Source organism: Devosia sp. T2-14 (genome assembly GCF_055397495.1).
Genome location: NZ_AP027921.1, coordinates 1,658,210 through 1,770,114, shown reverse-complemented (window position 1 = coordinate 1,770,114; position 111,905 = coordinate 1,658,210). Strand labels below are relative to the sequence as shown.

107 protein-coding genes, 1 tRNA gene and 1 riboswitch (2 of these 109 running past the window's edge) are annotated in these 111,905 nt (G+C 64.1%); of the genes, 50 read left to right on the top strand and 58 right to left on the bottom strand.

The window, feature by feature from the left end:
- The 8 genes from ACZ5WT_RS08725 to ACZ5WT_RS08690 form a co-directional block, all read right to left on the bottom strand.
- Positions 1-56: the 5' end (the start) of an ABC transporter ATP-binding protein gene (locus ACZ5WT_RS08725; RefSeq protein WP_464286976.1), read on the bottom strand. Its footprint begins 916 nt before the window's first position; the window shows 56 of its 972 coding nt (coding positions 1-56); it begins with the start codon at positions 54-56; its stop codon lies beyond the left edge, outside the window.
- Complete coding sequence (locus tag ACZ5WT_RS08720; RefSeq protein ID WP_464287177.1) at positions 46-990, bottom strand: ABC transporter permease; 945 nt, start codon at positions 988-990, stop codon at positions 46-48. The genes ACZ5WT_RS08725 and ACZ5WT_RS08720 overlap by 11 nt, the downstream gene beginning before the upstream one ends.
- Positions 991-1,099: 109 nt before the next feature.
- Positions 1,100-2,071 (bottom strand): ABC transporter permease, encoded by a 972-nt coding sequence (locus ACZ5WT_RS08715; RefSeq protein ID WP_464286975.1) that lies wholly within the window; start codon positions 2,069-2,071, stop codon positions 1,100-1,102.
- A 99-nt stretch (positions 2,072-2,170) separates the two neighbouring features.
- Positions 2,171-3,835, bottom strand: a complete 1,665-nt coding sequence (locus ACZ5WT_RS08710) for an ABC transporter substrate-binding protein (protein WP_464286974.1) — start codon at positions 3,833-3,835, stop codon at positions 2,171-2,173.
- Between the two features lie 172 nt (positions 3,836-4,007).
- Positions 4,008-5,012: a LacI family DNA-binding transcriptional regulator gene (locus ACZ5WT_RS08705; protein ID WP_464286973.1), complete on the bottom strand. Its 1,005-nt coding sequence runs from the start codon at positions 5,010-5,012 to the stop codon at positions 4,008-4,010.
- Positions 5,013-5,253: 241 nt separating this feature from the next.
- Positions 5,254-6,315, bottom strand: a complete 1,062-nt coding sequence (locus ACZ5WT_RS08700) for a D-TA family PLP-dependent enzyme (RefSeq protein ID WP_464286972.1) — start codon at positions 6,313-6,315, stop codon at positions 5,254-5,256.
- The gene (locus ACZ5WT_RS08695) at positions 6,312-7,088 is read right to left on the bottom strand and encodes an SDR family oxidoreductase (RefSeq protein ID WP_464286971.1); all 777 of its coding nucleotides are present in this window, start codon (positions 7,086-7,088) and stop codon (positions 6,312-6,314) included. The genes ACZ5WT_RS08700 and ACZ5WT_RS08695 overlap by 4 nt, the downstream gene beginning before the upstream one ends.
- A 25-nt stretch (positions 7,089-7,113) precedes the next feature.
- On the bottom strand, positions 7,114-7,497 hold the full coding sequence (locus ACZ5WT_RS08690) for a RidA family protein (RefSeq protein ID WP_464286970.1): 384 nt from the start codon (positions 7,495-7,497) through the stop codon (positions 7,114-7,116).
- A 197-nt stretch (positions 7,498-7,694) separates the two neighbouring features.
- On the opposite strand from ACZ5WT_RS08690, the gene ACZ5WT_RS08685 reads away from it, so the two are divergent.
- Complete coding sequence (locus ACZ5WT_RS08685) at positions 7,695-9,152, top strand: M81 family metallopeptidase (protein ID WP_464286969.1); 1,458 nt, start codon at positions 7,695-7,697, stop codon at positions 9,150-9,152.
- 65 nt (positions 9,153-9,217) lie between these two features.
- Here ACZ5WT_RS08685 and ACZ5WT_RS08680 read toward each other — a convergent pair whose 3' ends face one another.
- From ACZ5WT_RS08680 to ACZ5WT_RS08650, 7 genes are all read right to left on the bottom strand, one after another.
- Positions 9,218-11,233, bottom strand: coding sequence for a beta-N-acetylhexosaminidase (locus ACZ5WT_RS08680; RefSeq protein WP_464286968.1), 2,016 nt, complete (start codon positions 11,231-11,233; stop codon positions 9,218-9,220).
- A gap of 45 nt (positions 11,234-11,278) precedes the next feature.
- Positions 11,279-12,145 carry a MurR/RpiR family transcriptional regulator gene (locus ACZ5WT_RS08675; RefSeq protein ID WP_464286967.1) on the bottom strand — a complete coding sequence of 289 codons (867 nt, stop codon included), beginning with the start codon at positions 12,143-12,145 and terminating at the stop codon, positions 11,279-11,281.
- Positions 12,146-12,178: 33 nt separating this feature from the next.
- Positions 12,179-13,255, bottom strand: a complete 1,077-nt coding sequence (locus ACZ5WT_RS08670; RefSeq protein ID WP_464286966.1) for an ABC transporter ATP-binding protein — start codon at positions 13,253-13,255, stop codon at positions 12,179-12,181.
- Positions 13,256-13,328: 73 nt separating this feature from the next.
- Positions 13,329-14,510, bottom strand: a complete 1,182-nt coding sequence (locus tag ACZ5WT_RS08665) for an ABC transporter substrate-binding protein (protein WP_464287176.1) — start codon at positions 14,508-14,510, stop codon at positions 13,329-13,331.
- A 121-nt stretch (positions 14,511-14,631) separates the two neighbouring features.
- Positions 14,632-15,474 carry a carbohydrate ABC transporter permease gene (locus ACZ5WT_RS08660; RefSeq protein WP_464287175.1) on the bottom strand — a complete coding sequence of 281 codons (843 nt, stop codon included), beginning with the start codon at positions 15,472-15,474 and terminating at the stop codon, positions 14,632-14,634.
- A 95-nt stretch (positions 15,475-15,569) separates the two neighbouring features.
- Complete coding sequence (locus ACZ5WT_RS08655) at positions 15,570-16,457, bottom strand: carbohydrate ABC transporter permease (protein WP_464286965.1); 888 nt, start codon at positions 16,455-16,457, stop codon at positions 15,570-15,572.
- 12 nt (positions 16,458-16,469) lie between these two features.
- Positions 16,470-17,624, bottom strand: a complete 1,155-nt coding sequence (locus ACZ5WT_RS08650) for a Gfo/Idh/MocA family protein (protein ID WP_464286964.1) — start codon at positions 17,622-17,624, stop codon at positions 16,470-16,472.
- 386 nt (positions 17,625-18,010) lie between these two features.
- Between ACZ5WT_RS08650 and ACZ5WT_RS08645 the strand changes: the two genes are divergently transcribed.
- The 3 genes from ACZ5WT_RS08645 to ACZ5WT_RS08635 all read left to right on the top strand — a co-directional run bounded on the left by ACZ5WT_RS08645 (position 18,011) and on the right by ACZ5WT_RS08635 (position 21,191).
- Complete coding sequence (locus tag ACZ5WT_RS08645; RefSeq protein ID WP_464286963.1) at positions 18,011-18,496, top strand: hypothetical protein; 486 nt, start codon at positions 18,011-18,013, stop codon at positions 18,494-18,496.
- Between the two features lie 71 nt (positions 18,497-18,567).
- Complete coding sequence (locus ACZ5WT_RS08640; protein WP_464286962.1) at positions 18,568-19,758, top strand: MFS transporter; 1,191 nt, start codon at positions 18,568-18,570, stop codon at positions 19,756-19,758.
- The gene (locus ACZ5WT_RS08635; protein ID WP_464286961.1) at positions 19,758-21,191 is read left to right on the top strand and encodes a M81 family metallopeptidase; all 1,434 of its coding nucleotides are present in this window, start codon (positions 19,758-19,760) and stop codon (positions 21,189-21,191) included. Before ACZ5WT_RS08640 ends, ACZ5WT_RS08635 begins: the two co-directional genes overlap by 1 nt.
- Before the next feature lie 37 nt (positions 21,192-21,228).
- Here the strand turns inward: ACZ5WT_RS08635 and yihA are convergent, their stop codons facing one another.
- The 4 genes from yihA to rpmH form a co-directional block, all read right to left on the bottom strand.
- A complete protein-coding gene (yihA, locus tag ACZ5WT_RS08630; RefSeq protein ID WP_464286960.1) occupies positions 21,229-21,873 on the bottom strand; it encodes a ribosome biogenesis GTP-binding protein YihA/YsxC in 645 nt (214 codons plus the stop codon).
- Between the two features lie 75 nt (positions 21,874-21,948).
- Positions 21,949-23,793, bottom strand: coding sequence for a membrane protein insertase YidC (gene yidC, locus ACZ5WT_RS08625; protein WP_464286959.1), 1,845 nt, complete (start codon positions 23,791-23,793; stop codon positions 21,949-21,951).
- A complete protein-coding gene (gene rnpA, locus ACZ5WT_RS08620; RefSeq protein WP_464286958.1) occupies positions 23,790-24,185 on the bottom strand; it encodes a ribonuclease P protein component in 396 nt (131 codons plus the stop codon). Before rnpA ends, yidC begins: the two co-directional genes overlap by 4 nt.
- A 23-nt stretch (positions 24,186-24,208) precedes the next feature.
- On the bottom strand, positions 24,209-24,343 hold the full coding sequence (gene rpmH / locus ACZ5WT_RS08615) for a 50S ribosomal protein L34 (RefSeq protein ID WP_046136922.1): 135 nt from the start codon (positions 24,341-24,343) through the stop codon (positions 24,209-24,211).
- A gap of 233 nt (positions 24,344-24,576) precedes the next feature.
- Here rpmH and ACZ5WT_RS08610 point away from each other — a divergent pair, with 233 nt between their 5' ends.
- The 3 genes from ACZ5WT_RS08610 (at position 24,577) to ACZ5WT_RS08600 (ending at position 27,691) form a co-directional block, all read left to right on the top strand.
- The gene (locus ACZ5WT_RS08610) at positions 24,577-25,992 is read left to right on the top strand and encodes an FAD-dependent oxidoreductase (RefSeq protein ID WP_464286957.1); all 1,416 of its coding nucleotides are present in this window, start codon (positions 24,577-24,579) and stop codon (positions 25,990-25,992) included.
- Between the two features lie 63 nt (positions 25,993-26,055).
- On the top strand, positions 26,056-27,483 hold the full coding sequence (locus ACZ5WT_RS08605; RefSeq protein WP_464286956.1) for an ATP-binding protein: 1,428 nt from the start codon (positions 26,056-26,058) through the stop codon (positions 27,481-27,483).
- Positions 27,484-27,614: 131 nt separating this feature from the next.
- Positions 27,615-27,691 (top strand) — tRNA-Arg (locus ACZ5WT_RS08600).
- Between the two features lie 124 nt (positions 27,692-27,815).
- On the opposite strand, the gene ACZ5WT_RS08595 is transcribed toward ACZ5WT_RS08600, so the two are convergent.
- Positions 27,816-28,604, bottom strand: coding sequence for a YggS family pyridoxal phosphate-dependent enzyme (locus ACZ5WT_RS08595; RefSeq protein WP_464286955.1), 789 nt, complete (start codon positions 28,602-28,604; stop codon positions 27,816-27,818).
- 103 nt (positions 28,605-28,707) lie between these two features.
- Entirely contained in the window at positions 28,708-30,204 is a 1,497-nt protein-coding gene (gene pdxR, locus ACZ5WT_RS08590; RefSeq protein ID WP_464286954.1) for a MocR-like pyridoxine biosynthesis transcription factor PdxR, read from the bottom strand.
- Between the two features lie 93 nt (positions 30,205-30,297).
- Between pdxR and ACZ5WT_RS08585 the strand changes: the two genes are divergently transcribed.
- The 4 genes from ACZ5WT_RS08585 to ACZ5WT_RS08570 all read left to right on the top strand — a co-directional run bounded on the left by ACZ5WT_RS08585 (position 30,298) and on the right by ACZ5WT_RS08570 (position 33,398).
- Complete coding sequence (locus ACZ5WT_RS08585) at positions 30,298-31,527, top strand: benzoate/H(+) symporter BenE family transporter (protein ID WP_464286953.1); 1,230 nt, start codon at positions 30,298-30,300, stop codon at positions 31,525-31,527.
- The gene (gene pdxY / locus ACZ5WT_RS08580; protein WP_464286952.1) at positions 31,524-32,354 is read left to right on the top strand and encodes a pyridoxal kinase; all 831 of its coding nucleotides are present in this window, start codon (positions 31,524-31,526) and stop codon (positions 32,352-32,354) included. Before ACZ5WT_RS08585 ends, pdxY begins: the two co-directional genes overlap by 4 nt.
- 156 nt (positions 32,355-32,510) lie before the next feature.
- Positions 32,511-32,738 (top strand): hypothetical protein, encoded by a 228-nt coding sequence (locus tag ACZ5WT_RS08575; protein ID WP_464286951.1) that lies wholly within the window; start codon positions 32,511-32,513, stop codon positions 32,736-32,738.
- Between the two features lie 123 nt (positions 32,739-32,861).
- Positions 32,862-33,398, top strand: a complete 537-nt coding sequence (locus tag ACZ5WT_RS08570; RefSeq protein ID WP_464286950.1) for a DUF488 domain-containing protein — start codon at positions 32,862-32,864, stop codon at positions 33,396-33,398.
- A gap of 15 nt (positions 33,399-33,413) precedes the next feature.
- Here ACZ5WT_RS08570 and ACZ5WT_RS08565 read toward each other — a convergent pair whose 3' ends face one another.
- Positions 33,414-34,115, bottom strand: a complete 702-nt coding sequence (locus tag ACZ5WT_RS08565; RefSeq protein ID WP_464286949.1) for a GntR family transcriptional regulator — start codon at positions 34,113-34,115, stop codon at positions 33,414-33,416.
- A 445-nt stretch (positions 34,116-34,560) separates the two neighbouring features.
- On the opposite strand from ACZ5WT_RS08565, the gene ACZ5WT_RS08560 reads away from it, so the two are divergent.
- The 8 genes from ACZ5WT_RS08560 to ACZ5WT_RS08525 all read left to right on the top strand — a co-directional run bounded on the left by ACZ5WT_RS08560 (position 34,561) and on the right by ACZ5WT_RS08525 (position 44,542).
- Entirely contained in the window at positions 34,561-36,417 is a 1,857-nt protein-coding gene (locus tag ACZ5WT_RS08560) for a S41 family peptidase (RefSeq protein ID WP_464286948.1), read from the top strand.
- Positions 36,418-36,435: 18 nt separating this feature from the next.
- Positions 36,436-38,052, top strand: a complete 1,617-nt coding sequence (locus tag ACZ5WT_RS08555; protein ID WP_464286947.1) for a peptide ABC transporter substrate-binding protein — start codon at positions 36,436-36,438, stop codon at positions 38,050-38,052.
- Between the two features lie 127 nt (positions 38,053-38,179).
- Complete coding sequence (locus ACZ5WT_RS08550; RefSeq protein ID WP_464286946.1) at positions 38,180-39,106, top strand: ABC transporter permease; 927 nt, start codon at positions 38,180-38,182, stop codon at positions 39,104-39,106.
- Positions 39,099-40,007: an ABC transporter permease gene (locus ACZ5WT_RS08545; RefSeq protein WP_464286945.1), complete on the top strand. Its 909-nt coding sequence runs from the start codon at positions 39,099-39,101 to the stop codon at positions 40,005-40,007. The genes ACZ5WT_RS08550 and ACZ5WT_RS08545 overlap by 8 nt, the downstream gene beginning before the upstream one ends.
- Positions 40,008-40,013: 6 nt before the next feature.
- The gene (locus ACZ5WT_RS08540; protein WP_464286944.1) at positions 40,014-41,021 is read left to right on the top strand and encodes an ABC transporter ATP-binding protein; all 1,008 of its coding nucleotides are present in this window, start codon (positions 40,014-40,016) and stop codon (positions 41,019-41,021) included.
- Complete coding sequence (locus ACZ5WT_RS08535; protein WP_464286943.1) at positions 41,014-42,036, top strand: ABC transporter ATP-binding protein; 1,023 nt, start codon at positions 41,014-41,016, stop codon at positions 42,034-42,036. The genes ACZ5WT_RS08540 and ACZ5WT_RS08535 overlap by 8 nt, the downstream gene beginning before the upstream one ends.
- Positions 42,037-42,114: 78 nt before the next feature.
- A complete protein-coding gene (locus tag ACZ5WT_RS08530) occupies positions 42,115-43,410 on the top strand; it encodes a hypothetical protein (protein ID WP_464286942.1) in 1,296 nt (431 codons plus the stop codon).
- Positions 43,411-43,420: 10 nt separating this feature from the next.
- The gene (locus ACZ5WT_RS08525; RefSeq protein ID WP_464286941.1) at positions 43,421-44,542 is read left to right on the top strand and encodes a M20 family metallopeptidase; all 1,122 of its coding nucleotides are present in this window, start codon (positions 43,421-43,423) and stop codon (positions 44,540-44,542) included.
- A 9-nt stretch (positions 44,543-44,551) separates the two neighbouring features.
- On the opposite strand, the gene ACZ5WT_RS08520 is transcribed toward ACZ5WT_RS08525, so the two are convergent.
- The 11 genes from ACZ5WT_RS08520 to ACZ5WT_RS08470 all read right to left on the bottom strand — a co-directional run bounded on the left by ACZ5WT_RS08520 (position 44,552) and on the right by ACZ5WT_RS08470 (position 56,877).
- Entirely contained in the window at positions 44,552-45,460 is a 909-nt protein-coding gene (locus ACZ5WT_RS08520; RefSeq protein WP_464286940.1) for a LysR family transcriptional regulator, read from the bottom strand.
- 21 nt (positions 45,461-45,481) lie between these two features.
- Positions 45,482-46,489: an ABC transporter ATP-binding protein gene (locus ACZ5WT_RS08515; protein ID WP_464286939.1), complete on the bottom strand. Its 1,008-nt coding sequence runs from the start codon at positions 46,487-46,489 to the stop codon at positions 45,482-45,484.
- A complete protein-coding gene (locus ACZ5WT_RS08510) occupies positions 46,486-47,478 on the bottom strand; it encodes an ABC transporter ATP-binding protein (RefSeq protein ID WP_464286938.1) in 993 nt (330 codons plus the stop codon). The genes ACZ5WT_RS08515 and ACZ5WT_RS08510 overlap by 4 nt, the downstream gene beginning before the upstream one ends.
- A gap of 18 nt (positions 47,479-47,496) precedes the next feature.
- Positions 47,497-48,702 carry an ABC transporter permease gene (locus tag ACZ5WT_RS08505; protein WP_464286937.1) on the bottom strand — a complete coding sequence of 402 codons (1,206 nt, stop codon included), beginning with the start codon at positions 48,700-48,702 and terminating at the stop codon, positions 47,497-47,499.
- Positions 48,699-49,685 (bottom strand): ABC transporter permease, encoded by a 987-nt coding sequence (locus ACZ5WT_RS08500; protein WP_464286936.1) that lies wholly within the window; start codon positions 49,683-49,685, stop codon positions 48,699-48,701. The genes ACZ5WT_RS08505 and ACZ5WT_RS08500 overlap by 4 nt, the downstream gene beginning before the upstream one ends.
- Before the next feature lie 65 nt (positions 49,686-49,750).
- Positions 49,751-51,151, bottom strand: a complete 1,401-nt coding sequence (locus ACZ5WT_RS08495) for a class-II fumarase/aspartase family protein (RefSeq protein ID WP_464286935.1) — start codon at positions 51,149-51,151, stop codon at positions 49,751-49,753.
- Between the two features lie 102 nt (positions 51,152-51,253).
- Positions 51,254-52,867 carry an ABC transporter substrate-binding protein gene (locus ACZ5WT_RS08490; protein WP_464286934.1) on the bottom strand — a complete coding sequence of 538 codons (1,614 nt, stop codon included), beginning with the start codon at positions 52,865-52,867 and terminating at the stop codon, positions 51,254-51,256.
- Positions 52,868-53,314: 447 nt separating this feature from the next.
- The gene (locus ACZ5WT_RS08485) at positions 53,315-53,797 is read right to left on the bottom strand and encodes a RidA family protein (protein ID WP_464286933.1); all 483 of its coding nucleotides are present in this window, start codon (positions 53,795-53,797) and stop codon (positions 53,315-53,317) included.
- A gap of 62 nt (positions 53,798-53,859) precedes the next feature.
- A complete protein-coding gene (locus tag ACZ5WT_RS08480) occupies positions 53,860-54,276 on the bottom strand; it encodes a c-type cytochrome (RefSeq protein WP_464286932.1) in 417 nt (138 codons plus the stop codon).
- Positions 54,277-54,280: 4 nt separating this feature from the next.
- Positions 54,281-55,879, bottom strand: coding sequence for a flavin monoamine oxidase family protein (locus ACZ5WT_RS08475; RefSeq protein ID WP_464286931.1), 1,599 nt, complete (start codon positions 55,877-55,879; stop codon positions 54,281-54,283).
- A 326-nt stretch (positions 55,880-56,205) separates the two neighbouring features.
- Positions 56,206-56,877: a permease gene (locus ACZ5WT_RS08470; RefSeq protein WP_464286930.1), complete on the bottom strand. Its 672-nt coding sequence runs from the start codon at positions 56,875-56,877 to the stop codon at positions 56,206-56,208.
- Between the two features lie 161 nt (positions 56,878-57,038).
- Here ACZ5WT_RS08470 and ACZ5WT_RS08465 point away from each other — a divergent pair, with 161 nt between their 5' ends.
- The 7 genes from ACZ5WT_RS08465 (at position 57,039) to ACZ5WT_RS08435 (ending at position 64,018) form a co-directional block, all read left to right on the top strand.
- Complete coding sequence (locus ACZ5WT_RS08465) at positions 57,039-57,758, top strand: spermidine synthase (protein WP_464286929.1); 720 nt, start codon at positions 57,039-57,041, stop codon at positions 57,756-57,758.
- A 145-nt stretch (positions 57,759-57,903) separates the two neighbouring features.
- Positions 57,904-58,869, top strand: a complete 966-nt coding sequence (locus ACZ5WT_RS08460; protein ID WP_464286928.1) for an ABC transporter ATP-binding protein — start codon at positions 57,904-57,906, stop codon at positions 58,867-58,869.
- A gap of 28 nt (positions 58,870-58,897) precedes the next feature.
- Entirely contained in the window at positions 58,898-59,710 is an 813-nt protein-coding gene (locus ACZ5WT_RS08455; protein WP_464286927.1) for an ABC transporter permease, read from the top strand.
- Positions 59,707-60,528 carry a substrate-binding periplasmic protein gene (locus ACZ5WT_RS08450; RefSeq protein ID WP_464286926.1) on the top strand — a complete coding sequence of 274 codons (822 nt, stop codon included), beginning with the start codon at positions 59,707-59,709 and terminating at the stop codon, positions 60,526-60,528. The genes ACZ5WT_RS08455 and ACZ5WT_RS08450 overlap by 4 nt, the downstream gene beginning before the upstream one ends.
- 180 nt (positions 60,529-60,708) lie before the next feature.
- Positions 60,709-61,302 (top strand): c-type cytochrome, encoded by a 594-nt coding sequence (locus ACZ5WT_RS08445; protein WP_464286925.1) that lies wholly within the window; start codon positions 60,709-60,711, stop codon positions 61,300-61,302.
- An 81-nt stretch (positions 61,303-61,383) separates the two neighbouring features.
- Positions 61,384-63,144: an outer membrane protein assembly factor BamB family protein gene (locus ACZ5WT_RS08440; protein ID WP_464286924.1), complete on the top strand. Its 1,761-nt coding sequence runs from the start codon at positions 61,384-61,386 to the stop codon at positions 63,142-63,144.
- Between the two features lie 61 nt (positions 63,145-63,205).
- Complete coding sequence (locus tag ACZ5WT_RS08435; RefSeq protein ID WP_464286923.1) at positions 63,206-64,018, top strand: substrate-binding periplasmic protein; 813 nt, start codon at positions 63,206-63,208, stop codon at positions 64,016-64,018.
- Positions 64,019-64,021: 3 nt separating this feature from the next.
- Here ACZ5WT_RS08435 and ACZ5WT_RS08430 read toward each other — a convergent pair whose 3' ends face one another.
- Positions 64,022-64,630 carry a hypothetical protein gene (locus ACZ5WT_RS08430; RefSeq protein ID WP_464286922.1) on the bottom strand — a complete coding sequence of 203 codons (609 nt, stop codon included), beginning with the start codon at positions 64,628-64,630 and terminating at the stop codon, positions 64,022-64,024.
- A 109-nt stretch (positions 64,631-64,739) separates the two neighbouring features.
- Positions 64,740-64,893: riboswitch (cobalamin riboswitch) on the top strand.
- Between the two features lie 98 nt (positions 64,894-64,991).
- Between ACZ5WT_RS08430 and ACZ5WT_RS08425 the strand changes: the two genes are divergently transcribed.
- A complete protein-coding gene (locus tag ACZ5WT_RS08425) occupies positions 64,992-67,853 on the top strand; it encodes a ribonucleoside-diphosphate reductase subunit alpha (RefSeq protein ID WP_464286921.1) in 2,862 nt (953 codons plus the stop codon).
- A gap of 92 nt (positions 67,854-67,945) precedes the next feature.
- On the top strand, positions 67,946-69,019 hold the full coding sequence (locus tag ACZ5WT_RS08420) for a ribonucleotide-diphosphate reductase subunit beta (protein ID WP_464286920.1): 1,074 nt from the start codon (positions 67,946-67,948) through the stop codon (positions 69,017-69,019).
- Positions 69,020-69,094: 75 nt separating this feature from the next.
- Here ACZ5WT_RS08420 and ACZ5WT_RS08415 read toward each other — a convergent pair whose 3' ends face one another.
- The 5 genes from ACZ5WT_RS08415 to ACZ5WT_RS08395 all read right to left on the bottom strand — a co-directional run bounded on the left by ACZ5WT_RS08415 (position 69,095) and on the right by ACZ5WT_RS08395 (position 72,715).
- A complete protein-coding gene (locus ACZ5WT_RS08415; protein WP_464286919.1) occupies positions 69,095-69,802 on the bottom strand; it encodes a type 1 glutamine amidotransferase in 708 nt (235 codons plus the stop codon).
- A gap of 79 nt (positions 69,803-69,881) precedes the next feature.
- Entirely contained in the window at positions 69,882-70,370 is a 489-nt protein-coding gene (msrB, locus tag ACZ5WT_RS08410) for a peptide-methionine (R)-S-oxide reductase MsrB (protein ID WP_464287174.1), read from the bottom strand.
- Positions 70,371-70,563: 193 nt separating this feature from the next.
- Positions 70,564-71,094 carry a fasciclin domain-containing protein gene (locus ACZ5WT_RS08405; RefSeq protein WP_464287173.1) on the bottom strand — a complete coding sequence of 177 codons (531 nt, stop codon included), beginning with the start codon at positions 71,092-71,094 and terminating at the stop codon, positions 70,564-70,566.
- Positions 71,095-71,444: 350 nt separating this feature from the next.
- The gene (locus ACZ5WT_RS08400; RefSeq protein ID WP_464286918.1) at positions 71,445-72,167 is read right to left on the bottom strand and encodes an anti-sigma factor; all 723 of its coding nucleotides are present in this window, start codon (positions 72,165-72,167) and stop codon (positions 71,445-71,447) included.
- Positions 72,164-72,715 (bottom strand): sigma-70 family RNA polymerase sigma factor, encoded by a 552-nt coding sequence (locus ACZ5WT_RS08395; protein WP_464286917.1) that lies wholly within the window; start codon positions 72,713-72,715, stop codon positions 72,164-72,166. The genes ACZ5WT_RS08400 and ACZ5WT_RS08395 overlap by 4 nt, the downstream gene beginning before the upstream one ends.
- Before the next feature lie 178 nt (positions 72,716-72,893).
- Between ACZ5WT_RS08395 and argB the strand changes: the two genes are divergently transcribed.
- Together argB and ACZ5WT_RS08385 are read left to right on the top strand one after the other, a co-directional pair.
- Positions 72,894-73,796, top strand: a complete 903-nt coding sequence (gene argB, locus ACZ5WT_RS08390) for an acetylglutamate kinase (protein WP_464286916.1) — start codon at positions 72,894-72,896, stop codon at positions 73,794-73,796.
- A 126-nt stretch (positions 73,797-73,922) separates the two neighbouring features.
- Positions 73,923-74,600 (top strand): outer membrane protein, encoded by a 678-nt coding sequence (locus ACZ5WT_RS08385; RefSeq protein WP_464286915.1) that lies wholly within the window; start codon positions 73,923-73,925, stop codon positions 74,598-74,600.
- A 187-nt stretch (positions 74,601-74,787) separates the two neighbouring features.
- On the opposite strand, the gene ACZ5WT_RS08380 is transcribed toward ACZ5WT_RS08385, so the two are convergent.
- Positions 74,788-76,275, bottom strand: a complete 1,488-nt coding sequence (locus ACZ5WT_RS08380; protein ID WP_464286914.1) for a DHA2 family efflux MFS transporter permease subunit — start codon at positions 76,273-76,275, stop codon at positions 74,788-74,790.
- 270 nt (positions 76,276-76,545) lie between these two features.
- On the opposite strand from ACZ5WT_RS08380, the gene ilvA reads away from it, so the two are divergent.
- From ilvA to ACZ5WT_RS08365, 3 genes are all read left to right on the top strand, one after another.
- On the top strand, positions 76,546-78,069 hold the full coding sequence (gene ilvA, locus ACZ5WT_RS08375) for a threonine ammonia-lyase, biosynthetic (RefSeq protein WP_464286913.1): 1,524 nt from the start codon (positions 76,546-76,548) through the stop codon (positions 78,067-78,069).
- 188 nt (positions 78,070-78,257) lie between these two features.
- Entirely contained in the window at positions 78,258-79,487 is a 1,230-nt protein-coding gene (locus tag ACZ5WT_RS08370; protein WP_464286912.1) for a hypothetical protein, read from the top strand.
- Positions 79,488-79,612: 125 nt separating this feature from the next.
- Positions 79,613-80,311, top strand: a complete 699-nt coding sequence (locus tag ACZ5WT_RS08365; protein ID WP_464287172.1) for a pyrimidine 5'-nucleotidase — start codon at positions 79,613-79,615, stop codon at positions 80,309-80,311.
- On the opposite strand, the gene ACZ5WT_RS08360 is transcribed toward ACZ5WT_RS08365, so the two are convergent.
- The gene (locus ACZ5WT_RS08360) at positions 80,312-80,680 is read right to left on the bottom strand and encodes a VOC family protein (RefSeq protein WP_464286911.1); all 369 of its coding nucleotides are present in this window, start codon (positions 80,678-80,680) and stop codon (positions 80,312-80,314) included.
- A 127-nt stretch (positions 80,681-80,807) separates the two neighbouring features.
- Here ACZ5WT_RS08360 and ACZ5WT_RS08355 point away from each other — a divergent pair, with 127 nt between their 5' ends.
- Positions 80,808-82,685 carry an ABC transporter ATP-binding protein gene (locus ACZ5WT_RS08355; RefSeq protein ID WP_464286910.1) on the top strand — a complete coding sequence of 626 codons (1,878 nt, stop codon included), beginning with the start codon at positions 80,808-80,810 and terminating at the stop codon, positions 82,683-82,685.
- A gap of 132 nt (positions 82,686-82,817) precedes the next feature.
- Here ACZ5WT_RS08355 and ACZ5WT_RS08350 read toward each other — a convergent pair whose 3' ends face one another.
- Positions 82,818-83,807, bottom strand: coding sequence for an acrylyl-CoA reductase family protein (locus ACZ5WT_RS08350; RefSeq protein WP_464286909.1), 990 nt, complete (start codon positions 83,805-83,807; stop codon positions 82,818-82,820).
- Positions 83,808-83,820: 13 nt separating this feature from the next.
- On the opposite strand from ACZ5WT_RS08350, the gene arsC reads away from it, so the two are divergent.
- From arsC to ACZ5WT_RS08335, 3 genes are all read left to right on the top strand, one after another.
- Positions 83,821-84,243 carry an arsenate reductase (glutaredoxin) gene (arsC, locus tag ACZ5WT_RS08345; RefSeq protein ID WP_464286908.1) on the top strand — a complete coding sequence of 141 codons (423 nt, stop codon included), beginning with the start codon at positions 83,821-83,823 and terminating at the stop codon, positions 84,241-84,243.
- Between the two features lie 65 nt (positions 84,244-84,308).
- Positions 84,309-84,620: an ArsR/SmtB family transcription factor gene (locus tag ACZ5WT_RS08340; RefSeq protein ID WP_464286907.1), complete on the top strand. Its 312-nt coding sequence runs from the start codon at positions 84,309-84,311 to the stop codon at positions 84,618-84,620.
- 77 nt (positions 84,621-84,697) lie between these two features.
- The gene (locus tag ACZ5WT_RS08335; protein ID WP_464286906.1) at positions 84,698-85,723 is read left to right on the top strand and encodes a cation diffusion facilitator family transporter; all 1,026 of its coding nucleotides are present in this window, start codon (positions 84,698-84,700) and stop codon (positions 85,721-85,723) included.
- Between the two features lie 4 nt (positions 85,724-85,727).
- Here ACZ5WT_RS08335 and ACZ5WT_RS08330 read toward each other — a convergent pair whose 3' ends face one another.
- The 8 genes from ACZ5WT_RS08330 to pcaD all read right to left on the bottom strand — a co-directional run bounded on the left by ACZ5WT_RS08330 (position 85,728) and on the right by pcaD (position 92,317).
- Positions 85,728-86,774 (bottom strand): 3-carboxy-cis,cis-muconate cycloisomerase, encoded by a 1,047-nt coding sequence (locus tag ACZ5WT_RS08330; RefSeq protein WP_464286905.1) that lies wholly within the window; start codon positions 86,772-86,774, stop codon positions 85,728-85,730.
- A 9-nt stretch (positions 86,775-86,783) separates the two neighbouring features.
- Positions 86,784-87,986, bottom strand: a complete 1,203-nt coding sequence (gene pcaF / locus ACZ5WT_RS08325; RefSeq protein ID WP_464286904.1) for a 3-oxoadipyl-CoA thiolase — start codon at positions 87,984-87,986, stop codon at positions 86,784-86,786.
- 1 nt (position 87,987) lies between these two features.
- Entirely contained in the window at positions 87,988-88,659 is a 672-nt protein-coding gene (locus ACZ5WT_RS08320; RefSeq protein ID WP_464286903.1) for a 3-oxoacid CoA-transferase subunit B, read from the bottom strand.
- On the bottom strand, positions 88,656-89,378 hold the full coding sequence (locus tag ACZ5WT_RS08315; protein WP_464286902.1) for a 3-oxoacid CoA-transferase subunit A: 723 nt from the start codon (positions 89,376-89,378) through the stop codon (positions 88,656-88,658). The genes ACZ5WT_RS08320 and ACZ5WT_RS08315 overlap by 4 nt, the downstream gene beginning before the upstream one ends.
- Before the next feature lie 408 nt (positions 89,379-89,786).
- Positions 89,787-90,401, bottom strand: a complete 615-nt coding sequence (gene pcaG / locus ACZ5WT_RS08310) for a protocatechuate 3,4-dioxygenase subunit alpha (protein ID WP_464286901.1) — start codon at positions 90,399-90,401, stop codon at positions 89,787-89,789.
- On the bottom strand, positions 90,401-91,147 hold the full coding sequence (gene pcaH, locus ACZ5WT_RS08305; RefSeq protein ID WP_464286900.1) for a protocatechuate 3,4-dioxygenase subunit beta: 747 nt from the start codon (positions 91,145-91,147) through the stop codon (positions 90,401-90,403). The genes pcaG and pcaH overlap by 1 nt, the downstream gene beginning before the upstream one ends.
- Complete coding sequence (gene pcaC, locus ACZ5WT_RS08300; protein ID WP_464286899.1) at positions 91,144-91,530, bottom strand: 4-carboxymuconolactone decarboxylase; 387 nt, start codon at positions 91,528-91,530, stop codon at positions 91,144-91,146. Before pcaC ends, pcaH begins: the two co-directional genes overlap by 4 nt.
- Positions 91,523-92,317: a 3-oxoadipate enol-lactonase gene (gene pcaD / locus ACZ5WT_RS08295; RefSeq protein WP_464286898.1), complete on the bottom strand. Its 795-nt coding sequence runs from the start codon at positions 92,315-92,317 to the stop codon at positions 91,523-91,525. The genes pcaC and pcaD overlap by 8 nt, the downstream gene beginning before the upstream one ends.
- A 155-nt stretch (positions 92,318-92,472) precedes the next feature.
- Between pcaD and pcaQ the strand changes: the two genes are divergently transcribed.
- A complete protein-coding gene (pcaQ, locus tag ACZ5WT_RS08290; protein ID WP_464286897.1) occupies positions 92,473-93,396 on the top strand; it encodes a pca operon transcription factor PcaQ in 924 nt (307 codons plus the stop codon).
- Here the strand turns inward: pcaQ and ACZ5WT_RS08285 are convergent, their stop codons facing one another.
- Positions 93,397-94,284: a helix-turn-helix domain-containing protein gene (locus ACZ5WT_RS08285; RefSeq protein ID WP_464286896.1), complete on the bottom strand. Its 888-nt coding sequence runs from the start codon at positions 94,282-94,284 to the stop codon at positions 93,397-93,399. It lies immediately after the preceding gene.
- A gap of 170 nt (positions 94,285-94,454) precedes the next feature.
- Between ACZ5WT_RS08285 and ACZ5WT_RS08280 the strand changes: the two genes are divergently transcribed.
- From ACZ5WT_RS08280 to ACZ5WT_RS08255, 6 genes are all read left to right on the top strand, one after another.
- On the top strand, positions 94,455-95,690 hold the full coding sequence (locus ACZ5WT_RS08280) for an amino acid ABC transporter substrate-binding protein (RefSeq protein WP_464286895.1): 1,236 nt from the start codon (positions 94,455-94,457) through the stop codon (positions 95,688-95,690).
- A 240-nt stretch (positions 95,691-95,930) separates the two neighbouring features.
- Entirely contained in the window at positions 95,931-96,803 is an 873-nt protein-coding gene (locus ACZ5WT_RS08275; RefSeq protein WP_464286894.1) for a branched-chain amino acid ABC transporter permease, read from the top strand.
- Positions 96,800-97,717 (top strand): branched-chain amino acid ABC transporter permease, encoded by a 918-nt coding sequence (locus ACZ5WT_RS08270; RefSeq protein ID WP_464286893.1) that lies wholly within the window; start codon positions 96,800-96,802, stop codon positions 97,715-97,717. The genes ACZ5WT_RS08275 and ACZ5WT_RS08270 overlap by 4 nt, the downstream gene beginning before the upstream one ends.
- Positions 97,714-98,439: an ABC transporter ATP-binding protein gene (locus tag ACZ5WT_RS08265; protein ID WP_464286892.1), complete on the top strand. Its 726-nt coding sequence runs from the start codon at positions 97,714-97,716 to the stop codon at positions 98,437-98,439. Before ACZ5WT_RS08270 ends, ACZ5WT_RS08265 begins: the two co-directional genes overlap by 4 nt.
- A complete protein-coding gene (locus tag ACZ5WT_RS08260; protein WP_464286891.1) occupies positions 98,432-99,145 on the top strand; it encodes an ABC transporter ATP-binding protein in 714 nt (237 codons plus the stop codon). The genes ACZ5WT_RS08265 and ACZ5WT_RS08260 overlap by 8 nt, the downstream gene beginning before the upstream one ends.
- A 58-nt stretch (positions 99,146-99,203) precedes the next feature.
- The gene (locus tag ACZ5WT_RS08255) at positions 99,204-100,655 is read left to right on the top strand and encodes an aldehyde dehydrogenase (RefSeq protein WP_464286890.1); all 1,452 of its coding nucleotides are present in this window, start codon (positions 99,204-99,206) and stop codon (positions 100,653-100,655) included.
- A gap of 108 nt (positions 100,656-100,763) precedes the next feature.
- Here ACZ5WT_RS08255 and ACZ5WT_RS08250 read toward each other — a convergent pair whose 3' ends face one another.
- From ACZ5WT_RS08250 to dctP, 4 genes are all read right to left on the bottom strand, one after another.
- Positions 100,764-101,201: a type II 3-dehydroquinate dehydratase gene (locus ACZ5WT_RS08250; protein ID WP_464286889.1), complete on the bottom strand. Its 438-nt coding sequence runs from the start codon at positions 101,199-101,201 to the stop codon at positions 100,764-100,766.
- A gap of 4 nt (positions 101,202-101,205) precedes the next feature.
- Entirely contained in the window at positions 101,206-102,507 is a 1,302-nt protein-coding gene (locus tag ACZ5WT_RS08245) for a TRAP transporter large permease (protein ID WP_464286888.1), read from the bottom strand.
- Positions 102,504-103,022: a TRAP transporter small permease gene (locus ACZ5WT_RS08240; protein WP_464286887.1), complete on the bottom strand. Its 519-nt coding sequence runs from the start codon at positions 103,020-103,022 to the stop codon at positions 102,504-102,506. The genes ACZ5WT_RS08245 and ACZ5WT_RS08240 overlap by 4 nt, the downstream gene beginning before the upstream one ends.
- A 154-nt stretch (positions 103,023-103,176) precedes the next feature.
- The gene (gene dctP, locus ACZ5WT_RS08235; RefSeq protein WP_464286886.1) at positions 103,177-104,157 is read right to left on the bottom strand and encodes a TRAP transporter substrate-binding protein DctP; all 981 of its coding nucleotides are present in this window, start codon (positions 104,155-104,157) and stop codon (positions 103,177-103,179) included.
- A gap of 250 nt (positions 104,158-104,407) precedes the next feature.
- On the opposite strand from dctP, the gene ACZ5WT_RS08230 reads away from it, so the two are divergent.
- A complete protein-coding gene (locus tag ACZ5WT_RS08230) occupies positions 104,408-105,079 on the top strand; it encodes a GntR family transcriptional regulator (protein WP_464286885.1) in 672 nt (223 codons plus the stop codon).
- A 3-nt stretch (positions 105,080-105,082) separates the two neighbouring features.
- Here ACZ5WT_RS08230 and ACZ5WT_RS08225 read toward each other — a convergent pair whose 3' ends face one another.
- Positions 105,083-105,994, bottom strand: coding sequence for a shikimate dehydrogenase (locus ACZ5WT_RS08225; protein ID WP_464286884.1), 912 nt, complete (start codon positions 105,992-105,994; stop codon positions 105,083-105,085).
- Between the two features lie 148 nt (positions 105,995-106,142).
- Here ACZ5WT_RS08225 and ACZ5WT_RS08220 point away from each other — a divergent pair, with 148 nt between their 5' ends.
- Positions 106,143-106,829, top strand: coding sequence for a TetR/AcrR family transcriptional regulator (locus tag ACZ5WT_RS08220; RefSeq protein WP_464286883.1), 687 nt, complete (start codon positions 106,143-106,145; stop codon positions 106,827-106,829).
- On the opposite strand, the gene ACZ5WT_RS08215 is transcribed toward ACZ5WT_RS08220, so the two are convergent.
- Positions 106,826-107,815, bottom strand: a complete 990-nt coding sequence (locus tag ACZ5WT_RS08215) for a glycosyltransferase family 2 protein (protein WP_464286882.1) — start codon at positions 107,813-107,815, stop codon at positions 106,826-106,828. The two genes, ACZ5WT_RS08220 and ACZ5WT_RS08215, sit on opposite strands and share 4 nt — an antisense overlap.
- A gap of 177 nt (positions 107,816-107,992) precedes the next feature.
- Between ACZ5WT_RS08215 and ACZ5WT_RS08210 the strand changes: the two genes are divergently transcribed.
- Positions 107,993-108,778 (top strand): glycosyltransferase family A protein, encoded by a 786-nt coding sequence (locus ACZ5WT_RS08210; RefSeq protein ID WP_464286881.1) that lies wholly within the window; start codon positions 107,993-107,995, stop codon positions 108,776-108,778.
- 3 nt (positions 108,779-108,781) lie between these two features.
- On the opposite strand, the gene ACZ5WT_RS08205 is transcribed toward ACZ5WT_RS08210, so the two are convergent.
- Positions 108,782-109,456 carry an ArsR/SmtB family transcription factor gene (locus ACZ5WT_RS08205; RefSeq protein ID WP_464286880.1) on the bottom strand — a complete coding sequence of 225 codons (675 nt, stop codon included), beginning with the start codon at positions 109,454-109,456 and terminating at the stop codon, positions 108,782-108,784.
- A gap of 70 nt (positions 109,457-109,526) precedes the next feature.
- Here ACZ5WT_RS08205 and ACZ5WT_RS08200 point away from each other — a divergent pair, with 70 nt between their 5' ends.
- The 3 genes from ACZ5WT_RS08200 to ACZ5WT_RS08190 form a co-directional block, all read left to right on the top strand.
- Complete coding sequence (locus ACZ5WT_RS08200; protein WP_464286879.1) at positions 109,527-109,886, top strand: antibiotic biosynthesis monooxygenase family protein; 360 nt, start codon at positions 109,527-109,529, stop codon at positions 109,884-109,886.
- Positions 109,879-110,265, top strand: a complete 387-nt coding sequence (locus ACZ5WT_RS08195) for an amino acid-binding ACT domain-containing protein (RefSeq protein ID WP_464286878.1) — start codon at positions 109,879-109,881, stop codon at positions 110,263-110,265. The genes ACZ5WT_RS08200 and ACZ5WT_RS08195 overlap by 8 nt, the downstream gene beginning before the upstream one ends.
- A 747-nt stretch (positions 110,266-111,012) precedes the next feature.
- Positions 111,013-111,905, top strand: the 5' portion of a protein-coding gene (locus ACZ5WT_RS08190; protein WP_464286877.1) for a bifunctional sugar phosphate isomerase/epimerase/4-hydroxyphenylpyruvate dioxygenase family protein. The gene runs 1,003 nt beyond the window's last position; only the first 893 of its 1,896 coding nucleotides appear in the window; it begins with the start codon at positions 111,013-111,015; its stop codon lies beyond the right edge, outside the window.

Genomic DNA, 111,905 nt, shown 5'->3' with positions numbered 1-111,905 from the left:
CCGACATAGTCGACGGTGAGGTTGCGCACCTCGAGCAGAACGCGCTCAGAAGACATCGGCGCTTCTCCCTCGGCGGCCGAGGAAGCGCCTGATCTTGCCGATCCTGCGGCTCGCCTTGAGTTGGGGATTGGTGATTTCGTCGACGGCGAAATTGACCAGCACCAGCGCCGCGCCGGTGGCCATGATGGCCACGCAGGGCGGCCAGACTTCCCACCAGGCACCGCTCTGCAGCGCCAGATTGCGCTGCGCCCAGAACAGCATGGTGCCCCAGGTGACCGCATTGGGGTCACCCAGCCCGATGAATTCGAGCGCCGCTTCCGCCAGGATCGCAGCGATGGTGCCGAGCACCAGACCGCCCATGACGAAACTGAGCATGTTGGGGAAGATCTCGATCAGGATGATCCGCCACTTCTTCTCGTTCATCAGCTCGGCGGCGAGCACGAATTCGCGGGTGCGCAGGGCCAGGGTCTGGGTTCGGATGGTGCGGGCGGCCCAGCCCCAGCCGGTCAGGGCCAGCACCAGCCCGATAACCATGGGGCTGGCCTGTTCCACCATGGTCGCGATGACGATGATCAGCGGCAGTCCCGGCAGCACCAGCACCACATTTACGAAGAAGGTGAGGATGTCGTCGACTCTGCCACCGAAATAGCCGGCCGAGATGCCGATGGAGAGGCCGATCAGGGCCGCGAAAATCCCGGCGCCGAAGCCCACCGCAAGGCTGACGCGGCCGCCATAGACGAGCTGAGTGAAGACGTCCTTGCCCATGCGGGTGGTGCCCAGCACATGCTCGTAGCCGGGCTGCACATGCGGTTTACCGGCGCGCCGGTTGGGATCGTATTGCGTGAGCAGCGGCGCGAAGGTGGCTGTCAGTATCAGCGCCAGCAGGATGAGCACGCCCGCCATGCCCTTGCCATTGGTGACGAAGGCGGCGAGGCCCTTGGGCAGGCGGCTGGTCCAGCCGGGGCGGGCGCGGATGCCCAGTTCGGCCATCAACTCGTCCTGGCTGGGGGCCAGCAGCGTGTCGGGATCGGTGGGGACATGCCCGCTTAGCGGCAGGGATGGCGTCTTGGTTATTTCGCTCATCGTTCCGGGCCTCTCCTCAGGTTCGCAGGCGGGGGTCGAGAATGACATTGGCGATGTCGGACAGCAGGTTGGCGACCAGAACCGAGACCGTGAGGAGCAGCAACTGCCCCTGGATGAAGGAATAGTCGCGCGCGCCGATGGCGGTGAAGGTGAACTTGCCAAGGCCGGGATAGTTGAACACCTGCTCGGTCACCAGCGCGCCGCCCAGCAGGAAGCCGATGGACAGCGCCAGCGCAGTGATCTGCGGCAGGATGGCGTTGCGGGCGACGTAGCGGTAGCGCACCCGGCGGTCGGACAGGCCTTTGGCCCGAGCAAGGATGACGAAATCCTCGTTGAGCAGGTTGATCATCACGTTGCGCATGCCAAGGTGCCAGCCGCCGAAACTGACGAGGAAGATCGACAGGACGGGGAGCGTCGCGTGGTAGAGCACGTTGGTGATGAATTCGAAGGTGAAGCCGGGCTGAAGGCTGGTGCTGTGCGCGCGCCCCAGCGGAAACCACTGCAATTGCAGCGAAAAGGCATAGAAGAGCAGCAGCGCCACGATGGCGGGTGTGAAGGCATTGAGCATCACGTTGATCGGCGTGAAGAAACTGTCGAAGAACCCGCCACGATGCCAGGCGGCATGAATGCCCATCATCGAACCGATGATGAAGGCAAAGAAGATTGCCAGCCCCACCAGCACCAGCGTCCAGGTCGCGCCGTAGAAAAGCAGCGATGCGGTGGGTTCGGGGAACTGCACCGTGGAGATGCCAAAGTCGAGCCGCAGGACGCTGCCGACATAGGTCAGGTACTGCTCCCAGAGCGAGCCGGTCAGGCCATAGGATTGGCGGATGGCATCGATCTGGGACTCGTTGAGCCGCCCCTGGAACGACGCAATGATGCGCGCGGACGGATCGCCCGGCATCAGCCGCGGAATGAAGAAATTCAATGTCACCGCCAGCATGAAGGCGGCGATGTAGAAGGCCAAGCGTCTGAACAGGAAGATCATCCAAGCTCCCCACGAACTCGATCTTCCCTCCCTTGAAGGGGAGGAAGTGGATGGAAGTCGCCGACGGGCCCTGATGGGTCCGCCGGCTGCCGCGGGAGCTTACTCGATCGGCTGGAGAGACACGGCGTGCAGCACGCGCTCGCGGGTGCCGTCATGCACCTGCGGGCGATAGCGCTGGTCGTCCTTGGTGACCCAGCCGGTAAAGCGGCGGGTGGAGTATTCGTACCAGGTCGGGTTGGCGAAGAGCGACACGACCGGAACGTTCTCGGCGACAAGCTTGTGCACGTCGGTCAGCGCCGCCTTCTGCGCTGCGAGATCCGAGGTGGCACGGAAGCGGCTGAGCGCCTCTTCGATGCCCGGAATCTGCATCTGGTGCATGGCCTGGAAGTCAATGCGGCCGGGCACCATCTGGCGCGCGTTGAACATGGGCTGGTACTGCTGGAACGGCGTTGGGCCGCCATTCGTCCACATCACGTAGACGTCGAAATTGCCCTGCGGAACCGCGTCAAACCAGGCACCCTCATCCATGGTCTTGAGGCTGGCATTGATGCCGACGTCCTGCAGGTTTTCCGCGACGGTTTGGCCGGAATTGACCCAGTCGGTCCAGCCAGAGGGCATGGAAATGCCGAAGGCGATCGGCGTGCCATCGGGATTGTCGCGCCAGCCGTCGCCGTCCTTGTCCACGAACCCGGCCGCATCGAGCAGTTCCTCGGCCTTTTCCGGGCTGTACTGCATCAGCCAGGTATAGGGCTCGAGCGCGGCCGCATCGTACCAGGTGTTGTACATTTCACCGGTGCCGATGGGGAACTTGGTGTGGGTGGTCAGCCCGAAGGTCGAGATATCGACCAGCGTATCGCGATCCACGGCGACCGAGATGGCCTTGCGGAATTCGAGATTGTTGAACGGGGCCTTGGTGGTGTTGAGCTGCAGGTTGACGTCCGAACCGGCGGGCAGCCAGTAATTGTTGAATTCGGACTGCGGCAGGAAGGTCACATCCGGATCCGTGAGGCCATCGCCCAGCCAATCGAGTTCACCGGCGGACAGCGCCGCCACGGTCTGCTCATTGCCGTTCATCTGCGGGAAGCTCAGGCAATCGACCTTGTTGTCGGCATTGTAATGGCTGAGCTCGTTGCGGCAGATTTCGTAGCCGCTGCGCGAGAAGTTGCGCACCTCGGTCCACGGCCCGGTGGCGACCGGCTTGGTATTGGCGAAATTCTTGGGGTCGTCGACGCTGCTCCAGATATGCTCGGGCAGCGGATAGACCCCGGCCAGGCCGTAGCGGGCGAGCGCATCAGGCTCGTGCAGGGTGAACTTGACCGTGTGGTCGTCGATCTTCTCGGCGCTGACGACGTTGCCGGTGCCGGCCTCGGCGCTATAGACGTCGATGCCCATCGGATAGTCGGGGTGCTTCTTGGCGTATTCGAAGGTGAACACCACGTCGTCGGCGGTGAAATCCTCGCCGTCGCTCCACTTGGTTTCGCGCAGCTTGTAGGTCACGCTCTTGAGGTCGTCAGCAATCTCGAACGAGGTGGCCAGGCCCGGGGCGTCCTGATCGGGGTGCCAGATATTGTCGATCCACAGCGGCTCGTAGGTGAAGTCGCGCGTGCGCTGCTGTGGTCCGGTCGGGTTATTGGGATTGTAATTCTCGACCATTGCGTCGGTGTGATAAGGCAGCAGCCGCAGCACCACTTCGGCCTGCGCAGTGGCAGCCGTGGTGACCAGCAGCGCGCTGGACAGAATAGTCAATGACTTGAACTTATTCATCTTTCCTCCTTTGCGGAATCGCCCACACCCTCATGTGACGCCGATCCCCTGATCCCTATGACGGCAGCGGCCCGGGCCGGTACCGAACTCTGCTTCTCCCCGCGCCGGGTCAGCTGCGATCTGTGCCGCTTGTGCCGATGCGCGCGCTTGATACCGGGTCCTCTCCTTCTCGCTATGGCCGCGCCGGGCCCACGCTGTCGCGCAGGACGAGGCTGGTGCCGATGGTGGTCTGCAGCGGCCCCGCCATGGGGTTGCCGAGCAATTCGAGCAGCAGTTCGGCCGCTGCGCTGCCCAGCGCATCAACCGACTGCTTGATGGTGGTGAGGGGCGGCGCCAGGTGCCGCGCGTGAAAGGTGTCGTCGAAACCCACGACCGAAACGTCGCCGGGGACCGACTTGCCGCCGTGGCGCAGCGCCATCAGCACGCCTGCCGCCATGTCGTCGTCACCGGCAAAGATGGCAGTGAAATCCTCGCCTGCCTTCAGCAGATCAGTGGTGGCGGCATAGCCGAACTCTTCGGAGAACTCGCCATTGATGACGCGGATGTCGCTCATGCCCAGGCCATAATCGGCCAGAGTCATCGCAATGCCTTCGAGCCGCTCGATGGTGTCGCCGAAGTCGGCCTGGCCGGACAGATGCACGATGCGGCGATGGCCATGATCGAGCAGCACCCGCATGGCGGCCGATGCGCCCCCGATATTGTCGAGCTTCACCCGCCCACGCCCGATTGAGACTGGCCGGCCAATGCTGACCACGGGGATGCGGGCAGCGCGGACCATTTCGGCGACATCGTCGCGCAGGGGCTTTTCGATATAGAGCACGATGCCGTCGCAGGAGCGGTCGACCAGCTCCATGATGGCCTTGGCTTCCCCGTCCTGCTCGGCATAGCCGGATGACACCAGCAGCGACTTGCCCGCCCCCCGGCACACCCGCTGGATGCCGTAGACCAGGTTGGCGAAATGCGGCGTGCCGATATCGATCACCACCGCCCCGATCATGTTGGAGCGGTTGGAGCGCAGGGCCTGGGCCAGGGTGTTGGGACGATAGCCAAGCTCGGCGATGGCCTGTTCAATGGCCCGTCGCTTCGCCTCCGAGACGTAGCCGTTGTCGGCCACGACACGGGACACGGTGGACCGGGATACCCCTGCCCGTTTCGACACATCGGTGATGGTCGCCATGCCGCCCCTACCCCCCTCCAATGTGGGACCGATCCCATAAAATGAAATCGTTTGCACTGGAGAGTCAAGAATACCACTCGGCCTCCCGTATCTTTTTGATCCGAGAGGCCGCGAGCAAGCAAACCGGGGCGTCAAGCCACTCTAATGACGTGATAAAATGCATCGTCGCCCGCGCAAACACATCATGAACAGATGAGTGCGCGGGCAATACTGCGGGAAAAGTGGTATTACTTGAAAGCGCTCAGTCGACGCGACCGCGCGCGTCCACCTTGACCGTTTCGATGACATCACCGCCCGAGACCAGCGTCACCGTATCGAACAGGTTGCTGACCACACAGGCGTGGTTGGGGATGATGCGCAGCTTGTCGCCGATTTTCGGCTTGGTGCTGCAGCGGCTGAGATCGATGGTGCCGTGCTCTTCGCTGAGGCCGACAATCACCGCTTCGGGATAGTCTTCGATCAGCCCGAAGCCATCGAGACCCAGCGTATCGCTGGTGAGAGCCTTGGAGCCCGCATCAATGATGGCGCGGTCTTCGGTGGGGCGGCTGACCACGGTGGCCAGAACCGTCAGCGCGCAATCCTCATAGCCGCCGACGCCGCGCGCCACCTGCGAACGGTCCATATAGATATAGGTGCCGGCGCGATGCTCGGTGGCGTCGGTCACTTCGTGGGCGCGCCACAGATCGGGCGTGCCGCCATTGGAAATGATGGCGGGCGGCAGACCGGCCTGTGTCAGGCGGGCCTTGGCTTCGGAGAGAAACGCGATGTTCTGCTCCACCTTCCCGGCCGCCGGATAGGTCATCAGGCCGCCAAAGGTCAGGCCGGGCGAATTGGCGATCTTCTCCGCTAGGGCAACCGCCGCCGCAGGCGACTGCACGCCACAACGGCCCATGCCGGTATCGCACTCGACCAGCACGGTGAGCGGCGGGGTGACGCCGGCAAAGGCCTTCGACAGGCCTTCAACCGTTTCGGGACTGTCGGCCGTCACCTTGATGGTGATGCGCTGATGCAGGCGCTTGAGCCGCTCCAGCTTGGCCGCCCCGATGATGTTGTAGGGCAGGAAGATGTCGGTGATGCCGCCATCGGCCATCACCTCGGCCTCGCCCAGCTTCTGCACCGTAATGCCGATGGCGCCGAGCTCAATCGCCCGCTTGGCAAAGCGCGGCAGCTTGTGAGTCTTGATATGGGGACGCAGCCTGACCCCGTGGGCGTCGGCGTAGTCCTGCGCGCGCTTGAGGTTGGTTTCGACGCGCGGCAGATCGACCAGCACGACGGGCGTATCGAGTTCGTTGATAGTGGTCATTTTCCCCTCAAGACGTCGTCGACGAAACGCAGATTGCCAGCAGTCAGCCCGGCATCGACCGGCAACACCGTGCCGGTAATGCCCGAAGAGGCATCCGAGCAGTAGAACACCGCGGCATTGGCCACTTCAACGGGCAGGACCATGCGGCCCAGCGGGTAATGCGGCAGCACATTATCGAGCAAAGTCGGGTCGGCTTCCAGGCGATGATCCCAGGCCGGGGTGCGCACCGAGCCGGGGCAGATGACGTTGGCGCGGACGCCCTTTCCGCCGCGCTCCACGGCGATCGCCTTGGCATAGGCCACAAGGCCAGCCTTGGCCGCCGAATAGGCCGGGTTGCCATAGTGAGCGATGGCGTTGACCGAGGAGATAAAGACCAGGCTCCCCTTGCCGCGCTTGGCCATGGCGGCCACCACGGGGTCGGTCATGGCATAGGCGCCATTGAGGTTGATCGCGAGTTCGGAGGCCCACACTTCATCGTCGAGATGATCGAGCACCTCGGCGCGGGTGAAGCCGGCATTGGAGACCACGGCGTCGGGCGCCCCGGCATCGGCCAGATAGCGCTCCATGGCAGCGCGGGTGCCCTTGGGATCGGCCTGATCGAACAGGACCATGCCTGCCAGATCGAGGCCCGCGAGCATGGACGCCTCGCGGTCGGCGCCGATCACCTGCGCGCCCGCCTCGCGGAAGCTCTTGACCAGCGAGCGGCCAATGCCCCCGCCGGCGCCACTGATAAGGACGGTTTTTCCGTTCAGACCGAACACGGAGCCAGTCATTTGCCGATTATCCTCAACTCGCCCCTTACGGGCCCTTATAGGCGACGCATTCGATCTCGACCTTGCAGTCCACCATCATGTGGCTCTGCACGGCGGCGCGGGCGGGCGGGTTGGCGCCGAAATAGCTCTTGTAGACGCCGTTGAAGCTCCAGAAATCGCGCGGATCATCCAGCCACACGCCGCAGCGGACGACATGCTCGAGGCCGTACCCAGCCTCTTCAAGAATAGCGATGATGTTCTGGATGGTCAGGTGGGTCTGGTCGACAATCCCGCCATTGATGATCTCGCCGTCCTTCATGGCCACCTGGCCCGACACATAGAGCCAGCCACCGGCTTCGACGGCACGCGCGAAAGGCAGGTTCTGACCGCCTGCACCGGCCTTGTCGGCACCGTAACGTTTGATCGGCATAGCAGTCACTCCTCAGTTTTTCTGAAAGCCAGTTTCGTAATTTCCATCATATCGCGAAGATTTTGCGTTTTCGCCCGCTTGCGACCGCAAGAAATGTAAATTTCTTACGTGATTGCCGTATGTGGGCTGTGCTAGCCTAGTCAAAGGGCTCCACTCTGCCCATCCCCACCCGTAGCTCTCATTGCGAGTTTTTCCCCGTGCGCGTCTTCACCGCTGCCCTCGCCACCGAAACCAATACGTTTTCGCCCATCGCCATCGACAAGCGCGCCTTCGAAGCGTCGCTGCATGCCAAGCCGGGCGAGCATCCCGCGACGCCGACGCTGTGCACCGCGCCGATCACCGTGGGCCGCGAAGTGTGCGCCCGCGAAGGCTGGACCCTGATCGAGGGCAGCGCCAGCTGGGCCGATCCGGCAGGCATGGTTGCCCGCGCTACCTATGAAGAGCTGCGCGACGAAATCCTCGGCCAGCTGGAAGCGGCAATGCCGGTCGATGCCGTTGTGATGGGTCTGCATGGCGCCATGGTCGCCCAGGGCTATGACGACCCCGAGGGGGATCTGCTCACCTGCATCCGCTCCATCATTGGCCCCGATGTGCCGCTCTGCGCCGAATTCGATCCGCACAGCCATCTGACCGCAAAGCGCGTGGCCGCATCCAACGCGCTGGTCGCGTTCAAGGAATTCCCCCATATCGACTTCGTCGACCGGGCCCGCGACCTGTGGTCTATCGTGGTGCGGACGCTGAAGAAGGAAGTCACGCCGGTCATGTCGGTATTCGACTGCCGGATGATCGACGTTTTCCCTACCTCCAAGCAGCCGATGCGCGGCTTCGTCGACAAGCTCTACGCGCTCGAAAAGACCGAGCCGGGCCTGCTGTCGCTGTCGGTGGTTCATGGCTTCATGGCCGGTGACGTGCCCGAAATGGGCACCAAGATCATCGCCATCACCGACAATGACGCGGCGCGTGGCACGGCCCTGGCCGAGACGCTGGGGCGTGAGCTCTTCGCCATGCGCGGCACGTTCATGGTCAAGCAGGTCGACGAAAAGGCCGCCGTGTCGGCCGCACTCGCCGCGCCCAAGGGCCCGGTGGTCATCGCCGACGTTTGGGACAATCCCGGCGGCGGCACAGCCGGCGATGCCACGGTCATTCTCGAAGAGCTGATCGCCCGTGGGGTGACCGACGTCGCCGTGGGCACGGTGTGGGACCCGATCGCGGTGCAGATCTGCATGGCGGCAGGCGAAGGCGCGGAAATCCCGCTGCGCTTCGGCGCCAAGTCGGCACCGGACACCGGCGCGCCGGTGGACAAGATCGTGACGGTCAAGCGGCTGGTGCCGAATGCGGAAATGCGGTTCGGCGAGAGCTTCGCCCCGTTCGGCGACGCGGCCTGGATCAATTTCGACGGGATCGACGTGATCCTCAATTCCACCCGCGCCCAAAGCTTTGATCCCAGCCTGTTTTCGGTGATGGGGATCGATCCGACGTCCCGGAAGATCCTGCTGATCAAATCGACCAACCACTTCTACGATTCCTTCTCGCGCATCGCGTCGGAGATCGTCTATTGCGCGGCCGGCAAGCCCTATCCCAATACGCCCGCCACCACGCCCTACCGCAAGGCGCCGCGCACCATCTGGCCGATGGTGGAGAATCCCTGGGCCTGAGGCTCTAGCAGCCACGAACCAAAGTAATTGGAGGGGGACACCAGCGGTGTCCCCCTTTGTTTTGATCAGTCTTCCGACCAGTTGCCGTAGAGGATCGGCATCATGCCCACGAGCGCCTCGAAGCGCTTCCAGCTCTTGCGTTCGGGCAGGGTCCAGGCGGATTCGGCGATGGCCGAGATGCGCGGGAAGACAAGGCGGTCGAAGATCGCCCGGTCGGTCATGGACTCGCTCCAGATGCAGCTCTGGATGCCCAGCAGATGGGCCAGTTCGGCCTCGTTCCAGCCTTCGCGCGGCTCGAACTCGTAAGTTTCCTGCGCGTTGGAATTGCCGGCCCAGGCAGCGCCCGGCTCGGCCCAATCGGTGGAATGGGCCATGTCGAGATAGTAGCGCTGGCCCGGCGAAACGACGATGTCGTAGCCGCGGGCGGCGAGGGCGCGGTTGATCGCGACATTGCGCCAGCCCACGAGGTAGGTCTTGGCCTTGTCGACCACGTCACCATGCGCGGTTTCTTCCCAGCCACCGGTCACAGCGCCCTTGGAGGCGATGATCTCGTGGACGCGGCGAATGAACTCGGCCTGCAGGATTGCCGTGGGCGAACCCTCGATTTCGTCGGCGCCGCCATGGTTGCCGAGCTTGTTGAGCTGGGCCTCATGCTTCTTGCGCATGGCGGGACCAGCCAGCTTTTCCAACAGGTCGAGCGCCAGGGGCGAACCCGACCAGGCCGCCAGCGGCACTTCGTCGGCGCCGAGGTGGAAGATGCCGCCCGGGAACAGCTCGAGCACTTCCTCGATCACCTTCTCGATGAATTCGTAGACCGGCTCGTAGGCGGGGTTGAGGCTGTTATTGGGGAAGCCCTGCACCGACTGGTATTCGCCCACTTCATTGGGGTCGCGCAGATGCGGCAGCGCCTGCAGTGTGGCGTAGCTGTGGCCGGGAATGTCGATTTCCGGAATGATCTGGATGCCCAGATCCAGGCCCAACTGCACGATCTCGCGGATCACCGGCTTGGAATAAAAGCCGCCAGTGGGATGGGGCCCCGAGCCGAGCAGCGGCGGCAGCGCCTTGCCATGGCCGCGCCAGGCACCGATCTCGGTGAGTTCGGGATAAGCATCGATCTCGACGCGCCAGGCCTCGTCTTCGCTGAGGTGCCAATGGAAGCGGTTCATCTTGTTCCACGCCAGGATTTTCATCAGGCGCTTCACTTCGGCGGCCGAATAGAACTGGCGGGCCACGTCGAGATGGGTGCCGCGGAAGCGGAAGCCCGGCTCGTCGCTGATGGTGCCGGCGGTGGGGAAGACGAAGGTCTGCGGATGCTGCCGCGCGCCGCGCAGAATCTGCCCCAACGTGATCAGGCCATAGACCAGACCTGCATGGGTGGATGCGGTAACGACAACGTCGTTTTCCGCGAAGGTGACTTCATAGGCTTCCGGCGCAAAGCCGGGCTGGACGACGACGGCCACCGGCAGGCCAGCCTGCGAGGCCGGACGCACGATGCCTTCGACCGGGAACAGGTCATCGACAAGCCGGGTGAAGGCCGCGGCAGCCTTCCCTGAGACTTCACCCTGAGGCTGCAGGTCAAAGCCCATCGGCGCGGTGCGGGCACCAGTGGTCGCCACCGACTTTGGCCATGGCACGATGGAGACGGAAACGGGGGCCTTGCCCGGCACCTTGTAGCGGGTCGCGCCCTTGCGCAGCGGCGCATTATTGCCGGTGGCATGGGTGGGGGCGACGGGAATGTTGACCGTGGAGCCATCGGCCAGCACGACATAGGCGCCGTTGGCGCCATCCTGCCAGTGACGCAGCGGCCAGCTGAGGCCGCGGAAGGTCAGTTCCCACGTCTCGCCCGGCTTGAGCACATAGCCATCAAGCGGCGCCGCCACGGTGTGGTTGGACAGGCGCTTGAGCAGCTTGCCATTGTCGAGCGTGGCATGCGGGTCGATGCGGGCGGGGCCGGAAAAGGCCAGGGTGAAACCGCTGATCGCCTCGTCACCGTGATTGGTGAGCTTGAGGCCATAGGCGAGCGGGGCGGCAGCACTCGCGGGCGTCCAGGTCGTAGCAAGCGAAAGTCTTGGCGTAGTCATAGCGGCTTCCGAGATGGGGTGAGACGTGAGGAGGTATGGCGAGGATCAATCGCCAAGCGGCTGTGCATCGTCACCGTCGCGATTGACGACGAGCTGATGCTTGATGCGGCGCATGCTGGCGACAGCGGGCGCACCGAGGCGCGTGGCCACGGTCTGGGCCAGAATGTCGACGGCGGCGAGCAAGGCGTAGCGCCCCGAGGTGGGACGCAGAATGTCGGGCGTATCCTGCCGATCGATGGGCAGCAGGATATCGGCCTGCTCGGCCATCGGGGAATTGGACCGCGTGATGATGATGCGGGTGTGGCCATATTCACCGGCCACCGCCATGGCGCGCGACAGGGGCAGGTTGTTGCCCGAGAGCGAAAAGGCCAGCACCACGGCGCCCGACGGCGACGCCGCCGCGCGCATCATCTGCACCTGATGATCGGTGGAGGAGGCAACCTTGATGCCGAGACGGAACAGCCGCATTTCGGTTTCGGTCGCCACCATGGACGACGAACCACCCGAGCCATAGGCCAAGACGAAGCTGGCTTTGACAATGCTCTCGGCCGCCCGCTCGATGGCGTCGAAATCGAGATGATCGAAGGTTTCGTAGACCGTGGACTGGATGCCGTTGATGACGCCCTGGGCGATCTCGCGCACGCTGGATGGGCCGGATGCCGGGGCGAAATAGCGCTGGCCGACAAAGCGCGACTGCGCCAGCCGCACCTTGAAATCGGCGTAGCTGTCGCAGCCCAGCCGACGGCAGAAGCGCGTGACGGTGGGCGGCGACACCTCGGCCTGTGCGGCCAGATCTACGATCGACATCTTGAGAACGCTATCGACATCGGCCAGCACGATTTCAGTCAGGGCGCGCTCGGAACGGGTGAACTCGTTCTTCTCGGTCTGCAGCAGGCCGACGATGTCCAGCATGTTCCGTTTCCTTCCGGCAAGTTTGGTTCGGCGCTAGTAGACCGCCAGACCTGCCTGGTCAAAGAGATGGACCTGCCTCAATGCGAAACCGACCTTGCGGGCCTGGCCTTCGGGCACTTCAGGATCGCCCTCGAACAGGCCGACAAAGTTCTCGCCAGCCGGGAGCTGGGCATAGATCACGGTGTGGATACCCAGATGTTCGACAATCTTGGGCGTCACGGTGAGGCTGAACTCGCCGTCCCCGATATTGAGGTGCTCGGGGCGAATGCCGATGGTGGCATTCTGGCCGGCAACCGCGCGCGACTGGCGCGGCAGGGTCATGACGCCCAGTGCGCCCAGGTCGATGGTGGCATTGGTGCCATCGGCGGCGGTCACCTTGCCGTTGATGAAGTTCATCTTGGGCGAGCCGATGAAGCCGGCGACGAACAGGTTGTCGGGCTTGTGGTAAAGCTGGAGGGGCGAGCCGACCTGTGAAATCACGCCGGCATCGAGCACCACGATCTTGTCGGCCATGGTCATGGCTTCGACCTGGTCGTGGGTCACGTAGATCATGGTGGAGCCGAGGCGCTTGTGCAGTTCCATCAACTCGATGCGCATCTCAGAGCGGAGCGCTGCGTCGAGGTTGGAAAGCGGCTCGTCGAACAGGAAAATCTTGGGCTGGCGCACGATGGCGCGGCCGATGGCGACGCGCTGGCGCTGGCCACCCGACAGCTGGCCGGGACGGTGCTGCAGGCGCGGCTCGAGCTGCAGCACCTTGGCCGCGGCCTGAACGCGCTCTTCAACCTCGGCCTGGGGCAGGCGCTCGACGCGCAGCGGGAAGGCAATGTTCTCGTAGACCGTCATATGCGGATAGAGCGCGTAGCTCTGGAACACCATGGCGATGCCGCGCTGAACCGGCGGCAGGTCGTTGACGACGCGGCCACCGATGGCGATTTCGCCTTCGGACACGTCTTCAAGCCCGGCGATCATGCGCAGCAGCGTGGACTTGCCGCAACCAGAGGGGCCGACGAACACAACGAATTCGCCCTCGTTCACCTCCAGGTCGATGCCCTTGATGATGCGGGCTTCATTGAAGGACTTTTCGAGGTTGCTGAGGCGAAGTTGAGACATGACCGCGGCTCCGGATAGGGCGGGGGTAAGATGCCGTCGCCCCGGCGTGGGGCGACGGCCAGGTCGGAGGACCTTACTTGTACTGCTCGAGTTCGCCGGCGGCCTTGGTGAGGGCAGCCTGCGGCTCGGCAGCGCCAGTCACGACGGACTGGACCATTTCGATCATGACGTTCTGCAGACCGATATAGTCGGTGAACAGCGGCTCAGGACCACCGAACTCGATGCCGTCCAGGAACGGCTTCCAGTATGGCTTTTCAGCCAGCAGGTCGGCGGTGTTGGGCTCAAGCGGACGGAGCGGGGTCAGACCCTGCGCCATTTCGGCATCCCACTGGCGCTGGCCGGACGTGATGTACTTGGCCAGGCTGATGGCCTGATCTTCCACGCCGGTGCCCTTGAAGACAGCGAGCGCATCGGTGATCAGCAGCGTGCCGGGGCCCTTGGCGTCCGGGCCGAGCGGCAGGTTGGCAACGCCCCAGTTCATGCCGGCTTCTTCAGCGCGGATGGCAGCGCCGGGCGAAGCTTCGATCATGGCAACGCCACCGTCGAGCCAAATGGCGCGAACTTCGTTCTGTTCGTAGGCGGTCGGGCCTTCTTCAGAATAGGGGACGATGTCCTTGAGGGCGGTCAGGGCAGCCAGAACCTGCGGGCTGTCCATCGTGATGTTGCCATCGGCGTCGATGATCTGGCCGTTATTGGTGTAAACCCAATGCAGGAACTGGTGCATCGTGTTGTCGAAGGTCTTGGCGACGAGGCCATAGCCGGCCGCATCGGTCTTTTCGGTGATCTGCTTGGCGAAAGCGATCTTTTCTTCCCAGGTCTTGGGGGGCGTTTCGGGATCGAGGCCGGCAGCTTCGAACAGGTCCTTGTTCCAGAACAGGGCCTTGGTCGAGAAGGCGACCGGAACGGCCCACTGGGTGCCGTCGAAGGTCACGGTGTCGGGAACGTAATTGTAGTAAGCGGCCTTTTCCTCGTCGGTCATCGGCACCGGAACGATCAGGTCGTTCTGGGCGAACTGCTTGAGGGTACGCGAACCAACATAGGCCAGGGAGACCGGCGTGCCAGCGGCAGCGAGCGTGGTCACCTTGTCCTGGCACTGGCCCCAGCCGACGATTTCCGGCACGACCTTGTAGCCGGGATTCTCAGCTTCCCAGGCAGCAAAGTAGTCGGCATAGCCAGCGGTCAGTTCGTCACCGCAGTTGATGAAGGAGATTTCCTTCACGTCCTGGGCGAACGTCGCAGGAGTCGCAGCGGCCATTGCCAGCAGCGATACCGCGAGAAGTCCGGTCGTTTTTTTCACGTTTAGTCTCCCTTGCTTTGCGACCCGATCGGGTGCGCTTCTCGGGGCGCGGGGGGTACGGGCCCCCGGCCCAGAACTCCTATTGCTTGACCGCCCCAGCCGTCAGCCCGGCCACGAGGTAGCGCTGCAGAAACACGATAACGACCATCACCGGCAACACGCCGACGAAGCTTGCGGCCATCAACTCATTCCAGATCACCTCCTGCTTGCCGAAGAAGGCGAACAGGCCAATCGGCAGCGGCATGAATTCGGACTTGGAGTTGAAGGTCAGCGCGAAGATGAACTGCTGGGCATAGGCGCCGATGAAGGTCATGATGGCGACCACGACGATGCCCGGCATGGCCAGTGGCAGGATGACCCGGCGCAGCGTATAGAGACGGCTGGCGCCATCGACCCAGGCGGCTTCGTCGAGCTCGCGCGGAATACGCATCAGATAGGTGCGCAGCAGCCAGATCGACGACGGGATGAGAAAGGCCGCGCCCGGCACGATCATCGCCCAATAGGTGTTGAGCAGGCCCATCGAGCGCATCAGGCGGAACAGCGGGATCAGCAGTACGGCGCCCGAGAACATGTTCACCGCGAGGAATGCGCCCATCATGATGCCGGCGCCGGCGAACTGGAAGCGCGCCAGGGCATAGGCGGCGGGCACGACCACGACGATCACCACCAGCGTCACCACCGACGAGATGAAGAACGAGTTGAAGATGTAGAGCCCGAGCATGGGCACGCTTTCCCAGATGCGGAAATAGGCATCGAAGGAACCGTTCTTGGGAATGAAGCTGTAGGGCGTCGAGAACAGCTGCGCCAGGGGCTTCAGCGAGACCAGGAAGCCTTCGATGAAGGGCGACAGAACGAAGAACAGGAACACCGCCATGCCGGCATAGAGGCCGACGATCTCGTACCAGCGGTAGCGGTCGATCATCGGGCGGGCCGTGCGGACACGGCGCTTGGGCTGGGCCAGGATAGCGTCCTCGGCGGCTGCACCGGCAGCGGCTTCGGTGGTGCGGGCAACGTCGCTCATTTGGCTTCTCCCTGCTGGATTTTACGCACGGCCCGGAAGTAGGCGAGGCAGAACAGCGAGACGAAGATACAGATGACCACGGCACGGGCGGCGCCTTCGCCATATTTGCGGCTGCCGATGGCGGTCTTGTAGGTGTCGATGATCATCGTGGTGGTCGAGCCCGACGGTCCGCCCTGGGTCAGGATCCAGATGATGTCGAAGGAGTTGAACGTCGCGATCAGGCTGAGCAGGCTCATGGTGATGATGGACGGCACCATCAGCGGCACGGTGATGCGACGGAAGCGGTAGAAGCGCCCTGCCCCATCGGTCCAGGCAGCCTCGTGCAGGTCCTTGGGGATCGACTGCATGGAGGCGAGGAAATAGATGGTCACCATGGGCACGCCGATCCACACGTCGGTGACGATGGTGGCCCAGAACGCGGTGTCGCCATAAGCCAGCCAGGCAACCGGGCGGCTGATGATGCCGAAATTCTGCAGCAGGCCAGAGATCATGCCGAACTGGCCGTTATACATCCAGCTCCACATGTAGACGCCGATAGCGATCGGAACGACCCAGGGCGGCATGGTGAGGACGCGGAACACGGCCTGGCCGGGGATGGCGGCATTGAGCAGCACGGCGCCGCACATGCCGATCACCATCTTCATCGACACCGAAATCAGCGTCCAGATGAAGGTGCGCAGGATCACCTCGGTAAAGTTGCCGGCGGTAAAGATGCGCAGATAGTTGGCCCAGCCGACGAAGTCGTAACTGGCCTTGAGCGAGGCGTTCGTGAACGAGAGCACGAACGTATCAACAAGCGGATAGGCGACGATGAACAGGATGTAGATTGTTGCCGGGGCCAGCAGGGCCAAGGCGAATAATACTGCGCTGCGGCTGCTGGTCATGGCTCTATGTCCTTAGTTCGATCGCCCGAGTGCGGCGTCGAATTCCTGCCACATCGGGGCCATGTCGACGACGGAACGGGTCCGCATCGCCTTATCCATTGCCAAGGCCAGCAACCCGGCTTCCAGCGCGTCGGTCACCGACACCGGAAGGGGCGCGCCCTCGATCATGTGCTTGAGAATGTCTTCGGCCATCTGCTCGTCGGCACCATAGTGCTGGCTGAGGCCGGTGGTCTTGTAACTGGCATCGACCAGGCGGCCGGAGGTGCGCGAGTCGGTGACGCGCAGGAAATTGCGGATGAAGTCGCCTTCGGCCATGCCCTTGGCGCCCATCACGGCAAAGCGCCGGAAATCGTCGGGGACGTTGAGATTGGTGTGGAAGCTCAGCGCAGCGCCGTTTTCGTACTGCACCATCGCCGTCTGGTAGTCGATGATGTCGCCGTCGCTGTCGAACACCTTGTCGTCGCCCATCCAGCCGCTCGGCTTGCGATGGTAGACCTCGAGATCGTTGATGCCGAGGTTTTGCGGGGCATTGGCGGGCACGAACGTACGGCGACCACCGAAGCTGGAGACGTAATGCGGGCGGCAGCCCATGACCCCGTTATAAAGATCGAGATCGTGGCAGCACTTTTCGAGCATGAAGCTGCCCGAATAGCGCTCGTAGCGGCGCCAGTCGCGCATGAAGAACGCGCCATGATAGGGCGGAATGTGCTCGGACGCCTCTATGGAGGTGATATCGCCCAGCAGCCCCTCGGCCTGCGCCTTGCGCAGATCGACATAGAGGGGGGCGTAGCGCAGCACGAGACCAACCATCAGGTTGTCCGAGCCGTATTCGGCGATCAGCCTCGCCAGTTCCATGGTCTCTTCGACCGTGGTCACCACCGGCTTTTCGGTGAAGATCTTCTGACCGCGCTCAAGGCCGGTCCGGATGTGCTGGAGGTGAAGATGGTTGGGCGAACCCACCATCAGCAGGTCGAGCTGTTCATTGTCGAGCAGGGCTTCGAGCGAGTCATAGGACTTGCCGACCGAAATGCCATGTTCCTGGGTGTAAGGCAGCCCGGCAGGGGCTGGATCCACGTAACCGACAATAGAAAAATCAGGCCGGGCAGCGGAAAATACCCGCGCCAGGTAGCCCAGCCGATAGCCAAGGCCAATAATGCCTACTCGCATGCTCTTCCCGTGCTCTTCCCGAACCCAGTTAGCTGCCAACCTCTTTCGGATCGTACAGCTATTCTGTAAACTATTTTCAAGACTAGGATCGTTCTGAAACCAATGTCAACACGAATTCGAATCCATTTCAATACCAATTAAAGCCACCCGAAAAAATTGCCTATCGCATCAGCCTTTTGCTGCGTTTGTAGGCATTTACGGTGCTTGTGCTGCTCAAACCTGTGTGGACAAGCCCATCGGAAACGGGCAGCATGCTCAAATTGGTATTCATCTGGGCTCCATATTTTGCCGTCACGCAGATGACACCGATGAAAATATGAAACACACTTGCGCAGGGCCGGCAACACGCCTCTGCGCGGCCCCGGACCAAACCCCGCGAGACCGACATGAGCAGCACGAACCCATTCTCCCAGGACCCCGACCGCAGCGCAATCTGGACCATGTTGGTCGAGCGCGACATCGCCGCCTTCGTCGCCGCAGACTGGAGCATGGTCGATGGCGATTTCATCAAGGAAGGGTTCCTGGGCATCAATGGCCAGAAGTCAGGCAACCCGGACGCCTGGCGCATCAGCTTCCCCACCCTTGAAGCCTATCGCGATGACTGGATCCGCCAGGCCAAGGAAAGCCAGAAGCTTGAGTACGCCGAGGACGTGCTGGCCGGCATTCACCGCGCCACCAGCCTCACCGAAATCGAGATCAATGGCGACATCGCCATCGCGCACAAGAAGTTCGACGGCGAGATCGCCCTGGCCGATGGCGGCAAGGACGTCCTCAACTGGCAGACGCTCTACTTCTGCCGCAAGGTCGGCGGCGTCTGGAAACTGACCGGCTTTGCCGGCTATCTGCCCTACCCGATGGGCGTGCCCGCCTGACACGACTGCGGATGGCGATGCCGGGAGGGCGGCGCCACACCAACTGACAACAAGTGAGCCAAAGAGCCATCATGTCGTTCCTGTCGCCGCAACGCCTGACCATGCTGATCTTCTTCCTGCAGCCGATCGCCTTCGGGTCGTGGCTGCCGCGCATCCCCGATGTGCAACAGGCGCTGGGGCTGGGACCGGCGGGATTGGCGATTGCCCTGCTTGGCCTGCCCTGCGGCACCTTGCTGACGCTGCCCTTTGCCGGGCCGCTGGTGGGCAGGATCGGCCCGCGCATGGCGATCCTTTTCGGCTTCGTGCTCTATACGATTGCAGCAAGCCTGCCCGCCTTTGCCATGAACCCGGTCATGCTGTTCGTGGCGCTGATGCTTGCCGGCTCGACCATTTCCTTCGTCGAGCTGGGCCTCAACGTGCAGGCTGACGCCGTGGAAAAGGCCACCGGCTCGGTGATCATGACCACCTCGCATGGTTTCTGGTCGGTCGGCATCATGGTTGGCAGCCTGATCGGCTCGGGCCTTGCCGCCGTGGGGCTCGAGGCCAAATGGGCGATCATGACGGTGGCCATCATCGTGCTGCCGGTCGCGCTGGTGGTGGCGAACATGCTGCCCAGCTACGCGCCCGACGCCCCCAAGAGCGGCGAGCCGCAACGGTCGGTCTGGGCGTTTCCAAGCTGGGCGCTGCTCGGTATCTGCTTCTTCGTCTTCGGCATCACTATGACCGAGGGCGCCATGGCCGACTGGTCGGCAATCTTCCTGCGCGACGCGCTGGGCGCCGAAGCGGGCATGGTGGGGCTGGGCTATTCGGTGTTTGCCATGATGGTGGCCGCCGGCCGGTTTGGTGGCGACACGCTCAAGCGCCGCTTCGGCGCCGTGGACACTGCCCGCATCTGCGGCACCCTGGCCGTGTTCGGCGCGGTGCTGCTGTTCTTCGCACCCAATACGGCCGTGGCGCTGGTGGGTTTCGCGGTGATCGGGCTCGGCGTGTCGGTGGGCTTCCCGCTGGCAGTGACCGCTGCCGCGAGCCTCACCGACCGCACCGCTTCGGCCAATGTGGCGATCCTGAGCTTCATCGCGCTGCTCGGCTTCCTCGTGGGCCCGCCGGTGATCGGCTTTGTTGCAGAACATTTCGACATGCGCGTGGGCATTGCGTGCCTGGTGCCGGTGCTGCTGGTGAGCCTGTTCCTCACGGGGCGCCTGGCCACCGGCAAGGCAGCGCCCAAGGCCGACCTTGAAGCCGAAGTTCCCGGAGTACTGTGATGCGGATTGCCGTAGCGGGCCTACATACCGAGTGCAGCACCTATAACCCCGTTCTGGCGCGGGAAGCCGATTTCCGGGTGCTGCGTGGCCCGGCCATGCTGAAGGATGCCTATTTCGATTTCCTGACGCATTTCCCCGCCGAATTCACCACCATCCTGCATGCCCGCGCCATTGCAGGCGGACCGGTGGAAAGAGGCATCTACGATACGTGGAAAGCCGAAATCCTTGCCGGGCTCAAGACGGCGCTTCCTCTTGATGGCGTCTATCTCGCTATGCATGGCGCGATGTTTGTCGAAGGCCTGTTTGATGCCGAGGGCGACTTCATCTCGGCGGTGCGGCAGGTGGTGGGCCCCGACGTGCTGATCGCGGCGAGCTATGACCTTCACGGCAATATCAGCCAGACCATCATCGACAATCTCGATATCTTCTCCACCTATCGCACCGCCCCGCATATCGACACGCCAGACACGATGCGGCGCGTCGTGAACATGCTGGTACGCGCACTGCGGACGGGCCAGCGCCCCGTATTGGCCTGGGCGCCTGTGCCGGTATTGCTGCCGGGCGAGCGGACCTCCACCCAGGACGAGCCGGCGCGCAGCTTTTATGCGCAGATCGAAGCCGTCGAAGACCCCACCGGCATCTGGGATGCCTCGTTCCAGGTGGGCTATGTGTGGGCCGACGAACCCCGCGCCACGGCCTGCGCCGTGGTGACCGGCATCGACCGCTCCGCCATGACGGAAGCCGCGCGCCATCTGGCGCAGGACTATTGGGATCTGCGCGAGGGCTTTGTTTTCGGCACCAAGGTCGGCAGCATTGCTGAATGCGTCGATTGGGCCATGGCCGCGCCCACCGGCCCCGCCGTGCTCGCCGAATCAGGTGACAACCCCACCGGCGGCGGCGTCGGCGACCGCGCCGAAGTTCTGGCGGCGCTGATCGCCAAAAAAGCGCAGGGCGTGGTGTTTGCCGGCATCGCCGACAAGGCGGCCACCGACGCGGCCTATGCCGCTGGTGTGGGTGCAAAGCTCAAGCTGCATATCGGCGCCTCGCTCGATACGTCCAGCCAACCGGTGGACACCGAAGCCGAGGTGCTGTTCCTGCTCGAAACCGACCAGGCGCAGCTGCGCGAGGCCGTAGTGCGCATTGGCGGCATCGATCTGGTGCTATCAGCGCGGCGGCGGCCCTACCACAATATCCCGGACTTCACCCGGCTGGGGCTCGACCCGCGCACGGCTAAGATCGTCGTGGTCAAATCAGGTTACCTCTCGCCCGACCTCGGCCCTATCGCCAATCCGAGCGTGATGGCCCTGTCGCCGGGCGTAGTGGACCAGTTCGTTGAGCGCCTGGAACGCAAGCACAAGAACGCGCCGCAATATCCCTTCGACAAGGGCTTTGCCTTCAGCCCCAAGGTGCTGTGGTCAGCGCGCGCCCGTTAGAACCAAGAAGGGCCCGTGTGATACGGGCCCTTTGACATCAGCTTTCAAGAAGCATCGCGATTTCGGTGCGCAGGTCGCGCAGCCCGTCGCCACGTTCCGAAGACGTGAGGATGACGCGCGGATGCGCAGCGGGGCGCTTCAGGATAGCGGCCTGTGTCGCGGCGACCACCTTGTCGAGTTCCTTCTTGAGCGGCTTGTCGGCCTTGGTCAGCACGATCTGGTAGCTCACTGCCGCCTTGTCGAGCTCGTTCATCACCGTCAGATCATTGTCCTTGGGGCCATGGCGCCCATCGACAAGCACATAGACGCGGCGCAGCGTGGCGCGGCCGGTCAGATACTGATGGATCAGCTTGGTCCACTGCCGCACCTTGTCTTCCGGTGCGCGGGCATAGCCATAGCCGGGCATATCGACGATGCGCAGGTTTTCACTCTGGCTCTCGAAGATATTGAGTTCCTGCGTGCGACCGGGCGTATTGGAGGTGCGCGCTAGGCCCGACGTGCCGCAAAGCGCGTTGATCAAGCTCGACTTGCCGACATTGGAGCGCCCGGCAAAGGAAATCTCGACCTTGTCCATCGGCGGCAGGTCGGCGATGCGCACGCAGCCCTTGGTGAACATGAAGGGGCGCGCAAACAGCAGCCGGCCGCGTTCGATGATGTCGGGCGAATAATCGACGTCGCTCATGATGGTACTCGCTTCAAACGATAAGCCCGCCGGAGGGGTCCGGCGGGCAGTAGCACGATTGATCGGTTGTGGCGATCAGGACTTGGTGGGCTCGGCGGTCTTGGGCTTGCGCTTGAAACTGTCGAGGATGTTGCCGATCAGGTTCACCTCGACGCCGTGGCGCTTCATGATGAACCACTGCTGGGTCACCGAGAGGGTGTTGTTCCAGGCCCAGTAGATCACGAGACCCGCAGGGAACGTGCCCAGCATGAAGGTGAAGATCACCGGCATCCAGTTGAAGATCATCGCCTGGGTCGGATCGGGCGGCGGCGGGTTCAGCTTCATCTGGACCCACATGGTGATGCCCATGATCACGGGCCAGACGCCCAGATGCAGGAACGAACCGATGAAGGGCAGCACGGTCGGATCCCACGGAATCAGCCCGAACAGGGTGAAGATGTTGGTCGGATCGGGCGCAGCCAGATCCTGGATCCAGCCGAAGAACGGCGCATGGCGCATGTCGAGGCTGATGAAGATAACGGTATAGAGCGCGAAGAAGACCGGGATCTGGACCAGCACCGGCCAGCAACCGCTGAGCGGATTGATCTTCTCGCGCTTGTAGAGCTCCATCATCGCCTGCTGCTGGGCAGTGCGATCTTCCTTGAAGCGCTCCTGGATCGACTTCATTTCCGGCTGGACGCGACGCATCGCGGCCATGGAGGCGAAGGAACGGCTGGCGAGCGGGAAGAAGATCGCCTTGACGATAACCGTCACGGCCAGGATGGCGAGGCCGAAATTGCCCAAGACGCCATAGAGGAACGTCAGCAGGTAATACATCGGCTTGGTGATGAAGTGCAGCCAGCCCCAGTCGATCAGCAGCTCGAGGCGGTCAAAGCCATACTGCTTCTCATAGGCAGCGATAACGCTTTCTTCCTTGGCGCCGGCGAACAGATAACTTTCATGGGAAGCCGTTGCACCGGGTGCAACCACGACCGGCGTCGTCTCGACGAAGCTGGTCTGGTAGTCGTCATAGGTGCCGGTGTTCTTCCACGAGAACAGCGCGTTGATCGAGGCGTCGGGCTTGGCCAGCGCGGCGGTCGCCCAGTACTTGTCCGAGAAGCCCAGCCAGCCGCTCGTATTGTCGAAGCGGGCCTGCTGATCCTTCTGCAGATCGGTGTACTTCTTGGAAATCAGGTTGTTGTCGCCGAGAACGCCATGCGGGCCTTCATGCTGGATGAAGAAGTTGGCGACCTTGGGCGTGCCGTGACGGGCGATACGGGCATAGGGGAACAGCGCGACGTCGCCGCCGGTATTGTTCTCGACCGCCTGCGTGACGGTGAAGAGGTAGTGCTCGTCAACCGCGAAGGTGCGGCGGAACACCAGGCCCGCGCCATTGTCCCAGCGCAGGGTCACCGGCGTCGCGGCGGTCAGCGTGGTGTTGGCACCCTCGACGGTCCAGACGCTCTTGCCATCGGGAACGGCAATCGAGGCGCCCGAAGCGGGCACCCAGCCCTGCTCGGCGAAATAGGCATTTGGCGCGCCGGCCGGGGTCAAAAGGGTAATGATGGGCGAATTGGGATCGACCGTCTCGCGGTACTGCTTGAGCTCGAGGTCGTCGAGACGCGCGCCGGTGAGGTTGATCGAGCCATGCAGGTCTTCAGTGTCGATGACGACACGGCTCGATGCAGCAAGGGCAGCGGCGCGGTCAGCATAGACAGCGGTGCCATCGGCGGCCGGCGCAGCAGCGACGGTGGTCGTGCCGTCGGCATTGACGGTAACCGTGGGCGTCGCAAGGGCGGCTTCGGACTGCGCCTGCTCGGCAGCAATCTGAGCCTGCTGCTGTGCACGCTCCATCTGCGGACCGGCAACGAAGAACTGCCAGCCGAACAGCACGAACATGCTGAGCACGATGGCAAGGATCACATTGCGATTGTCGTTCATTGTCTCGGTTTCCGTGGGCCGCGGCCGGAAGATTGGCGCTCGTCGGACGATTTGGGATTATGCACCCGCACTATCAGTGCGCCCAGATCGGCAACCAGCTTGGCAAAGGGTTCGCTGAGGGCTTCCCTCCGCCCGACCAGCACATAGTCATGGTGGGGCACAAAGTCACGCGCACATGCTGTCACAGCCGCGCGAAGGCGGCGCTTGATGCGATTGCGCTGTGGGGAATTGCCGGTTTTCTTGGTGACGGTGAAGCCGATGCCCGGCTCGGGCTCGGCAACCGCCACAGCTTGCAGCCCAAACGCAGAACGCCCGGCGCGATTGCCCCGGGCGGCCCGTTGAAACTGCGAACGCTTGATGAGCCGGCGCAATGGCTTGGCAGGCGGCTCCATGGCCGTCATCCGGCCAGCTGGCCTTAGGCCGTAAGCTTCTTGCGGCCGTCGCGGCGGCGCTTATTGATGATCGCGCGACCGTCCTTGGTAGCCATGCGGGCACGGAAACCGTGACGGCGGGCACGCACGAGCTGGGATGGCTGATAAGTACGCTTCATGACATCAAACCGCGGCTAGCACGGTTCCTCTTTTTGGGCTCTGCTCAAAGCAAGAATTTCGGACACACATCAAGCGCTGGGCGCCCACGGTGCGGGTTGTCGGGGTCTATAGGGAAAACTCGGCACCAAGTCAACGCGAGTCCTTGCACTTCCCCACGCCCGTCGCCCGGTTGTCATCGCGACAATATCACACCATAAGTTCCACCAAGCTTCTATTCTGGCCGTTGGCGGTAATGGCAGACATCATCAAACCCGATCTCTGCGTCATCGGCGCGGGTTCGCTGGGAATCGAACTTGCGATCAGCGCCCGGCAGCGGGGGCTCGATGTTGTACTGGTCCGGCGCGACATAGCGGAGGCCGGCGACGGCCCGCATGCCAGCCTGCAGCGCGCGGCTTTTGTTGCCAGCGCCGCGCGGGCGCAGGCCATGCGCAGTGCCGCCACGCTGGGACTCAATAATAGTGAGCCCAAGCCCAATTTCCGCACCATTGGCGAGCACGCCGCCGCCATCGCCGATTCCGTCTCGCCCTGCGACAGCGACGAACGGCTGACCGCACTGGGCATCACGGTGCTTTCCGGCGCGCCCCGCTTCATGGACAAAAGCACGCTGCGCTGCGGCGACACTACGATCCGCGCCCGTCAATTTGCTTTGGCGACTGGCGCCGCCCCGGTGATTCCGGCGCTGCCCGGCCTCGACCAGGTCGCATTCTTCACGCCCGACACCATTGCCGACAACTTGCGCAAGCTGAGCCACCTGGTGGTGATCGGCGGCGAACCCGCGGCCTTCGAACTGGCTCAGGCCTATCACCGGCTCGGCTCCAAGGTGACTGTCGTGCCACAAGGCGGGCTCCTGCCCGGTTTTGATCCCGAACTGGTGGCGCCCCTGCTGCGCAGCCTGCGCGAAGAAGGGCTGGCCATTCTTGAGGACGCCGAGGTTACCGCCATCGTGCCGCGCAGCCAGGGCACCGGCGTCACCCTGCTGCGCGCGGGCGGCGAGGACAGCCTCGACGTCTCGCATATTCTTGTCGCCATGGGCCGGCTGCCCGATCTCGACCCGGCCCTGCTGGAAAAAGCCGATCTGCGGCGCGACCGGATCCGCGCTGATCACCTGCTGGTTGGCCCGGATGGTCAGACCTCCAATGGCCGAATCTCTGCCCTGGGCGGCGCTGCAGGGCAATTTGAACCCCACCTCGCCCGGCTGCAGGCGGGCCTGCTGCTCGATCGCCTTACCGGCCGGGGCAAGTCCCGCTTTGATCCACAGCAAGCGCCCCGCCTGCTGATGACCGAGCCCGCTCTGGCGCAGGTCGGCCTCATGGACGGCAAGGCTCCCCTGCGCGCCGGCCAGCGCGTGCTGCGCGCCAATCTCGCCGAGAATAACGCCGCGCGCGCCCTTGGGGCGCCCCATGGCACCGGCAAGCTGGTGGTCAACGCCAAGGGGCAATTGGTGGGCGCCGCCCTATTGGGCTCCGGCGCTGGCGAAACAATTGCCATGCTGGCCCTGGCCATGGCGCGCGGCCTGCCGCTGGCCGAGCTGGCCCGCCTGGCCCTGCCCCAGCCGAGCCTTGCGCAGTTGCTGGTGACGCTGGCGGAGGAGTTCGCTGCCGAGCAACCCCGCTCCAGCTGGACCCGGCGCTTCACCGCACGCCGCTGACGGCTCCCAACGACTCCGGGCAGGGGCTTACGAACGGGCCTGCTTTGCCTATAATGGGTTGAAATGACAGCCGAACGTAGCGTCCTGCCCGGCCGGTTTTCCGGCCTCTCGAACAAGCTCATCGCCACGATCATCGCGGTGATCCTTCTGGTCGAGATCGTGGTCTACCTGCCCATGCTCGCCAGCTTCCGCGTCAGTTGGCTGGATGATCGGCTACGAGTCGGCGTCGTGGCCGCCCGCGTGCTTGATGCGGTGCCCGATGTCATGGCCATGCCGCGCGACCTCACCGACCGCCTGCTGACCTCCGCTGGCGCCCACGCCATCGTCTATCGCCGCGAGGGGCAGACCCAGCTGATCGAACTGGCCAACCCGATCACCCCCGACGCCGTCGTCACCGCGGACATGCGCCAGCGCGACCCGATGACTCTTCTGCTGGGCACCATCGACACCCTGTTTGCCCCGCCCGGGCGCACCCTGCGCATCGTGGGGGAAAGCGACATCGATACCAGCCTGATCGAGCTGCTGATGTTCGAGCGCCCCCTGCGGCAGGACATGCTGGCCTATTCGCGCCAGATCGGCATCGTGTCGCTTGCCATCGCCGCCGCCACCGCGGTCGCGCTCTATCTGATGGCCAGCTATCTCTTCATCGATCCGGTGCGCCGGCTGACCCAGAATATCCTGGCGTTCCGGCAGGCGCCGGAAAATGCCAGCCTGGTGATTGTACCCTCGAACCGGCGCGACGAGATCGGCATTGTCGAGCGCGAGTTGGCGGCGATGGAATCAGACCTGTTCTCCATGCTGCGCCAGCGGCGGCACCTGGCAGACCTCGGGCTGGCCGTCGCCAAGATCAATCATGACCTGCGCAACACCCTCACCTCGGCGCAATTGCTGTCCGACCAGGTGGCGACGCTTGATGACCCCAAGGTCCAGCGGCTGGCGCCCCGACTGGTGACAACCCTCGACCGCGCGATCGGCTTTGCGCAATCCGTGCTCGATTACGGCCGCGAAACCGCAGCGCCGCCCGCTTTGGCCCCGGTGGCGATTCGTGGCCTGATTGACGAGGCCGCCTTCGACGCGCGCCTCGTAGGCCATCCCAGCATTGTCTTCAGCAATGGCGCCCCCGAGGATCTGGTGCTCGACGTCGATGCCAACCAGCTCGGCCGGGTTTTTCTCAACCTGCTCAAGAATGCGCGCGAGGCACTCGAATCGAGTTCCGCCACCACCGCACCCGAGGTTTCGGTGCTGGTCAGCGAGAATGAGGAGGGTGTTACACTCTCGGTTGTGGATAACGGGCCGGGCCTGCCACCCCGTGCGCGACAAAATCTCTTCGTCGCTTTTGAGGGCTCGGCGCGTGCTGGTGGCACCGGGCTGGGGCTGGCAATCGCCCGGGAAATCGCGGAAGCCCACGGCGGACGGCTGGTTCTGGTCGACCAGGAACACGGCACCAGATTCGACCTGATCCTGCCCGCCGCGCGCCGCATTCGGGCATAGGGTTGTGAGCATTAGCAAAAAACTGTGACGGGTCGCTTGCCAACCCCCAACCACCCATGTATGGGTTGCGCCGTTCCGGACAAGACGCACTTAGCGCTCCCCGGAAACCACCGTTCCAAACACGGTAATGCGCGCCCGTAGCTCAGCTGGATAGAGCACCAGACTACGAATCTGGGGGTCAGGAGTTCGAATCTCTTCGGGCGCGCCATTTGGAACGAGAGCTGCTGACGCGGGCTCTATTGCACTTCCATAAGTACATATCATGACGATGGCTTTGAGCCAGAAATCCTGACGTCTCGCCTCCGCGGGCAGAGGCTGATTATCCGTCACTCTCAGTAATTCGCCGGAATCAGACCGGGCCAGTATTCCGCGTCACTACCTGGCCGGCGACCGAAGATGGCCTGGCCGACACGGACCACGCTGGCCCCCTCCTCGATTGCCGCTTCGAAGTCGCCGGACATGCCCATTGAGAGCTCGGTGATCTGCGCGTTCAGGCGCTCGGCCTGGTCCCGCAGCGTTCGAAGCAGGCGGAAGCACGTCCGCACTTTTTCCGTGTCAGCCGAGAAGATGGCCAATGTCATCAGCCCCTTCGGCCGCAGGCGGGGATAGGCCTCCAGGCGTTCGATAAACGGCAGGAGTTGATCGGGCGAGAGACCGAACTTGCTTTCCTCCCCCGACGTATTGACCTGCACATAGACATCAAGGGTTCGGCCTTCGGCCTCGAGCCGGCGCTCCAGTTCCGCCGCCAGCCTGACGCTGTCGAGGGCGTGAAATTCGGCGGCGAGCCTCACCAGATATTTGACCTTGTTGGTTTGCAGATGGCCGACGATGCTCCAGCGTATGTCCAGATCGGCGAGATCAGCGCTTTTGTCGCGCGCCTCCTGCAGCTTGTTTTCCCCGAAATCGGCAATGCCGGCCTGGTGGGCAAATCGCAGGATGTGGGCCGGCACGGTTTTGGTCACCGGCAGCAGCCTAACACTGTCGACGGACCGGCCGCTCCGGCGGGCTGCAAGCGCGATGCGGTCTTGAACGGCGAGCAGGTTCGCCCCAAAGGTCTTTGCGGGGTCGGTGCCGAAGCGCTGGATATCGGCCTCCGACAGCCTGTTGCTCTGGTCCACCATCACTCGCTATTCCGGGCAGTAATCAAGGTCCGGGCATCTTGAGCGATCGGCGCCGCAGTATTCCCCACCACTTGCGGCTGGCGCGGCAGACCAATCGTGGCGCTTAGCGACCTGCCTGGGCCATGGACGCCATGATGCGGGCCAGCTTGACCACCGCCAGTTCCATCTCGCCGGGGTCGTAAGCGGCAAACCCCATAAGAAACCCCGCCGCGCCATCGCCAGACGCATGCAAGCCCGAGAGCCCCATCAGTTCGATTCCCTCCGCGCGTGCGGCCGCGAGCACGGAAGCTTCGTCCAGTTCGGCCTTGAGGAAGCACGGCATCTGCAGCCCCCCGCTCGGCCTGCGCGGCTCCACCCACGCCCCGAGATGACGCGACACCAGTTTGACCAGCGCATCCAGCCGCGCCGCATAGAGACTGCGCATCGCCCGGATGTGCGACCCGAAATGCCCATTCTCCATGAACCTGGACAGGGTGTATTGCGGGATGGTCGCCGTGTGGCCGTCGAGCAGCGTGCGGGCGAGTGTCATCGGCTCGACAAGCTGCGGCGGCAGGACCGCATAGCCAATCCGCAGGCCGGGAAAGAGCGATTTGGTGAACGTCCCGATATAGATGGTGCGATCATGCGGATCGAGCCCCTGGACGCAGGCGGTCGGCTTGCCCGCATAGTGGAACTCGCTGTCGTAGTCGTCCTCGATGATCCAGGCGCCCTGGCGGTTGGCCCACTCCACCAGCGCAAGCCGCCGGTCGAGGGCCAGCGTTGCACCGGTTGGGAACTGGTGCGAGGGCGTGAGGAAGATGGCCTTGGCCGGCTGGCTCGATCCGATGACCGCCTCGGCGACAATACCCTCCTCATCGACCCGCACTGGCAGGCAGCGGAGCCCCGCCGCATCGAATGCCCTTCGCGCCCCGTGATAGACGGGGTCCTCGATGAAGATCGCATCGCCGGGATCGAACAACACGCTGGCGCAGAGCGCCAGGGCCTGTTGCGAACTGGTCAGCACCAACACGCGGGCTGCCGTGGCCTTGGCGCCCCGTTCGAGGTTGATGTGGTCGGCAATCGCCTGGCGCAGCCGCAGAGCGCCCTGCGGATCGCCCGCCTGCAGCGCAGCCGCGCCCATTTCCTTATAGACCTGCCGCTCCAGCCGTTCCCAGACCGCCATGGGAAAGGTCAGCGTTTCCGGCACGCCGTGAGCAAAGGGCACGACGGACTGGGCGCTGCGCACACCGCCGCCTGCGATGGCGGCCTCTCCTCTCCGGCTCAGGCCTGGCCTGCGCCCCTGCGACGGCACCTGCCGCGATTGGGCCCGGCGCCGGCCCGCAAGCTCGGGCATCTCGGCGACAAAGCTGCCGCTGCCCACCTTGCGCAGGATGAAGCCTTCAGAATGCAGCTGGCTGTAGGCCGCCTCGACTGTATCGCGCGATATCGAAAGCGACTGCGCAAGCGCACGGGAAGCGGGCAGCGGCTTGCCCGGAACCAGCACTCCATCGAGAATGAGCTGCTTTATCGCCCGTTGCACCCGGCCGTGGATGGGCATGGCGGCATATTCCGGGCGGGCAATATCCGCCTTAACAGATTCCAGCTGCGTGTGCTTGAACAATGGTCTGCCCAGTTTTGCCGAAATGGCCGGATAGAACAGTCCAATTGCGCCGTAAAAGTCAAGTTCGACCGACCGCTACCTAATCTGAACGTGATGCCGACTCAAATCTCCGCCCCCGCCGCTCGCCTCGCCGACCTTCTCCCCCCGATCGTGGCGGGCATGATCTCGGTGATCGTGAATTACGGCGGCACGTTCATCCTGGTTTTCCAGGCGGCGCAGGTCGCCGGCCTGAGTCCTGGCCTGACGGCCTCGTGGGTGTGGTCGGTCTCGATTGGCGTCGGCATTACCGGGCTGGTGCTGAGCTGGCGCTATCGCGAGCCGATCATCACCGCATGGTCGACGCCCGCCGCCGCCTTTCTGGTCACCGCATTGGCGACGACACCCTATGCCGAGGCGATCGGCGCCTACATCGTCTCGGCGGCCGCTTTCGTCGCGCTCGGGCTATCGGGCCAGTTCGACAGGCTGATCCGCATTATTCCGCTCGGCATCGCTTCGGCCCTGCTGGCAGGCGTGCTCCTGCAATTCGGCATTGGTGCTTTTGGTGCCGCCTCGCTGGACCCGGTGCTGGTCGGCCTGCTGATCGGCGCCTACCTCGTCCTGAAGCGGCTGGCCCCGCGCTATGCCGTCGTCGGCATTCTGCTGCTGGGCCTGGTCTTCCTGATCAGCCAGAATCGCGTCGACCTTTCCGGGCTGGAGCTGAACCTGGCAGCACCGATTTTCACCATGCCGGAATTCACCCTGAACAGCCTGCTCAGCGTCGCTCTGCCCCTGTTCCTGATCACGCTCTCCGGCCAATATGTGCCCGGCATGCTGGTGCTGCGAAATGATGGCTTCACGACCAGCGCCAACCCCATTGTCACGCTGACGGGGCTGGGCTCACTGGTCATGGCGCCATTCGGCTCCCATGCCTTCAACATTGCGGCAATCACGGCGGCCATCGTCACGGGTCCGGAAGCCCATGAGGATCCGTCGAAGCGCTGGATCGGCGGGATTGCCGCTGGCCTCTTCTATACGGTTATCGGGATATTCGGCGTGACCCTGGCGGCTGTCTTCACGGCCTTTCCCGCCACCTTCATCACCACACTGGCCGGATTGGCCCTGCTGGGAACGATCGGCAACAGCCTCGCGGGCGCTCTGGCAGATCCAACGACACGCGAAGCCGCCCTCATCACCTTCCTGGCTTCGGCCGCCAATATCCAGCTGCTCGGGATCGGCGGCGCCTTCTGGGGCCTGGTGATTGGTCTCTCGGCCTACCTCCTGCTCAACGTTGATTTCAAGAACCGGCAGGTCGCATCGGCGCTCACGGGCGAGGCCAAGTCATGACCGGCTCCGTCATTTCGATCCAAAGCCAGGTCGTGCATGGTCATGTCGGCAACAGCGCCGCGGTGTTCCCCATGCAGGTCAATGGCCTGCTGGTCGCTGCTGTGCCGACCGTATTGCTATCGAACAACCCGCATTATGAAACCCTGCGCGGCCAGGTGCTTGATGCCAGTCTCGTCGCGGATTTACTGACCGGCGTCGAAGAGCGCGGGCTCGTCGAAACCAGCAGATATATCTTCTCGGGATATCTCGGCTCCGCCGCCAATGGCGCGGTGGTCGCCGATTTCGTGCGCCAGGCCCGGCAGCGCAATCCCGGGATCGAATATATCTGCGACCCCGTCATGGGCGACGCGCATACGGGAACTTTCGTGCCCGATACCGTCGTCGAATGTATCACGTCCAGCCTCGCGCCCATGGCCGACATCCTGACCCCGAACCTGTTCGAGGTGAGCCTGTTGACTGGCGGGATACCACGCGATGTCGATGATCTGCACCGCGCGATCCAAATCCTTCCACGCCGGGATGGTGCCCGGATCGTCGTGACCAGTTGCCTGTTTGCCGACACGCCGCCCGATTGTCTCGAGAACATCGTATTCGAGCCCGCCGGCGTGACCCGCCTGCCCTCTCCGCGCCTGCCTATCGTGCCCGCCGGCACCGGCGATCTGTTCACGGGCCTGCTGGCTTCATCCCTCTCGGGCGGCAACGATCTGGTTTCATCAACGCGAAGCGCCGCCAGTGCGGTAACCCGGGTGCTGCGGCGGACCATCGCCGCGGGGACGCGCGAGATGCAATTATCCGTCGCAGACTTGCAAGTGATCGGCAGACCCTAATTCGTTCGACTCTGGTCCGGCAGAGGAGTAGCCTCCTTCTCGACCGGACCAAGCTGTTGCCCTGCGGGCACTCTGACCTTGCTGTTTTCCGGGCGTTCCCTGCGCAATCACGACAGGTGTCCTTCCCCGGAAGCGGTTTTGCGCATGGAGCTTTTCATGTTTCCCGAAAACGTCGTCCTCGAACTCGCCGTCACGCATGAGGGCGAGGAGCACAAGGCAACCTATTACATCGAAAACGGTGTCATCCACGCCCATATCAACGGCAAGAACTTGCGGCTGCCGCATGGCCACGCCCCCGTCGAGCAAACCGTCAGGGCCGTCCTGATCGGGATGCTCGAGCGGCAGGGCCGTTTGGCCCATCGCCTCGACGGTTATCAGGCCTGACAGCGGCCCAGGAACCGGCTCCCCGCCGACACGTTAGGTCTTCGTAGCGCCCCCCGGGCGCTGCACCTTTTTGTCGCCCCTTCTCGGTGCCCAGCATGCGGGGCTTTAGTGCATTGGCTCGCGATGACAAGCTTCCTGACGATTGGGCACTCCAATCGATCCCTTGATGATCTGATCGAGATGCTGCGCGCCGCCGAGGTGTCCTTGCTGGTCGACGTTCGGACCTTGCCACGCTCCCACGCCAATCCCGTCTTCAACATCGACACCCTGCCCGCTGACCTGGCAAAAGCGCAGATCGGCTACGAGCATTACCCCGCCCTTGGCGGCCTGCGCGCAAAGCAGCGGGGCATCGACGAGCAGACCAACGGGTTCTGGCACGAACGCAGCTTCCACAACTATGCCGACTACGCCCTCACCGACGCCTTCGCGGCCGCCTTGCAGCAGCTGATCGCTGCGGGCCGGAAACAGCGCCTGGCGATCATGTGCTCCGAAGCGGTCTGGTGGCGCTGCCACCGCAGAATCATCACCGACTACCTGCTTGCGAATGGCCACGCGGTAGACCACCTGATGTCACCCGGACGAACCGAGCACTCCACCATGACCCCAGGCGCCGTCCCCTCGCCCGACGGCAAGCTCACCTACCCGGCTGCGGTCACCTGACCCTGCTGCGAGGGATCAGGCGTTGGGGGCCGCCAGACGCCTTTTCAGGACATCGCGGTAGAGAATTCGGGCCTGCTCGATGTGGGCGCGGGCGACCTGGGCGGCGCGGGGGGCGTCGCCGGCCGCGACGGCTTCCAGGATCAGTTCGTGCTCGCCGACGATTTCGTCGCCACGGCCAGGGCTGTCGGCGACCAGCTGGCGGTAGCGCTCCAGTCCGATCATCAGCTGATCGAGCAGGCGGGCCGCGACGGCGTTGCCTGACATCACGCGCATCAGGGCGTGGAACTCAAGACCGGCCTGGAGCTGCAGTTCCATATCGCCAATCTGGGCGAGCGCGCGGATCCGACGGTGGATCTTGTCAAGGGGCTCGATCGGCACGGTGCCGTTGGCGACACGCTCGGCAACGCTCATAGCGATCAGCGCCTCAAGATGCTCGCGCGTGATGGAAAGCTGCTCCATGTCCTCGAGGGTCAGGGCCGGAATTTCAATCGAGCGGTTGGGTTCCCGGCGGATAAGGCCGATCATCTGGGCCTGATGCAGCACCTCGCGCATCGGCGTGCGGCTGATATCGAGCAGGCTGGTCAGTTCCTGCTCGGTGACAAAGACCCCGTCGGCGCGCGCCGGATCGCAGACCCAGGCAATGAACCGATCGAACAGCGGAATGGCGCGGTTCGCGCTTTCAAAACTCGACAAATATGTCGGCGGGCGAATGTCCATTTGTAGCACTCTAATCAGAGGCAGACGGTTGCATTCGGCATTGCCAATCTCGGTAGAGCATTGCGGCGGGCCTTGAAAGAAACCGTCGGCAGTTCAGGTCATCAGTATTGCGTTCGTCAGGAAAGCGCGTCGCGCCGCTTGGTCCAGATCAGTGGTCCACGGCCTCGTTCTTTGCCTGACATTTCCAAAGGTTCACAGAGGGAAACTGCAAGCGGCGGGGAACTTCCCCAGCGGCCCGGTCGGCCTGTGCGGGATTGTGCAGTTCCCTCCCCAATCCATCTTGTCGATCATTCTCAATTATGTATACAAGACGACAAGTATCCGCAAGTTGCCTTGGCAGGACAGAATTGCGGAAATGGGAGTTCGGGCGCGGGAGGCTATGGCCGCGTTGCCGAACCAGGGCTATCCGGGCGCAGGCGTTCGGTTGGGCATGAGGAGTCGGCTGGTGAGGAACGATCTCTTTGAGACTATTGCGGATCCCGTCCGGCAACTGCTGCCATTGGGCGGCGTCGTGCCGTCGCAGCACCCGGTCTCGCCTGTAGCCGCATGGCGCTGGTCCGGCTCGCCACTGCCCGAAGTCTACCTGGCCGGGAAGTGGGCAGCGCTGCTGTCGGTCAACGGCGTTCCCGTTGAACGTCTAGTTGACGCTGCTGTGGACACGGGGCGTCGCGACTGGCAGCGCATGCTGGTAGCCGAATTCTGCGCAGTCGCGGCCGCTGCCGGTGTTGAGGCCGAAGACGATTATCGGATCACCCGGGCGGGGGTGGGCGAGCAGCGCGTTCCGGCCACGGCAGAGGGCCTCGTCACCAGCATCTGGTTTTTCCTTGTCGGCGATGGCGTAGTGGACGCGCCCGACGCGCAGGCGGCCATTGCCGATTTTGGGCACCTTGGCGCGCCTGCCGAAGCCCTCACGGCGGCGCAGGTGGTGCTCGATCTCAATGTGCTCGAGCGCCTGGTGAGGCGCGATTTTGCCTATTGGGATCACGTTCCCGGTGAGTGGCTTGCGCGGCTGAACCTGATGCGCGCCACGGCGGTCCCGATTGCCCGGCAAGATCATATCGAGCGCATGCGCGACCTGATGGTCCTGCTCGGCGACGGCCATACGCGCGTCGACTCGGCCGATCGTGACTTGCTGGTCCGGGGCGTCCTGCCCTTCCAGATCGACTGGATCGACGATGCGCCAGTGGCGGTGGTTTCCGACCGCCGGGCGCTACTCGATCCCGATCATCCTTTCATCACCGCCATGGCCGGCGTCCCGATCCGCGAGTGGATGCGCGCTGCACGTCGCGCCGTGCCGCGCGGCACAACGGCCATGCGCCGCAACTGGATGGCGCGCGAATTGCGCCGCGTCGGCGCACTCGCGCCGCTGGTTGGGGCAGTCGTGGCAGGCGGGCGCGCGGCCGTGACGCTGAGCGACGACGCTGGCAGTTCCTGGGTGGATCGCGTGGTGGATCTCGTGACCACAGATCCAAAGGCCTCCGTGCCGCCGGTGGAAAGCCGATGGCTTGATGGCGATGTTGGCTATCTGGCCCTGCGCGGGCAGATGACCTCCGACCCCGTCGCCGTCGCGGCGACGCATGCCGCCATGCGTGACTTTTCCTCGGCCAAGGGGCTGGTGATCGATATCCGCGACAATGGCGGCGGCAGCCGGGACCTGCTCCGCGCCGTCATCGGATATCTGGTGCCGCCGAACGCGGCGATCGTGACCTCATGGGCGCGGCTGCGCCGCGATATCGGTGAGGACCCGGCCCGGGTTGAAGATGTGCTGCAGGGGCGCTTCATGCGGCCCTGGGACTGGTCGGGTTGGAGCGCGCCCGCGCGCGCTGCCGCCGCGGCTTTCGAAGCCCGGCATGTTCCCGAATGGCCCGCGCCGGAGGACGAGCGCTTCGGCCCGCTCAACCTGCTGATCGCCGAGCGGCTGCCCGAACATGGCGACGTGCAGCTGGATTGCCCGGTGATCCTGCTCACCAACATCCGCAATTACAGCGCCTCCGACATTTTTGCGTCGTCCCTGGCCGCAGTTCCCGGCGTCACCTTGCTGGGAACGCCCACGGCCGGCGGCAGCGGCTTTGCCCGCCGCAGTATGCTGCCGGGCAGCAGCACGACCATCCAGATCTCCACCATGGCCAGCGGCATGATTGGTGGCGATCTCTACGAAAACCACGGCGTCGTTCCTCAGGAAATCCTGTGGCCGACACTGGAGCAGTGGCGACACGACCTGGCGGGCGATCCGCTGGTTCTTCGAGCGTTGGAGCGCATCAAGCGCTGCCACCAAAGCAAAAACGCGTCGAATTTCGACTAAAACTAGGGAGAGTATCGAATGAAGCATACGCAGAAATGGCTGGCCGCTCTATCGGCAGCCACCCTGATGACCGCGGCCACCGGCATGGCGCCGGCAATGGCCCAGCAGACCCCAGAGGGTTGGATTTCGGTGACCGCCTGCGCGCCTGCCGCGCCGCTGATCCCGACCAACACTACTGAATCGTGCGGTTCGGACGTTCTCGACCCGATCCTGGCCGGTCTGGTGACGACCGATTCCAAGACGGGCGCGGTGATCAATGACATCGCCGAGAGCATTGAATCCACCGACAACACCGTCTTCACCGTCACCCTGAAGAAGGGCTGGAAGTTCCACGACGGCAGCGATGTGACCGCAGCGAGCTTTGTGGATGCATGGAACTGGGCTGCATACGCGCCCAACGGCCAGGCCACCAATGACTGGTTTTCTGACATCGTCGGCTATGCCGACCTGAACCCCAAGGCCACCGATGGCGGCAAGGCTCCCGAGCCGACCGTCAATGCCATGAGCGGCCTGCAGATCATCAACGATCATCAGTTCACGATCACGCTGAAGAATGCCGTGCCCGGCTTTCCGGCGCAGCTGACCTACAAGGCGTTTGCACCCTTCCCCGCCGCCTTCTTTGCGGACCCGGTCGCGTTCGGCAAGCACCCAATCGGCGCTGGCGCGTTCAAGATGGAATCGGGCGCACCGGACACCGGCTACAAGCTGGTCGCTTTCGCCGACTATCTCGGCGAGAAGCCTGCGATCGCCGGCATCGACATGCGCATCTATACGAGCAACGAATCCGCCTATAACGACCTGGTCGCTGGCAATCTCGACATGATGTCGGGCATTCCGCAGTCCAAGCTCGTCGAAGGTCAGTGGGAACGTGATCTCGAGGGCCGCGTTGTGGTGCAGCCACAGGCCTCGACCCGCGGTCTGGGCATGCCCTGGGGCGATGCCAATCCGCAGCTGGCCAAGTCCGAAGTCCGTCAGGCCATTTCCATGGCAATCGACCGCCAGACCATTATCGATGTCATCTTCAGCGGCATCGGAGCACCGGCGACCGGCTGGGTGCCACCCGGCGTCGAGGGCTATCAGGCAGGCGGTTGCGGCGAGTTCTGCACCTACAATCCTGAAAAGGCCAAGGAACTGCTGGCATCTGCCGGCGGCTATACCGGCGACATGAAGATCTTCTATGCCGGCGATTCCGACGCGAAGCCCGCGATGGACGCGATCTGCAACAGCATCCGCAACACCCTTGCGATCGAATGCCTGACCTCGGCGCTGGCAGACAATGCCTCGTTCCGCACGCTGACCCGCTCGGGTGAAGCGACCGGTCCGTTCCCCGCCAACTGGACCATGGACTACCCCTCGATCGACAACGCCATCGTGCCGATCTACTCGAGCAGCGGCTCGTCGAACCGCGGTTCCTACACCAACCCGGCTTTCGACGCCCTGATCGCCAAGGCGGACACCCAGAACCGTGAAGATGCGATCAAGTCGTATCAGGAAGCCGAGGCCCTGCTTGCCAACGACCTGCCGCGCATTCCGCTGTGGAACCCTGCGACCACGATCGGCCATTCGGCCAAGATCAACAGCCTGCTGGTGCAGTCCAACGGCCGCATCGACTATGCGAGCATTGTCCTGAACTAAGCACGACGGAGAGGCCCCAACGGCCTCTCCAAAACCGTGCCGAACAGACGCGAAGCCGGCGGCTCCCATACAGAGACCGCCGGTTGCGGTCCGCACGCCTGTGCGAAGAAGAGGTGATTGAGCGTAAATGACTGGGTACATCATACGGCGGCTGATGCAGTTTCTGCCCGTGCTGCTCGGCACCACTTTTGTCGTCTTTTGCCTGGCCTGGGGCATGCCGGGCGATCCGCTGGCGGGCAAATGCGGCGACCGGGAATGTCCGGAGGCCTATGTCGCGCTGGCGACCGAACAGTTCCACCTCGATCAGCCTCTGGTGGTTCGCTACGGCCATTACATCGTTGACCTCGTGCAGGGGGATCTGGGGACCTCCTTCACCGGCCGGCAGGTGAGCGAACAGCTTATGGCGGCGTTTCCGGCCACCATCCGGCTGGCGCTGCTGGCGGTGCTGATCGAAGTCGTCTTCGGCGTGGCCATCGGCGTGGCGTCGGCGCTGCGCCCGGGGCGCTGGTTCGACACCAGCAACCTGCTGGTCGGACTGGTGATCATCGCCTTTCCCGGCTTCGTCATTGCCAACCTGGCGCAGCTGATCTTCGGCGTGCGGCTCGGCTGGTTCCCCGTCACCGTCAACGACACGACGAACCTCTACCAATTGCTGCTACCGGCCATCGTGCTAGCGCTGGGGCACCAGGTGACACTGTCGCGCCTGACGCGCACCGCCGTGCTGGAAAGCCTCGAAAGCGACTATGTGCGCACGGCCCATACCAAGGGGCTCAAGCCCTCGCGCATCGTAGGCATCCACGTGCTGCGCAACAGCCTGATCCCGGTCGTCACTTATATCGGCAAGGATATTGGCGGCCTGGTTGCCGGTGCGGTTGTCGTGGAAAGCGTCTTCAACATCCAGGGCGTCGGCGGCCTGATCGTCCGCTCGATCCGCAGCCATGACGGCGTGACCATCGTTGGCGCGGTCACCGTGATCGTCGTGGCCTATCTCCTCATCAATCTGATCGTCGACGTCGCCTATGCGGCCCTCGACCCAAGGATCCGCTATGACTAATTCCGCCGTAGAGGGGCTCCCCGAGCGCGAGATCAAGGACCAGTCGCTGACCGGCGAGGCCATGGCCCTGCTGGCGCGCTCGCCCATGGTCTGGGTCGCGCTGGCCATCCTGGCCGTGCTGTTCGTCATGGCCTTTGCGCCTGGATTGTTCACCTCCGTCGACCCGCGCTATTGCGACCTGATGAAGGCGCGCAAGCCGCCCGAATTCGGGCACTGGTTTGGCTTTGACATTCAGGGTTGCGACGTGTTTTCGCGCACCATCCATGGCGCCAGCGCTTCGCTGTCGGTGTCGTTCCTGGCAACCATCGGCAGCACGCTGATCGGCGGCATTGTCGGGCTGATCGCCGGCTTTTACGGCGGCTCCACCGATGCCGTGCTGTCGCGCCTGACCGACGTTGTACTCGGCCTGCCCACGCTGCTGGGCGCCATCGTTATCCTCGCGACCCTCGGTTCGGCGCAGGACAGCGGCACGGTCTGGCCGATTGTCCGGCTGGCGCTGGTGCTGTCGGTTCTCGGCTGGGCAACGGAGTCCCGCCTGATGCGCGCCAGCGTGCTGCAAACCAAGCAGGCCGAATATGTGCGCGCGGCGCGCACCGCCGGTGCGGGCAACTTCTGGATCGCGCTGCGGCACGTGCTGCCCAACTCGATGGCGCCGCTGCTGGTGATGGCGACCCTGTCGCTGGGCGGCTATGTCGGCACCGAGGCAACCCTGTCCTATCTGGGCCTCGGCCTGCAGGCGCCGGTGATTTCGTGGGGGACCGCGATCAGCGACGCGCAGCCTTATCTGTCCAGCGCTCCCCACATGCTGGTGTTCCCAAGCCTGCTGCTGATCATCACCGTTCTCTCCCTGGTTCTGCTGGGGGAATCCGTGCGGCGCGCCTTCGATCCTCGGTCCCGGTAAGGTCTCATGTCCAATTCAGCACCTGAAAATACCGGCGCTCCGCTCCTCCAGATCGAAGACCTGTCGGTCGCCATCGGCAGCAAGAGCCATGCGGTTCCCATTCTGGATGGCGTTTCATTCTCGGTTGCGGCGGGCGAGATCCTCGCCGTGATGGGCGAATCCGGCGCCGGCAAGAGCATGACGGCGATGGCCGTGATGGGCATCCTGCCCCGTGCCGGTCGCATCACCCGTGGCGGCATTCGCTTTCGTGGCGAAGACCTGCTGGCCATGCCCGATGACCGCCGCCGCCAGTTGCGCGGGCCGCAAATGGCCATGGTGCATCAGGACGCCCCAACCGCGCTCAACCCCGTTTACACCGTGGGCTGGCAGGTCGCGGAGATGTTCCGCTCGCATCTGGGCATGAGCCGGGCCGACGCGCGAAGCCGCGCCATCGACCTGCTCGCCAGCGTGGGCCTACCCGATGCCGCGGCGCGGGCGCGGGATTTCCCCCACCAACTGTCCGGCGGAATGCGCCAGCGCGTGATGATCGCCATGGCCATCGCACTGGAGCCGGGTTTCCTCATCGCCGACGAACCGACAACGGCGCTCGACGTGACCGTGCAGGCGCAAATTCTCGACCTGTTGCGGACGCTGCAGGTCGAGCGCCGGATGGGCATGATGCTGGTGACCCACGATTTCGGCGTGGTCGCTGAAGTCGCCGACCGGGTGGCCGTGCTCTATGCGGGCCGCGTGATCGAGCTGGGCACGCCCGAGGCCATCCTCAACACGGCCGCACACCCCTATTCCAAGGCCCTGGCCGCCTGCGTGCCGCGCATGGATGTAGCCACGCCGCAATTGCCGGTGATTGCCGGACGCCCGGCAAGCCTGGCCGACGTGTCGCGTGGCTGCGCCTTTGCCCCACGCTGCCCGATGCGCCGTGACATTTGCAGCCAGGAGCGCCCGATCCTGCGCGAGGTTGCGCCCGGCCGGACGGCCGCCTGCCATTTCAGCGAAGAGGTGCTTGCCAATGCTTAGTGACCCGCCCGTCGCGGCCGTGGCCGACGCCCAGCCGCTGATCGAAGTGACCGACCTGGTCTGCCATTTCCCGGTGCGCGGCGGCATTCTGCAGCGCAAGAAAAAGCCGATCCAGGCCGTGGACCACGTTTCCTTTTCCGTGCAGCGCGGCGAGGGCCTTGGCGTCGTCGGCGAATCCGGCTGCGGCAAGTCGACCATGGCCAATGCCCTGATGCGCTTGCTGACCCCGACTGCCGGTTCGTTCCGCTTCGACGGCAGGGAAGTGTTCGGCCTTCAGGGAGAAGACCTGCGGCGCTGGCGGCGCGACGTGCAGCTGGTGTTCCAGAACCCCTACGCCTCGCTCGACCCGCGCATGACGGTCCGCCAGATCGTGGAAGAGCCATTGCTGGTCAATGGCCTCAACCTGCCTCCCGCCGAGCGGCGCGAGCAGGTGATGGCGATCCTCGATCGCGTCGGTTTCGATAGCCGGCATGCCAATCGTTACCCGCACCAGCTGTCCGGCGGACAGCGCCAGCGCGTCGGCATCGCGCGAAGCCTTGTGCTCAAGCCCAAGGTGCTGATCCTCGATGAACCCGTGTCAGCGCTGGACGTCTCCGTGCAGGCGCAGGTTCTCAACCTGCTGGACAGCCTGCGGCGCGAACTGGGCCTGACCTTCATCTTCATCGGCCACGACCTGTCGGTGGTGCGCCATGTCAGCGAGCGGATTGCCGTGATGTATCTGGGCCGGATCGTCGAGATCGGGCCACGCGATGCCGTTTTCGGGCAGGCGCGCCATCCCTATACGCAGGCCCTGCTCTCGGCAGTGCCCAGCCCCGACCATGCCAAGGGCGCGCGGGGCAAGCGCATTACCCTGCAGGGCGATCCGCCGAGCGCCGCCAACCCGCCCTCGGGATGCCGCTTCCGGACGCGGTGCTGGAAGGCAACCGCCCTGTGCAGCCAGATCGATCCGCAGCTGCAGCCGACCAGCGTTGCCGAGAACCACCAGGTGGCCTGCCACCATCCGGAGCCGCTCTGATAGCGGATTTCGGATCGGCCCCACACCATCAGACCCAAGCAGGCCACACCTGCCCACGACCTATTTCGAGTAGACTTTATGACCGTCACCAATTCAGCCCAGACCCCGGTATTCTCACAGGTTGCAAAGCGTGTCGGCGCCGGGGAGCAGCACAGCTTTTTTGGCTATTACAACAAGAGCAATTTCAGCCTCGACGATACCCGGCTGCTCGCCAATCGCGTGCCGATGATGACCGGCGACCTGACCGGCACCGAGACCGCCGAAGTGGGCTATTACGACCTGGCCAATGGCGGGGCGTTCCACAAGCTCGGCGAGACCAGCGCATGGAACTGGCAAATGGGCTGCCAGTTGCAGTGGCTGGGCCAGCAAAACAAGGTGATCTTCAACACCCGCGCCAGCAACCCGTCGCTGGCGCCCAGCAACATGAACTCGGATTTCCGCTCGACCATTCTCGATGTCGAAACCGGCGAAACGCGGGAACTACCGCTGCCGGTCTATGTGGTTGCGCCCAACGGTCGCTTCGCGCTCTCGGTCAACTATTCGCGGTTCTGGATCACCCATCGCACCATTGGCTATGCGCCGACCAGCACGGCGCTGCCGCTTGAACTGGCGCCTGCCGAGGACGGCATCACCTGGATGGATCTCGAAACCGGGGAGGCGCGCCTCGTTGTCAGCCTCGCCGACCTGCGCAACTTCCAGCCGCTGCCCTCGATGGACAGGGCGCTGCACTGGGTGACCCACCTCGAGGTCAATCCGAGCGGCACGCGCTTCCTGTTCATCCACCGCTGGACCGAGCGGGTGGAAGACGAAATGTGCTTCCTGCACCGGCTGTTCAGCATGAATGCTGATGGGTCAGGCCTGCGCCTGCATGAATGCACCGATCACCCGCTGCCCCAGCTTGCCGCCGACTTCGATCCCAACGCCATGGGCATTTTCGATTACGAAAAGTCCGAGTACCAGATCTCCCACCCGATGTGGAAATCCGACGAGGAGATCATCGTCTGGGGGCCGCATGATGGGGCCATTCACTATCACCTCTACAATGACGTAACCGGCGACGTGCAGATCGTGGGGGACGGCGTCCTGACCGAGAACGGCCACATGACCTATTCCACCGATGGCCGTTGGATCCTCTCCGATACTTATCCGGACAAGGTCACCGACAAGCGCATCCTGTTCCTGTTCGATACCCAGACTGGCACCCGGCATGACCTGGGCGACTATTACACCCCGCCCGATCTGGGCAAGCACAACCGCTGCGACCTGCATCCGCGCTGGAGCCGCGACAACCAGCAGATCTGCTTTGACTCGGTCCATGAGGGCAGCCGGCAGCTCTACTTGCTGGACGTGAGCGATTTCGTGGCAAAGGCATAGGGGCGGCCCGATGAGCGATATTTCAGTCGAGGCGATCATCGCCGATATCGAGGCTTGGGCCGCAATCGAAAGCCCCACTGATCAGCCCGAACACGTCAATGCGATGATCTCGCATGTCGAGGCGCTGCATCGTGACCTTGGCATGGAGGTCGAGCGCATTGCCGGTTTCGGCAAGCGCGGCGACAAGCTGATTGCCCGAGCCCCGTGGGGCAACAGGGATGAACCGGGTGTCCTGGTCATCTCCCATATCGACACGGTGCATTCGCTCGGCACGCTCGATCGCTTCCCCATCCGCCGCGTCGGCGACAGGCTCGAAGGGCCAGGCGTCTTCGACATGAAGGGGGGCGGCTGCATGGCGGTTGAAGCGGCCCGCGCCATTCTGCGCTCAGGCGCCCAGCCCAATCTACCACTGACATTCCTCTATGTTCCCGACGAGGAGATGGGCAGCCAGACCAGCCGCGAGATCATCGCCGAACAGTCACGCAAGGCCAGCTATGTGCTGGTTGCCGAGGGCACGGAGTCGCTCGATTCCGTGGTGACGTCGCGCACCGGCTCGCTCAAGTTCGATCTCAACGTGCAGGGCGTTCCGGCACATTCGGGCGTTGATCACCGCATGGGGCGCAGCGCCTTGCGCGAACTGGCGCACCAGATCATCGCGCTCGAAGCCCTGACCGACTATGACCGCGACATCACCGTCAATGTGGGCACGGCCTCGGGCGGCACCCGGGCCAATGTCGTGCCCGAAAAAGCCGTTGCCCGGGTGGACGTGCGCGTCACGACAACGGCCAATGCCGAGGAAATGCTGGCACGGTTGACGGGAATGACCGCGGTCGACCCCGATGTCTCGGTGCACTATGCCGGCGGCATCTGGCGCCTGCCCTATGAAATGACCGAGCGCATCGCCGGCCTGCTGCAGTCCGCGCAGGACGCGGCCGCGCGCATCGGTTTCGAGCTGACCGGTGGCCTCGGCCGCGGCGGCAGCGACGCGAACCTGGTGGCACCGCATGCCGCGGTTCTCGATGGTCTTGGCCCCGTTGGCGGCGGCGCCCATACGCTCGATGAATGGATCGACCTCACCAGCCTGCGACCCCGCACCGAATTGCTGCGCGATCTCATGCTGACGCTCAAATAGGGCCAGAGTTCAGCTGAACTCTGCGGCGACGTATTCGACCAGCGCCTTTTCCTGCACCGACAGGACGCGGTCGGCGAGGCAGATGGCGCCGGAATTGCTTTGTGGAAGCTGGAAGCCGATCGGCAACTCGCCGATCTCGGCCAGGTTTCGCACCGTCGAATGGGTGAAGATGCTGACGAAGTCGCCGTTCCGTAGCATGTTGGCGACCGACAGCGTGTCGGACAGCTCGACGGCCGGAACGATGTTGCTCAGCCCCGCATCGCGCAGGGCCTGGCGCAGGATGATGGTGGATGTCGTGGCCGGGCCACCGATGATCCAGCGCTCCCCCGCAAGGTCCGCCAGGCTGAGATTTTTGCGCTTGTGCAGTGGATGCGAGAGACGCGCGACCACCGTGAAATGATCGGCCCCCACGGGCGTTACCTGATGGTGGCTGAACCGGCGGACACTGTCGGTCGTGCCAAACATCAGCGAAATCTGCTGATCGTCGAGCAGCTTGACCAGTTCGTCCATCTGCGCGACCTGGATGGATAGCCGGATATCGGGATAGGCCTTGATGAAGCGCCCCACCACGCGGGGGATGATCTCGACCATCCAGCGCGTGCCGCAGCCCAGGCGAATGATGCCGGACTGGCCCCCCTGCTCCAGTTGCAGCTGCTCATAAAGCCCGGCGGTATCGAGCTGTATCTTGCGGGCATAGGCCAGCAGGTGCTCCCCGCTGATGGTCAGCCGCAACGGACGCGTGCTGCGGTCGAACAGCACCGTGTTGAGCTCGTCTTCGAGCCGCCCGATGCTCTGGGTCAGAGCAGGATTGCTGATGCCCAGAAAGGCACAGGCCTTCGAGGCGCTCCCCAGTTCTGCAAAGATCTGGAATTGATACAGGCGCTTGAGATTAATATTGGCGATCATGGCAGGGGGCATAAATACATCCTGGCGCGGGGCTCAGGACGCACTCCCTCGCCAGTTCAGGCAGGCAATATGACGTCCATCCTCAAGAGTTTCCAGTTCCGGTTTGACTGACGAGCACTGCTCGGTGCGCAGTGAGCACCGCGGATGAAAGTGACATCCGCTGGGCGGATTGATCGGCGAGGGAATTTCGCCCTCGATAGACAGGAATTCCCGCCGGCCCGTCGCAATCTTGGGCATGCCGTCGAGCAGCATGCGGGTATAGGGATGGCGCGGATTGGCGAAGAGCTCTTCGGTTCTGGCGACCTCCACCACCCGCCCCAGATACATCACCATGACCCGGTCACACAGGTGCCGGATCACCCCCAGGTCATGGCTGATGAACAGCATGGTCAGGCCGAAATCCGCCTTGATCTGCATGAAGAGGTTGATGATCTGTGCTTGCACGGACACGTCCAGCGCCGCCACGGACTCATCACAGATCAGCAATTCGGGATTGACCGCCAAAGCCCGGGCAATGCCGATGCGCTGGCGCTGCCCGCCCGAAAACTGGTGCGGGTAGCGATGCAGGAATTCCGGGCTCAGCCCGACCTTTTCCAGAAACTGCAGGACATAGGCTTCCTTCTGGTCGCGCCGGATCAGGCCATGGGCAACCGGGGCTTCGCCGATGATGTCGATGACGCGCAGGCGTGGATTGATAGAGGACTGAGGGTCCTGGAAGATCATCTGGACCTTGAGCGCGTCGGCGGCATTCCTAAGGAAGCTGGAATAGTCCTGCCCCTTGTAGAGAAATTCGCCGCCATTGGCCCCCGAAATGCCCGCCAGCATGCGCGCCAGCGTGGACTTGCCGCATCCGGACTCGCCCACGATGCCGACCGTTTCGCCCTTGAACACGTCCAGCGAGACATTGTCGACAGCACGCACCACCTTGCCGGGGCGCCGGTTGATCCGGTTGGCGACGGATTGGACAATGCCGGTCGGCAGCGGGAAGACCTTGCTCAGATTGCGCGCAGAAATGACCGGCGTTGACGATGCCTCGCTCATGGCAAGCTCTCCTGGCTGAGGTCGGGGTTGATGCAGCGCACCGTCTGGGTTGCCGAATAGGCCACGGCCGGCACCGGTGCATCGCATTCCGGCTGGCGGCGGTTGCAGCGGCTGGCAAAGGCGCAGCCTTCGCCCAGGCTCATCAGCGACGGCATGATCCCGGGGATCTGATAGAGCGGCTGGCCCGGCGTGTTGCGCGAGGGAACAGAGTTCAGCAGCTGCTGGGTATAGGGATGCTTGGGCGCTGTGATGATCTCGTCGGTGGTGCCGATCTCGAGGATCGTACCGGCATACATCACCACCACGCGGTCGGCCAATTCCGACACGGTCGCCAGGTCATGCGATACCCAGATCATGCCGGTCCCGGTTTCATCAATGAGCTTGCGCGTCTGGTGGATGATCTGCGCCTGGATGGTCACGTCCAGCGCCGTCGTGGGTTCGTCCGCCACGATCAGATCGGGGCGGGTCACCAGCGCCGTGGCGATCACGATGCGCTGGCGCATGCCGCCGGAGAATTCATGCGGATAGGCCTTGAGCCGCTCTTCAGGCGAGGGGATGCCCACCGCCTTCAGCGCCTCGACGCAGCGGCGGTGAATTTCTGCCTTGGGCAGATCCTCGTGCTCGCTGATTGCCTCGGCCATCTGCGCGCCGACCGTGTGCACCGGGTTCAGCGTCATCATCGGATTCTGGAAGATCATGGCAATCTTGGCGCCGCGATAGTGCCGCAACTCCTCGTCGCTGAGCTGGGTCAGGTCCTCTCCGTTAAAGCGGATGGCGCCCGAGACGATCTTGCCCGGCGCGTCGATCAAACCCATGATCGATAGGCCCGTCACCGACTTGCCAGAGCCGGACTCGCCCACCACGCCGACCACTTCGCCCTTGGCGACGGTGAACGAAACGTCGCGCACGGATTTGACCACACCCTTGCGGGTGTAAAACCAGGTGTTGAGGTTCTCCACCTCCAGCAGCGCGGGGCGCTGATCAGACATAGCTTCTGTCATTTTCGCCTACCTCTTGAGCTGTGGGTTGAACATGTCGCGCAGGCGGTCGCCCACCACGTTGATCGAAACGATCATCGCCAGCAGCACCAGCCCCGGATAGATCGCGATCCAGTACATGTTGGAGAACATGTATTCGTAGCCATTGGAGATCAGCATCCCCAGCGAGGGCTGGGTGAGCGGCAAGCCCACGCCGAGAAAACTCAGCGACGCCTCGAGCGTGATGGCGCTGGCGACGTTGATGGTGAGGATCACCAGCAGCGGCGGCAGGCAGTTGGGCAGGATGTGCTTCACATTGATACGCCAGGCCGGGAAGCGCAGGCACTTGGCCGCCTCGACATAATCCTTGCGCAGTTCCGCCAGCGCCACCGACCGCGCCGTGCGGGCGAAATAGGTCCACTGGATCAGGATAATGGCGATGATGATGCGGTCGACACCCTTGCCCAGGATGGTCAGCACCAGCAGGCCCACCATCAGCGAGGGAATGCTCAGCTGGAAGTCGACAATGCGCATGATGAACGAGTCCACCCGACCGCCAAACCACGCCGCGACCAACCCCATGAAGGTGCCGATCACCATCGAGCCGATCGCCCCGATGGCGCCAACGATAATGCTGATGCGGATGCCGTAGATGATCGCCGACATCATATCGCGGCCGTAGCCGTCGGTGCCCAGCACGAAGGTCATGCCGGTATCCGCGGAACGCCCTTCCACCTGCAGCGTGAAGTTGAGCACGGCCGGGATCTGCCCGCCGGTTTCAAGAATGATGTCGCCTTCGGGATTAGCGATGGTCCATTCGGACTTGATCGGATGCTTGCGGGCGCCCTCCACCGACACATCCAGCGGGAGGGACCGCAGCTTGACTTGAACAATGTCGAGCTCGGGCGCGTCGATGCTCAGCGCCAGCTTGCTATCGCTTAGCGGCACCAGCCGGGTGGTGATTGCATCGCCCTGCGGCGAGGTTCCAGCCACGTCCGCCGCACCATCCTTGGCGCTGACACTGATCGAGATTGGCGAGCTCTCCTCGGTCTGGCTCGCGCCGGGCGCCAGCTTGCTGTCGCTCAACTTGATGGAGGCCAGATCATAGGGATCGGTCGGCGAAATCCAGGGCGCGAATGCCGCACAGCCGGCAAACAGAATGGCGATAACGAGGCAGACAACGGCGATCTTGCTCTCGGCAAATTCCCGGAAAAACTCGGCAATACGGGCGTTCATTTTGCGCCTCCCGCGCTGATCGAGTCGCGCACCCTTGGGTCGATCACGGTGTAAAGGATGTCCACGATCAGGTTCAGGAAGATGAACAGCAGGGCCGTGAAGCACAGATAGGCCAGGATCATCGGACGGTCCAAAACCTGGATCGAGGAGATGAGCAGCCGGCCGAGGCCGGGCCAGGAGAACACCGTCTCGGTGATCACCGCATAGGCGATCAGGTTGCCGATCTCGATGCCTAGCACGGTGATGATCGGCAGCAGCACGTTGCGCAGGATGTGGTGGGTGACGATGCGGCTGTTGCGGACGCCCTTGGCGCGCGCGAAGGTCACGAAATCGAGGCGCGACACTTCCATCACGGCCGCGCGGGTGACGCGGATCAGCAGGGACATCTTGAGCAGGGCCATGTTGAAGGCCGGCAGCACCAGATGCGCCCAGCCATCCAGCGTGAAGAGGCTCGAGGTGATGCCCAGATAGGTCGCGGTGTCGCCGCGCCCGCCAACCGGCAGAATCGCCAGGCTGATGCCGAACACGATGATGAGCACCATGCCCAGCCAGAACTGGGGAATGCTCACCCCGATCAGGGAAAGACCCATAATGCCCTGGCTGACGCGCGACTTGGGGCGCAGGCCGGCATAAAGGCCTAGCGGAATGCTGACCGAAACGGCGATCACGAAGGCCGCCAGAGCCAGCTCGATGCTGGCCGGCAGGCGCGACAGCAGGATCTTGGAGACCGGCTCGCGATAGACGAACGAATTGCCGAAGTCGCCGCGGACCAGGCCGCTGAGAAAGTCCAGATACTGGCTCCACAAGGGCTTATCGAGGCCCAGCGCCACGATGGCCGCCTGCCGTTCAGCCGCGGTCGCGTCGGGCGAAACCAGTGCATCGGCGGGGTTGCCGATCAGCCAGATGCCCAGGAAAATCGCCAGCGTCAGCACCAGCACGACGATCGCTGACTGGACTAGGCGTTTGAAGATGTAGGTCGGCATGTCTTGGACCTTCTGGATGCAACGTCAGGGCGGAAGGGGCGGCGATCCGAAGATCGCCGAGGGCCCTAGCCGGCGGACTGGGCGGCAGCCGCACCGGCGCGCCGGTGGGAAGAGCTCAGCTGTGTGGCGCGATTGCCGAAGTCGCGGGCGATCTCGGCGCAGATGCCAAACTGGTTCTGCGTCTTGAGCGTCAGTTGCTCGGCCCCGTCTTCAAACAGGATCGGCTTGAGCTCGGGGGTGGCCAGCACTTCGAAGAACGGCTTGCCTTCCTTGCGCGAGGCCATGGACGCTGCATAGACCAGATCGTGTGCTTCGTGTTTGCCGTGGGTCTGGGCGAGCTGCATCATGATCCCTTCCGAGAAGATCAGTCCCCCGGTCAGGTCCAGGTTCCGCCGCATCCGCGCGGTGTCGACGCGCATGCCCGAAATCAGGGCCTCGGCGCGGATGAAGATGCCGATGGCCACCTCGATCGCCTCGCCGCAGCCGGTGTCATAGATAATGTTGGCGTAGGAATCGCCTTCAAACGGGCGGTGGGCGGCCGACAGCACCATCGATGAGAGCGCATAAAGCTTCTGGCAATTGGCGATGATCCCCATCGAGAGCTTGGGGTTGATCTTCTGCGGCATGGTGCTGCTGCCGACGACGCCGTCCGAGAACACCTCGAACAGTTCTCCATACTCCGCCGAAGATCCCTGCCCCACCTCTTCGCCGATCTTGTGGAAGGTGGATGCCGTCAGCGCCAGCAATTGCACATATTCGCACATATGCGTGCGGTTGGTGCGCGAGGGCAGCGCCATTTCGGACATGCCAAGGCGCTCGGCGACCCGTTTCTGCATTTCCGGGCCAATCGCGCCGATGGCGCTATAGCTGCCCACGGCGCCGCCCATCATGGCGGCAAAGGCGCGCGGCTCGACCGCCTTCATGCGCTCATAGGCCTGCAGCAGCTCGTCGATCCAGATCGAGACTTTGAAGCCGAAGGTGATGGGCACGGCATGCTGGCCATGGGTCCGGCCGGCCATCGGCGCGTCGGCATGCCGGGTCGCCAGTTCACCCAGCGTTTCCAGAATGTCGGCGATCACGTCGAGCATCACATTGTGCGCGCGCTTGGCCAGCAGCATGGTGCCGGTCTGTTGGATGTTCTGGGTCGCCAGGCCCCAATGCACATATTTGCCGGCATAGTCGCCGCACTGGCGCACCAGCTCGTTCAGCAGGGGCACCAGCGGATGCCGCACTGTGGCGAAATCGCGCTCCACCCGGTCGATATCCAGCTTGTCGAGGTGGCAAGTGTCAGCGATCACCCGCGCTGCATCTTCGGGGATCATCCCCAGATCTGCCTGCGCCAGCGCCACCGCCGCCTCGATGTCCAGCCAGGCCTGATAGACGGAACGCTGCGAGTACAGGTCGCGCACCCCGCGGTAATTCAGCATGCGGCTGGACGCGTCGATATATTCGCCGGTGCGTTCCATCGGGGTCATTCCTTCGAGATTGTTTGGTGAGGTGCCGTCGCGGCCGGAAAATGCAGGGCGCCATATCCTGGCGCCCTGCTCAGCGTATCGTTCGGCGAACGACTAGTTCTTCGGACGCGCCGTGTAGACGACGTTGAGCTGTGCGGCGTTCGGCTCAAAATAGACGTCCGAGCGCGCCGCCCAGACCGCCACTTCATGATAGAGCGGCAGATAGGCGAAGTCGGCATGCACCTGGGCTTCCGCGCTCTGCAGCAGGCCACGACGCTCTTCTTCGTCCAGCGTCACGAGCGCCTTTTCCAGGAACCCGTCGGTGATCTCGCTGGAATAGCGGCCGCGGTTGGCGCCGCCCAGGCCACGATCGCCGTCGCGGGTGTGGACCAGGTTGAGCAGCTGCGACATGCCTTCGCCCGAGTCGGCGCTGGCGCCGCCCATGAACAGGCTGAACTCGAACTTGCTGGCGCGGTCGAAATAGACGCTCTGCGGCAGGGTTTCGAGCGTCACCTTGATGCCGACCTGAGCCAGGTTCTGCGCCACGGCCTGTGCCACTTCGGCGTCGTTGCGATAGCGGTCGTTCGGCGCGTTGATCACCAGCTCGAAGCCGTCGGGATAGCCGGCCTCGGCCAGCAGTTCGCGCGCCCGCACGGGATCGTAGGGGCTGAGCGCCAGGTCGGGATTGTGGCCGAACACGCGCGCCATCACGATACCGGCTGCCGGCTCGGCAATGCCATCCATGATGGTGTCGACAATGCCCATGCGATCGACCGCCAGGTTGAGCGCCTCGCGCACGCGGACATCCTTGAACGGGTTCTTGCCGTCGGTGCCGCTGACCTTGGGGGTCGGCTCGCCTTCCTGATCGAATGCAAAGAAGATCAGGCGCGAGGCCGGCATGGAGATCAGCTCCAGCGCCTCGTTATCGGCGATCTGGTCGATGGCATTGACCGGCACGCCGTCGATCACGTCGACGCCACCCGAAAGCAGGGCAGCGATACGCGCACCGTTTTCCGGGATCGACTTCAGCACGACGCGCTCGTAGTGGGGCTTTTCACCATAATAGTCGTCATTGCGCTGCAGCACGGTCTGAATGCCCGGCTGATATTCGGTGACATAGTAGGGCGCGATGCCGGTGCGCACGGTGCCGTTGTTGAACAGCTCGGTGCCGATCCACTCGGTATTGCCGCAGGTCTCGCGGTCATAGTCGAGCAGCGCGCCGGTCGGGCTCTGAATGATGCCCAGCGCGCTCAGGCTCTGCAGCAGCACCGGATCGGGACCATTGGTGGTGATGACAACGGCGCCCTCGCCATCGGCCTCGATATTCTCGATCGTCTCGACGAAGGAGATATAGGGGCCGGGGCTGCCGGCGACGTTGCGCACGCGGCAGAGCGAGAAGATCACGTCGGCGGCCGACACGGCCTTGCCATCGGCAAACTTGGCATTGGGATTGAGGGCGAAGCGCCAGCTGGTCTCGCTCTGGACTTCCCAGCTCGCGGCAATGCGCGCTTCAACTTCGCCAGTGACCTGGTTGTTGTAGACCAGCGCGTCCGAAACGTTCTCGCGAACGCTCATGTTCGGGCCGGAACGGAAGAAATGCGGGTCGATCGAGGTCGGCTCGGCAACGACGCCAACATTGAGCGTCTGCGCCGATACGGTGGTTACCAGCATCAGCGTCGTCAGCGCGACGCCTGTCAGCCGCAGTGAGCCGGCGGTGCGAATGGTCATATGGTCCTCCCAAATTGAACGGCCCGTGGCGACACGAACCCTAAAAACGACCCGCCCTTCACGGGGCCTGTCGGCAGCCTGAATATCCGCGCCTGTTAAGTTGTTTTAACTTTTTGATTAATACAATTGGCGTTGATTTCATGGTTTTGTTAATTCGAAGATTTGACCCTGTCAACCGCGCGCAAACACAGGCGAAAGCATCGTCCCGCATCGCAGCGGCGGCCGGCTGTAGCGCAAAGCAAGGCCGTGCCGTGCTGGCAGCGGGCCGTGCAGGGATGGTGTGATGAGGGAAAGGTGTTCCGGGTGAGACTGAAGTCTCATACCCCGACCGGGCCGGGCGCAGGAGCGCAGCGGGCGAATCGGGGCGTCCCGGCGCGGGAACGGAGGTTGCCCTTGAAGCGCCGGGAGCGGTGAACTGACTAAATCAGGTCGGGGTCATACCCGCGCTTATTCGCGCACGGCGACCACTTCGATTTCGACGAGCCAGTTGGGATTGGCCAGGCCTGCAACCTCGAACACCGAGCGGGTCGGCATGTTGGGCTGGGCTTCGGTGGCGAAGAACTGGGAATAGCCTTCCATGAAGCCGGCGAAGTCCATTTCGCCGCTGGCATCGGCCACCAGGTAGACCTGCATCTTGACCACATCACCCATGGTCAGGCCGATATCGGTCAGGTTGGCCTCGATGCGCTCCAGCACGGAAACGGTCTGTGCTGCGGTATTGCCGAAGGCTTCCGCCGAGCCGCGCGGGGCCTCGCTATTGGTGACGCCCGGAACCACCCCGCTCAGATAAACCAGCGTTGCCTCGGGGGGAATTTCGACAGCACGCAGGATGGGAAAATTCGAGCCGGGCGTGGTGTGGCGGATAACTTCCGCCTGCGCCAAGCCGGTCATGGCCAGGGTCAATCCGGCCGCCATAACAAGTGTCTTCATCAAATCTCCTTCTTCAAAACAAAAAACCCGGCACGCTGGTGAGCGTGCCGGGCCTGGTCGGGTTACCGGGTTGCGGCAACCTTTTCCGCCGTTGCCGGCTCGTCCTTATAGTCATTGCCGAAGCTGGTGCGGATGTAGTTCACCACTTCAGCAACCTGCTGGTCGTTCAGCACGCCGCCCAGCGGCGGCATGGCGCCGCTGCCCTTGACGATCAGATAGATCGCATAGTCGGGGAACTCGAGGTTGGCGTTGGAAGCCAGAGCCGGATAGGCACCGGCACCGACGGCACCCTGGCCTTCGGGCATGTGGCAGCCGGCGCAGACGGCCTTGTAGATGCCTTCGCCGGTTTGCTGGGTCAGCACCGACGAGCTGGCGAACCAGGCCTTGCTGTCATCGGCAGCAGCAGCGGGAGCCGCATCCTGGGCGATCGCGGAACCGACCATCAGGGCGGAAACGGCCAGTGTTGTCAGAAAACGCATGGTCTTACTTCCCTGCATTGGTGGTTGCGGTTGCATGCAGGCGGCTGATCGCGTCGAGCGACGAGAGCACGGCACCTTCCATCCAGGCCGGCAGATAGGACAGGTGTTCGCCAGCGCAGACGATGCGGCGATCCATCGCCACTGCGTCTTGATACTGGGCTTCCTTGTCCTGCCAGGCGCCATAGCAGCCCAGGGTCCACGGCACGCGGTGCCATGCGACGGCCACGCCCGCCTTGAACTCATCCTTCATCTGCGGATGGATCTGGCTACCGTAGTCCAGGGTCCGGCTGATGCGCTCTTCCGGCGCCATCGACGAGAACTGGTAGGCGGTTGCGCCCCAGGCATAAGCGCCCAGCAGCACACCCGGCTTCTTGGACAGGTAGTCGTTCGACGGGTACGAGATCTGCGCGATCGGCAGGTCAGTATAGGTCGAACCACCGAAGATGTGCTCGTCTTCTTCCCAGAAGCGACGGTTGAACTCGAGGCCAACCTTGATCGAGGCGTTGTACGACATGGTCGGGATGACGTCCGCGAGCGGGCCGCCAAAGTCGTGGTCGATCTGGCTGAGGATCGAGAAGGGAATGGTGCAGACCGAGTAGTCTGCCGTGGTGGTCACTTCCGCGCCGCCATTGGCCATGTCTTCATAGACCACGGTCACGCCATTTTCGTCCTGACGGATCTGGGTGACGCGGGCTTCGTACTTCACCAGGTCGCCCAGGTTTGCCGCCATGGCGCGCGCGATCATGTCCATGCCGCCCTTGGGCTGGAAGATCGGCATCGAGCCGTTCAGCGCTTCGCTGGTTGCCAGACGGCTCCACAGGCCCGAGCTGAGCAGGGTCGAGATGTCCATCACTTCGTTGGCGATCGGTGCGCCATCGACGCCGCCGCCCGGTTCACGCTCGTAGCCACGGCGTGCGCTGGCGGCGTTGCCCGACACATACTGGTTGTCGGCGTTCAGGGCACCGAAGGTGCGCAGGCCGGCCAGCAGGTTCTTCTTGTCGTCTTCGGACAGCACGTCGTCCAGGGCACCCTGATTGGTGACCTTGGAGAGCAGGTCCGAGATGTGACCGCGGAAGTCGGAGTTGATTTCGCGATAGCGAACCGGCTTGCCGTCGAAGGCCTTGGTGGAGTGCACATAGGCCATGTTGTTGATCTGGATCAGCGCCTCGAGCTCTACATCCAGGCGACGGCAATAGTCGATGATGCCGTAGTGGTTGTAGGGCACGCGCCACGGACCCGGATTGAAGTAGTTGCCCTCGGCGAAGTCGACCGTCTGCACGGCGCCACCGAGTTCTTCATAGGTGTCGCCCGAGCGCAGGGTCCAGCAACGACCGCCAGCCACGCCACGGAATTCGAGCACTTCAACTTCATAACCCGCGTCACGAAGTTCCATCGCCGCAACCATGCCGGCGATACCAGCACCCAGCACGAGCACCTTGGTGCCGGCGGGTGCCTGACCCAGAGCGATCGGCCCGGAATAGGGCGAGGCCTGTGCCAGGCCCATCATGCCCATTGCCTGATACATGACCGCTGCGCCGCCAAATGCGCCGACCATGGTCAAAAACTCGCGCCTTGTCGGGCTCTTGTTTTCTTCGACGTCCACTGATGTCTCCCCATCGTGAGTGATAACGAGACCTAGTATTCAGCCCAAGCCATGGGGGTCCAGAGGACAATGAAATTTTTGTTTAGCGCATGCGTCAATTAAACTATTGACGTTCCAGAAAATTCAAGAATTTTGGTTGAATCACGCAAGTTGCTGCACTTTTAGGAAAATAACGTTCACCAGTTGGTTTTGCCCGAAAGCCGCGACCGCCTCCCGTTTTTTCACCAATAGTTGCATTGTCGCAAAGTTACTTTTTCGCAAAGTAATATGCATGCATACTAAATTTGAAACAGGAATAGCGTTCTGCGGCGCTTTATGGCCGGGGGCTAGGGCAGTTTCGCCAGGCCGATGGCAAGGCCGGTCGCTGTGGTAACAGCGATCAGCCCCAGCGTGGCCGCCAGGGTCGTGCCGAGCGAGGCGAGGCAGGCCGCCAGCCGTCCCACCCTACCATCGAGGCTCTGCCAGATAGTCTGCACCGTGATGTACCAGACATAGCCGACGCCCATGAGCAACAGGCCGGAAGTTGGTGACCACCGCGTCGCGATCATGCCGCCCGCCGTGAAGGCAACGACGAAGGGCAGCGCGACATAGCATTGCGCGTAAAAGCCCGGCCGCAGCGACGAGCGCGTCAGTTTGGTGCCGCGCTGGCGCAGATAGGCGACGGCCAGCAGCAGCGGAAAGATGCTGAAGGCGACGGCACGGAAGGCGATCAGGTTGTTGTCGTCAGCCAGCAGTCCTGGAAGGGGTGTCTCGCCGGTGCGCGGCACGATGAGCTCGAGGGCGTGCACCAGCAACAGGGTGATCAGCAGGGCAATGGGCGGGCTCAAGGTATCGACAAACTGCTCGTCGACCGTATCGCGCAACTCGGCTTCGGCATAGGCCATCATCCGCACGGGACGCGTCACCACCTTGGCGACGGTCAGCGGATAGAAGACGATCCAGGTCACCAGCTCGTAGAGCAGTTCCTCGATCGATTTCAGCAGTTTCAGAAAGTCCATGGCACCTTCCGTCGGTTGCTACTCCACATGGACAATAGCGCGCCAGAGTTCGTCAAGGCGCCTGCGCACAACGTACCCGCCCGTCGCATCACCCGCTTTTGCTTGCGCTGGCGGGGCGGAGGGCCGATAGGAGGCGCACCTCCCTTTGCGAAAGCCATGCCGTGAACCCCTGGGTCCTGATCGATTCCGTGCCGCTGCCCGATGGCCGCGGGGATATCCGCCTCATTCAGCGGGCCGACGAATTCTCGATCATGCTGGGCAATATCGCGCTGATGAACAGCCGCCTCAGCGGCTCGGAAGAGGCCATGGCGGGGCTGGCCTGGGCGCGGCTCAAGGATCGTCCGCGCGCCCATATGATGATCGGCGGGCTGGGCATGGGCTTCACCCTGCGCGCCGCGCTGGCCGAATGGCCCGCTACCGTCAGGATCACCGTGGCCGAGCTGATGCCGGCCGTCGTCGAATGGGCACGCGGCCCGATGGCACCGATCTTCAAGGGGTGCCTTGATGATCCGCGCGTCGAGATCAAGGTCAATGACGTGCGCCGGGTGATCAAGGCGGCCAAGGCCAGCTATGACGCCATCCTGCTCGATGTCGATAACGGCCCCGATGGCCTCACCGTCGAAACCAATGACGCGCTGTACAGCATGGCCGGGCTCAAGGCGGCCAAGGCGGCGCTGCGGCCCGGGGGCGTGCTGGCGGTCTGGGCTTCGGCTCCCGACCGTGCTTTCACCCAGCGCTTGCAGCGCGCCGGCTTTGCCGTCGAGGAGGAGCGCGTGCGCGCCAGCAGCCGGGGCCGCGGCTCCCGCCACGTCATCTGGCTGGCCACCAATGTGCCCGCCCGCCCGGCCTCGCCTCCGCCACCCAAACCGCGCGTGGCCTGAACCGGGCCACCACAGGCGGGCAGATTTGTCGCGTTATCGTGCCCAACAATCGCTTGCCCCTGAGGAATGCCGCTTCTAGTCGTAGGGCGTGTTCGCGCCGGTCGGCGGCGGGCGCGACTTTTGTGGACTGCGAGGAGTTTCGGTGGTGAACCAGAGCGAGGGCGGAATTGAACTGGCGGGCATCAGCCACGCCTATTCCGGGCGCAAGGTGCTCGACGATGTCAGCCTCCGCGTGCCGCGCGGCCAGAGCATGGCGCTGCTCGGTCCCAATGGCGCCGGCAAGTCCACCCTGATGAATATCCTGTGCGCGCTGGTGCAGCCCGATAGCGGCAAGGCCATGCTGGCCGGGGTCGATATTGCCCGCCAGTCGCAGAATGCCCGACGCCAGCTCGGCGTGGTGTTTCAGGACGACAGCCTCGATGACCGGTTGAGCGCCTGGGAAAACCTCGAATTCCAGGGCCTCGTCTACGGCATGAACAAACCCGAGCGGGTGCGCCGCATCAACGAGGTGCTCGAACTGGTCGAGCTGCAGGAATTCCGTGAGAACCCGGTGCGCAGCTTTTCGGGCGGCATGAAGCGGCGCCTGGAGATTGCCCGCGCCCTGCTGCACGAGCCGCGCATCCTGCTGCTCGATGAACCCACGGTTGGGCTGGACGCGCAAACGCGTGCCCGCATCTGGGCCTATCTCAACGAGCAGCGCAAAACGCGCGAGCTGACCCTGTTCGTCACCACCCACTATATTGAAGAGGCCGATGGGTGCGATCTGATCTGCGTGCTCGATCGCGGCAAGGTGCTGGCCTCCGACGCCCCGGCGGCGCTCAAGGCCCGCTATGGCGCGACGCTGATCCGCTGCCTGCCGCGCGACGAGGCGACCCGCGCCACCCTGCTCTCCCGCTGGCCGCAGGCCCAGCAACTCTCGGGCGGACGGCTGGGCATTGCCATGGAAAGCGCCGAAATGGCCGATGGCTTCCTCCACGAATTCGGCAGCAGCCTCAAGGAAATCCTCATCGACGAGCCGAGCCTGGAAACCGTGTTCCTCACCATGACCGGGCGCGAAATGCGCGATGGCCAGAACGGACCGGCCCCACGGCCGAAGAAAGGTCGCCGCTGATGCCCGTTACCGCATGGAGTGTTTCCAAGTGACCAACCTTGTCCCCCTGGCGCGCGGCATCTACGCCATCTGGCTGCGCGAAATCATGCGGTCGCTGCGCGATCGCGGCCAGCTGATCGGGGGCGTCTCGCGCCCCATCATCTGGCTGCTGATCCTGGGCATCGGGCTCAATCCCTATTTCCGGGGCGAAATCTATGGCGAAGTGCGCTTCGTCATTCCCTTCACCTATCTGCAGTTCCTGTTCCCCGCCGTCATCGTGCTGAACATCATGTACACCTCGATCCTGTTCGCGGTGTCGATGATCTGGGATCGCGAATTCGGCTTCCTGCGGGCGGTGCTGGTGTCGCCGCTGCCCAAATGGGCGATCCTGCTCGGCAAGATCCTGGGCGGCAGCACCGTCGCCACCGTGCATGGCTTCCTCGTGCTGATCCTGGCGCGCTTCGCCGATGTGACACTGAGCTGGGAACAGGTGGGACTGGCCCTGTGCCTGATGTTCTGCCTGTCCTTCGGGCTGACCTCGTTCGGCGTATTGCTGGCGGCGCGGGTGCGCAGCTTTGAGGGTTTTGGGGTGTTCTCCAACACCATCATCCTGCCGCTCTACTTCTGCTCCTCGTCGGTCTTTCCGCTCGATCCCTCGCTGACCCGCACCCAGACGGCGGCCACCTATCCCGAATGGCTGGTCTTCCTGGTCGAGATCAATCCCATCACCTATGCGGTCGATGCGCTGCGCGGGGTGCTGATCGGCTTCACCCAGTTCAACCCGCTGCTCGGCCCGGCCATTATCGGGGGCATGGCGGTGTTCTTCTTCGTGGTGGCGCTGCTGGATTTCAAACGCACATGAGCGAGAGCCCGCAACCGCCGCAACGCCGCCGCTTCTCGCGATCGCGCGCCGTCGCCGTCAACCTGGCCGTGGCGATGGGCCTGCTGTTCGTGGTGACCTTCCTGCCGCCCGACAATTCGCTAGCCGAAGTGCAGAAAAGCGGCGTGCTGCGGGTCTGCCTGCCCGAGGCCGCGCCGCCGCTGGTCACCACCGATGCGGCCCATCCCGGCTACGATGTCGAGCTGCTGCAGCAGATTGCGGCCGACCTCGGCGTGCGCCTCGCCATCAACCGCAGCCCGGCCATCGGCGCCGACTTCAATCCGCGCAATTGGCGACTCACCCGGGCGCAGTGCCAGGTCATTGCCGGGGGCGTGGTAGACAATGCGGCGACCCGCGGCTTCCTGCAGCTGCTGCCAACCGAGGGTTCCAACGGGTGGGCGTCCATGTCGCGCAATGACATAATGCCGCAGCGCGGTGACGCGGTCGCGGTTTTTCCCGGTCCGTCGTCGCTGGATCGACTCGCGCTGAGCCGTTTTCTGCGCGCCGAGGGGCTGCAAATCCTGCCAGTCAATTCTTCGGGAGAACTGGTCGCGGCACTCGCCTCAGGGCAGGCAAAACTGGCGATCAGCGACTGGCTGACGCTGGCGAGCCTCGACGTGCCAGAGGCCCGGATCGACTGGCTTTCGCCGTCACAATTGGGCCATTTTCAGCTCGCTTTCGGGCTATGGAAAGGCGACGCGACGCTGATGCGCGCCATGCGCGAAAGCATGGGGAAACTCGCCGTCAACGGGGTGCAGGACGACATTGCCAGCCGCTATAAGCTGCCCGACAGTCGCTGACGGCGCTGCCATATTCCTCCGCCCCGTGGAGAGCATTTTTTGCCTCCATGGAGGAATATTTTAGTACTGTTCTCTCAATAGCGGGAGGGAGTATCCTCCGGGAATTCACCACGCGGAAATCGCGGGCGCATCGTTCGCCCCCGCGGTGATATCGTTAAACAGCTTTTTAGGGAGACGATTGTGAAAAGCAGATCCACGCGCATCGTCGCGTGCATGGCCCTCGCCATGTCTTCGGGCATGGTCTTGCAGACCCTGCCCTCGCAGGCGCAGGCGCAGGTATTCACGGAAGCCCAGGCAGATGCCGGGCAGAAGGAATATGATGGCCAGTGCGCTATGTGTCACGGCGCCGAGCTTCTCGGTCCTGACGCACCCGCACTCAAGGGCCTCGAAGTCATGCACAACTTCGATACCGCTGCCGGCATGTATGGCTACATCTCCGCAGCCATGCCTCCGCAGGCTCCGGGCCTCCTCGGCGAGGAGACCTATGTGAACATCATGGCCTACATTCTGAAGGTCAATGGTGCTCAGCCCGGCGACACCGCTCTCACCGCGGCGCCTGATGTTCTCAACAGCATCAAGCTTGCCGAAGTGACCAGCACTGCATCTGCTGCCCCCGCAGCCGACGCGGCTGCTACCTCCACCGAAGCGGCCCCCGCTGTTCCTCAGGCTTACACCTGGGGCAAGACCCTGCCATCCATCCTTCCGGAACCGGCAGAAGCAGCGGGCGTACCTCAGGCTTACACCTGGGGCAAAACCCTTCCCACCAAGAACTGATCAGTTTGATTTTTACCCTTGAGACATTGGCAAAGGGCCCGGATTTCGGACTCGATGGAATGCTCAGAGCGGAGGAATAGAATGAACAAGAACTTCTTCAAGGTCGCACTGGCTTTGACGGTGAGCCTGACCACCCTTGCGGGTGTTGCTCATGCTCAGGGCGTGCGTGAAAACTACGCACCGGTCACCAACGACATGGTCCTGAATCCCCCCGATTCCGCATGGCTGTCCTGGCGCCGTACGCTGGACAACCAGGGCTACAGCCCGCTTGATCTGGTCAACCGCGACACCGTGAAGGACCTCGAGCTCGCTTGGGCCTGGCCGATGGCCGACGTTGGCATCCAGGAAACCGCACCGCTGATGAACGACGGCGTGCTGTTCCTGCAGACCAACAACAACATCGTGCAGGCACTCGACGCCCGTACCGGCGACCTGATCTGGGAATACCGCCCGGCTCTGGCCAAGATCCCGGCTGAATGGGGCTACCAGCTCTACCAGTCGCGCCGCCAGAAGAACTCGATCGCGCTGTATGAAGACACCGTGGTCCTGACCACCGTCGACGCTCGCATCATCGTCATGAACGCAAAGGACGGTAAGGTCCTGCGCGAAGTTCAGGCCTTCGATTACAACCAGGGCTACAGCTACACCGTTGGCCCGATCGTTGTGAACAACAAGATCATCTCGGCCATCTCGGGCTGCTCGATCTCGGGCACTGCCGGCGGTTGCTACATTGTCGCGCACGACTTCAACACGCTTGAAGAACTCTGGCGCTTCAACACCCTGGATGATCCGAACAACCCTGCGCAGGGCGCAAGCTGGGGTGAAGTTCCCCCCGAGAACCGTTGGGGCGGCACGCCGTGGGCAACGGGCTCGTATGACGCTCGCACCAACACCACCTTCTGGGGCGTCGGCATGCCGGCTCCTTATGCTGAGCTGATCCGTGGCTCGGGTGATGGCGATGTGCTGTACACCAACTCGTCGCTGGCACTCGATGCCGACACCGGCGAGCTGAAGTGGTACTACCAGCACATGCCGCGCGATAACTGGGATCTGGACTCCCCGTTCGAGCGCGTCCTGGTTGACGTTGAAGAAGGCGGCGAGACCAAGCACCTGATGGTGTCGGTCCCCGGCAAGAACGGCATCTTCTTCGCTCTCGATCGTGACACCGGCAAGTATCTCTGGTCGCAGGAAACCGTGTACCAGAACTCGGTCACCAAGATCGACGAAGACGGTACGGTTCACCCGAACGAAGACCTGATGGTCAAGGCACTCGGCGAAGAAGCGCTCATCTGCACTTCCGTGTCCGGTGGCAAGCTCTGGCAGGCTGGCGCTTACAGCCCGCTGACCCAGCAGTTCTACGTCCCGCTCACCGAGGCCTGCAACACGGTTTCGGCTACCCAGACCGAGTTCACCGCTGGCAACGCCACCGGCGCAATGAAGTTTGGCCCGCGCGTTCTGCCTGAAGGCATCACCGAGGCTGGCCTCGTGGAAGCCATCAAGGTTGGCACCACCAAGTCGGAAGGCGAAGGCTGGAAGGTCCGTCAGCGTCCTTCGATGACCTCGTCGCTCCTGGCGACCGGTGGTGGTCTGGTGATCGGCGGCGACGCTGGCCGCTACGTCAAGGCATGGGATCAGGAGACCGGTGACGTTCTCTGGCAGCAGCGCCTGAACGCCCCGATCGGCGGTTCGCCGATGACCTACGAGCTCGATGGCGAGCAGTACATCGTGATCCCGACCGGCTTCAGCGCCGCAGCGGGCTCGATCGCCTCGGCCTTCCCGGAAGTTCCGCTTCCCTCGGGCACGGGCAACTCGATCTTCGTCTACAAGCTGCCCAAGAACTAATTGGTGCAGTAATGATTGGAAGGGGGCCGCGAGGCCCCCTTCCTGCTTTCAGGAGACCCAAATGAAATTGCTCACCCGTCTGGCGTCCGTCCTCGCCGTCTGCCTGCTGGCCCTGCCCGCCCAGGCCCAGGTCCTGCCCCAGCAGCTGCTCAACCAGCAGCGCGGTTTGCAGGGCAACAATATCCGCGCCTGCGTCGATGACTTCAGCCCCGGCGGTAAGCTTGACCGCGCCGTGGCCCAGGCCATTGCCGACGCGCTGTTCCTCAAGGTCGAATATGTTCCGGCGCTGCGCGGTTTTCCGCTCGATGGCGACGGCTATCTCGCCGAAATGCAGGTGCACCTGACCAATGACTGCGACCTGCTGATGGGTGTCGCGGTGCAGCCCAATTCTCCATTCCCCGAATGGGCCGCGGTGACCCGCCCCTATGCGAACGTGCCCTTCGTGCTCGCTGTCGCCGACCCGTCCTACACCAAACTGGGCGATATTCCGGTCGGCAGCACCATCGGCACCGCCATAGCCAGCCTGGGTGAACGCGTCTTCGCCACCACCATGCTGCAGCGTCCCAAGGACCAGCGCTGGAAGCGCCTGCCCTATGCCGACAACAAGCTGATGCTCACCCGGCTGCTTGAAGGCAAGCTGGCCGGCATGCTGCTCTGGCAGCCCGCCCTGGCCCAGCTGATGGCCGAAGACCCCGCCGCTGCCAACCTCAAGGTGGCCGCGCTCGATCCGGTGCCAGCCGCCAATGTGCAGGTCGGTGCGCTGATTGCGAGCAGCAACACCTATCTGCGCAGCCAGGTCGACAATGCCATCGCCGAGCTCACCGATGACGGCACCATCACCCAGATCATGGCCGATCTGAGCATGGCGCAGTAGCGTCTAGAGACGGGAGAAATATGGGGCCAGCATCGGCCCCATATTCGGCACGAAGCCGGCAACCAGCGCCAGCACCAGCACGACATTGACCGGCACCACCAGGCGCCGCCATTGCCTGGCCCTCTCCGGCATCGCCGCAAACAGGAACAGCCCGCCGATCAGGCCGGGCAGCGGCAACAGGTTGAGTGGTACCGACATCAGGATGATCTCCTGCAAGGCCACCGCCACCTGCAGCATGGCATAGCCCGCCGTGCGCGGCACATAGGTGGCAATCAGCTGGCGTACGCCATCGAGCAGGGGCACCAGAGCCAGGCTCGCCGCCAGCACGGCCAGCGCAATCCCCACCAGCGCCAGCCGCCCGCCTTTCAGCGATTCCGGCTGCGGCGCGTGATAGCGGATCCAGGTGGTGCGGAACAGCACCGCCATGGCCATGCCGGGCATCGAAATATGATCGAGTGGATTGAAGCTGAAGCGGTCGCCCTTCTCCCCTTCCTCGCGCCGCAGCAGCGCGATCAGCAGCGTCAGCAAGCCGCCCTGAAACGCCGCATAAAGCAGCCCGGCGGCGAGGCGCGACATGATGGCCTGGAGGGAAAGATCGTTGAGAAGGGACATGCTGTTCCGGGCCTTGCTGCGCGAGCCCGCTCTATAGCAGAGCGTCAGCCGAACAAAAATGCAGATGTCGCCCTCGACAAGCCATTGACGCGAATCCCGAACTAGACCACTACATGTAGTGTGTCGTGGTTACCCGGATCGCAAGGACGGGTGATAATAGGGAAGCTGGTGCGAACTCAATGTTCCAGTCCAGCGCTGCCCCCGCAACTGTGAAAGCCCGCATCCCGGGCAAGCCAGATACCTGCCACGACAGGTCAAAACGTCCATGGGCGGGGTGTCCCGATTGGTCGCGTCGCCGCTTGGCCGTCTGGTCATGCCTCTGCGCGCCCTGTTGCCCCCGCCATCCACCTACGGGGGTCCAATGTCGCAGATCACAGCCTTTCCATCCCAATCCGCATCAGCCGAGCCCGGCTATTCCATCCTCAAGCGCAATGGCGGCATCGTGCCCTTCGATCCCGCCAAGATCGCCGTGGCGCTGACCAAGGCTTTCCTTGCCGTCGAGGGACACGAGGCCTCCGCCTCGCGCCGCGTGCATGAGACCGTCGCCCGGCTCAGCGACGAGGTCGCCACCGCCCTCACCCGCCGCGCCAAGGACGGCCGGGTCTTCCACATCGAGGACGTGCAGGATCAGGTGGAGCTGGCGCTGATGCGCGGCGAGCACCAGAAGGTCGCCCGCGCCTATGTGCTCTATCGCGAAGACCGCGCCCGCGCCCGCGCCGCCACCACAGCGCCGGTGGCCGTGGCCTCCGCCCTGCGCATGACGTTGGCCGATGGCCGCCTCGCCCCGCTCGATGAAGCCCGCCTCGCCACCGTGGTCGCGGAAGCCTGCGCCGGCCTCGAGGGCACGTCGCCGCAGACCATCCTCGCCGAGACCCGCCGCAATCTCTATGACGGCATTTCGCTCGACGAGCTGGCGCTGGCCCCGATCCTCGCCGCCCGCACGCTGGTGGAAACCGAGCCCAATTACGCCCTGGTGTCTGCCCGCCTGCTGCTCGACAAGCTGCGCCGCGAAGCCCTCACCTTCGTCTCCGGCCGCCCCGACATGGCGACCCAGGCGGACATGGAAACCCGCTATGCCGACTATTTCCCGGCCTACCTCCAGCGCGGTATCGAACATGAGCTGATCGACCCCGAGCTCGCCCGCTTCGACGTCAAGCGCATCGCCGCCGCCATCAAGCCCGAGCGCGACATGCAGTTCCAGTATCTGGGCCTGCAGACCCTCTACGACCGCTATTTCCTGCATGTCGAACGGCAGGTCTTCGAGCTGCCGCAGGCCTTCTTCATGCGCGTCGCCATGGGCCTGGCCATCCGCGAGATCGACCGCGAGGCCCGCACCATCGAATTCTACGACCTGCTGTCGAGCTTCCATTTCATGGCCTCGACCCCGACCCTGTTCAATGCCGGCACGCTGCGCCCGCAGCTCAGCTCCTGCTTCCTGACCACCGTCGCCGACGATCTCGACGGCATCTTCAAGTCGATCAAGGACAATGCCCTGCTCGCCAAATATTCCGGCGGCCTGGGCAATGACTGGACGCCGGTGCGGGGCCTGGGCGCCCATATCAAGGGCACCAATGGCGAGAGCCAGGGCGTCGTGCCCTTCCTCAAGGTTGCCAATGACACCGCCATCGCGGTCAACCAGGGCGGCAAGCGCAAGGGCGCGGTCTGCGCGTATCTCGAAACCTGGCATGTCGACATCGAGGAATTCCTCGATCTGCGCAAGAATACCGGCGACGACCGCCGCCGCACCCATGACATGAACACCGCCAATTGGGTGCCGGACCTGTTCATGGAGCGCGTCGAGGCGGGCGGCGACTGGACCCTGTTCTCGCCCGATGAAACGCCCGACCTGCACGATCTCTACGGCCCCGCCTTCAAAAGCGCATACGAGGCCTATGAAGCGAAGGCCGCCGCCGGCCAGCTCAAGGTCTCCCGCACCGTCAAGGCGCTCGATCTCTGGCGCAAGATGCTGACCATGCTATTCGAGACCGGCCATCCCTGGATCACCTTCAAGGATCCCTGCAACATCCGCTCGCCGCAGCAGCACATCGGCGTCGTCCACTCGTCAAATCTCTGCACCGAGATCACGCTCAATACCTCCAAGGACGAGGTCGCCGTCTGCAATCTCGGCTCGATCAACCTGCTCGCCCATATCGGTGCCAACGGCCTCAATCTGGTCCTGCTCAAGCGCAGCGTCGACGTCGCCATGCGCATGCTGGACAATGTGGTCGACATCAATTTCTACACCATCCCCGAGGCCCGCAGGTCCAATCTGCGTCACCGCCCGGTGGGGCTGGGCCTGATGGGCTTTGCCGATGCGCTGCAGGCGCAGGGCATTGCCTATGCCTCCGACGCAGCCGTCGCCTTTGCCGATAGCTCGATGGAAGCCATCAGCTACTTTGCCATTTCAGCTTCGGCCGATCTGGCCGAAGAACGCGGCGCCTATGCCAGCTTTGAGGGCTCGCTGTGGAGCCAGGGCATCCTTCCCATCGATAGCCTGGAACTGCTGGCGCAGACCCGCAGCGAGATCAATATCGACCGCAGCCAGCGCCTCGACTGGGAGACCCTGCGCCACCGCGTCAAAACCGTCGGCATGCGCAATTCCAACACCATGGCCATCGCGCCCACCGCGACCATTTCCAACATCTGCGGCGTCAGCCAGTCGATCGAGCCGGGCTACCAGAACCTCTATGTGAAATCGAACATGAGCGGCGACTTCACCGTGGTGAACGCCCAGCTGGTGCGCGATCTCAAGGCGCGGGGGCTGTGGGACGAGGTGATGATCTCCGACCTCAAATATTTCGACGGCTCGGTCGGCCAGATTGACCGCGTGCCGGCCGACCTCAAGGCCATCTACGCCACCGCCTTCGAGCTGGATGCGAGCTGGCTGATCGCCGCCGCCTCACGCCGCCAGAAGTGGATCGACCAGGCGCAGTCGCTCAACCTCTACCTCGCCAATCCCTCGGGCAAGGCACTGGATGCGCTCTATCGCTCGGCGTGGAAGGCGGGCCTCAAGACCACCTATTACCTGCGCTCGCGCTCGGCCACCCATGTGGAAAAATCCACCCTCAAGGGCACCGACGGCAAGCTCAATGCCGTGGCCGTCACCGCACCGGTCATCACCGCTCCGCCCGTCGCAGCGCCTGTCCGCACCGGGCTGATCATGCCCGTCATCGACGGCCCCGCCTGCCTTATCGACGATCCCGACTGCGAAGCCTGCCAGTAACCGCGCCCTCAGTCGTCTCCCTCCCCCTCGCGGGGGAGGTGCAGCTCCGTATTCCCGGCGACATGCCGCTCGCAACAATCAGGAACCCCCAAATGTCCCTCGAATGGACCACCAACCAGCCCAACCCCGCCCGCATCGATCCCACTGGCGGCCGCGTCTCCGTTGACGACAAGGCGATGATCAATTGCCGCGCCGACGTGAACCAGCTGCTGCCGCTCAAGTACAAATGGGCCTGGGAAAAATACCTCAACGGCTGCAACAACCACTGGATGCCCACCGAAGTCTCGATGCAGGCCGATATCGCCCTGTGGAAGAGCAAGGACGGGTTGACCGATGACGAGCGCCACACGCTCAAGCGCAATCTGGGCTTCTTTGCCGCCTCAGAGAGTCTTGTCGCCAACAATATCGTGCTGGCCATCTACCGCCACCTGACCAATCCGGAATGCCGGCAATATCTGCTGCGTCAGGCCTTCGAAGAGGCGGTGCATACCCACACGTTCCAGTACATCGTGGAGTCGCTCGGGCTCGACGAGGGCGAGCTCTTCAACATGTATCGCGAAGTGCCGTCCATTACCGACAAGGCGGCCTGGGCGCTCAACTTCACCCAGCATCTGGATGATCCCGATTTCACCACCGGCACGCCCGAAACCGACCGCGCCTTCGTGCGGGACCTCGTGGCCTTCTACGTCATCTTCGAGGGCATGTGGTTCTATACCGGCTTCGCGCAGATCCTTTCGCTGGGCCGCCGCAACAAGATGGTGGGGATTGCCGAGCAGTATCAGTACATCCTGCGCGACGAGAGCATCCACCTCAACTTCGGCATCGACGTGATCAACCAGATCAAGGCCGAGAACCCCCATGTCTGGATCCCTGAATTTCAGGAAGAGGTGCGCGGCATGATCCGCACCGCCGCAGAACTGGAAGCCGCCTATGGCCGCGATACGATGCCGCGGGGTTTCCTCGGGCTCAATGCGGCGCTGTGCGAGCAATACATGCACTTCATCGCCAACCGCCGCTGCGCCCAGCTGGGCCTGGCCCCGGTCTATGCCGAAACCGAGAACCCCTTCCCCTGGATGAGCGAGGCGATGGATCTCAAGAAGGAAAAGAACTTCTTCGAAACCCGCGTCATCGAATACCAGAACGGCGGCGCGCTCAGCTGGGACTAGCCCACCGTATTGGGCGCCAACGCCTCCCTCCCCCTTTGAGGGGAGGGAGCAAGGGCCTGGAGCTCCGCGAAGCGCCTAGCGCGACCGGAAATACTGCGAAATATATCCGGCCACATCGGCGCTGTCCGACCTGGTCGCCACCGAGGCCAGCGCCGTCTCCACCACTGGGTCCGGCGCCTTGCCGCGCCGCATCTCGGCCAGCGCCAGCGTGTAGTCATCGGCAAATTCGGGATGCGGCTGGAAGCTCAGCGCCGCACCATTGCGATAGGCCAGCCCGGCATTGGGGGTGAAGTCCGAGCCCAGGATCACCTCGGCATCGGGCGGAGCGGTGATCACCTGGTCCTGGTGCGAACAGGCGACATTGAGCGCGGCAGGCGCCGACTGCATGAAGGCCGGACGAGACTTGACCGTGTAGGTGTGGCGGCCGAGCCCCCAGCCCTTTTCGGACTTGCGCACATCGCCGCCCAGCGCATCGGCCATGATCTGGTGACCAAAGCACACGCCCAGCATCGGGGTCTTGTGGCCATAGGCGCTGCGGATGAAGGCGCGCAGCGGATCGAGCCAGAAGTGATCCTCATAGACGCCTGCGGGCGAGCCGGTGATGACAACGCCCTCAAGCGTTGCCGGATCGGGCAGCGCCTCGCCATCGGAAACCGCGACCATTTCGTAGGTAAAACCGGGCCCGGTTGAATCGAACATGGTCTCGAACATCTTGCGGTAGGGGCCGAAGCGCGCCCGCAAGGGTTCCGGCACTTCGCCGGTCTGCAAAATCGTGAGTTTCATGGGGTCAGCAATAACGGCGGGGCCGGGTCCCCACAACAGGCCCGGCCGCATTCCGGCGCTGTTATTTTCGCATGCCGGTTCAGGCTGGCACGAATTTCAGCGCCACCCCATTGATGCAGTAGCGCAAGCCGGTGGGCGCGGGGCCGTCGTCGAACACATGCCCCTGGTGGCCGCCGCAATTGGTGCAGTGCACCTCGGTGCGCTCCATGAACAGGCTGGTATCCACCGAGGTGCCGATGGCCCCTTCGATGAAGGTATAAAAGCTCGGCCAGCCGGTGCCGCTGTCGAACTTGGTCGCGGCGTCGAACAGCGCCTGATCGCAGCCGGCGCAGTGGAAGATCCCGGCGCGGTGCTCGTCATTGAGCGGCGAGGTGAAGGCGCGCTCGGTGCCCTCGTGGCGCAGCACGTCATAGGCAGCGGCGTCGAGCCGGGCCTTCCATTCGTCGTCGGTCAGCTTGAACGGGAAATCGCCTTCGGCGGCCAGCGCAATGGAGGCGGGGCGCAGCACGCCAAGGCCGGTCAGGGCGAAGATGGCAGTGCCACCAAGAAGCAAACGACGGCGATCGATAGTGGTCATTTCTCTTCCCTTCGGTAGTTGCCCCGCGCCCGCTGCGCGGGAGGGAAAGCGGGCAGCGGCGCGGGGCGATTTGACGGTCACATTACGTCCACGGGCGGGGCGATGACACGTCAAGTTATGGTGAGGGGGCATGCGGGGCACGTCCCCTCTCAGGGCGCCGCCGAAGCGGCACCCTGATGGCGCACTACATGGCCGACTTGGGGGTCAGCACGGCGTCGATCACATGGATCACGCCATTGGACTGGATTACGTCGGGAATGGTGACATTGGCGACGGTGCCGTTTTCGTCGGTGACGGTGATCTTGCCGTCGACATCCTTGAGGGTCAGCTTGCAGCCGCCCACCGTATCAACGACATGCTCGCCGCCATCAGCCTTGACCATGCTGGCGATGTCGGTCGACAGCGCCTTGGCCGGGATCACGTGGCAGGCCAGGATCGTGGAGAGCTTTTCCTTGTTCTCGGGCTTGAGCAGCGTGTCGACGGTGCCGGCGGGCAGCGCATCAAACGCCGCATTGACCGGGGCCAGCACGGTGAACGGACCGGGGCCCGACAGCGTCTCGACCAGGCCCGCCGCCTTGACCGCAGCGACCAGGGTCGTGTGGTCAGCCGAGTTGACGGCATTCTCGACAATGTTCTTGTCGGCGAACATGGCAGCGCCGCCGACCATCGGATTGTCCTGGGCCATGGCCCCGCCGATGGAGGCAACGGTCAGCATGGCGGCGACGGAGAGAGCGCGAAGAGAGAGGGTCATTTGATTCAGTCCTTCCTGTGTTTCGTTCCCTTGGTGGGCCGGGACATGGAGAGATACGGAAGGGCGAGAAGCGAAGTTTCAGCTCATCGCAAGAAATCTGGAAGAAATCTGCAAGCATGCAGCACGGTCGTGCTGCTTCAGCAAATTCATCGAAAAACCACCGGCGCTGCCCGCGGACTTGATCCGCGGGCCCCTCTCACCCCCGCAAAGCGCCGAAAGGCCCGCGGATCAAGTCCGCGGGCGGCATCGGTGGGTGGGGTGACACTGAAGACTTCTGAGTGTCAGCCGATCGCAAGAAATCCGGCGATTTCTTGCTAGATCTTGGTGACGGCGCCCTTGGCGACGATGGGGCCATGCGGGTTGCCATCGGGAGAGCCGCCGGCCTGTTCCAGGGTGATCGCCAGCACCGAGCCCTCACCCCAACCCTTGGCGATTTCGGCCGACATGCCCACCTCGCTGCGGGAATTGGCCGGGATGACGCCCATCGACATGGGCGGTTTATCGCCCTGGATGGCCCAGAGTTCGAAATCCTTGTCAGGCACCGGGGCTCCCGACAGCGCGGTCAGCCGCACCATGCCGGTGGCGCTGTCATAAAGGGCCACGAACTTGACATCGCTCCCCTCCTCTTCGAGCGCGGCCACCAGTTGGGTGGTCAGCGTGCCAACAGTCGGCGCAGGCTGGAGCAGGTTGAAACCGACCGCCACCACGGCCACCGCCAGCGCGGCCGCCGCTATACCGCGCCAGACCGCCAGGTTATTCCATAGCGATTGCAAGGGCTTGTCGCGCGCGACGTCGCCAAAGGCCCGCGCCTCGATGGCGGCATAGAGATGGGTGGGAACCGGGGTTTCCGCATAGCCCTCATTGAGACTGGCAAAACGCTGGACCCAAAAATCGCGCTCGCGCTGCAGCTCGGCACTGTCCTCGATCAGCCGGCCGACGCGCTCGTGCTCGGCGCCCGAAAGCAGGCCCAGCACATACTCGGCCACAAGCGCATTGCGCCCGTCTCGTCCCTCGCCGGTGTCGCGGTCGCTGCTCATGACGTCAGACAATCCTTCAACTTGATCAGGCTCCGCCGCAGCCAGGTTCGCATCGTATTCAACGGCACGGCGTAGCGGTTGGCCAGCTCTTCATAGCTATAGCCATCCAGATAGGCGCCCCGCACCGCATCGGCCCGCTCGGGCTCGAGCGTATCGAGGCACTGGTCGATCCGCCCGCGCTCCTGACTGTCCTCGGCCGCCCGCTCGGGGGTCGGGCCGCTGTCGGGAATTTCGAGCGCCACGTCGATATCGGCAGAGGCCGGGCGGCGGGCGCGCAGGATGTCGAGCGAATGGTTGCGCGCCACGGCGACCAACCAACTGATCGGACTGGTGTTTCCGGCCACATAGCGATCCGCACGCTGCCAGACCTTCACGTAGATTTCCTGTATCGCCTCTTCCGCTTCCGAGCGGTCCTTCAAGATACGCAGCGTCACCCCGAAGAGTTTCGCGCTGGTGCGTTCATAGAGGGTGCGGAAGGCCATGCGGTCGCGCAGGGCGCAGCGCGCGATCAGGTCGGCAATATCCTGCGACGGCGTGGTTATCGTCATGAACCCTGGTGCCTCTCGAAGCGCTGGCAGTCCACCTTTGACCGGTCCAAGTCGGAACGTATCAGAAAGCAATATGGATCACTGCGCAAATGGCGCAGAACCGTCTTTTCCTTTCTGCATTGATGTTCTAGACCCGTTGGCGTCTTTTTGTGCCGTTGCCAACAGAATGGGTCCGTCCATGACCGATCAGACTTCATCGACCGACCGCTTCAGCCATGATGCCGGCATCCTCGCCCAGGCCCTGCCCTATATGCAGCGCTATGAGGGCAAGACCGTAGTGGTCAAGTATGGCGGCCATGCCATGGGCGACGCGACGCTCGGCCAGGCCTTTGCCCGCGACATCGCCCTGCTCAAGCAGTCCAAGGTCAACCCGATCGTGGTGCATGGCGGCGGTCCGCAGATCGCCTCGATGCTGAAGAATCTGGGAATCGAATCCAAGTTCGAGGGTGGCCTGCGCGTCACCGACGCCCGGACGATGGAAGTCGTCGAGATGGTTCTCGCCGGCTCGATCAACAAGGAAATCGTCGCGCTGATCAACGCCGAAGGCGAATGGGCCATTGGCTTGTGCGGCAAGGACGGCAACATGGTCTTCGCCCGGAAGGCCGAAAAGAAGGTCAAGGACCCCGGCTCCAACATCGAGCGCGTGCTCGATCTGGGCTTTGTCGGCGAGCCGGTCGAAGTCGACCGCACCCTGCTCGACCTGCTTGCCCGTTCGGAAATGATTCCGGTCATCGCCCCGGTTGCCCCGGGCCGTGACGGCAATACCTACAATATCAATGCCGATACCTTTGCCGGCGCCATTGCCGGTTCGCTGGGCGCCAAGCGCCTGCTGTTCCTGACCGACGTGCCCGGCGTGCTCGACAAGAATGGCAAGCTGATCCCCGAGCTGAGCGTCGCCCAGGCCAAGGAACTGATTGCCGACGGCACCATTTCGGGCGGCATGATTCCCAAGGTCGAGACGTGCCTGGAAGCGCTGGATAACGGCGTTGAAGGCGTGGTGATCCTTAACGGCAAGATGCCTCACGTCGTGCTGGTGGAACTGTTCACCGAATTTGGCGCGGGCACGCTGATCGTCCGCTGATCGCGTTCATCCTTTGCTAACCACCTGACACATCTCACGGCTTTTCCGTGGGGTGTGGCCCAATTGGCATAGGCCCTGCCATCGGGTCGTGGCAATTTCAGTCAAATTATATCCGGGGGTTATTCCATGCGTACCGAAATCAAGCTTGCCGCCCTTGCTGGCGCCGCCCTCGTGGCTTCCGTCGCCGCTGCTCAGGCCCAGCAGGTCGAGACCATCATGGTCCTGCCCACGGTCACCAACCAGTCCTACCAGGCCAGCTATTCGGCCTGGGACGGTTTCTATGTGGGTGCGCAGGGGAGCCTCGTGGCGATGAAGAGCCACGAAATCGCTCCGGGTATCCTGAACGGCGAGCAGCTGATTGGCGACATTGGCGGCAATGCCGGCCTGTTTGCCGGTTATCGCTACCAGATGAACGACTGGCTGGTGCTCGGCGTCGATGCCGAAGTGAACAATGTCGCCACCCAGTTCGAATTCGACGGCCGCAAGAACTACGGCGCGCTGAAGTGGGATACCGCCGTCCGCGCCACGCTGGGCTACCCGATCGCCAGCAATGTGCTGGCCTATGGCACCGTCGGCTATACCTGGGGCCAGTTCGACCTGAGCCCGAGCCGCGGCGGCACCAGCACGACCTTCACCGCTGGCGGCTTCCAGCTGGGCCTGGGCGTCGACATGATGGTCACCGAGAACCTGATGGCCCGCCTCAACGCGACCTGGACCCATTATGGCGTCAACAACGTGCCCGGCGGCGGCACCAGCGAACCCAGCAGCTCGGTGGTTCGCGCCGGTCTGGCCTGGAAGTTCTAAGCCGACCGCATCTGATGATTTAAGGCCGCCCGGTGGGCGGCCTTTTTGTTTGGGTCGACTGAGTGCGCAGTACCCCCACCTAACCTCCCCCTGGTAGGGGGAGGAACAGTTTGAGTATTTGGCAGGATCGCGCGCCCGTCCGTGATCAGTCCCTCGCCCTTCAGGGGGAGGGTTAGGTGGGGGGAGCTCATGCCTCGACGAACACCGGCCGGGCCTGGGTATCGCGGCCCTGCCCGCGCGGGCCCTTGAAGAAGGGCGACAGCAGCAGGACCAGGCTGAAGCTGGCCACCACATACCAGAGCGCCAGGCTCGATGCCCCGGCAAAGGCCGCATGCTGGCTCGATCCGGCGGCAAAGCCATTGCCCAGATTGGTGAAGAAGATCTCCCCGATAATGGCGACGCCCAGCGCGCCACCCACCTGCTGGAAGGCTTGCAGGGCGCCCGAACCGGCACCGGCATCGCGCGGCGGCACATTGGCCAGCACCAGCTGGAACAGCGAGGAAAAGCCCAGGCCCAGCCCGACACCGGCGATCAGCAGCGGTACGAGGAAAGCCCAGTGGTCGATGCTGTCGGTGACCCCGGCAATATAGAAATGCAGCCAGCCGATGCCGATGACCAGCAGCGCCCCGGAGAGGGCCAGTCGGCCGCGCAGGTAGCTGGCGCCGAAGCGTCCGGCGATCAGCGAGGCGACCAATACGCCCACCGAGAATGGCGTATTGGTCAGGCCCGATTCCAGCGGCGTGAAATCAAAGCCGCCCTGCAGCAGCAGGGAAATCACCATGAACATGCCCGGAATGCCCGAGGCGAACACGGTCGTAACGAAGGCGCCAAACATGAACTGGCGATTGGTGATGAGGTCGAAGTTGAGCAGCTGCGGCTTGCCGGCGGCGGCGCGAGCGCGTGTCCACAGCACGAACAGCGCCAGCAGCACCACGCCGGCCCCGATCATCGCGAAGGCCCAGAACGGCCAGCCATAGGCCCGTCCTTCGACGATGGGGAACACCAGCGCCAGAATGCCGAGCCCGAAGAGGACAATGCCGACATAGTCGTTCTGCAGGGCCGCATGGCCGGGCAGGCGCGGAATGAGGAACCAGCCGGCCACCACGGCCGCGATGCCGATCGGGATATTGACGAGGAAAATGGGTTGCCAGTCGAGCCCGAACAGATTGGCCGAGATCAGCACGCCACCCAGAATGGGGCCGCAGACCGAGGCCAGCCCCGCCGACAGGCCGAACAGCGAAAAGGCCTGGCCGCGCTCATGGGGCGGGAAAGTGACCGTGGCAATGGCCAGCACCTGCGGCGTCATCATGGCCCCGCACAGCCCCTGGATGACGCGGGCGATGATGAGGAATTCGATATTGGGCGCCATGCCGCACAGCGCCGAGGCCATGGTGAACCCAGCAACGCCCCAGAGAAAGAGCGTGGTGCGGCCCAGGATGTCGCCAAGGCGCCCGAAGGGCAGCAGGCCCAGCGCGAAGGCCAGGATATAGGCCGCGATGACCCATTCGATCTGGCTGTCGGTCGCGCCCAGGCTCTCGCGCATCGAAGGCAGCGCGACATTGACGATGGTCACGTCGATCAGGTTCATGAAATTGGCGATGAGCAGGATGACCAGCGCCAGCCACCGGCGCGGATCGGGCGCCGCCTGCGCCCCGGGGTTGTGAGTATCAGACATGGGACGTTCCTTGCGGTAAGGCGATCAAGCGCGCTGCGGCTCTGCCAGCATCACACCGCGAACTTTCGACAAGTCCTGTCAGTATGGTGGCGAGATCGGGCATTTCGTTGACGGCGGCGCGAAAATCGACGGGCGACTATGCGCTCCCCATGGCAGGGATCAATCGCCTGAATGGGTAGAACTGCCATGCGGATTTTGGAGACAACAGCCGCCAGCTGTTGACAAAATCGCCGCCACGGCGTTGCTCCCTGCAAACGCCGGAGCACAACAATGCTGGACTATATCCGCCGCATCCTCACCTCATCGGTCTACGAAGCCGCCGAGGAAACCCCGCTGGAAAAGATGGAGCTGCTCTCGGCCCGGCTGGGCGCCGACGTGCTGCTCAAGCGCGAGGATATGCAGCCGGTATTCTCGTTCAAGATCCGCGGCGCGCATAACCGCATCGCCCATCTGAGCGCCGAAGAGCGGGCGCGCGGCGTCATCTGCGCCTCGGCCGGCAACCACGCGCAGGGCGTGGCGCTGTCGGCGACGCGGCTGGGCATCCGCTCGATCATCGTCATGCCGACCACGACCCCGGTCATCAAGGTGGGCGCAGTGCGCCGGCTGGGTGGCGAAGTCGTGCTGTTTGGGGACGGGTTCGATGCCGCGCGCGCCCATGCGGCCGAGCTGGCCGAAAAGCACGGCTATGTGGTGGTGCATCCGTTCGACGATCCCGACGTGATCGCCGGGCAGGGCACGATCGGCATGGAATTGCTGCGTCAGCATCCTGGCGAGATCGGGGCCATCTATGTGCCGGTGGGCGGGGGCGGGCTGGCCGCGGGCATCGCCGCCTTCGTCAAATTCCTGCGGCCCGAAATCCGGGTGATCGGCGTCGAACCGGAGGAAGCCGCCAGCATGAAGGCGGCCATCGCCGCCGGGCGCCCGGTGGCGCTGGACCAGGTGGGCCTGTTTGCCGATGGCGTGGCTGTACGTCAGGTGGGCGACGAGACCTTTAGGCTGTGCCGCGACCTGCTCGACGATATCGTCACCGTATCGGCCGACGAAATCTGCGCCGCCATCAAGGACATTTTCGACAATATGCGCGCCATTGCCGAACCGGCGGGCGCATTGGCACTGGCCGGGCTGCGCCGCCAGGTCGAGGATGGGGTCGCCCCGCGGGGCGCGCTGATCGCCATCAATTCGGGCGCCAATGTCAATTTCGACCGGCTGCGCTACGTGGCCGAGCGGGCCGAGATCGGCGAGCGGGCCGAAGCGCTGCTGTGCGTCGAGATTCCCGAGCGGCCGGGCAGCTACCGGGCCTTCATCCGCCTGCTCGGTCAGCGCTCGATCACCGAGTTCAACTACCGTTACGCCCATGGCGCCAGCGCCAAGATCTTTGTCGGTATCAAGCTGTCGCGCGGCGACGCGGAAAAGCAGGAAATCATCGCCCACCTCACCCAGAACGGGCTTGGGGTGATCGACCTCACCGACAATGAAGTGGCCAAGCTGCATGTCCGCCACATGGTGGGCGGGCGGGTCGCCGACCTCGAGGACGAGGCGGTCTATCGCTTCCAGTTCCCGGAACGGCCCGGGGCCCTGCTCAAATTCCTCGAAGGGCTCAAGGACGAGTGGAACATCTCGCTGTTCCACTATCGCAACCATGGTGCCGATTATGGCCGCGTGCTGGTGGGCATCCAGGTTCCGGCGGCGACGCGGGCCGATTTCATCGCCCATATCGATGCCATCGGTTTTCCCTATTGGGAAGAGACCGAGAACCCCGCCTATCGCCAGTTTCTCGACCACGACCGCAGCTAGGCCAGCACGCGCAAAACCGCTGTCAGCGTTATGTTGTAATAAACCGACAATATAGCGCACCCGCCGCGATCTGGCCGGAATCTATTGCAATTCAACGCTCAAGGGCCCATCTGCCAGTGGCCCGCGACGGTTCTACTGTTGAACGCGCCGACCCCCGAACCAATAAAACTGTAATGCCGGAGATGACCATGAGGACCTCAATGACTGCCCGCGCCGTGCTGCTGAGCAGCGTGGCAACCGCCGCCCTGATGGGCCCAGCCATGGCGCTCGACGCGCAGGCCTTCGTTGACCGCTTCACCGAGGTCTACAAGACCGCCGGCTACGACTTCCAGTTCGGCCCGGCGACGCTCAATGGCGACACCATCACCGTGGCCGGTGGCCAGGTCAGCTTCACGCCCGACGAGCCGATGGTGTTTGACACCGAGGTCACCTTCTCCGGCGTGGTGGAAAACGCTGATGGCAGTTACACCGCCGACAGCGTCACCATCCCCGATATCGACACCGATTTCGAGAGCGATCCGGTCGGCCACATCACCATCAGCGACATCCGCGTTGACGGCCTCTACCTGCCGGCCGGCAATCCGGTCTCGGCCGTTGGCCTGGCGCAGCTCTACGAGAGCTTCAGCACCGGTCCGGTCTCGGTCACGCGCGACGGTGTCGAGCTGTTCTCCATCGAGTCGATCGAAGCGGGCAGCGATTTCCTGCCTGAATTCGCCACGATCGAACTGGCCAGCATGAGCTCGGGCTTCGCGGTCAACGGCATCACCGCCGACCTCAGCAGCGTTGGCGAGGAAGACCCCGCTGCCGCCGAAGTGATCGAGGCGCTTGGCCTGACTACGATCAACGGCAACATCTATGCCAGCGTCGACTGGTCGACCGCCGACGGGCGCCTGACCATGGGCGAGTTCTCGTTCGACTTTGCCGATGTCGGCATGCTGAACATCAAGGCCGACCTGACCGGTCTCACCACGACCGTGCTCGACCAGCTCTATGCCATGCAGGCGCAGATGGGCGATGCGGAAATGACCGAAGAGCAGGCCCAGGCCCAGATGATGAGCGGCATGGCCCTGATGCAGGGCGTGTCGATCGTGTCGGCTTCGGTGCGCTATGACGACGCCTCGCTCGCCGGCAAGCTGCTGGACTTCTACGCCGCGCAGTCGGGCGCCGAGCGCGCCGCGTTCGTGGAAGGCCTCAAGGCGATGCTGCCAGCCATGCTGGCGGAAACCGGCATTCCGGCGCTGACCGACATCGTCGTGCCGCCGGTTTCGGCTTTCCTCGACGATCCCAAGAGCCTCGAAGTCAAGGTGGCGCCGCCCTCCCCGACTTCGCTGCTGGTGCTGATGGCCGCGGCCGCCAACCCGGCCGGCCTGATCACCGCGCTCGGCTTTGGCGTCGAAGCCAACAACGCCGCACAGTAACCACACTACCACTCGGCTCCCTCCCCCGTGCGGGGAGGGGACCGATCGGGGTGCGGCATCATGGGTGATCCCACCCATCCCCCGTGCAATTGCCGCCTTTTTCCGGCATAGTGGACGGCATGACCATTACGCTTACTCCCGCTTCGCGCAGTCTCGATCACATCACCGATTGGGTGTTCGATCTCGACAACACGCTCTATCCGCGCAGCTGCAACCTGTTCGCCCAGATCGACAAGCTGATCACCAGCTACATGATGGACGTGACGCAGCTGGATTTCGACGCGGCCCGCAGCCTGCAGAAAACCTACTATCGCGATTACGGCACCACGCTGAACGGGCTGATGCAGCGCCACAGCATCGATCCCGACCATTTCCTCAATACCGTGCATGCCATCGACTATGCGCCCGTCGATCCGCATCCCGCCCTGGTCGATGCGATCCGCGCGCTACCCGGCCGCAAGTTCATCCTGACCAATGGCGATACCGGCCATGCCCGCGCCGTCTTGCGGCGGCTGGGCGGCGATGACCTGTTCGAGCATGTGCATGATATCCGCGCCATGACCTATGTGCCCAAGCCGCACAAGCAGGCCTATGACGGGTTCCTCAGCCAATACGGGATCGACCCGACCCGCGCGGTGATGTTCGACGACCTCGAAAAGAACCTCGTCGTGCCGCACGATATCGGCATGGCGACCGTGCAGGTTGTGGCCGGCGAAGACTATGCGCACGACCAGGTGGAAACCTGGGAACTGGACCGCACCGCGGGCCCCCATGTGCACCACGTCACCGACAACCTGGCGAGTTTCCTGCTCAAGCGCCCCTGACTACATGTTGTTGAGGTGCAGGATGTTGCCATCTGGGTCCTTGAACCAGACCATCCTGAAGTCACCGGCCACGTGCATGTCGCCATCGCGTTCCATGCCGTCATAGTGCTCGAAGGTCACACCCTTGCTCTTGAGGTCGGCGACGATATCGCCGATCTCGCTGCCGACGCCCCAGACCACGGCATTGGCCTGATTGGTGCCGGCAAAGTCGGACACATAGACCACCAGCCCGCTCTTGCCGGTGCGGAATTCCAGCACGTCGCCGTTGTCATTGGTCAATTCGAGCCCGAGCGTATTGGCGTAAAAGTCGCGGGCGCGCCCGATATCCCTGACCGCCACGATGGCCGCCGAGTCCTTGTCCCTAAGCATGGTTTGAGCTCCTCTTGCTGATCCCATTGCAACGCCGGGCCCGGCGCTTGGTTCAAGGACGTCCGACAGGTGAGCGCGCCGACGCAATGCTATTTCCGCCGGCCAAGGGCGCGGATATAGTTCGGCCATGACCGACCTTCCCGGGCGCCGCCCACCCCCCACTCCCGACAAAGCCCCCACCTTCCGCGAACGCCTTGAAAATCTGGGCCATCTCGGACGGCTGGTGGCGCAGATATGGCGCACCAGTAAATGGCTGACTGCGGCCAGCATCGGCCTGCGCCTCGTCGCATCGGTGCAGCCGATCGCGGCACTCTATGTGGGCAAGCTGATCATCGACGAAGTGGTGCGGCTCAGCAGCAGCCCTGCGCCGGGCCCCAGCTTTGGCGACTGGTGGAGCAGCGGCGCGCTTAGCACCATCCTGACGCTGCTGGCAGTCGAACTGGCGCTGGTGATCGCCTCGGACCTGCTCGCCCGGGCCACCGGGCTGGTCGATTCCGTGCTGTCGGAACTGCATTCCAACCAGGTCAGCGTCGAGCTGATGGTGCATGCCGCCCGGCTCGACCTCATGCATTTCGAATCCGCCGAATATCAGGACCGGCTGGAGCGGGCGCGCCGACAGGCCGCCGGGCGCAATGCGCTGCTCAGCCAGATGTTCGGCCAGGCGCAGGACATCATCACCGTGGTAACGCTGGCGGCGGGCCTGTTCGTCTATGCGCCATGGCTGATCCTGCTGCTGCCGCTGAGTTTCGTGCCCGCCATCTGGGGCGAAACGCGCTTCAATACGCTGGCCTATTTCATGAGCCGCTGGCGCACGCCCGAGCGCCGCGAGCTCGAATATATCCGCTATATCGGGGCCAGCGCCGAGACCGCCAAGGAGCTCAAGCTGTTCGGGCTCGGCGACTTCCTGGTCAACCGCTTCCGCACGCTGGCGCAAACCATTTTCCTCGAAAACCGCGCGCTCTCGACCCGGCGCGCCGCATGGGGCGCGCTGTTCTCGTCGATTTCGACGCTGACCTATTACGGCGCCTATGGCTTCATCGTCTGGCGCACCATTACCGGCGCCTTCACCATTGGCGACCTGGCCTTCCTGTCGGGGTCGTTCCTGCGGCTCAATGGGCTGTTCCAGAAGATCCTACTCGGCTTCACCCAGATTGCCGGACAATCGATGTATCTCGACGACCTGTTCAGCTTCTTCGAGATCGAGCCGACCATCCTCTCACCCGCCCATCCCAAGCCGTTTCCGCAGCCGATCCAGAGGGGTATCACCTTCGAGAATGTCGGCTTCCGCTATCCCGATACCGAAGGCTGGGCAATCCGCCACCTGAGCTTCACGCTGCATGCCGGCGAGACGCTGGCGCTGGTGGGCGAGAATGGCGCGGGCAAGACCACGATCGTGAAGCTCCTGACCCGGCTCTATGACCCCGACGAGGGCCGCATCACCATCGATGGTATCGACCTCAAGGAATTCAGCGTGGCCGACATTCACGCCCATATCGGCGTGATCTTCCAGGATTTCATCCGCTACAGCCTCACCGCCCGCGAGAATATCGGGGTCGGCCGGATCAGCGACCAGGACGACATGAACCGCATTGCCGACGCCGCCGAGCGCAGCCTGGCCGATGCGGTGATCGCCAAGCTGCCCAAGGGCTATGACCAGCAGCTGGGGCGCCTGTTCAAGCAGGGGCGCGATCTCAGCGGCGGCGAATGGCAGAAGGTCGCCATCGCCCGCGCCTATATGCGCGACGCCGACCTCATCATCCTCGACGAACCCACGGCCGCCCTCGACGCCAAGGCGGAAGCCGAAGTGTTCTCGCGCTTCAAGAGCCTCGCGCATGGGAAATCGGCCGTCATCATCTCGCACCGCTTCTCGACCGTGCGCATGGCCGACCGCATCCTGGTGCTGGAAAACGGGGAAATCCTGGAATCCGGCTCACACGAAGACCTGGTCGCCAAGCGCGGCCGCTATGCCGAACTGTTTGAATTGCAGGCGGCGGGGTATCGGTGAGGAAGGGGGGAAGCCCCCCACCTAGCCTCCCCCTGAAGGGGGAGGAACAGCGCTGTGGGTGTTGCTAGATCGCGTCTGGAACGCGATTAGTCCCTCCCCCTGCCAGGGGGAGGTTAGGTGGGGGTCGCGGTCTCACCCCACCTTTACCAGCACCCTGCCCTTCACCTCGCCCGCCAAAATCTCCGCCGCGGCGGCCGGCAGCTCTTCCAGCCCGATCTCGCGCACCAGCCCGCCATAGGCCCCCAGGTCCAGCGTCGCGGCGATGCGCTGCCAGGCGGCAACGCGCGTCGGGTAGGGTTGCATGACGCTGTCGATGCCGATCAGGCTGATGCCGCGCAAGATGAAGGGCAGCACATTGGTTTCGAGCGCGATGCCCCCGGCATTGCCGAGGCTGGCGACGGCGCCGCCATATTTGACCTGCTTGAGCAGCTTGCCCAGCACCTTGCCGCCGACGCTGTCTATGGCCCCGGCCCAGCGGGCCGATTCCAGCGGCTTGTCAGGCTGGCTCAGGAATTCGTTGCGGTCGATGATGCTGGCGGCGCCCAGCGCCCGCAGGGCCTCGCCATGCGGAGGGCGCCCCGATAAAGCCGCCACCTGGTAGCCGAGCTTGGCCAGCAGCGCCGTGGCGATGGAGCCGACGCCGCCCGCCGCACCGGTGACCAGCACCTCGCCGGCATCGGCAGGCAGGCCCGCCGCTTCCAGCCGGTTGATGGCCAGCATGGCCGTGAGCCCGGCCGTGCCCACCACCATGGCGTCGCGGGTGGTGAGGCCCGGCGCCAGCGGCACCAGCCAATCGGCATTGACGCGGGCGCGCTCGGCATAGCCGCCCCAATGGGTCTCTCCGACGCGCCAGCCGGTCAGCACCACCTTGTCTCCGGCGGCATAGCGGCCATCGGCGCTCTCGCGCACGCGCCCGGCAAAATCGATCCCGGCGATGTGGGGATAGGCGCGCACCAGCCCGCCGCCACCGGTCAGGCACAGGCCATCCTTGTAGTTGAGCCCCGCCCATTCGATGTCGACTGTGACATTGCCCTCGGGCAAGCTCGCCTCGTCGAGCAGCTGCACCGAGGACGATACCTTGCCTTCGCCATCCCGCTCGGTGACAAGTGCACGAAAATTCATCTGAGGTCCTCCCATGGCCGTCACCATCTACCATAACCCCGATTGCGGCACCTCGCGCAACACGTTGGCGATGATCCGCGGCGCGGGGATCGAACCCGAAGTCATCCTCTATCTGGAGACGCCACCCGGCCGTGACCGGCTCGTCGATCTGATCGCGCGGGCCGGGCTCAGCGTCCGCCAGGCGATCCGCGAGAAAGACACGCCCTATGCCCAGCTGGGCCTCGACGACCCGGCCTTGAGCGACGATCAATTGCTCGATGCCATGCTGGCGCATCCGATCCTGATCAACCGGCCGCTGGTGGAAACACCCCATGGCGTGCGGCTCTGCCGCCCATCCGAAGTGCTGCTCGATATCCTGCCCGAGGCTCTGGGTATCCCCTTCACCAAGTCCGACGGGGAAGTGGTGATCGACGCCACGGGGCGTCGCCTGCGCTAGTGCGCTGGCGCCCCGGCACAAAGCGCCTTACTTGTTTGTGCCAGCAAGCCCCGTGAGTTCCCGCCGTGACCGCTCCCAGTGACACCCAGATTGCCGTGATTGCCGAAACCTATCGTCTGCTGGGCGATCCGACCCGGCTGCGCGTTCTGCTGGCGTGCCTCGGCGAGCCGATTGCCGTGGGCGATATCGCCAAGGCCACCAATGCCTCGCCCTCGCTGGTCAGCCATCACCTGCGCCTGCTGCGCGGGGCGCGGCTTGTGCGCGGAACCCGGCAGAACAAGCAGGTGTTCTACCAGACGGCCGACGACCATATCGCGCGCATGCTGGCCGATATGATGGACCACGTGATGGAAGACGAGCACGACGACGAGCACTAGCGCCGGGCCGGGCGCATTCTCCTTGACGCAAACATATGAACATGTATTCATATGTTAAATCCAACGGAGCAGATCGCATGGGCGCGCCCACAGACAAGCACAGCCACGCCGGGCACGACCATGCTGGCCAGCATGATCACGAGCACGATCATGAGCACGACGATCACAGCGGCCATGACCACGATCATTCCGGGCACGATCACAGCCATGCCCCCACCGTCAGCGCCTCCAACGAGCGTGTGGTGTTCATCGGCTTCCTGCTAACCGGCGGCTTCATGCTGGCCGAAGTGATGGCGGGGTTCCTGTCGGGATCGCTCGCGCTGATCGCCGATGCCGGCCACATGCTCACCGACTCTGCGGCGCTGCTGCTGGCCTGGTCGGCCTTCCGCTTCGGCCGCCGCGCCTCCGACAACCAGCGCACCTTCGGCTATATGCGGCTCGAAGTGATTGCCGGGCTGATCAATGCGGTGACGCTGTTCGCGCTGGTGGGGTGGATCCTCTACGAGGCCATCCAGCGCTTCTTCACGCCGCACGAAGTGCTGGCCGGTCCGATGTTTATCGTGGCGGTCCTCGGCCTGGTCGTCAACGTGGTGGTGTTCCTCGTGCTGTCGAGCGGGGACAAGGAGCATGTCAACATCCGCGGCGCCATGGTGCATGTGCTGGGCGACCTGCTTGGCTCGGTCGGGGCTATCGTTGCGGCCGTCACCATCTGGTTCACCGGCTGGATGCCGATCGATCCGATCCTGTCGGTCTTCGTCTCGCTGCTGGTGCTGCGCAGCGCCTGGAAGCTGTTCCGCGGCTCGCTGCATATCCTGATGGAAGGCACGCCCGGCAATGTGGTGGTCGATGACCTCAGCAAGGCGCTGGTCGCCAAGGTGCCGGGGCTGGGCGACGTGCGCCACGTGCATGTCTGGTCGATCACCTCGGGCAAGCCGGTGGCAACGCTGGAGATCGCGCTCCTGCCCGGCGCAGACGCCCCCGCCGTCACCGAGGCGGTGAAAGCCGCCCTCGCCAGCGACTATGGCATCTCTCACTCGACGATCGAAATCGCCTGGGACCCGGACAAGCGCAGCTGCGCCCTGGCCCCGGACGCGATCCCCTGAACGTCTACTTCACCGGAAAGCTGATCTGCCCGAGCAGGGCCTGCGCCAGGCGCAGGCTCGCGCCGGTGGTCTTGAGCATGGCGGGCAGGGTCAGCCATTCCAGCGTCCAGGCCGCGCCCGAGCGTTCGTTTTCATGCACCATCGCCTGGTGCAGCGTGCCGACGAGCCCGGCATTGTAGCGGGCCAGCGCCACCAGCACCTCGGCATTCACCGGGTTGGACTTGTGCGCCATGGCCGACGAGCCACCGCCGCCTGCCAGCGCAATATCGGCCACTTCGTTCTGCGCCATCAGCGCCACGTCGGCCCCAAACTTGCCCAGCGTGCCGGTCAGCAGCGAGAGAAGCGAGGCAAAGCCCACCAGCTGGTCACGCGCCGAATGCCAGGGCTCGGCCAGGCCCAGATCGAGCTGCTGCGCCAGCGCGCGCGCCACCGCCTCGCCCATGCCGCCAAAGCTGGCGCGATCGCCCACCGGCCCGCCAAGCTGGATCACCAGCAGACTCTTGCGGCTGGCGCGGATTTCCTGCAGGGCGCGCTGCAGGGGCACCTCCCAGGTCGCGAGCTTGTCGGCGACGGTGAAGGGCAGCGCCTGCTGCATGCGGGTATGGGCCATCAGTTTCTGCGCACCGGCCGCCTGAGCCAGTGCATCGAAGCCATCGAGCAGCGCTTCCAGGCGCGCCTCGTAGACCGCCACGATGGCGCTCAGTTGCAGCACCAGCGCTGTGTCGATCACATCCTGGCTGGTCGCCCCCTTATGCAGGTCGGCGCCATGCGGGGCGGCAATGCCGCGCCGCATCTGCGCCACCAGCGCCGGCACCACCACGCCATCACGGGCCAGCCCGCGCGCCAGGTCGTCCCAGTCGGGCGCGAAGCCGGCGAGCCCGGCAGCAATCGCCGCCGCCGCCTCGGCGCTGATCAGGCCGCTGGTGGCCTCCGCCTCGGCCAGGGCCCGCTCGAAGCGCACCATAGCAGCAAGCTGGGCGGCATCGCCCAGCAGGGTTTCGATCTCTTCATCGCCCACAAGGGCATCGAGCAGGGGGCGGGTCATGGTCATGGCTGCAGTCTAGACGCGCTCAAGGGCGATGGCGATGCCCTGGCCGACGCCAATGCACATGGTGGCGAGCGCGCGACGCTTGCCGGTCAAAGTCAGTTCCAGCGCCGCCGTGCCAGTGATGCGCGCGCCGCTCATCCCCAGCGGATGGCCCAGCGCAATCGCGCCGCCATTGGGGTTCACATGGGCGGCATCTTCGGCAATGCCCAGATCGCGCAGCACGGCAATGCCCTGGCTGGCAAAGGCCTCGTTGAGCTCGATCACGTCGAAATCAGCGGGGCTCAGGCCAAGGCGCTCGCAGAGCTTCTTGCTGGCCGGAGCCGGACCCATGCCCATGATGCGCGGCGGCACACCTGCCGTCGCTCCCCCCAGTATGCGGGCGATCGGGGTCAGGCCATACTTCTTGGCAGCCGCTTCGCTGGCGATGATGAGCGCCGCCGCGCCGTCGTTAACGCCCGAGGCGTTGCCAGCGGTCACCGTGCCATTGGGGAAGAGCGGCTTGAGCTTGCCCAGCGTTTCCAGTGTGGTGCCGGCGCGCGGATGCTCGTCCCGGTCGACTACGACGGCATCCCCCTTTTTCTGCGGAATGGTCACCGCGACGATTTCCCTGGCCAGACGCCCATTGTTCTGGGCGGCGACGGCCTTGTCCTGGCTGCGCACGGCAAAGGCGTCCTGCGCCTCGCGCGACACGCCGAAATCCTGCGCCACATTCTCGCCGGTCTCGGGCATGGAATCGACGCCATGCAGCGCTTTCATCTGCTTGTTGACGAAACGCCAGCCGATGGTCGTGTCATAGATTTCGGCATTGCGCGAAAAGGCCGTCTCGGCCTTGGGCATGACGAAGGGCGCGCGCGACATGGATTCCGTGCCGCCCGCAATGACGATCTCCGCCTCGCCCGCTTTGATGGCGCGGGCGGCCGCGATCACCGCATCCATGCCCGAACCGCAGAGGCGATTGATGGTCGTGCCCGTGACGCCGACCGGCAACCCAGCCAGAAGTGCGCTCATGCGGGCGACGTTACGATTATCTTCGCCAGCCTGATTGGCATTGCCAAAGATCACGTCGTCGACGGCTTCCCAATCGACGCCAGTATGATCCGCCATCAGCGCGCGCAGTGGAATGGCGCCGAGGTCGTCCGGGCGAACCGAGGACAGCGCGCCGCCAAAACGGCCGATGGGGGTGCGCTTATAGGCGCAGATGAAAGCGTCAGCCATGTCAGACCTCCGGAACCACGAGTTCGCCAATGTCGCCATCAATGACCAGTTCGGCGCCGGTCACCGCCTGCAAAGCCTCGAGGCTCAGATGGGGCAGTTTCTCGCGCAGCACGAAGCGCTGGTTCTCGATGTCGATGACGGCAAGGCTGGTATAGACGCGGGTCACGCAGCCGACGCCGGTCAGCGGCAGTGAGCAGGCCTTGACCAGCTTGGGCTTGCCATCCTTGGTGACGTGATCGGTAATCACCGCCACGCGCTTGGCGCCGTGCACCAGGTCCATCGCGCCGCCGACAGCGGGGATGCCCTTGGGGCCGGTGCTCCAATTGGCGAGGTCGCCATTCTCGGCCACTTCATAAGCGCCCAGGATCGCGACATCGAGATGGCCGCCGCGCACCATGGCAAAGCTGTCGGCGTGGTGGAACACGGCCGCGCCGGGCTTGAGCGTCACGGCCTTCTTGCCGGCATTGATCAGGTCCCAGTCTTCCTCGCCTGCGGGCGGGGCCTCGCCGAAATTGAGCAGCCCGTTTTCGGTATGGAAAATCGCCTGCCGGCCCGGTGGCTGGAATTTGGCGACCATTTCAGGGAAGCCGATGCCCAGGTTCACATAGGCTCCGTCGAGAATGTCCTGCGCGGCGCGCCAGGCGATCTGGGCGTTGGAAAGCTTGTCACTCATGAATAGGCCACTCCGGCGCGCATCAGCGCCTCTTCCTGTTGGGCATCCGCCACTTCCACGACCCGATCGACGAACAGGCCCGGCGTGATGACCTGTTCGGGGTCGATCCCGCCCGCCTCGACGACGCTGGTGGCCTGCACGATGGTGAGCTTTGCTGCCGCGGCCATCAGGGGCGAGAAATTGCGCGCCGCCATGCGATAGGTCAGGTTCCCCTGCTTGTCGGCCAGCTCGGCCTTGATGATCGCGACGTCAGCCTTGAGCCAGCGCTCCTGCACATACATGCGGCCATCGAATTCGGCCTGCGGCTTGCCCTTGGCGAGGTCGGTGCCATAGCTGGTGGGCGTATAGAAGGCCGGGATGCCGGCGCCGCCCGCGCGGATGCGCTCGGCCAGCGTGCCCTGCGGCACCAGTTCCAGCGCAATCTCGCCGGCCAGGTATTTCTCGGTAAAGGCGCGCGGATCGGCCGAGCGCGGGAACGAGCAGATCATCTTGGCGACCATGCCCACATCGATCATCGCGGCGATCCCGATGCGGCCATTGCCGGCATTGTTGTTGATGATGGTGAGATTCTTAGGGCTGCCGGTGGCGCGGAACCGGTCGATCAGCGCGTGAATGAGTTCGATCGGCGCGCCGGAGCCGCCGAAGCCGCCAATCATGACGGTCATGCCGTCCGTGACGTCTGCAACAGCGCTGGCCAGATCGACGACAGATTTGTCCATCTCGGGTCCTTCCTGGCCCAGACTGACAATCGCTGCGCCCTACCCTCGACATAAGCGAGCCCCCGCCCACCCCGCAAACACTTTGTGCGTTTTGCGCTCTTTGTTCGAATATCGCCCAAAAACGGCGTGGGAGTGGTTGGACGGGAGAGGGTGGTGGATGGAAGAGTGACCTCATGGTGAGGTGGAACCACGAGGTCGCGCGAGCGGAGGCCGGGACATCTGCGACACCCACCGGCGCTGCCCGCGGACTTGATCCGCGGGCCACCCTCAACTCGGCACAAGCGGCAAATGGCCCTCGGATCAAGTCCGAGGGCAGCGCTTGTGGGGAGGCGAGTTCTGCACCACACCTCGTGGTTCGAGGCTCGCCCGGGGCTCGACCCTCACCATGAGGCTACTGAACCGCCGCCCCTAAATATCAAAAAACACCGTCTCGTTCGGCCCCTGCAGATACACATCCAGCACGTATTTCGCGCCCGCTTCTTTCCGCGCGATCAGCGTTTCGCGGCGGCGCGGGTCGGCGATCTTGTTCAGCACATAGTCGCTGGCATTGGCCTCGGCTTCGTCGGCGAAATAGAGCCGGGTCTGCAAGCCGATATTGATGCCGCGCGCCACGATCCAGAGATTGATATGGGGCGCCATGGGCTTGCCATCAGGTCCGGCAACCGGGCCGGGCTTGACGGTTTCGAACGTAAACACGCCCTCGCCATTGGTCGGCTGGCGGCCCCAGCCGCTGAAGGCCGGCGTCGAATTGGAGCTCGGCGCCATCGGCGCGGCATAGGCGCCATCGGCATCGGCCTGCCAGGCTTCCACCACGGCATCGGTGACCGGCGCGCCCGAGCCATCGACGATGCGCCCGGAAACGGTAATCCGCTCGCCCTTGGTGTCGGGCGTCAGCATTTCCTTGCCGGGATCGACATCATAGACGCCCTTGATATCCGCGAAATTGGGCGTCAGCCCGATGTGAACATAGGGGCCTGCCGTCTGCGACGGGGATTCCTTGAGGGTCGGGACCGGGTGCAACATCAGTTCCCCTCCAGCTTGTTCTCGAACATGGTCGAACGGCGGCCGCGCAGCACAATGTCGAAGCGATAGGCCAGCGCATCCATCGGCGTGGTGTTGTGGCGGTCGAGCCGCGCCACCAGCTGATCGATGGCCGCCTTGTCGGCAATGGAACCCACGATCGGGCACTGCCAGATCATCGGGTCGCCCTCGAAATACATCTGGGTGATGAGGCGCTGCGCGAAGGCGTGGCCGAAAACCGAGAAGTGGATATGGGCGGGGCGCCAGTCATTGCCGCGATTGGGCCAGGGATAGGCGCCCGGCTTGATGGTGCGGAACGAGTAGAATCCGTTTTCATCGGTCACGGCGCGGCCGCAGCCGCCGAAATTGGGGTCGAGCGGGGCGAGATATGCCTCGCGCTTGTGGCGATAGCGACCACCAGCATTGGCCTGCCAGAATTCGACAAGCGTATTGGGCACCGGCCGCGCATTCTCGTCGAGCACCTGACCATAGACGATCAGCCGCTGGCCGATGGCCTCGGTGCCGTCCTGGCTGTAATTGCGGATCAGGTCGTTATCGAGCGGATTAAGGCTGGAATGACCGAAGGTCGGGCCGGTCATTTCCGAGGCGGTCGGGCTCAGCGACAGCAAGGCGTGCTTGGGGGCGCGCAGCGTCGTGCTCTTGTAGCCTGGCGTATCGGCCGGCGGATGCCAGGCGCGGTCGCGCTGATAGAGCACACCGTCAGCCCCCGGCAGAATGATCCCGCTCATTGGTTTGCCTCCAGCTTGGCCAGTTCTTCTTTGGCAATCTTGAATGCCCGATTGGCCGCCGGCACGCCAGCATAGACGGCGACATGCATCAGGGCCTCGGTAATGTCCTGCGGCGAGCAGCCGGTATTGACGGTGGAGCGCACATGCATGGCGACCTCCTCGTCATGGCCGAGCGCTGCCAGCAGCGCGATGGTCAGCATCGAGCGCTCGCGCTTGGAAATCCCCGGGCGCGACCACACCGAGCCCCAGGCGCCTTCGGTGATAAAGGTCTGGAAGTCGGCGTCCAACTCCGTCTGTCGCGCCGTCGCCGCATCGACGTGACGGTCGCCCAGCACGGAGCGCCGTGTCTGCATGCCCAGCTCGAACCGGGACATTTCAGTCATGACCGGCCTCCTTCAGAAAATGTGTCATCAGCCCGCTCAGTATTTCGGGTTGTTCAATGGATGGAATGTGCCCGGCCCCGGCAATCACCTCGAACCGAGCACCGGGAATTCGGTTGGCCGCATCGCGCACCAGTTCGACCGGGGTCGACAGGTCATGCTCGCCGGCAACGACCAGGGTGGGCACGGCAATCGCCGCCACCGCGTCCCGCAGGTCGGCATCGCGCAGTGCGGCGCAGGTGCCGAGATACCCATCCACCGGCATGCGCAGGAACATATTGGTCCAGCCCTTGAGATCGTCGGACTGCTCGCGGCGATAGCTTTCGGAGAACCAGCGCGGCATCACGCCATCCACAATGGCCGCCAGCCCACCCGTGCGCACCGCATCCATGCGGGCATTCCACATGGCGGCCTCGCCAATCTTGGGCGCAGTGTCACACAGCACCAGCGCTCCCAGCCGTTCGGGATGGCGGATGGCGAAACCCTGCGCGATCAGCCCGCCGACCGAGACACCGACCAGCGCCAGCCGGTCGACACCGAGATGATCGAGCAGGCCCGCGAGGTCATCAACGTGATCGTCGATCGAATAGTCACCACTGGGGCAATCGCTCAGGCCATGCCCGCGCTTGTCATAGGCGAGGATGCGATAGTCCCCCGCCATAAGCGCGATCACCTCATCCCAGATGCGGGCATCGGTGCCCAGCGAATTGGCCAGCACCAGCACCGGCAGGCCCTCGCGGCCATGCAGGCGGTAATGCAGCACGATCTGGTTGATGCGGGCAAAGGCCATGACGCTCCCTTTTCTGGCACCGATCTAAGGCCGGGGGCAGGGCCTTGTAAAATCATATGTTTTGCCAAAATTATAATCCTAGGGTTATGCTTCCAGCGAACGAGCCCCAAAAACTTGTTTCAATATGGCCAACGCATAACCGGAGGCATGTGAACATGGTGTCCAGCAGGATCGATCCGCGCATCAAGATGCGCCATCTCAGCTGCTTTGCCGAAGTGGCCCGGCTCAAGAGCATGGTCAATGCCGCGACCGCCCTCAACATCAGCCAGCCGGCCATTTCCAAGACCATCCAGGAGCTCGAGGAGCTGCTTGAGGCGCCGCTGTTCGACCGCAGCCGCCGCAAGCTGATGCTGACCCCGTTCGGCGACGTGTTTTACCGCTATGTCGGCACCAGCCTTGCTGCGCTGCGCCAGGGCATCGACGCGGCCAGCACCGGAACGGAACAGTCCATGGTCAAGGTCGGCGCGCTGCCCACCGTGTCGGCGCGCATCCTGCCGGCGGCCGTGGGCCTGTTCGCCGCCGAGCATCCCTATGGGCGCAGCCGCATCATCACCGGCCCCAATGGCTACCTGTTGTCACTGCTCCGCACCGGCGATGTCGATCTGGTGATCGGGCGCATGGCCGAGCCCGAAGCCATGGTGGGGCTGTCCTTCGAGCATCTCTATTCCGAGCGCGTGGTGCTGGTGGTGCGGGCGGGCCATCCCCTGCTCTCGGTGCGCGACTTCAACCTGGGCATGCTCGACGACTACCAGATGCTGATGCCCACCCCCGACTCCGTGATCCGCCCACTGGTGGTGCGCATGCTGCTGGCCAGCGGCGTCACCCATCTGCGCGACGAAATCGAGACCGTGTCCAATGCCTTTGGCCGATCCTATGTGCGCCAGACCGAGGCGATCTGGGCCATTTCCGAGGGCGTGGTGGCCGAGGACATTGCCGATGGCCAATTGGTGGCCCTGCCCGTCGATACCAGCGAAACTACCGGACCGGTGGGCCTGACCATGCGGGCCGATGCCACTCAAACGCTCGTTGCCCAGGGCTTCATGCAGGCAGTGCGCGACGTGGCGGCGCGGCTGCGCTGATTACGGCCAGGCGGCGAAGGAGCCATCGCGCCCGGCGCGGAATTTCTGGATCTGCTGGCGATAGCGCCCCGGCGACACCCCGGTCATGCGCGAAAAGAAGCGGTTGAAATAGGCCGCATCGCGAAAGCCCAGCGCATCGGCGATTTCACGCACCTGCAGCGCCGAGCGCTCCAGTAGGTTTTCCGCATCCTCCAGCAGGCGGTGATGCACCAGTTCGAGCGGCGACTGCCCGGTCGCCCGGCGGATGGCCGTGGTCAGCCGGTCGGTCGAAATGCCCATCGCCTTGGCGTAATCCTCGACGCGCCATTGCGTGCGCGCATTGAGCTCCACCAGCTGCATGAAACCCTGCACCAGCACGCGCGGCGAGGCCTGCGGCTGTGCCTCGCCCACTTCGCCCAGCCGCCAGAAGGCGATGAGCACGAGGCTCAGCCGGCTGGTGATCGCCTCGCGCATGCCCGGCAATTCGTCGCGCACCTCGCGCCGCAACGCCTCCAGATCGTGGATCGCCGCCCGCGCTGTCGCCGCATCAAGGCGCGCGCCCAGCAGCGGCCGGTCGATGGCCTGCCGCAGCGGCCCGGCAATGACGCTGGCCGGCACCACCCGCCCCAGGGCCGCGTCGGACACGGTCATCATCACGCCGCGCGCGCCCGCTTCGAGCCGCACGCTGGCCGCCACCCCGCTGGGCAGCCAGATCACGCAGGGCGCCTCGAAGCTGGTGGCCCCGCCGCCCAGCCGCACCACCCCGCTTCCCGAGGCCAGCACGAAACCATGCGCGCCGCGCCGCCCGCGCTCGGGTGAAAAGTCCCATTCCGAGACCGACAGAGCCCCGGCGACATCTTCGACTTCAACGGCCTGTACCAGGCTGGCGCGGGTCAGCGGGCTCAGCATATCGGCTCACAATCACACAAATTCCCGCGTAAAGTACAATTATCTCTCTGCAATGTCCATTTTATTGCCCGGCGTCCCGCTCTACCGTCTGGGGTAACGACGGCCAAACAGCCAAAGAGCTGGGCCGTGCTGCATTGTGAACGCCCATAACGGGCATGGAGGAGGAAGCTATGACCAGTATCAGCCGTAGAACCGTCTTGCAGGGCATGGGCGTCAGCGCTCTGGCCACGGCCCTGGCCGGATTGCCGGTTTTCGCGCAGGACCGCACGGCCATCCGCATCGGCTATGCCATTTCCAAGACCGGCGCCAATGCGGCCGGCGCGGGCATCTCGACCACGCCGAACTACCTGCTGTGGGTCGATGACGTGAACAAGGCCGGCGGCATCAAGCTGAGCAAGCTGGGCGTCACCCTGCCGCTCGAAGTCACCGAATATGACGACCGCTCCGCCGCCGAGGAAACTGTGCGTGCCATCGAGCGCCTCGCCACGCAGGACAATGTCGATTTCATCCTGCCCACCTGGGGCACGGGCGCAAACCTGGCCTCCGGCCCGACCTTCGACCGCTTCGGCTATCCCCAGCTCGCCGGCACCGCCGTTACCGACATGGCGCCCGATCTGGTCAAGCGCTGGAAGCACAGCTTCTGGATGCTGGGCGGCGGACACGATTATGCCAATGCGCTGGTCAAGCTCTTGGTCAAGCAGCGCGATGCCGGCGCCATCAACAACAAGGTCGCCATTGCCTCTGTCGCCGATGGCTTTGGCATCGACCTGTCCAAGGCCGCGACGCCCGCCTTCACCGAAGCCGGGTTTGAGCTGGTCTATGACAAGACCTATCCGCTGGGGACCTCCGACTTCGCGCCGATCATCAATGAAGTTGCGAGCCTCGGCGTCGACACCTTCGTCGCCTTCTCCTATCCGCCCGATACCTTCGCCATCACCCAGCAGTCGGTGGTCGCCAATTTCAGCCCGAAAGTGTTCTATCTCGGCGTCGGCACCGCCTTCCCGATCTATCCCAAGGTTGCCGGTCCCAACCATGACGGCGTCATGGGCGTCGGCGGCATCGACCCCGACAGCGAGGCGCTCGCCGCCTATTTCGAGCGCCACACCGCGCTCAACGGCCAGGCCCCCGACAGCTGGGCCAGCGCCATCACCTATGCGAGCCTCGAAATGCTGCATCAGGCCATCGAGCGCGTCGGCGATCTCGACCGCGAGGCCGTGACGGCGGAACTCTCGACCGGTGAATTCGACACCATCATCGGCAAGGTCAAGCTGGTCGACAATCAGCTGCGCGCCCTCTGGACCGTCGGCCAGTGGCAGGACGGCAAGTTCGTCGGCCTCGCCCACACCGAACGCGACGGCGCCCGCGACCCGGTTGTGCCGAAGCCCGCCTGGGTCCCTGCCGCCTAGACACCCCTGATCTGTCTCCCTCCCCCTTGTGGGGAGGGATTAAGGGTGGGGGCCTTGCCGCAAGCAGCACCCCCACCCAACCTCCCCCTGAAGGGGGAGGAGCAGTACCAGTGCCTGGGCAACATCACGCCCCAAACGCGATGCCATCCCTCCCCCTACCAGGGGGAGGCCGGGAGGGGGTACCTTCCCTCACCACCGCATAGACTGCGGCTCATCGAGCCCCAACCACCCGGAGCCCCCATGCTCTTAAGCGCCATCCTCACCGGCCTCGTCCTCGGGGGCACTTATGCCCTCGTGGCCATGGGGCTGACCCTGCAATATGGGGTCGCCCGCATCATGAACCTGGCCTATGGCGACGTGATCATCGCCGCCAGCTTCGGCGCCTTCGTGCTGTTCACCGCCCTCGGCATCAATCCGCTGCTGGGCATGCTGATCGTCATTCCCGCCGGCTTTGCGCTGAGCTGGGTGATCTATGCCGTCATGCTGCAGCCCCTCGCCCGCCGCTCCCGGGATCGCGGCCGCCTTGAAGGCGACTCGATCCTCGCCACCTTCGGGCTACTCTTCGTCATTCAGGGCGTGGCGCTGGTGATCTTCGGCTCGGGTTTCATGAGCTACAATTTCCTCGCCATCCCAGTCGATATCCTAGGCACCACCATTGCCGCCAACCGCTTGCTAGCTTTCGTGCTGGCCATCGTCTTTGGCCTGGGGCTCTGGCTGGTGCTGACGCGCACCCGCTTTGGCACCGTCATTCGCGCCGTCGCGGCCAATCCCGCTTCGGCGCCGCTGGTCGGCATCAATGTCGATGCCGTTGCCCGCTTTGCCTTTGCGTTGGGCGGGGCACTGGCCGCCGCCGGGGGCGTGGTGGTTTCGATGTATCTCACCTTCTCAGCCACGATGGGCGTCATCTTCACCATGAAGGCGCTGATCGTGGTCATCATGGGCGGGGTCGGCAATCTGATGGGCGCGCTGGCCGCCGGGCTGATCCTGGGGCTGGTCGAAACGCTGGTCGCCAGCTTCATTGATCCTGGCCTGACCCTCGCCGCCACCTATCTCATGTTCCTGGCCGTGCTTGTCGTGCGTCCGCAGGGCCTCTTCGGGAAGGCAGCACGATGAAACTGGTTCTTGCCCTTGTTGCCGTCGCCGCCCTGGCCTTCGTGCCGGCCTTTGCCGGGCCCTATCCGCTCGGCCTGATGATCGGCATTCTCGGCTATGGCGTGCTCGCCACGGCCTGGGCCATGTTCTCGGGTCCCACCCGCTACATTTCCCTCGCCACCGTCGCCTTCTTCGGCCTCGGCGCCTATACCGTTGCCGTGCTCGCCGATGTCATGCCCTATCCGCTGGTGCTGCTCGCGTCAGCGGTCGTGGGCCTCCTCGTGGCCCTGATCGTCGGCCTCGCTACCCTGCGGCTAGCCGGTGTCTATTTCGTTGTCTTCACCTTCGGGCTGACCGAACTGGTGCGCCAGCTGGTGACCTATTACGAGGTCAACATCACCCGCACTTTGGGGCGCTATGTGTTCCTGCCCATCGGGCCCGAGCATATCTACTGGCAGCTGCTGGGCCTGCTGGCCATCACGCTGGCCATTGCCTGGTGGGTGCGGCAGGCCAAGATTGGCCTGGCCCTGCGCGTCATCGGTGACGATCCGGTCGTGGCGAGCCATCTGGGCATCCGCATCGCCCGCACCAAGCTGACCCTGTTCTCAATCAGCGCCGTCATCATGACGCTGGCCGGCGCCATCCAGGCGCCGCGCTGGACCTATATCGAGCCCTCGATCGTCTTCAACCCGACCACCAGCTTCCTCGTCGTCATCATGGCGCTGCTCGGTGGCCCCAATCGCCTGTTCGGACCGCTGCTGGGCGCCATTCCGCTCTTCCTGCTGTTCGAGTGGCTTTCCGCCAACTTTCCGAACCACTATTCGATCATCCTGGGCCTCCTATTCATCGCCATCGTCTTCGTGCTGCCCAATGGCGTGCTCGCGGCGGGGGACAGCCTATGGGCCCGCCTTACGCGAAAGGAGGCCGCCCAATGAGCCTTCTCAGCCTCACCAATGTCACCAAGCGCTTCGGCGGCCTCACCGCCGTAAATGGCCTGAGCTTTGATCTCACCGAGGGCGAAACCGTCGGCCTGCTCGGCCCCAATGGCTCGGGCAAGACCACCGCGCTCAACATGATCTCGGGTTTCCTGCCCGTGTCGGATGGCGCCATTACCCTCTCCGGCCACACCATCTCGACCCTGAGTTCGGATCGCATCGCCCATTATGGCGTGGCCCGCACCTTCCAGCTGGTGCGCGCACTGCCCTCCCTGACGGTCGGTGAAAACGTGCTGGCCGCCCTCGCCTTCCGCCGGGAGCCGCTCTGGGGCCAGGCCGCGCGCGACCGCATCGAGGTGCTGCTGGCCGAGGTGGGCCTGGGCGGGCGCGCCGATCAGCCCGCCGATAGTCTCACCTATATCGACCTCAAGCGCATGGAACTGGCCCGCGCCCTCGCAACCGATCCAAAGCTGCTGCTGCTCGACGAATGGCTGGCCGGGCTCAACCCAACCGAGCTGCGCGCCGGCATTGATCTCATCACCTCACTGCGCCAGCGCGGCATCACCATCCTCTTAGTGGAACACGTCATGGATGCGGTGCGGGCGCTGTGCACCCGCTGCATCGTGATGAATACCGGCAGCAAGATCGCCGATGGCCCCACCGCCGAGGTGCTGGCCCATCCCGAAGTCATCCGCGCCTATCTGGGAGACGACCATGCTTAGCGCCGGTCCGATTTCGCTGCATTACGGCAAGCATCTGGCGCTCGATGGCGTCTCCGTCACCGTTGCCGATGGCGAGACCGTCGTCGTGCTCGGTGCCAATGGCGCGGGCAAGTCCAGCCTGCTCAAGGCCATTGCCGGTCTGGTCCGCCCCGCCCCCGGCGCCAGCGTCACCCTCGGCGGCACCGAACTGATCGGCCGCCCGGCCCATGCCTTTCTCGAACAGGGCGTCGCGCTCGTTCCCGAGGGCCGCGGCATCTTTGGCGACCTTACCGTCGCCGAAAATCTCGAGCTGGGCGCCTATACGCGCCACGCCCGCCCGCATGAGGCGCGGCAACGCGCCCTGGTGCTCGACCTCTTCCCGCGCCTGGCCGAACGGCAGCGCCAGATTGCCCGCACCATGTCGGGCGGCGAGCAGCAGATGCTGGCCATCGGCCGCGCGCTGATGAGCTGTCCCAAGTTGTTGATGCTCGATGAACCGAGCTTGGGCCTGGCGCCCATTGTCACCACCGAGCTGTTCGCCGCGCTGGCCCGCATCCGCGAGACCGGCATTGCCCTTTTGGTGGTGGAGCAGAACGTCAAGGCGAGCCTGGGCATTGCCCATCGCGGCTACCTGATGGAAGCCGGTCGCATCACCGGCTCGGGCACCGCCGACGCCCTGCGCGGCGATGCCGCCGTGCAGCAGGCTTTCCTGGGAGGCGTCGCATGAGCGCCCCCCGAACGACACCCCTTCACGCCGTGCGAATGATTACCAACGGAGACTTGCAATGACCGACCTCGGCCTGTTCATCAACAATCAGGAAGCCGAAGCGACGGGCGGCGGCACGTTCGAGCGCAACAATCCCGTCACCGGGGAACTGGCGACCCGCGCCGCCGCCGCCACCGTGGATGACGCGCTGCGCGCCGCCGATGCCGCCACTGCCGCCTTCCCCGCTTGGAGCAAAACCGCCCCCTCGGCGCGCCGCAAGATCCTGCTGGCCGCCGCCGACAAGCTCGAAAGCCACATGGCCGATTTCATCGCCACCATGGCCGCCGAGACCGGCGCGACGGCAGGCTGGGCCGGTTTCAACGTCACCCTCGCAGCCGAAATGCTGCGCGAGGCGGCGGGCCTGACCACCCAGATCACTGGCGAGATCATCCCCTCCAACCGCCCGGGCTCCACCGCCTATGCGGTGCGACAGGCCGCCGGCGTCATCCTCTCGATCGCGCCGTGGAATGCCCCGGTCATCCTGGGCGTCCGCTCGCTCGCCACCCCGCTCGCCTGCGGCAATACCGTGGTGTTCAAGTCGAGCGAGATCTGCCCGCGCACCCATAGCCTCATCGCCCAGGCGCTGTTCGAGGCGGGCCTGCCGCCCGGCGTGCTCAATGTCGTCTCCAACGCGCCCGCCGACGCCTCGGCGCTGGTCGAAGCGCTGATCGGGCACAAGGGCATCCGCCGCGTCAACTTCACCGGCTCGACCCGCGTTGGCCGCATTATCGCCGAAACCGCAGCGCGCAACCTCAAGCCCGCGCTGCTCGAACTGGGCGGCAAGGCCCCCTTCGTCGTGCTCGACGACGCCGATATCGAGCAGGCGGTCAATGCCGCGGCCTTTGGCGCCTATATGAACCAGGGCCAGATCTGCATGTCGACCGAGCGCATCGTGGTCGACGACGCCATTGCCGACGAATTCGTCGCCGCGCTCAGCGCCAAGGCCACCTCGCTCAAGGCGGGCGATCCGCGCGAAGGCAATACCCCGCTCGGGTGCCTGGTCGATCTCGGCGCCGCCCAGCGCATCGATGCGCTGATCAAGGATGCCGTGGCCAAGGGCGCCCGCGTCGCCGCCGGTGGCGGGATCGACGGCACCATCATGCAGGCCACCGTGCTCGATGGCGTCACCCCGGGCATGAAGATCTATCGCGACGAGTCCTTCGGGCCGGTGGTGGCGGTGATCCGCGTCGGCAGCATCGACGAGGCCGTGCGCGTCGCCAACGATACCGAATATGGCCTGTCGGCCGCCGTGTTCGGCCGCGACGTGCAGCGCGCCATGGGCGTGGCCGCCCGCATTGAATCGGGCATCTGCCACGTCAACGGCCCCACCGTGCACGATGAGGCCCAAATGCCGTTTGGCGGGGTCAAGGCCTCCGGCTATGGCCGCTTCGGCGGCAAGGCGGGCATCGCCGAATTCACCGAACTGCGCTGGATCACCGTGCAGGACGGCGCCATCCACTACCCGTTCTAAGCCGATAGAACTCTGTCCCTCGCCGCAGGGGCGGAGTTCAAAATCACGGACAAAAAAGCCCCCGCCTCGAAAGGCGGGGGCTTCAAGCATTCCTGTTTGCAGTCGGGGTCAGCCCCGCTGCGCCACCAGCTCCAGCAGCGCCCGCACCGCGGTGCCATAGCCACGTGCGCCCAGCCCCGCCATCACCACATCGGCGCGCATCGACACATAGGAGCGGTGATAGATCGCCTCGCGCTTGTGCACGTTGGAGATGTGGAACTCGATCACCGGCCCCTCAAACATCTTGAGCGCGTCGAGCAGCGCGATCGAGGTGAAGGTGAAGGCGGCGGGATTGATCACAATCCCGGCCCCTTCGTCGATCGCCTCATGCACCCAGTTGATCAGGGCTTCTTCGCTATTGGTCTGGCGGAACTGCAGCGGGGTATCCCCTGCCGCGTCCCGGCAGATCTGCTCGACCTCGGCCAGCGTGGTCGTGCCGTAGATGGAGGGCTCCCGCTTGCCCAGCCGATTAAGGTTGGGCCCGTTGAGAACGTAGATCGGCTTCATCGCATCAGCCCCCGTAACCGAACTGGCGCGGCAGCCAAAGCACCAGGTCGGGCACGAAGGTGAACACCATCAGCGCCACCAGCAGGCCGAGCAGGAACGGCATCACGTCGGCCACCAAATGGCGCATCGGCGAGCCCGATATCTTGGTCATGATGAACAGCAGCATGCCATAGGGCGGAGTGATCAGGCCGAGCATGATGTTGACGATGACGACCAGCCCGAAATGCACCATGTCGATGCCCAGAGCCTGCGCCGTGGGGATCAGCACCGGCACGATGACCAGCAGGATCGTCGTGCCTTCCAGCACGCAGCCCAGGATCAGCAGCAGCAGGTTGACCACGATCAGGAAGGTGATGGGGTCGAGGTTCCAGCCGATCAGGATGGCGCTGATGGTGCGCGGGATATTCTCAACAGTCACCACATAGTTGAACACCAGCGCGCCGGCGATCAGCATGCCGATGGTGGCCGTGGTCTTGGCCGAAGTCAGCAGCGACTGGTAGAATTCGCGGCCATTGACGCTGCGATAGACCACGATGGACACGACCAGCGCATAGAAGGCCGCGACAGCCGCCGCCTCGGTGGGCGTGGTGATGCCGCCATAGATGCCATACATCAGCACCACCGGCATCATCAGCACCGGCAAGGCTTCCCAGGTCATCTTGGGCAGCTTGCGGAATGGCACCGGCGGTTCCACCGGGAAGTTCTTGATCCGCGCAGTGACGGCGATCTGCACCATCATGACGCCCGCCATGAACAGGCCCGGAATGACACCGGCCAGGAACAGGTAGCCAATGGAAGTGTCGGCCACCAGGGCATAGAGCACCATGGGAATTGAGGGCGGAATGATCGGGCCGATCACCGCCGTCACCGCCGTCAGCGCGGCCGCATAGCTAGGGGTGTATTTGTTGTCCTTGGTCATCATGTGCTGCATCATCTTGCCCGAGCCGGCAGCGTCAGCCACGGCCGAGCCGGACATGCCGGCAAAGACGATCGATTGCAGCACGTTGACCTGCGCCAGCCCGCCCCGGAAGCGGCCCACCACCGCGTCACACCACTTGAGCAGGCGTTCTGACAGGGTGCCCGAATTCATGATCTCGGCGGCGAGGATGAACAGCGGCACGGCCAGCATGATGTAGTTGGAATACATGCCGTTGAGGAACTGCTCGGCGACGATCCCCATGTCCTGGCCGGTGAACAGCAGGTAGAGAATGGAGCCGCAGAGCATGGAAACGCCCATCGGCAGGCCGAGGAAAGCCAGCGCGGTGATCAGCACCAGCGCGGCCGTGAATTGGGTTGAAATGGTCATACGCCTGACCCTGCCTTGGTTGGATCAAAGCCTTCGCTGTCCTTGCCCCAGACCGCCTGATAGGCAAGCCAGAGCTGGCGGACAATCATCGCCACGGCGAAGATGGCATAGATCGAATAGAGATAATCGAAGCGGATCTTGAGATAGGCCGTCTTCTCGACCTTCATGAACATCACGTAGTCGATGACGGCCGGCAGCGAGACGGTGAACAGCGCCACCAGCGTCACCGCCGAGATGAACACCATCACCCGCCGCGTGCGGTTGCCCACGGCCGCATAGAAGATGTCGAAGCGGATTTCTTCGTGGTCTCGCACCACGAAGGCGGTGCCGAACAGCACCATCCAGAGCCACATCATGACGCTGATTTCATGCGTCCAGCCGATGGGCAGGTTGATGACATAGCGAAACACGATCTGCAGGATGAACACCGCAAACATGATCGCCAGCATGGCGGCGAGCACGTTCTCGGCACGCGCATACAGCCATGCGCCGATAGGGGCGAAACGATTAGGCATCGCGAACTCCGCGCGCGCACCGAAGTCCGCGCGATGTTGGAATGGGATTGCGGAAGGGTGCCACCCTTGCCTGACATGCCGCGGGACACCCGGTCCCGGCCGGCAGGAGAAACGAAATCGGGCGGCTCGCCTCATGGCAAGCCGCCCGTCTCAATTACAGCGCGTTGATGCGGTCCACGACGCCAGCCGGCCAGTCCTTGGCCAGGTCGGAATCCAGATACATCTGCTGTGCGTGCTTGCGGAACGCGTCGAGGTCAGGCGTGTAGATCTTGAGACCGACGCCCTCGAACTGGCTCACCAGCGCGGCTTCGCGGTCCAGGTGGGCCTTCTGGCTGAAGTCGATGGCGGCGTTTGCCGCGGTCTGCACCTGCGCCTGCTGTTCCGGCGACATGGCGTTCCAGCTGTCGTTCGAGATCACCAGCAGGTCGAAGCCCACCAGATGCGAGGTCAGCACGATCTGCTTCATCACTTCGTAGAACTTCATGTTCTCGACGTTGGGCAGCGGATTGTCCTGGCCGTCGATCGCGCCGGTCTGCAGGCCCGTATAGACTTCGGCATAGGCCATTGGCGTCGGGTTGGCGCCGATCGAGCTGCCGAGGAACTGCCAGGCGTCGCCGCCGGGCATGCGCAGCTTGATGCCAGCCATGTCGGCCGGGGTCTTGATGTCCTTGTCTATGCGCAGGCCCACCTGGCGGGCGCCGAAATAGGTCGGCCCGAGAATGTGCACGCCGAGCTGGTCGGAGGCCATCTGCTTGAATTCAGCGCCGACATCGCTGTCGAAGAAGGTGCGCAGGTGTGCCGCATCGCGGAACAGATAGGCCGAGGTCAGCACCGACCAGGCCGGGATCTGGTTGGAGATATCCTGGGGGGCGATATTGCCCATTTCCAGGTTCCCGCGCTGCAGCGCGACGAGTTCGGTGCCCTGCTTGAACAGGTTGCCGCCGTAATAGGGCTCAAGGGTGAACTGGTCACCGACCTGGCCGGCGAACATGTCCATCATCTCGGCGCGAATGTCCTGCTCCGAGAACACGGCCGAGAAACGCAGCACGGGCTTGTCCTGTGCCAGCGCCGGCACGGCAGCGGCCAGCATCAGGCCGCCAAGCAGCACAGCGCGGCGCGTAAATCCAAAACGCATTGTTATCCTCCCATTTGTCGCCTGCGATCACAGGCACCCTTACCAGGCGACACGGCTGCACACCGTCTTCTACCGCCCTTGCGACACAATGTACGAAACAGTTCGTTCATGTCAACGCCCCATTCCAAGCAAGGCGAGAATGACTGAACCAATCTTCTTTGTCACGTATTTCTGATTTTATATGATGAAAACGGATACCTTTGACAGCCACGGTCGCGCGGCGCTAGGATCGGGCGGCGGGGAGGCTCATTTGGCACAAGATCAGCAGGCAGTGGTGGAAGGCGTCAGCGACCTGGCCTTGCGGCGCATTCGCGACGACATCGTATCGGGCGTGCTGCCGCCGGGCAGGAAGCTCCGGCTGGAGGCGCTCAGGGAACAATATGGCGCCAGCGTCAGCACGCTGCGCGAATTGCTCAGCCGCCTCGCCAGCGAGAATCTCGTTGTTGCCGAAGGGCAGCGCGGCTTCGAGGTCGCCCCCGCCACGCCCGACAATCTGCGCGAGATCGCCGACCTGCGCCTGCTGCTCGAAAGCCATGCCATTCGCCTGTCCGTCGCGGCGGGGGATCTGGACTGGGAGGGGCGCGTCGTCGCCGCGCATCACAAGCTGGCGGTCATCGAGAGCCAGCTGCTCAACGGCGAGATCGACCGCACCGCCCAATGGGTGCGCTACGACTTCGCCTTCCACAATGCACTGATTTCGGCCTGTGGTTCACAGACCCTTCTGGCCCTGCACGCCTCGGTCTTCGACCGCTTCATCCGCTACCACATGCTGGCCCAGAGCTTCCGCGGCGCCGCCGTCTCCGATGACCACAAGGCCCTGTTCAACCTCGCCATGGCCCGCAATGTCGACGCCGTCGTCCAAAAACTCACCAGCCACATCTCCAGCGGCGTCGAACACGTCCTGGCGTCAGGCCGGATTTAGGGGCTATCCCACCGCCGCCAGAAACGTCCCCGTCATCGCCCCAGCATCCGGTTTCACCCCGGAGAACAGTTCGAACGCCCGCACAGCCTGGTAGACGGCCATGCCACCGCCCGGCAGCACTTTGCAGCCGCGGTCTCGCGCCAGGTGGATGAGTTCGGTCTCGAGCGGGAAATACACCACGTCCGCCACCCAGTGCCGCGCCTCGAGCAGGGTCGCGGCGATCGGCGTGCCGGGATGCTTGGCCATGCCCATGGGCGTGGTGTTGACCACGCCATCGGCCAGCCCGACGACAGCAGCGACATCTTCGACCGCCTCAACCCGGGCGCCGAGCAGGCGGCGCAGGCGCGCGGCCAGCGCTTCGGCCTTGCCCGGTTGGGTGTCGAAGATATCGAGCCGCTCCGTGGCGCATTGCAGCAGGGCCTGTGAGACGGCCGCCCCCGCGCCGCCCGAGCCCAGCTGCAATACCCGTCCCCGTGGCACGGAAGCCAGTCCCTGCCGGAAGCTCTCGGCGAACCCCCAGCAGTCGGTATTGTGGCCGATGGTGCGCGCCCCGCCCAGCACCACGGTATTGACCGCCCCGATCGCCACCGCTTCGGGCGACAGGTCATCGAGCAGGGGCAGCACCACCTGCTTGAACGGATAGGTCACGTTGAGCCCGGCAAAACCCAGCGCCCGCGCCTCGGCCAGCACGGCGGGCAGGTCGGCATCGTCGAGCCCCAGCCGGTCGAAATCGATCAGGTGATAGGTATAGTCGAGCCCCAGCCGGGCGCCTTCGCGCTCATGCATCAGCGGGGTCAGCGATGCGCCGATCCCGCGGCCGACCAGGCCAATGGTGATGGCGCCCGGCCCCGGCCGCTGCCCCAGCAACACGGCATTGAGAATGGTCTGGCCTGAAGCTGCACTGGCGATCTGCACGGCACGGGTCTCCCCAGGTTCACCCGCCCAAAGCGCAGTGACCTTGTCTTTTGCCTCTGGCACCCGATAAATGCTTCAAGGCGATTTGCGGCAAAATGTACGAACTGGTTAGTTTAGTCAATTGCCGCCAGGGAAGGCTTGCGACTAAATGAACAATCCGGTCTCACCGGCCAAATCCAGGTCACGCGAGGGGACCTCACGCGCGCAGGACCCCGAGGGCACCCGCCAGAACATCATCGAGGTTGCGGCGCAGGAATTTGCGCTCAATGGCCTGTCCGGCGCGCGCATCGACGAGATCGCCGCCAAGACGCGCTCGTCCAAGCGGATGATCTACTATTATTTCGGCAGCAAAGAGGGCCTCTATGTCAGCGCCCTCGAAAACGCCTACCGGCAGGTCCGCGAGGGCGAGGCCAAGCTCGATATCGATGGCCTGTCCCCGCTCGATGCGCTGCGGCGCCTGGTGGAATTCACCTTCGATCACCACCACCAGCATGAAGAATTCATCCGCATGGTGATGATCGAGAACATCCACCACGCCGAATTCCTCGAACGCTCCGACGTGATCGGCGACCTCAACGTCACCGCCATCGGCAATATCGAGACCATTTATGCCAAGGGGCTGGCCGACGGCCTGTTCCGGCCGGGGCTCGATCCGCTGGAGATCCACTGGCAGATTTCGGCACTGTGCTTCTTCAACGTCTCGAACCGCGCCACCTTCTCCAAGATCTTCGGCAAGGATGTGGGCAGCCCCGCATCCCAGGATTCCCTGCGCCGGCAGACCGTCGAAATGGTGCAGCGCTTCGTGGTCCGCGCCGACAAACTGACCGACCTCTAGCCGCGCGCCGGATCGACCGGCCACAGGGCGCTCAGCAGGCGATAGCCAAGCAGCTGCTTGCCGGTGGCCTTGAGCCAGGGCCAGGACAGCCATATCTGCGGATCGACCTCGCGGGCAAAGTCCTTGATCGCGCGCACATCGGCATCCCGCTGCCAACTCAGCGCCATGCTGGCGCAGCGGATCGCCTCGCGCGCCAGGGCTGCGCTGAGATAGTCGGACAGGTCGGGATGGGTGGCGAGAAAGGCGGGCTGCTCGCGCCGGAAGATGTCAAAGGCCAGCGCCCGCTGCTTGAGATCGGCCAGCACCCGATCCCCGGTATAGGCCTCCGACATATTGGCACCATGCCGCCGATAGACCCCCTGCACCGCCCCGATAAAACCGATATCGCCGATCGCGGCAAAACGCAGCCACATTTCCATGTCCCCGGCATGGGGCAGGTCGGTCCGGTAGCCGCCGACGCGTTTCTGCGCGCTGGTGCGCACCACCGCCGTTGGCGTCGGCACGATATTGCAGGGCCCGCTCTGGCGAATGAAGGCCTCGCCGTCGAAAACCCGCGTATCGTCCGCGCCATAGCCGTCGCCCAGCGGCCAGACCATGTCATCGGGGCCCTCGGTGTAGCGGTTGAGGGCATTGCCGAAGACCATGTTGATGTCGGGTTGGGCGTCCATCATCGCGGCTGCACGCCCCAGCGCCCCCGGCCACAGCAGGTCATCCGCCGACAGCAGCAGCAGGTAATCGCCCGAGGCCCAGTCGAGCCCCTCGTTGAAGGTGGCGATGTGCCGGCAATTGACCGTATGGCGCCGGTAATGCACGCGGGCATCGCTCGCCGCCAGCCGCGCCCCGATCTCGGGCGTATTGTCCGGCGAGGCATCGTCGAGGATCAGCACCCGCACCTCGACGCCCTCCTGGGTAAGGACACTCTCGACGCATTCTTCCAGAAAGTGCCCATAACCATAACAGGGCACGATGACGTCTACTCGCGACATGCCGATACCTCACTCACCGCGGCGATGATGGACCTCTGCAAGTGGCTAGAAAATACCCCGGCGGTCGATCATCCGGGTGATACCATCGTCCTTCCCGTTCGGTTGTCAGCCGCGCCGGCGCGCTGATAGGCTCATCCAACTTGCGGCACACCCCAACTTGGACCGTCCAGCATCGGCATGGAATATTCCGCACTCATCCGCACCTTCAATTCCGCGCAATCCATTGCCGCAACCGTGGATGCCCTGGCCGATCAGACGAGCCCCCCTCAGCGCTTTGTCATCGTCGATTCCGGCTCGACCGACGCCACGCTGAGCCTGCTCCCCGCCGACAGCGTCGTGGTCCGCTACGCCGGGGAGCGCTTCAACTATTCGAGCGCTTTGAACCAGGGCGTGGCGCATCTGGACACCGGCTACACGCTGATCATCAGCTCCCACACCGTATTGGGCAATCCGGACGCCATGGCCTATGCCCTGGCGCTGCTGGCCGCCAATCCTGGGTTAGGCGCCGCCTATTTCATGCCCTCGCCATCCGGTTCGCTGACCTACAGCGCCATCGACGCCAGCAATTTCACCGGCTTCAACGGCGTCTTCAACACCTGCGCCGTGTTCCGCACCGCCCTGCTCGCCCGGCGTCCGTTCCGGCCCGAAGTATTTTCGGCCGAAGACCAGGAATGGTCACGCTGGCTGATCGAAAGCCAGGGGCTGGCCATTGCGCGGATCACCGGCGGCGGCATGCAATATCGCAATCCCCTGACCGACCGGCGCGACAAGCACCTGCGCGAACAGGTGGCCGTGGCCATCTATGCCAAGCCCGACATGCTGCGCGCGCCCTATCTGGCCCGGGTCTGCTACCGCATGCTGCGTCCCACCGCGACCTTCGCCGACCGCGTCGCCAATGCCCGCCTGCTCGGCACGCTGGTCTATTACCGGCTGACCCGCACGCTGCCGCCCAATTTCAACTGATCGTCAGGCGTTCTGGCGCAGCCAGTCCCCGAACCGCCGCTCGCCATCGGGCGAAAAGCTGATCACTCGCGACTCCGGCATGCGCCGCGCCCAGTTCAACGCCAGTAGCCGATCGAGGATCGCCTTGCCGGCGCGTCCGGCCAGATGGTGCCGCCGCTGGCTCCAATCGAGGCAGGCCCGGCATAGCGGCCGGTTGCTGGCGGGCAAGTCGTCCTGCTGCACGCCGATCTCGCCCAGCTTGGCCCAGAAGCGGTCGGTCATGCCGAGATCCGCCCCCAGCCAGCCATCCGCCTGCGCCCGGTCATACAGCATCACGCCCATCTCGCCCGCCAGATGGTCGTAGCAGATGCGGGCCTTGCGCAGCGCCGGCTCCCTTGGGCCGGTGCGCGGCAGCGCCACCGTGTCGCTCGAAAACACCATCAGCGCTTCGAGCAAGGCCGCCACATGCGGCCCCGCCAGCCGGAAATAACGATGGCGCCCCTGCGCCTCCACGGCCAGCGCATCGCCATCGACCAGCTTGGACAGATGGCTGCTGGCGGTCTGCTTGGTGATCCCGGCATGCCCCGCCAGTTCCGTCGCGGTCAGTGCCCGCCCATCGAGCAAGGCGAGCAACATGGCGCTGCGCGCCGGATCGGCAACCAGCGCGGCGATGCGGGCAATGTCGGGGCCTTCGGTCATGGTTCGATGCTAACCGAACCATCGTGTCCGGCCAATAGGCTATTCGATGGCCAACAGGAAAGGCTCAGACATGATCGCGGTGATTTTCGAGGCGGATACCACGCCGGAGACGCAGGCCGAATATCTCGACATAGCCGGCGGCGTGCGGCCATTGCTGGCCGAGATCGACGGCTTCATTTCCATCGAGCGTTTCGCGAGCCTGAGCACGCCGGGCAAGGTGCTGTCGCTCTCCTTCTGGCGCGATGAGGCCGCCGTCGCGCAGTGGCGCAACCTGCCCGAACACCGCCGCGCCCAGGCCGCCGGCCGCCATCACGTCTTTGCCGATTATCGCCTGCGCATTGCCGGTGTCCTGCGCGACTACGGCAAGACCAGCCGCGAGCAGGCCCCGACCGACAGCCGCATCCATCACGAAGAGACCAGCCATGTTTGACCTTGAATTTGACCTCGCCAACCGGCCCGGCGCGCTGGCCGAACTCGGCGAAGCCATGGGCCGGGCGGGTATTCCCTTCGAGGGCGGCGGGGTGTTCCAGACTGGCTCGCGCGCCATCGCCCATTTCCTGTTCCGCGACGGCGAAGCCGCCCGTCGGGCCGCCGAGGCGGCCGGGATCACCGTCATCGCCATACACCGCCCGCTGATCCGCAAGCTCAAGCAGGGCACCCCCGGCCAACTCGGCGCCCTCACCCGCGCCCTCGCCGATGCCGGGGTGAACATCACCACCCAATATTCCGACCACCACAACCGCCTGATCCTGATCTGCAACAACCCCGAAGCCGCCATGCAGGCCACGATGGGCTGGGCGGAGGATTGATTGGCGGGGTCTTTGCGGCCCGCGCCCGGGCAACCACCGAACCGTCACCCTCGGGCTTGACCCGAGGGCACTGCACTTTCCCAAGCTCAGCCAAGTGAAGACCCCTGACACTGCATTGGGGGGCCAACCTCCCCTTTCACACTCGCCTCGACGTCCCCCGAGCGCTCGATCCCGAGACATGCCTCTGGCGCGAGTTTGGATCCCGACCGTCTCGTCATCCCGACCGACCGCCTCGGACCGATGCCTCCGACCCGACAACCCACCGAACCGTCACCCTCGGGCTTGACCCGAGGGCGTTACACTTTCGCAGCTCGGCCAAGTGAAGTCCCCTCGGGTCTAGCCCGAGGTGACACCGCGTTGGAGGCCCAACCTCCCCTTTCACACTCGCCTCGACATCCCCCGAGCGCTCGATCCCACAGACATGCCTCCGGCGCGAATGAACCGACCGTCCCATCATCGGACCGACGCCCCTCCTCGCGACCGACCCATCTCCTCATCGCTCCATCCTCCCTCCCGAGCGCCTCCACCCCATCCCCCGCCCCCTTCAGACACGCCTCCGGCCGATGCCTCTCGCGCGGTCCGTCTGAACACCGGCCTTTTGCAAGAAATCTGCAAGAAAACTGTCAGAATGCTGCAAGAAAACTCCCGTGTTCTGCAGGATTTTTGCCGCCTTTCTGGCGTCCAGCTGCACCCGCTTGCAAATGTACTAACTAGTTCATACATTGCCGCAAAATGGGGAGAGCAGGCGTGAAGACCTCGATAGCAACCGTATCCATCAGCGGCGACCTGCGGGAGAAACTCGAGGCCATCGCCGCCGCCGGGTTTGATGGCGTCGAGATTTTCGAGAACGATTTTCTGGCTTATGACCGGGCGCCGCGCGAGGTTGCCGCCATGGTGGCCGACCTCGGATTGACCATCACGCTGTTCCAGCCATTCCGCGATTTCGAGGGATTGCCCGAGCCGCAGCGGACGCTAACCTTCGAGCGGGCCGAGAGAAAATTCGACCTGATGGGCGAGCTCGGCACCGACTTGATGCTGGTCTGCTCCAGCGTCTCGCCGCTGGCACTGGGGGGCGTCGACCGGGCTGCCGCCGACTTGCGCGAGCTGGGCGAAAGAGCCGCGCGCCGGGGTTTGCGTGTGGGCTATGAAGCGCTGGCCTGGGGCCGCCATGTCAACGATCACCGCGACGCCTGGGAGATCGTCCGCCGCGCCGACCACGCCAATATCGGCATCATCCTCGACAGCTTCCACACCCTGTCGCGCGGGCTCGATCCCAACTCGATCCGGGCCATTCCGGGCGACAAGATCTTCATCGTCCAGCTGGCCGACGCCCCGCTGATCGACATGGACCTGCTCTATTGGAGCCGCCATTTCCGCTCCATGCCCGGCGAGGGTGACCTGGCCATCACCGACTTCATGCGGGCTGTGGCGGCGACCGGCTACAATGGCCCTATCTCATTGGAAGTGTTCAACGATCAGTTCCGTGCCGGCTCGCCCCGCACCATCGCGGCGGATGGCCACCGCTCGCTGGTTTACCTGATGGACCAGGTGCGCAACAGCGAACCCAGCATCGCCATCGACGTCCCCGCCCTGCCGCCGCGGGTAAAGGTGGATGGGGTCGCCTTCGTCGAATTTGCCGC

What these genes read in the sequence shown, in the direction of transcription:
- ACZ5WT_RS08435 (WP_464286923.1), top strand. Translation starts at nt 63,206, where the DNA reads ATGAAATTGCTCACCCGTCTGGCGTCCGTCCTCGCCGTCTGCCTGCTG.
- ACZ5WT_RS08485 (WP_464286933.1), bottom strand. Translation starts at nt 53,797, where the DNA reads ATGAAGACACTTGTTATGGCGGCCGGATTGACCCTGGCCATGACCGGC.
- ACZ5WT_RS08360 (WP_464286911.1), bottom strand. Translation starts at nt 80,680, where the DNA reads ATGCTTAGGGACAAGGACTCGGCGGCCATCGTGGCGGTCAGGGATATC.
- ACZ5WT_RS08200 (WP_464286879.1), top strand. Translation starts at nt 109,527, where the DNA reads ATGATCGCGGTGATTTTCGAGGCGGATACCACGCCGGAGACGCAGGCC.
- ACZ5WT_RS08395 (WP_464286917.1), bottom strand. Translation starts at nt 72,715, where the DNA reads ATGACGATAACCACGCCGTCGCAGGATATTGCCGACCTGATCGCGCGC.
- ACZ5WT_RS08495 (WP_464286935.1), bottom strand. Translation starts at nt 51,151, where the DNA reads ATGGAACGCACCGGCGAATATATCGACGCGTCCAGCCGCATGCTGAAT.
- ACZ5WT_RS08385 (WP_464286915.1), top strand. Translation starts at nt 73,923, where the DNA reads ATGCGTACCGAAATCAAGCTTGCCGCCCTTGCTGGCGCCGCCCTCGTG.
- ACZ5WT_RS08655 (WP_464286965.1), bottom strand. Translation starts at nt 16,457, where the DNA reads ATGACCAGCAGCCGCAGCGCAGTATTATTCGCCTTGGCCCTGCTGGCC.
- ACZ5WT_RS08335 (WP_464286906.1), top strand. Translation starts at nt 84,698, where the DNA reads ATGGGCGCGCCCACAGACAAGCACAGCCACGCCGGGCACGACCATGCT.
- pcaF (WP_464286904.1), bottom strand. Translation starts at nt 87,986, where the DNA reads ATGGCTGACGCTTTCATCTGCGCCTATAAGCGCACCCCCATCGGCCGT.
- ACZ5WT_RS08585 (WP_464286953.1), top strand. Translation starts at nt 30,298, where the DNA reads ATGCCGACTCAAATCTCCGCCCCCGCCGCTCGCCTCGCCGACCTTCTC.
- ACZ5WT_RS08610 (WP_464286957.1), top strand. Translation starts at nt 24,577, where the DNA reads ATGGCAGACATCATCAAACCCGATCTCTGCGTCATCGGCGCGGGTTCG.
- pcaH (WP_464286900.1), bottom strand. Translation starts at nt 91,147, where the DNA reads ATGAGCGGGATCATTCTGCCGGGGGCTGACGGTGTGCTCTATCAGCGC.
- pcaQ (WP_464286897.1), top strand. Translation starts at nt 92,473, where the DNA reads ATGGTGTCCAGCAGGATCGATCCGCGCATCAAGATGCGCCATCTCAGC.
- ACZ5WT_RS08350 (WP_464286909.1), bottom strand. Translation starts at nt 83,807, where the DNA reads ATGAATTTTCGTGCACTTGTCACCGAGCGGGATGGCGAAGGCAAGGTA.
- ACZ5WT_RS08710 (WP_464286974.1), bottom strand. Translation starts at nt 3,835, where the DNA reads ATGAATAAGTTCAAGTCATTGACTATTCTGTCCAGCGCGCTGCTGGTC.
- ACZ5WT_RS08355 (WP_464286910.1), top strand. Translation starts at nt 80,808, where the DNA reads ATGACCGACCTTCCCGGGCGCCGCCCACCCCCCACTCCCGACAAAGCC.
- ACZ5WT_RS08705 (WP_464286973.1), bottom strand. Translation starts at nt 5,012, where the DNA reads ATGGCGACCATCACCGATGTGTCGAAACGGGCAGGGGTATCCCGGTCC.
- ACZ5WT_RS08525 (WP_464286941.1), top strand. Translation starts at nt 43,421, where the DNA reads ATGAGCGATATTTCAGTCGAGGCGATCATCGCCGATATCGAGGCTTGG.
- ACZ5WT_RS08430 (WP_464286922.1), bottom strand. Translation starts at nt 64,630, where the DNA reads ATGTCCCTTCTCAACGATCTTTCCCTCCAGGCCATCATGTCGCGCCTC.
- ACZ5WT_RS08195 (WP_464286878.1), top strand. Translation starts at nt 109,879, where the DNA reads ATGTTTGACCTTGAATTTGACCTCGCCAACCGGCCCGGCGCGCTGGCC.
- ACZ5WT_RS08675 (WP_464286967.1), bottom strand. Translation starts at nt 12,145, where the DNA reads ATGCTGGACATCGTCGGCCTGCTGCAGACCGAGAAGAACGAGTTCACC.
- ACZ5WT_RS08405 (WP_464287173.1), bottom strand. Translation starts at nt 71,094, where the DNA reads ATGCTGACCGTTGCCTCCATCGGCGGGGCCATGGCCCAGGACAATCCG.
- pcaD (WP_464286898.1), bottom strand. Translation starts at nt 92,317, where the DNA reads ATGGCCTTTGCCCGCATCAACCAGATCGTGCTGCATTACCGCCTGCAT.
- ACZ5WT_RS08275 (WP_464286894.1), top strand. Translation starts at nt 95,931, where the DNA reads ATGCTCTTAAGCGCCATCCTCACCGGCCTCGTCCTCGGGGGCACTTAT.
- ACZ5WT_RS08270 (WP_464286893.1), top strand. Translation starts at nt 96,800, where the DNA reads ATGAAACTGGTTCTTGCCCTTGTTGCCGTCGCCGCCCTGGCCTTCGTG.
- pcaG (WP_464286901.1), bottom strand. Translation starts at nt 90,401, where the DNA reads ATGTTGCACCCGGTCCCGACCCTCAAGGAATCCCCGTCGCAGACGGCA.
- ACZ5WT_RS08400 (WP_464286918.1), bottom strand. Translation starts at nt 72,167, where the DNA reads ATGAGCAGCGACCGCGACACCGGCGAGGGACGAGACGGGCGCAATGCG.
- ACZ5WT_RS08255 (WP_464286890.1), top strand. Translation starts at nt 99,204, where the DNA reads ATGACCGACCTCGGCCTGTTCATCAACAATCAGGAAGCCGAAGCGACG.
- ACZ5WT_RS08210 (WP_464286881.1), top strand. Translation starts at nt 107,993, where the DNA reads ATGGAATATTCCGCACTCATCCGCACCTTCAATTCCGCGCAATCCATT.
- ACZ5WT_RS08285 (WP_464286896.1), bottom strand. Translation starts at nt 94,284, where the DNA reads ATGCTGAGCCCGCTGACCCGCGCCAGCCTGGTACAGGCCGTTGAAGTC.
- ACZ5WT_RS08690 (WP_464286970.1), bottom strand. Translation starts at nt 7,497, where the DNA reads ATGCCGATCAAACGTTACGGTGCCGACAAGGCCGGTGCAGGCGGTCAG.
- ACZ5WT_RS08505 (WP_464286937.1), bottom strand. Translation starts at nt 48,702, where the DNA reads ATGAACGCCCGTATTGCCGAGTTTTTCCGGGAATTTGCCGAGAGCAAG.
- rpmH (WP_046136922.1), bottom strand. Translation starts at nt 24,343, where the DNA reads ATGAAGCGTACTTATCAGCCATCCCAGCTCGTGCGTGCCCGCCGTCAC.
- ACZ5WT_RS08670 (WP_464286966.1), bottom strand. Translation starts at nt 13,255, where the DNA reads ATGTCTCAACTTCGCCTCAGCAACCTCGAAAAGTCCTTCAATGAAGCC.
- dctP (WP_464286886.1), bottom strand. Translation starts at nt 104,157, where the DNA reads ATGCGTTTTGGATTTACGCGCCGCGCTGTGCTGCTTGGCGGCCTGATG.
- yidC (WP_464286959.1), bottom strand. Translation starts at nt 23,793, where the DNA reads ATGAACGACAATCGCAATGTGATCCTTGCCATCGTGCTCAGCATGTTC.
- ACZ5WT_RS08440 (WP_464286924.1), top strand. Translation starts at nt 61,384, where the DNA reads ATGAACAAGAACTTCTTCAAGGTCGCACTGGCTTTGACGGTGAGCCTG.
- ACZ5WT_RS08490 (WP_464286934.1), bottom strand. Translation starts at nt 52,867, where the DNA reads ATGACCATTCGCACCGCCGGCTCACTGCGGCTGACAGGCGTCGCGCTG.
- ACZ5WT_RS08500 (WP_464286936.1), bottom strand. Translation starts at nt 49,685, where the DNA reads ATGCCGACCTACATCTTCAAACGCCTAGTCCAGTCAGCGATCGTCGTG.
- ACZ5WT_RS08215 (WP_464286882.1), bottom strand. Translation starts at nt 107,815, where the DNA reads ATGTCGCGAGTAGACGTCATCGTGCCCTGTTATGGTTATGGGCACTTT.
- ACZ5WT_RS08415 (WP_464286919.1), bottom strand. Translation starts at nt 69,802, where the DNA reads ATGAAACTCACGATTTTGCAGACCGGCGAAGTGCCGGAACCCTTGCGG.
- ACZ5WT_RS08555 (WP_464286947.1), top strand. Translation starts at nt 36,436, where the DNA reads ATGAAGCATACGCAGAAATGGCTGGCCGCTCTATCGGCAGCCACCCTG.
- ACZ5WT_RS08260 (WP_464286891.1), top strand. Translation starts at nt 98,432, where the DNA reads ATGCTTAGCGCCGGTCCGATTTCGCTGCATTACGGCAAGCATCTGGCG.
- ACZ5WT_RS08220 (WP_464286883.1), top strand. Translation starts at nt 106,143, where the DNA reads ATGAACAATCCGGTCTCACCGGCCAAATCCAGGTCACGCGAGGGGACC.
- pcaC (WP_464286899.1), bottom strand. Translation starts at nt 91,530, where the DNA reads ATGACTGAAATGTCCCGGTTCGAGCTGGGCATGCAGACACGGCGCTCC.
- ACZ5WT_RS08680 (WP_464286968.1), bottom strand. Translation starts at nt 11,233, where the DNA reads ATGACTACGCCAAGACTTTCGCTTGCTACGACCTGGACGCCCGCGAGT.
- ACZ5WT_RS08645 (WP_464286963.1), top strand. Translation starts at nt 18,011, where the DNA reads ATGAGCAGCACGAACCCATTCTCCCAGGACCCCGACCGCAGCGCAATC.
- ACZ5WT_RS08245 (WP_464286888.1), bottom strand. Translation starts at nt 102,507, where the DNA reads ATGACCATTTCAACCCAATTCACGGCCGCGCTGGTGCTGATCACCGCG.
- ACZ5WT_RS08640 (WP_464286962.1), top strand. Translation starts at nt 18,568, where the DNA reads ATGTCGTTCCTGTCGCCGCAACGCCTGACCATGCTGATCTTCTTCCTG.
- ACZ5WT_RS08715 (WP_464286975.1), bottom strand. Translation starts at nt 2,071, where the DNA reads ATGATCTTCCTGTTCAGACGCTTGGCCTTCTACATCGCCGCCTTCATG.
- ACZ5WT_RS08425 (WP_464286921.1), top strand. Translation starts at nt 64,992, where the DNA reads ATGTCGCAGATCACAGCCTTTCCATCCCAATCCGCATCAGCCGAGCCC.
- ACZ5WT_RS08380 (WP_464286914.1), bottom strand. Translation starts at nt 76,275, where the DNA reads ATGTCTGATACTCACAACCCCGGGGCGCAGGCGGCGCCCGATCCGCGC.
- ACZ5WT_RS08370 (WP_464286912.1), top strand. Translation starts at nt 78,258, where the DNA reads ATGAGGACCTCAATGACTGCCCGCGCCGTGCTGCTGAGCAGCGTGGCA.
- ACZ5WT_RS08595 (WP_464286955.1), bottom strand. Translation starts at nt 28,604, where the DNA reads ATGGTGGACCAGAGCAACAGGCTGTCGGAGGCCGATATCCAGCGCTTC.
- ACZ5WT_RS08535 (WP_464286943.1), top strand. Translation starts at nt 41,014, where the DNA reads ATGCTTAGTGACCCGCCCGTCGCGGCCGTGGCCGACGCCCAGCCGCTG.
- rnpA (WP_464286958.1), bottom strand. Translation starts at nt 24,185, where the DNA reads ATGGAGCCGCCTGCCAAGCCATTGCGCCGGCTCATCAAGCGTTCGCAG.
- argB (WP_464286916.1), top strand. Translation starts at nt 72,894, where the DNA reads ATGACCGATCAGACTTCATCGACCGACCGCTTCAGCCATGATGCCGGC.
- ACZ5WT_RS08700 (WP_464286972.1), bottom strand. Translation starts at nt 6,315, where the DNA reads ATGACCACTATCAACGAACTCGATACGCCCGTCGTGCTGGTCGATCTG.
- ACZ5WT_RS08420 (WP_464286920.1), top strand. Translation starts at nt 67,946, where the DNA reads ATGTCCCTCGAATGGACCACCAACCAGCCCAACCCCGCCCGCATCGAT.
- ACZ5WT_RS08330 (WP_464286905.1), bottom strand. Translation starts at nt 86,774, where the DNA reads ATGACCATGACCCGCCCCCTGCTCGATGCCCTTGTGGGCGATGAAGAG.
- ACZ5WT_RS08665 (WP_464287176.1), bottom strand. Translation starts at nt 14,510, where the DNA reads ATGGCCGCTGCGACTCCTGCGACGTTCGCCCAGGACGTGAAGGAAATC.
- ACZ5WT_RS08515 (WP_464286939.1), bottom strand. Translation starts at nt 46,489, where the DNA reads ATGAGCGAGGCATCGTCAACGCCGGTCATTTCTGCGCGCAATCTGAGC.
- ACZ5WT_RS08635 (WP_464286961.1), top strand. Translation starts at nt 19,758, where the DNA reads ATGCGGATTGCCGTAGCGGGCCTACATACCGAGTGCAGCACCTATAAC.
- ACZ5WT_RS08240 (WP_464286887.1), bottom strand. Translation starts at nt 103,022, where the DNA reads ATGCCTAATCGTTTCGCCCCTATCGGCGCATGGCTGTATGCGCGTGCC.
- ACZ5WT_RS08510 (WP_464286938.1), bottom strand. Translation starts at nt 47,478, where the DNA reads ATGTCTGATCAGCGCCCCGCGCTGCTGGAGGTGGAGAACCTCAACACC.
- ACZ5WT_RS08650 (WP_464286964.1), bottom strand. Translation starts at nt 17,624, where the DNA reads ATGCGAGTAGGCATTATTGGCCTTGGCTATCGGCTGGGCTACCTGGCG.
- ACZ5WT_RS08565 (WP_464286949.1), bottom strand. Translation starts at nt 34,115, where the DNA reads ATGGACATTCGCCCGCCGACATATTTGTCGAGTTTTGAAAGCGCGAAC.
- ACZ5WT_RS08265 (WP_464286892.1), top strand. Translation starts at nt 97,714, where the DNA reads ATGAGCCTTCTCAGCCTCACCAATGTCACCAAGCGCTTCGGCGGCCTC.
- ACZ5WT_RS08520 (WP_464286940.1), bottom strand. Translation starts at nt 45,460, where the DNA reads ATGCCCCCTGCCATGATCGCCAATATTAATCTCAAGCGCCTGTATCAA.
- yihA (WP_464286960.1), bottom strand. Translation starts at nt 21,873, where the DNA reads ATGAGCGACGTCGATTATTCGCCCGACATCATCGAACGCGGCCGGCTG.
- arsC (WP_464286908.1), top strand. Translation starts at nt 83,821, where the DNA reads ATGGCCGTCACCATCTACCATAACCCCGATTGCGGCACCTCGCGCAAC.
- ACZ5WT_RS08530 (WP_464286942.1), top strand. Translation starts at nt 42,115, where the DNA reads ATGACCGTCACCAATTCAGCCCAGACCCCGGTATTCTCACAGGTTGCA.
- ACZ5WT_RS08695 (WP_464286971.1), bottom strand. Translation starts at nt 7,088, where the DNA reads ATGACTGGCTCCGTGTTCGGTCTGAACGGAAAAACCGTCCTTATCAGT.
- pdxY (WP_464286952.1), top strand. Translation starts at nt 31,524, where the DNA reads ATGACCGGCTCCGTCATTTCGATCCAAAGCCAGGTCGTGCATGGTCAT.
- ilvA (WP_464286913.1), top strand. Translation starts at nt 76,546, where the DNA reads ATGCTGGACTATATCCGCCGCATCCTCACCTCATCGGTCTACGAAGCC.
- ACZ5WT_RS08660 (WP_464287175.1), bottom strand. Translation starts at nt 15,474, where the DNA reads ATGATCGACCGCTACCGCTGGTACGAGATCGTCGGCCTCTATGCCGGC.
- ACZ5WT_RS08470 (WP_464286930.1), bottom strand. Translation starts at nt 56,877, where the DNA reads ATGGACTTTCTGAAACTGCTGAAATCGATCGAGGAACTGCTCTACGAG.
- ACZ5WT_RS08315 (WP_464286902.1), bottom strand. Translation starts at nt 89,378, where the DNA reads ATGGACAAATCTGTCGTCGATCTGGCCAGCGCTGTTGCAGACGTCACG.
- ACZ5WT_RS08320 (WP_464286903.1), bottom strand. Translation starts at nt 88,659, where the DNA reads ATGAGTGACAAGCTTTCCAACGCCCAGATCGCCTGGCGCGCCGCGCAG.
- ACZ5WT_RS08605 (WP_464286956.1), top strand. Translation starts at nt 26,056, where the DNA reads ATGACAGCCGAACGTAGCGTCCTGCCCGGCCGGTTTTCCGGCCTCTCG.
- ACZ5WT_RS08205 (WP_464286880.1), bottom strand. Translation starts at nt 109,456, where the DNA reads ATGACCGAAGGCCCCGACATTGCCCGCATCGCCGCGCTGGTTGCCGAT.
- ACZ5WT_RS08480 (WP_464286932.1), bottom strand. Translation starts at nt 54,276, where the DNA reads ATGCGTTTTCTGACAACACTGGCCGTTTCCGCCCTGATGGTCGGTTCC.
- ACZ5WT_RS08720 (WP_464287177.1), bottom strand. Translation starts at nt 990, where the DNA reads ATGGCCGAACTGGGCATCCGCGCCCGCCCCGGCTGGACCAGCCGCCTG.
- ACZ5WT_RS08450 (WP_464286926.1), top strand. Translation starts at nt 59,707, where the DNA reads ATGAGCGAGAGCCCGCAACCGCCGCAACGCCGCCGCTTCTCGCGATCG.
- ACZ5WT_RS08280 (WP_464286895.1), top strand. Translation starts at nt 94,455, where the DNA reads ATGACCAGTATCAGCCGTAGAACCGTCTTGCAGGGCATGGGCGTCAGC.
- ACZ5WT_RS08575 (WP_464286951.1), top strand. Translation starts at nt 32,511, where the DNA reads ATGTTTCCCGAAAACGTCGTCCTCGAACTCGCCGTCACGCATGAGGGC.
- ACZ5WT_RS08540 (WP_464286944.1), top strand. Translation starts at nt 40,014, where the DNA reads ATGTCCAATTCAGCACCTGAAAATACCGGCGCTCCGCTCCTCCAGATC.
- ACZ5WT_RS08550 (WP_464286946.1), top strand. Translation starts at nt 38,180, where the DNA reads ATGACTGGGTACATCATACGGCGGCTGATGCAGTTTCTGCCCGTGCTG.
- ACZ5WT_RS08570 (WP_464286950.1), top strand. Translation starts at nt 32,862, where the DNA reads ATGACAAGCTTCCTGACGATTGGGCACTCCAATCGATCCCTTGATGAT.
- ACZ5WT_RS08545 (WP_464286945.1), top strand. Translation starts at nt 39,099, where the DNA reads ATGACTAATTCCGCCGTAGAGGGGCTCCCCGAGCGCGAGATCAAGGAC.
- ACZ5WT_RS08250 (WP_464286889.1), bottom strand. Translation starts at nt 101,201, where the DNA reads ATGAAGCCGATCTACGTTCTCAACGGGCCCAACCTTAATCGGCTGGGC.